This window comes from Streptomyces sp. NPDC102402, assembly GCF_044765765.1.
In the GTDB taxonomy this organism is placed as follows: Bacteria; Actinomycetota; Actinomycetes; order Streptomycetales; family Streptomycetaceae; genus Streptomyces.
The window spans coordinates 1-110,529 of record NZ_JBIWKR010000017.1 but is presented as its reverse complement, the minus strand read 5'-3'; the positions used below and the strand labels follow the sequence as shown (position 1 = coordinate 110,529).

114 protein-coding genes and 6 pseudogenes (1 of these 120 only partly in view) are annotated in these 110,529 nt (G+C 71.1%); 72 read left to right on the top strand and 48 right to left on the bottom strand.

All coding sequences use genetic code 11. The annotated features are described in order from the left end of the window. The 4 genes and pseudogenes from ACIRJR_RS32345 to ACIRJR_RS32330 all read left to right on the top strand — a co-directional run. Nucleotides 1–3,051, top strand: partial view of a BTAD domain-containing putative transcriptional regulator gene (locus tag ACIRJR_RS32345; protein WP_403787245.1) — the 3' portion only. The gene continues 258 nt to the left of window position 1, outside the view; 3,051 of the gene's 3,309 nt are visible here — the last part of the coding sequence; its start codon lies beyond the left edge, outside the window; the stop codon is at nt 3,049–3,051. Continuing rightward, a pseudogene (locus ACIRJR_RS32340) lies at nt 3,048–3,239 on the top strand (hypothetical protein); the annotation flags it as partial. The gene ACIRJR_RS32345 and the pseudogene ACIRJR_RS32340, both read left to right, overlap by 4 nt. A 206-nt stretch (nt 3,240–3,445) precedes the next feature. Continuing rightward, complete coding sequence (locus ACIRJR_RS32335; protein ID WP_403787243.1) at nt 3,446–3,694, top strand: hypothetical protein; 249 nt, start codon at nt 3,446–3,448, stop codon at nt 3,692–3,694. Then, entirely contained in the window at nt 3,691–3,933 is a 243-nt protein-coding gene (locus ACIRJR_RS32330; protein WP_403787241.1) for a hypothetical protein, read from the top strand. Before ACIRJR_RS32335 ends, ACIRJR_RS32330 begins: the two co-directional genes overlap by 4 nt. Nucleotides 3,934–3,997: 64 nt before the next feature. Here the strand turns inward: ACIRJR_RS32330 and ACIRJR_RS32325 are convergent, their stop codons facing one another. Then, nucleotides 3,998–4,510, bottom strand: a complete 513-nt coding sequence (locus ACIRJR_RS32325; protein WP_403787239.1) for a MarR family winged helix-turn-helix transcriptional regulator — start codon at nt 4,508–4,510, stop codon at nt 3,998–4,000. A 75-nt stretch (nt 4,511–4,585) separates the two neighbouring features. Here ACIRJR_RS32325 and ACIRJR_RS32320 point away from each other — a divergent pair, with 75 nt between their 5' ends. Next, nucleotides 4,586–5,257: a nitroreductase family protein gene (locus tag ACIRJR_RS32320; RefSeq protein ID WP_403787237.1), complete on the top strand. Its 672-nt coding sequence runs from the start codon at nt 4,586–4,588 to the stop codon at nt 5,255–5,257. After that, nucleotides 5,254–6,192 (top strand): EamA family transporter, encoded by a 939-nt coding sequence (locus ACIRJR_RS32315; RefSeq protein WP_403787236.1) that lies wholly within the window; start codon nt 5,254–5,256, stop codon nt 6,190–6,192. Before ACIRJR_RS32320 ends, ACIRJR_RS32315 begins: the two co-directional genes overlap by 4 nt. Here the strand turns inward: ACIRJR_RS32315 and ACIRJR_RS32310 are convergent. Further along, entirely contained in the window at nt 6,161–6,937 is a 777-nt protein-coding gene (locus ACIRJR_RS32310) for a hypothetical protein (RefSeq protein ID WP_403787234.1), read from the bottom strand. The two genes, ACIRJR_RS32315 and ACIRJR_RS32310, sit on opposite strands and share 32 nt — an antisense overlap. Nucleotides 6,938–7,160: 223 nt before the next feature. On the opposite strand from ACIRJR_RS32310, the pseudogene ACIRJR_RS32305 reads away from it, so the two are divergent. Then, nucleotides 7,161–8,185, top strand: a pseudogene (locus tag ACIRJR_RS32305) (phosphotransferase family protein). On the opposite strand, the gene ACIRJR_RS32300 reads toward ACIRJR_RS32305, so the two are convergent. Continuing rightward, nucleotides 8,157–8,663 carry a YbjN domain-containing protein gene (locus ACIRJR_RS32300; RefSeq protein ID WP_403787232.1) on the bottom strand — a complete coding sequence of 169 codons (507 nt, stop codon included), beginning with the start codon at nt 8,661–8,663 and terminating at the stop codon, nt 8,157–8,159. The pseudogene ACIRJR_RS32305 and the gene ACIRJR_RS32300 overlap by 29 nt on opposite strands. 48 nt (nt 8,664–8,711) lie before the next feature. Then, nucleotides 8,712–10,061, bottom strand: a complete 1,350-nt coding sequence (mshA, locus tag ACIRJR_RS32295; RefSeq protein WP_403787230.1) for a D-inositol-3-phosphate glycosyltransferase — start codon at nt 10,059–10,061, stop codon at nt 8,712–8,714. A 191-nt stretch (nt 10,062–10,252) separates the two neighbouring features. On the opposite strand from mshA, the gene ACIRJR_RS32290 reads away from it, so the two are divergent. The 3 genes from ACIRJR_RS32290 (at nt 10,253) to ACIRJR_RS32280 (ending at nt 14,197) form a co-directional block, all read left to right on the top strand. Continuing rightward, nucleotides 10,253–11,038: a class I SAM-dependent methyltransferase gene (locus tag ACIRJR_RS32290; protein WP_403787228.1), complete on the top strand. Its 786-nt coding sequence runs from the start codon at nt 10,253–10,255 to the stop codon at nt 11,036–11,038. Between the two features lie 211 nt (nt 11,039–11,249). After that, nucleotides 11,250–12,320: an NlpC/P60 family protein gene (locus ACIRJR_RS32285; RefSeq protein ID WP_403787226.1), complete on the top strand. Its 1,071-nt coding sequence runs from the start codon at nt 11,250–11,252 to the stop codon at nt 12,318–12,320. Between the two features lie 527 nt (nt 12,321–12,847). Continuing rightward, a complete protein-coding gene (locus tag ACIRJR_RS32280; protein WP_403787224.1) occupies nt 12,848–14,197 on the top strand; it encodes a PP2C family protein-serine/threonine phosphatase in 1,350 nt (449 codons plus the stop codon). Here the strand turns inward: ACIRJR_RS32280 and ACIRJR_RS32275 are convergent. From ACIRJR_RS32275 to ACIRJR_RS32265, 3 genes are all read right to left on the bottom strand, one after another. Further along, nucleotides 14,179–14,514: a DUF2516 family protein gene (locus ACIRJR_RS32275; RefSeq protein WP_356883563.1), complete on the bottom strand. Its 336-nt coding sequence runs from the start codon at nt 14,512–14,514 to the stop codon at nt 14,179–14,181. The genes ACIRJR_RS32280 and ACIRJR_RS32275 overlap by 19 nt on opposite strands. 117 nt (nt 14,515–14,631) lie before the next feature. After that, on the bottom strand, nt 14,632–15,276 hold the full coding sequence (locus ACIRJR_RS32270; RefSeq protein WP_403787222.1) for a hypothetical protein: 645 nt from the start codon (nt 15,274–15,276) through the stop codon (nt 14,632–14,634). Nucleotides 15,277–15,304: 28 nt separating this feature from the next. After that, nucleotides 15,305–15,814 carry a helix-turn-helix domain-containing protein gene (locus tag ACIRJR_RS32265; protein WP_403787220.1) on the bottom strand — a complete coding sequence of 170 codons (510 nt, stop codon included), beginning with the start codon at nt 15,812–15,814 and terminating at the stop codon, nt 15,305–15,307. Between the two features lie 191 nt (nt 15,815–16,005). On the opposite strand from ACIRJR_RS32265, the gene ACIRJR_RS32260 reads away from it, so the two are divergent. From ACIRJR_RS32260 to ACIRJR_RS32250, 3 genes and pseudogenes are all read left to right on the top strand, one after another. Beyond that, nucleotides 16,006–16,767 carry an SMI1/KNR4 family protein gene (locus tag ACIRJR_RS32260; protein ID WP_403787218.1) on the top strand — a complete coding sequence of 254 codons (762 nt, stop codon included), beginning with the start codon at nt 16,006–16,008 and terminating at the stop codon, nt 16,765–16,767. A 64-nt stretch (nt 16,768–16,831) separates the two neighbouring features. Next, a pseudogene (locus tag ACIRJR_RS32255) lies at nt 16,832–17,049 on the top strand (DUF5958 family protein); the annotation flags it as partial. A 73-nt stretch (nt 17,050–17,122) separates the two neighbouring features. After that, nucleotides 17,123–17,197, top strand: a pseudogene (locus tag ACIRJR_RS32250) (DUF5958 family protein); the annotation flags it as partial. 426 nt (nt 17,198–17,623) lie between these two features. Here the strand turns inward: ACIRJR_RS32250 and ACIRJR_RS32245 are convergent. Then, nucleotides 17,624–18,646, bottom strand: coding sequence for an NADP-dependent oxidoreductase (locus tag ACIRJR_RS32245; protein ID WP_403787216.1), 1,023 nt, complete (start codon nt 18,644–18,646; stop codon nt 17,624–17,626). Between the two features lie 70 nt (nt 18,647–18,716). On the opposite strand from ACIRJR_RS32245, the gene ACIRJR_RS32240 reads away from it, so the two are divergent. From ACIRJR_RS32240 to ACIRJR_RS32205, 8 genes are all read left to right on the top strand, one after another. After that, the gene (locus tag ACIRJR_RS32240) at nt 18,717–19,799 is read left to right on the top strand and encodes a GlxA family transcriptional regulator (protein WP_403787214.1); all 1,083 of its coding nucleotides are present in this window, start codon (nt 18,717–18,719) and stop codon (nt 19,797–19,799) included. A gap of 111 nt (nt 19,800–19,910) precedes the next feature. Next, a complete protein-coding gene (locus tag ACIRJR_RS32235) occupies nt 19,911–20,519 on the top strand; it encodes an SMI1/KNR4 family protein (protein WP_403787212.1) in 609 nt (202 codons plus the stop codon). A gap of 142 nt (nt 20,520–20,661) precedes the next feature. Beyond that, on the top strand, nt 20,662–21,255 hold the full coding sequence (locus ACIRJR_RS32230) for a DinB family protein (protein ID WP_403787210.1): 594 nt from the start codon (nt 20,662–20,664) through the stop codon (nt 21,253–21,255). Then, nucleotides 21,248–21,607: a hypothetical protein gene (locus tag ACIRJR_RS32225; protein WP_403787208.1), complete on the top strand. Its 360-nt coding sequence runs from the start codon at nt 21,248–21,250 to the stop codon at nt 21,605–21,607. The genes ACIRJR_RS32230 and ACIRJR_RS32225 overlap by 8 nt, the downstream gene beginning before the upstream one ends. A 73-nt stretch (nt 21,608–21,680) precedes the next feature. Beyond that, on the top strand, nt 21,681–22,016 hold the full coding sequence (locus ACIRJR_RS32220) for a hypothetical protein (RefSeq protein WP_403787206.1): 336 nt from the start codon (nt 21,681–21,683) through the stop codon (nt 22,014–22,016). Between the two features lie 40 nt (nt 22,017–22,056). Then, nucleotides 22,057–22,392 (top strand): deoxyxylulose-5-phosphate synthase, encoded by a 336-nt coding sequence (locus ACIRJR_RS32215; protein ID WP_403787204.1) that lies wholly within the window; start codon nt 22,057–22,059, stop codon nt 22,390–22,392. Nucleotides 22,393–22,442: 50 nt separating this feature from the next. Continuing rightward, nucleotides 22,443–22,595, top strand: a complete 153-nt coding sequence (locus ACIRJR_RS32210; protein ID WP_403787202.1) for a hypothetical protein — start codon at nt 22,443–22,445, stop codon at nt 22,593–22,595. Continuing rightward, on the top strand, nt 22,592–23,215 hold the full coding sequence (locus ACIRJR_RS32205) for an HAD family hydrolase (protein ID WP_403787200.1): 624 nt from the start codon (nt 22,592–22,594) through the stop codon (nt 23,213–23,215). Before ACIRJR_RS32210 ends, ACIRJR_RS32205 begins: the two co-directional genes overlap by 4 nt. Before the next feature lie 40 nt (nt 23,216–23,255). Here ACIRJR_RS32205 and ACIRJR_RS32200 read toward each other — a convergent pair whose 3' ends face one another. Beyond that, nucleotides 23,256–23,900 (bottom strand): TetR/AcrR family transcriptional regulator, encoded by a 645-nt coding sequence (locus ACIRJR_RS32200; RefSeq protein WP_403787198.1) that lies wholly within the window; start codon nt 23,898–23,900, stop codon nt 23,256–23,258. Continuing rightward, entirely contained in the window at nt 23,897–24,694 is a 798-nt protein-coding gene (locus ACIRJR_RS32195; protein ID WP_403787196.1) for a TetR/AcrR family transcriptional regulator, read from the bottom strand. The genes ACIRJR_RS32200 and ACIRJR_RS32195 overlap by 4 nt, the downstream gene beginning before the upstream one ends. A 73-nt stretch (nt 24,695–24,767) precedes the next feature. Here ACIRJR_RS32195 and ACIRJR_RS32190 point away from each other — a divergent pair, with 73 nt between their 5' ends. Then, nucleotides 24,768–25,730 (top strand): ATP-binding cassette domain-containing protein, encoded by a 963-nt coding sequence (locus tag ACIRJR_RS32190; protein ID WP_403787194.1) that lies wholly within the window; start codon nt 24,768–24,770, stop codon nt 25,728–25,730. Further along, a complete protein-coding gene (locus ACIRJR_RS32185) occupies nt 25,723–26,496 on the top strand; it encodes an ABC transporter permease (RefSeq protein ID WP_403787192.1) in 774 nt (257 codons plus the stop codon). Before ACIRJR_RS32190 ends, ACIRJR_RS32185 begins: the two co-directional genes overlap by 8 nt. Here ACIRJR_RS32185 and ACIRJR_RS32180 read toward each other — a convergent pair. The 3 genes from ACIRJR_RS32180 to ACIRJR_RS32170 form a co-directional block, all read right to left on the bottom strand. Then, complete coding sequence (locus ACIRJR_RS32180) at nt 26,477–27,574, bottom strand: phosphotransferase (protein ID WP_403787190.1); 1,098 nt, start codon at nt 27,572–27,574, stop codon at nt 26,477–26,479. The genes ACIRJR_RS32185 and ACIRJR_RS32180 overlap by 20 nt on opposite strands. 70 nt (nt 27,575–27,644) lie before the next feature. Further along, nucleotides 27,645–28,418 carry an HAD family hydrolase gene (locus tag ACIRJR_RS32175; protein WP_403787188.1) on the bottom strand — a complete coding sequence of 258 codons (774 nt, stop codon included), beginning with the start codon at nt 28,416–28,418 and terminating at the stop codon, nt 27,645–27,647. Between the two features lie 52 nt (nt 28,419–28,470). Next, the gene (locus ACIRJR_RS32170; protein ID WP_403787186.1) at nt 28,471–29,400 is read right to left on the bottom strand and encodes a GntR family transcriptional regulator; all 930 of its coding nucleotides are present in this window, start codon (nt 29,398–29,400) and stop codon (nt 28,471–28,473) included. 247 nt (nt 29,401–29,647) lie between these two features. Between ACIRJR_RS32170 and ACIRJR_RS32165 the strand changes: the two genes are divergently transcribed. Further along, nucleotides 29,648–29,812 (top strand): hypothetical protein, encoded by a 165-nt coding sequence (locus ACIRJR_RS32165; RefSeq protein WP_403787184.1) that lies wholly within the window; start codon nt 29,648–29,650, stop codon nt 29,810–29,812. A 55-nt stretch (nt 29,813–29,867) separates the two neighbouring features. Here ACIRJR_RS32165 and ACIRJR_RS32160 read toward each other — a convergent pair whose 3' ends face one another. From ACIRJR_RS32160 to ACIRJR_RS32150, 3 genes are all read right to left on the bottom strand, one after another. Continuing rightward, entirely contained in the window at nt 29,868–31,124 is a 1,257-nt protein-coding gene (locus ACIRJR_RS32160; RefSeq protein ID WP_403787182.1) for a GNAT family N-acetyltransferase, read from the bottom strand. Nucleotides 31,125–31,199: 75 nt separating this feature from the next. Continuing rightward, nucleotides 31,200–32,171: an asparaginase gene (locus tag ACIRJR_RS32155; protein WP_403787180.1), complete on the bottom strand. Its 972-nt coding sequence runs from the start codon at nt 32,169–32,171 to the stop codon at nt 31,200–31,202. 52 nt (nt 32,172–32,223) lie between these two features. Beyond that, nucleotides 32,224–32,901: an ABC transporter substrate-binding protein gene (locus ACIRJR_RS32150; RefSeq protein ID WP_403787178.1), complete on the bottom strand. Its 678-nt coding sequence runs from the start codon at nt 32,899–32,901 to the stop codon at nt 32,224–32,226. 115 nt (nt 32,902–33,016) lie between these two features. On the opposite strand from ACIRJR_RS32150, the gene dtd reads away from it, so the two are divergent. Continuing rightward, nucleotides 33,017–33,466 carry a D-aminoacyl-tRNA deacylase gene (gene dtd, locus ACIRJR_RS32145; protein WP_403787176.1) on the top strand — a complete coding sequence of 150 codons (450 nt, stop codon included), beginning with the start codon at nt 33,017–33,019 and terminating at the stop codon, nt 33,464–33,466. A gap of 40 nt (nt 33,467–33,506) precedes the next feature. Here the strand turns inward: dtd and ACIRJR_RS32140 are convergent, their stop codons facing one another. The 6 genes from ACIRJR_RS32140 to ACIRJR_RS32115 form a co-directional block, all read right to left on the bottom strand. Further along, nucleotides 33,507–34,472 carry a YgfZ/GcvT domain-containing protein gene (locus ACIRJR_RS32140; RefSeq protein ID WP_403787174.1) on the bottom strand — a complete coding sequence of 322 codons (966 nt, stop codon included), beginning with the start codon at nt 34,470–34,472 and terminating at the stop codon, nt 33,507–33,509. Nucleotides 34,473–34,502: 30 nt separating this feature from the next. After that, nucleotides 34,503–34,964: a Fur family transcriptional regulator gene (locus ACIRJR_RS32135; RefSeq protein WP_403787172.1), complete on the bottom strand. Its 462-nt coding sequence runs from the start codon at nt 34,962–34,964 to the stop codon at nt 34,503–34,505. A gap of 44 nt (nt 34,965–35,008) precedes the next feature. Then, entirely contained in the window at nt 35,009–35,581 is a 573-nt protein-coding gene (locus tag ACIRJR_RS32130) for an FABP family protein (RefSeq protein WP_403787170.1), read from the bottom strand. Between the two features lie 259 nt (nt 35,582–35,840). Beyond that, complete coding sequence (locus ACIRJR_RS32125) at nt 35,841–36,833, bottom strand: hypothetical protein (protein WP_403787168.1); 993 nt, start codon at nt 36,831–36,833, stop codon at nt 35,841–35,843. Beyond that, nucleotides 36,830–37,672 carry a hypothetical protein gene (locus tag ACIRJR_RS32120; protein WP_403787166.1) on the bottom strand — a complete coding sequence of 281 codons (843 nt, stop codon included), beginning with the start codon at nt 37,670–37,672 and terminating at the stop codon, nt 36,830–36,832. The genes ACIRJR_RS32125 and ACIRJR_RS32120 overlap by 4 nt, the downstream gene beginning before the upstream one ends. Beyond that, complete coding sequence (locus ACIRJR_RS32115; protein ID WP_403787164.1) at nt 37,669–38,631, bottom strand: hypothetical protein; 963 nt, start codon at nt 38,629–38,631, stop codon at nt 37,669–37,671. Before ACIRJR_RS32115 ends, ACIRJR_RS32120 begins: the two co-directional genes overlap by 4 nt. A 106-nt stretch (nt 38,632–38,737) precedes the next feature. On the opposite strand from ACIRJR_RS32115, the gene ACIRJR_RS32110 reads away from it, so the two are divergent. Then, entirely contained in the window at nt 38,738–39,100 is a 363-nt protein-coding gene (locus ACIRJR_RS32110) for a DsrE family protein (protein ID WP_403787162.1), read from the top strand. Nucleotides 39,101–39,118: 18 nt separating this feature from the next. Here ACIRJR_RS32110 and ACIRJR_RS32105 read toward each other — a convergent pair whose 3' ends face one another. The 8 genes from ACIRJR_RS32105 to ACIRJR_RS32070 all read right to left on the bottom strand — a co-directional run bounded on the left by ACIRJR_RS32105 (nt 39,119) and on the right by ACIRJR_RS32070 (nt 44,784). Continuing rightward, the gene (locus ACIRJR_RS32105; protein ID WP_403787160.1) at nt 39,119–39,484 is read right to left on the bottom strand and encodes a DUF3099 domain-containing protein; all 366 of its coding nucleotides are present in this window, start codon (nt 39,482–39,484) and stop codon (nt 39,119–39,121) included. A gap of 120 nt (nt 39,485–39,604) precedes the next feature. Beyond that, complete coding sequence (locus ACIRJR_RS32100) at nt 39,605–39,892, bottom strand: DUF1416 domain-containing protein (protein WP_014154938.1); 288 nt, start codon at nt 39,890–39,892, stop codon at nt 39,605–39,607. Between the two features lie 48 nt (nt 39,893–39,940). Further along, nucleotides 39,941–40,780 (bottom strand): sulfurtransferase, encoded by an 840-nt coding sequence (locus tag ACIRJR_RS32095; protein WP_403787158.1) that lies wholly within the window; start codon nt 40,778–40,780, stop codon nt 39,941–39,943. A gap of 151 nt (nt 40,781–40,931) precedes the next feature. Next, on the bottom strand, nt 40,932–41,012 hold the full coding sequence (locus ACIRJR_RS32090; RefSeq protein WP_350751515.1) for an Ms5788A family Cys-rich leader peptide: 81 nt from the start codon (nt 41,010–41,012) through the stop codon (nt 40,932–40,934). Between the two features lie 290 nt (nt 41,013–41,302). Then, a complete protein-coding gene (locus tag ACIRJR_RS32085; RefSeq protein ID WP_403787156.1) occupies nt 41,303–41,998 on the bottom strand; it encodes a DUF2993 domain-containing protein in 696 nt (231 codons plus the stop codon). Between the two features lie 200 nt (nt 41,999–42,198). Continuing rightward, complete coding sequence (locus ACIRJR_RS32080; protein WP_403787154.1) at nt 42,199–43,527, bottom strand: hypothetical protein; 1,329 nt, start codon at nt 43,525–43,527, stop codon at nt 42,199–42,201. A 10-nt stretch (nt 43,528–43,537) separates the two neighbouring features. Next, nucleotides 43,538–43,792, bottom strand: coding sequence for a MoaD/ThiS family protein (locus ACIRJR_RS32075; protein ID WP_099174183.1), 255 nt, complete (start codon nt 43,790–43,792; stop codon nt 43,538–43,540). Nucleotides 43,793–43,833: 41 nt separating this feature from the next. Beyond that, nucleotides 43,834–44,784, bottom strand: a complete 951-nt coding sequence (locus ACIRJR_RS32070) for an alpha/beta hydrolase family protein (RefSeq protein ID WP_403787152.1) — start codon at nt 44,782–44,784, stop codon at nt 43,834–43,836. Between the two features lie 299 nt (nt 44,785–45,083). Between ACIRJR_RS32070 and ACIRJR_RS32065 the strand changes: the two genes are divergently transcribed. From ACIRJR_RS32065 to ACIRJR_RS32040, 6 genes are all read left to right on the top strand, one after another. Beyond that, nucleotides 45,084–45,887, top strand: coding sequence for a response regulator transcription factor (locus ACIRJR_RS32065; protein WP_403787150.1), 804 nt, complete (start codon nt 45,084–45,086; stop codon nt 45,885–45,887). A gap of 251 nt (nt 45,888–46,138) precedes the next feature. After that, nucleotides 46,139–47,182 carry a LacI family DNA-binding transcriptional regulator gene (locus tag ACIRJR_RS32060; RefSeq protein WP_403787148.1) on the top strand — a complete coding sequence of 348 codons (1,044 nt, stop codon included), beginning with the start codon at nt 46,139–46,141 and terminating at the stop codon, nt 47,180–47,182. 94 nt (nt 47,183–47,276) lie between these two features. Further along, complete coding sequence (locus ACIRJR_RS32055; protein ID WP_403787146.1) at nt 47,277–48,461, top strand: S1C family serine protease; 1,185 nt, start codon at nt 47,277–47,279, stop codon at nt 48,459–48,461. Nucleotides 48,462–48,474: 13 nt separating this feature from the next. Further along, nucleotides 48,475–48,654: a hypothetical protein gene (locus ACIRJR_RS32050; RefSeq protein WP_403787144.1), complete on the top strand. Its 180-nt coding sequence runs from the start codon at nt 48,475–48,477 to the stop codon at nt 48,652–48,654. A gap of 48 nt (nt 48,655–48,702) precedes the next feature. Next, nucleotides 48,703–49,434 (top strand): response regulator transcription factor, encoded by a 732-nt coding sequence (locus ACIRJR_RS32045; protein WP_033297079.1) that lies wholly within the window; start codon nt 48,703–48,705, stop codon nt 49,432–49,434. Continuing rightward, entirely contained in the window at nt 49,431–50,840 is a 1,410-nt protein-coding gene (locus ACIRJR_RS32040; protein WP_403787142.1) for a sensor histidine kinase, read from the top strand. Before ACIRJR_RS32045 ends, ACIRJR_RS32040 begins: the two co-directional genes overlap by 4 nt. Before the next feature lie 359 nt (nt 50,841–51,199). Here ACIRJR_RS32040 and ACIRJR_RS32035 read toward each other — a convergent pair whose 3' ends face one another. Both ACIRJR_RS32035 and ACIRJR_RS32030 read right to left on the bottom strand, forming a co-directional pair. Next, the gene (locus tag ACIRJR_RS32035) at nt 51,200–51,394 is read right to left on the bottom strand and encodes a DUF397 domain-containing protein (RefSeq protein ID WP_203181652.1); all 195 of its coding nucleotides are present in this window, start codon (nt 51,392–51,394) and stop codon (nt 51,200–51,202) included. A gap of 13 nt (nt 51,395–51,407) precedes the next feature. Beyond that, a complete protein-coding gene (locus tag ACIRJR_RS32030) occupies nt 51,408–52,259 on the bottom strand; it encodes a helix-turn-helix domain-containing protein (RefSeq protein WP_403787140.1) in 852 nt (283 codons plus the stop codon). 203 nt (nt 52,260–52,462) lie between these two features. On the opposite strand from ACIRJR_RS32030, the gene ACIRJR_RS32025 reads away from it, so the two are divergent. Then, complete coding sequence (locus tag ACIRJR_RS32025) at nt 52,463–52,924, top strand: ATP-binding protein (RefSeq protein ID WP_403787138.1); 462 nt, start codon at nt 52,463–52,465, stop codon at nt 52,922–52,924. Nucleotides 52,925–53,023: 99 nt separating this feature from the next. After that, nucleotides 53,024–54,229, top strand: coding sequence for a cell wall protein (locus ACIRJR_RS32020; RefSeq protein ID WP_403787136.1), 1,206 nt, complete (start codon nt 53,024–53,026; stop codon nt 54,227–54,229). A 25-nt stretch (nt 54,230–54,254) separates the two neighbouring features. Here ACIRJR_RS32020 and ACIRJR_RS32015 read toward each other — a convergent pair whose 3' ends face one another. After that, nucleotides 54,255–55,148: a phosphatidylinositol-specific phospholipase C gene (locus tag ACIRJR_RS32015; protein WP_403787134.1), complete on the bottom strand. Its 894-nt coding sequence runs from the start codon at nt 55,146–55,148 to the stop codon at nt 54,255–54,257. A 181-nt stretch (nt 55,149–55,329) separates the two neighbouring features. Between ACIRJR_RS32015 and ACIRJR_RS32010 the strand changes: the two genes are divergently transcribed. Together ACIRJR_RS32010 and ACIRJR_RS32005 are read left to right on the top strand one after the other, a co-directional pair. Beyond that, nucleotides 55,330–55,614 (top strand): AbrB/MazE/SpoVT family DNA-binding domain-containing protein, encoded by a 285-nt coding sequence (locus ACIRJR_RS32010; RefSeq protein ID WP_403787132.1) that lies wholly within the window; start codon nt 55,330–55,332, stop codon nt 55,612–55,614. A 22-nt stretch (nt 55,615–55,636) separates the two neighbouring features. Beyond that, entirely contained in the window at nt 55,637–55,954 is a 318-nt protein-coding gene (locus ACIRJR_RS32005) for a hypothetical protein (RefSeq protein ID WP_403787130.1), read from the top strand. 94 nt (nt 55,955–56,048) lie between these two features. Here ACIRJR_RS32005 and ACIRJR_RS32000 read toward each other — a convergent pair whose 3' ends face one another. After that, the gene (locus ACIRJR_RS32000; protein ID WP_403787128.1) at nt 56,049–57,860 is read right to left on the bottom strand and encodes a bifunctional metallophosphatase/5'-nucleotidase; all 1,812 of its coding nucleotides are present in this window, start codon (nt 57,858–57,860) and stop codon (nt 56,049–56,051) included. Nucleotides 57,861–58,208: 348 nt separating this feature from the next. On the opposite strand from ACIRJR_RS32000, the gene ACIRJR_RS31995 reads away from it, so the two are divergent. From ACIRJR_RS31995 to pstB, 12 genes are all read left to right on the top strand, one after another. Continuing rightward, nucleotides 58,209–58,949 (top strand): hypothetical protein, encoded by a 741-nt coding sequence (locus ACIRJR_RS31995; RefSeq protein ID WP_403787126.1) that lies wholly within the window; start codon nt 58,209–58,211, stop codon nt 58,947–58,949. Nucleotides 58,950–59,222: 273 nt separating this feature from the next. Then, complete coding sequence (gene mshD, locus ACIRJR_RS31990) at nt 59,223–60,146, top strand: mycothiol synthase (protein WP_403787124.1); 924 nt, start codon at nt 59,223–59,225, stop codon at nt 60,144–60,146. Nucleotides 60,147–60,239: 93 nt separating this feature from the next. After that, on the top strand, nt 60,240–60,650 hold the full coding sequence (locus tag ACIRJR_RS31985) for a GntR family transcriptional regulator (protein ID WP_403787122.1): 411 nt from the start codon (nt 60,240–60,242) through the stop codon (nt 60,648–60,650). After that, entirely contained in the window at nt 60,647–61,543 is an 897-nt protein-coding gene (locus tag ACIRJR_RS31980) for an ABC transporter ATP-binding protein (protein ID WP_403787120.1), read from the top strand. Before ACIRJR_RS31985 ends, ACIRJR_RS31980 begins: the two co-directional genes overlap by 4 nt. Further along, entirely contained in the window at nt 61,540–62,526 is a 987-nt protein-coding gene (locus ACIRJR_RS31975) for a hypothetical protein (protein ID WP_403787118.1), read from the top strand. The genes ACIRJR_RS31980 and ACIRJR_RS31975 overlap by 4 nt, the downstream gene beginning before the upstream one ends. Nucleotides 62,527–62,806: 280 nt before the next feature. Continuing rightward, nucleotides 62,807–65,053 (top strand): RNA degradosome polyphosphate kinase, encoded by a 2,247-nt coding sequence (locus ACIRJR_RS31970; protein WP_403787116.1) that lies wholly within the window; start codon nt 62,807–62,809, stop codon nt 65,051–65,053. Beyond that, nucleotides 65,040–66,032 (top strand): CHAD domain-containing protein, encoded by a 993-nt coding sequence (locus tag ACIRJR_RS31965; protein WP_403787114.1) that lies wholly within the window; start codon nt 65,040–65,042, stop codon nt 66,030–66,032. Before ACIRJR_RS31970 ends, ACIRJR_RS31965 begins: the two co-directional genes overlap by 14 nt. After that, a complete protein-coding gene (locus ACIRJR_RS31960) occupies nt 66,029–66,430 on the top strand; it encodes an NUDIX hydrolase (RefSeq protein WP_403787112.1) in 402 nt (133 codons plus the stop codon). Before ACIRJR_RS31965 ends, ACIRJR_RS31960 begins: the two co-directional genes overlap by 4 nt. 413 nt (nt 66,431–66,843) lie before the next feature. Beyond that, the gene (pstS, locus tag ACIRJR_RS31955; RefSeq protein WP_403787110.1) at nt 66,844–67,977 is read left to right on the top strand and encodes a phosphate ABC transporter substrate-binding protein PstS; all 1,134 of its coding nucleotides are present in this window, start codon (nt 66,844–66,846) and stop codon (nt 67,975–67,977) included. A gap of 135 nt (nt 67,978–68,112) precedes the next feature. Continuing rightward, nucleotides 68,113–69,105, top strand: a complete 993-nt coding sequence (pstC, locus tag ACIRJR_RS31950) for a phosphate ABC transporter permease subunit PstC (RefSeq protein WP_403787108.1) — start codon at nt 68,113–68,115, stop codon at nt 69,103–69,105. Then, nucleotides 69,102–70,187, top strand: a complete 1,086-nt coding sequence (gene pstA, locus ACIRJR_RS31945) for a phosphate ABC transporter permease PstA (RefSeq protein ID WP_403787106.1) — start codon at nt 69,102–69,104, stop codon at nt 70,185–70,187. Before pstC ends, pstA begins: the two co-directional genes overlap by 4 nt. A gap of 27 nt (nt 70,188–70,214) precedes the next feature. Next, complete coding sequence (gene pstB, locus ACIRJR_RS31940; RefSeq protein ID WP_403787104.1) at nt 70,215–70,991, top strand: phosphate ABC transporter ATP-binding protein PstB; 777 nt, start codon at nt 70,215–70,217, stop codon at nt 70,989–70,991. A gap of 117 nt (nt 70,992–71,108) precedes the next feature. Here the strand turns inward: pstB and ACIRJR_RS31935 are convergent, their stop codons facing one another. Together ACIRJR_RS31935 and ACIRJR_RS31930 are read right to left on the bottom strand one after the other, a co-directional pair. Next, nucleotides 71,109–72,107, bottom strand: coding sequence for an anion permease (locus ACIRJR_RS31935; RefSeq protein ID WP_403787102.1), 999 nt, complete (start codon nt 72,105–72,107; stop codon nt 71,109–71,111). A 5-nt stretch (nt 72,108–72,112) separates the two neighbouring features. Further along, complete coding sequence (locus tag ACIRJR_RS31930) at nt 72,113–72,733, bottom strand: DUF47 domain-containing protein (RefSeq protein WP_015578119.1); 621 nt, start codon at nt 72,731–72,733, stop codon at nt 72,113–72,115. 221 nt (nt 72,734–72,954) lie between these two features. Here ACIRJR_RS31930 and ACIRJR_RS31925 point away from each other — a divergent pair, with 221 nt between their 5' ends. Continuing rightward, nucleotides 72,955–73,302, top strand: coding sequence for a metal-sensitive transcriptional regulator (locus ACIRJR_RS31925; RefSeq protein WP_403787100.1), 348 nt, complete (start codon nt 72,955–72,957; stop codon nt 73,300–73,302). A 107-nt stretch (nt 73,303–73,409) separates the two neighbouring features. Here the strand turns inward: ACIRJR_RS31925 and ACIRJR_RS31920 are convergent, their stop codons facing one another. Together ACIRJR_RS31920 and ACIRJR_RS31915 are read right to left on the bottom strand one after the other, a co-directional pair. Then, nucleotides 73,410–73,619, bottom strand: coding sequence for a hypothetical protein (locus tag ACIRJR_RS31920; RefSeq protein WP_403787098.1), 210 nt, complete (start codon nt 73,617–73,619; stop codon nt 73,410–73,412). A 100-nt stretch (nt 73,620–73,719) separates the two neighbouring features. Beyond that, entirely contained in the window at nt 73,720–74,607 is an 888-nt protein-coding gene (locus ACIRJR_RS31915) for a hypothetical protein (RefSeq protein ID WP_403787096.1), read from the bottom strand. A 152-nt stretch (nt 74,608–74,759) separates the two neighbouring features. Here ACIRJR_RS31915 and ACIRJR_RS31910 point away from each other — a divergent pair, with 152 nt between their 5' ends. Next, complete coding sequence (locus tag ACIRJR_RS31910; RefSeq protein ID WP_403787094.1) at nt 74,760–74,948, top strand: hypothetical protein; 189 nt, start codon at nt 74,760–74,762, stop codon at nt 74,946–74,948. On the opposite strand, the gene ACIRJR_RS31905 is transcribed toward ACIRJR_RS31910, so the two are convergent. The 6 genes from ACIRJR_RS31905 to ACIRJR_RS31880 form a co-directional block, all read right to left on the bottom strand. Then, complete coding sequence (locus ACIRJR_RS31905) at nt 74,945–78,001, bottom strand: tetratricopeptide repeat protein (RefSeq protein ID WP_403787092.1); 3,057 nt, start codon at nt 77,999–78,001, stop codon at nt 74,945–74,947. The two genes, ACIRJR_RS31910 and ACIRJR_RS31905, sit on opposite strands and share 4 nt — an antisense overlap. A 303-nt stretch (nt 78,002–78,304) precedes the next feature. Then, nucleotides 78,305–79,033: a phosphatase PAP2 family protein gene (locus tag ACIRJR_RS31900; RefSeq protein WP_403787090.1), complete on the bottom strand. Its 729-nt coding sequence runs from the start codon at nt 79,031–79,033 to the stop codon at nt 78,305–78,307. A 301-nt stretch (nt 79,034–79,334) separates the two neighbouring features. After that, entirely contained in the window at nt 79,335–80,324 is a 990-nt protein-coding gene (locus ACIRJR_RS31895) for an NlpC/P60 family protein (protein ID WP_403787325.1), read from the bottom strand. Between the two features lie 115 nt (nt 80,325–80,439). Further along, nucleotides 80,440–80,895: a hypothetical protein gene (locus ACIRJR_RS31890; protein ID WP_403787088.1), complete on the bottom strand. Its 456-nt coding sequence runs from the start codon at nt 80,893–80,895 to the stop codon at nt 80,440–80,442. Between the two features lie 101 nt (nt 80,896–80,996). Beyond that, nucleotides 80,997–82,790, bottom strand: a complete 1,794-nt coding sequence (locus tag ACIRJR_RS31885) for an alpha/beta hydrolase (RefSeq protein WP_403787086.1) — start codon at nt 82,788–82,790, stop codon at nt 80,997–80,999. Next, entirely contained in the window at nt 82,787–83,176 is a 390-nt protein-coding gene (locus ACIRJR_RS31880; RefSeq protein WP_403787084.1) for a hypothetical protein, read from the bottom strand. The genes ACIRJR_RS31885 and ACIRJR_RS31880 overlap by 4 nt, the downstream gene beginning before the upstream one ends. A 375-nt stretch (nt 83,177–83,551) precedes the next feature. Here ACIRJR_RS31880 and ACIRJR_RS31875 point away from each other — a divergent pair, with 375 nt between their 5' ends. Continuing rightward, nucleotides 83,552–84,181 carry a histidine phosphatase family protein gene (locus ACIRJR_RS31875; RefSeq protein WP_403787082.1) on the top strand — a complete coding sequence of 210 codons (630 nt, stop codon included), beginning with the start codon at nt 83,552–83,554 and terminating at the stop codon, nt 84,179–84,181. A gap of 102 nt (nt 84,182–84,283) precedes the next feature. Continuing rightward, nucleotides 84,284–85,554, top strand: a pseudogene (locus ACIRJR_RS31870) (hypothetical protein). Between the two features lie 15 nt (nt 85,555–85,569). On the opposite strand, the gene ACIRJR_RS31865 reads toward ACIRJR_RS31870, so the two are convergent. After that, nucleotides 85,570–86,013 (bottom strand): ATP-binding protein, encoded by a 444-nt coding sequence (locus ACIRJR_RS31865; protein WP_403787080.1) that lies wholly within the window; start codon nt 86,011–86,013, stop codon nt 85,570–85,572. A gap of 213 nt (nt 86,014–86,226) precedes the next feature. Between ACIRJR_RS31865 and ACIRJR_RS31860 the strand changes: the two genes are divergently transcribed. Genes ACIRJR_RS31860 through ACIRJR_RS31850 form a run of 3 tightly spaced genes read left to right on the top strand, consistent with a single transcriptional unit; the run spans nt 86,227 to nt 87,521 of the window. Continuing rightward, nucleotides 86,227–87,078 carry a Scr1 family TA system antitoxin-like transcriptional regulator gene (locus ACIRJR_RS31860; RefSeq protein WP_403787078.1) on the top strand — a complete coding sequence of 284 codons (852 nt, stop codon included), beginning with the start codon at nt 86,227–86,229 and terminating at the stop codon, nt 87,076–87,078. 10 nt (nt 87,079–87,088) lie between these two features. Then, complete coding sequence (locus ACIRJR_RS31855) at nt 87,089–87,277, top strand: DUF397 domain-containing protein (protein WP_403787076.1); 189 nt, start codon at nt 87,089–87,091, stop codon at nt 87,275–87,277. Continuing rightward, complete coding sequence (locus ACIRJR_RS31850; protein ID WP_403787074.1) at nt 87,270–87,521, top strand: DUF397 domain-containing protein; 252 nt, start codon at nt 87,270–87,272, stop codon at nt 87,519–87,521. Before ACIRJR_RS31855 ends, ACIRJR_RS31850 begins: the two co-directional genes overlap by 8 nt. A gap of 27 nt (nt 87,522–87,548) precedes the next feature. Here ACIRJR_RS31850 and ACIRJR_RS31845 read toward each other — a convergent pair whose 3' ends face one another. After that, nucleotides 87,549–89,822, bottom strand: a complete 2,274-nt coding sequence (locus ACIRJR_RS31845; RefSeq protein WP_403787072.1) for an ATP-binding cassette domain-containing protein — start codon at nt 89,820–89,822, stop codon at nt 87,549–87,551. Between the two features lie 119 nt (nt 89,823–89,941). Between ACIRJR_RS31845 and ACIRJR_RS31840 the strand changes: the two genes are divergently transcribed. The 12 genes and pseudogenes from ACIRJR_RS31840 (at nt 89,942) to ACIRJR_RS31785 (ending at nt 103,716) form a co-directional block, all read left to right on the top strand. Further along, nucleotides 89,942–92,506, top strand: coding sequence for a polysaccharide lyase family 8 super-sandwich domain-containing protein (locus ACIRJR_RS31840; RefSeq protein WP_403787070.1), 2,565 nt, complete (start codon nt 89,942–89,944; stop codon nt 92,504–92,506). Between the two features lie 107 nt (nt 92,507–92,613). Next, on the top strand, nt 92,614–93,276 hold the full coding sequence (locus ACIRJR_RS31835; protein WP_403787068.1) for a helix-turn-helix transcriptional regulator: 663 nt from the start codon (nt 92,614–92,616) through the stop codon (nt 93,274–93,276). Nucleotides 93,277–93,325: 49 nt separating this feature from the next. Then, nucleotides 93,326–93,775, top strand: a pseudogene (locus ACIRJR_RS31830) (DUF3291 domain-containing protein); the annotation flags it as partial. Nucleotides 93,776–93,979: 204 nt separating this feature from the next. Then, nucleotides 93,980–94,516: a hypothetical protein gene (locus ACIRJR_RS31825; RefSeq protein WP_403787066.1), complete on the top strand. Its 537-nt coding sequence runs from the start codon at nt 93,980–93,982 to the stop codon at nt 94,514–94,516. A 78-nt stretch (nt 94,517–94,594) separates the two neighbouring features. Then, a complete protein-coding gene (locus ACIRJR_RS31820) occupies nt 94,595–95,494 on the top strand; it encodes an aldo/keto reductase (RefSeq protein WP_403787064.1) in 900 nt (299 codons plus the stop codon). After that, the gene (locus ACIRJR_RS31815) at nt 95,491–96,108 is read left to right on the top strand and encodes a DUF402 domain-containing protein (RefSeq protein ID WP_403787062.1); all 618 of its coding nucleotides are present in this window, start codon (nt 95,491–95,493) and stop codon (nt 96,106–96,108) included. The genes ACIRJR_RS31820 and ACIRJR_RS31815 overlap by 4 nt, the downstream gene beginning before the upstream one ends. A 369-nt stretch (nt 96,109–96,477) precedes the next feature. Then, the gene (locus tag ACIRJR_RS31810) at nt 96,478–96,786 is read left to right on the top strand and encodes a hypothetical protein (protein ID WP_014047394.1); all 309 of its coding nucleotides are present in this window, start codon (nt 96,478–96,480) and stop codon (nt 96,784–96,786) included. 185 nt (nt 96,787–96,971) lie between these two features. Next, entirely contained in the window at nt 96,972–97,838 is an 867-nt protein-coding gene (locus ACIRJR_RS31805; protein ID WP_403787060.1) for a hypothetical protein, read from the top strand. Beyond that, on the top strand, nt 97,828–99,171 hold the full coding sequence (locus tag ACIRJR_RS31800; protein ID WP_403787058.1) for a hypothetical protein: 1,344 nt from the start codon (nt 97,828–97,830) through the stop codon (nt 99,169–99,171). The genes ACIRJR_RS31805 and ACIRJR_RS31800 overlap by 11 nt, the downstream gene beginning before the upstream one ends. Beyond that, nucleotides 99,168–100,718, top strand: coding sequence for an SCO6880 family protein (locus ACIRJR_RS31795; protein ID WP_403787056.1), 1,551 nt, complete (start codon nt 99,168–99,170; stop codon nt 100,716–100,718). The genes ACIRJR_RS31800 and ACIRJR_RS31795 overlap by 4 nt, the downstream gene beginning before the upstream one ends. 18 nt (nt 100,719–100,736) lie before the next feature. Continuing rightward, nucleotides 100,737–102,155 (top strand): ATP-binding protein, encoded by a 1,419-nt coding sequence (locus ACIRJR_RS31790; protein ID WP_403787054.1) that lies wholly within the window; start codon nt 100,737–100,739, stop codon nt 102,153–102,155. A 1-nt stretch (nt 102,156) separates the two neighbouring features. Continuing rightward, complete coding sequence (locus ACIRJR_RS31785) at nt 102,157–103,716, top strand: type VI secretion protein (protein WP_403787052.1); 1,560 nt, start codon at nt 102,157–102,159, stop codon at nt 103,714–103,716. Nucleotides 103,717–103,739: 23 nt separating this feature from the next. Here the strand turns inward: ACIRJR_RS31785 and ACIRJR_RS31780 are convergent, their stop codons facing one another. After that, nucleotides 103,740–104,288 (bottom strand): GNAT family N-acetyltransferase, encoded by a 549-nt coding sequence (locus ACIRJR_RS31780; RefSeq protein WP_403787050.1) that lies wholly within the window; start codon nt 104,286–104,288, stop codon nt 103,740–103,742. A gap of 53 nt (nt 104,289–104,341) precedes the next feature. Next, a complete protein-coding gene (locus ACIRJR_RS31775) occupies nt 104,342–105,442 on the bottom strand; it encodes an FAD-dependent monooxygenase (protein WP_403787048.1) in 1,101 nt (366 codons plus the stop codon). A gap of 158 nt (nt 105,443–105,600) precedes the next feature. Between ACIRJR_RS31775 and ACIRJR_RS31770 the strand changes: the two genes are divergently transcribed. The 5 genes from ACIRJR_RS31770 to ACIRJR_RS31750 all read left to right on the top strand — a co-directional run bounded on the left by ACIRJR_RS31770 (nt 105,601) and on the right by ACIRJR_RS31750 (nt 110,351). Continuing rightward, on the top strand, nt 105,601–106,563 hold the full coding sequence (locus tag ACIRJR_RS31770) for a TetR/AcrR family transcriptional regulator C-terminal domain-containing protein (RefSeq protein ID WP_403787046.1): 963 nt from the start codon (nt 105,601–105,603) through the stop codon (nt 106,561–106,563). A 98-nt stretch (nt 106,564–106,661) separates the two neighbouring features. Next, nucleotides 106,662–107,588, top strand: coding sequence for an ATP-binding cassette domain-containing protein (locus ACIRJR_RS31765; RefSeq protein ID WP_403787044.1), 927 nt, complete (start codon nt 106,662–106,664; stop codon nt 107,586–107,588). After that, on the top strand, nt 107,585–108,373 hold the full coding sequence (locus tag ACIRJR_RS31760; protein ID WP_403787042.1) for an ABC transporter permease: 789 nt from the start codon (nt 107,585–107,587) through the stop codon (nt 108,371–108,373). The genes ACIRJR_RS31765 and ACIRJR_RS31760 overlap by 4 nt, the downstream gene beginning before the upstream one ends. A 20-nt stretch (nt 108,374–108,393) precedes the next feature. Next, nucleotides 108,394–109,686 (top strand): sensor histidine kinase, encoded by a 1,293-nt coding sequence (locus ACIRJR_RS31755; RefSeq protein WP_403787040.1) that lies wholly within the window; start codon nt 108,394–108,396, stop codon nt 109,684–109,686. Next, a complete protein-coding gene (locus ACIRJR_RS31750) occupies nt 109,683–110,351 on the top strand; it encodes a response regulator (RefSeq protein WP_403787038.1) in 669 nt (222 codons plus the stop codon). The genes ACIRJR_RS31755 and ACIRJR_RS31750 overlap by 4 nt, the downstream gene beginning before the upstream one ends. The last annotated feature ends 178 nt before the right edge of the window (nt 110,352–110,529 follow it).

Genomic DNA, 110,529 nt, shown 5'->3' with positions numbered 1-110,529 from the left:
GCGCTGCGCCGGGTGCTCGATCCTGCCGGGACCCCACCCGCCGAGTCGGTGATCCGCAGCGGCAAGGGCTGGTACCGCTTCGCCGTGGAACACGTCCGGATCGACACGGAGGACCTGGACGGGCTGGGCAACGCCGCACTGGCCACCGCGGCGTCCGGGCACCCGGCCACCGCCGTCGCTGAACTGGACACGGTCCTCGCACTCTTCCGGGGTGAGCCGCTGGCGGGCCTGCCCGGGCCGTTCGCGCGGGACGAGCGGCAGCGTCTGCAGGAGCGCCGGCGGGCGCTTCGGCTGGAGCGGCTCAGGTGCCTGGTACTGCTGCGCAGGTTCGGGGAGGCCCTCGACGACCTGGGCGGGCTCCCCGAGTCCTCGGTGGCCGACCGCTACGACGAGGCGCTGAGGGCCTTGCGCATACGCGCCCTGTACGGCTGCGGCCGTCAGGCGGAGGCACTGGCGGCGTACGAGGACATGCGCGTACGCCTCCGTGACGAGCTCGGAGCCGATCCCGGTGAGGAGCTGCGCCGGGTGCACGAAGCCGTGCTGCACCAGGACGGCGCGTTCCTGTCTCCGCTCGTACCGGCCCCCGCCGCGCCGCGCACGCCCGCTGAACTGCCGCACGACGTGGCCGGCTTCGCCGGACGCACCGGGGAACTCGCCCGGCTCGACGCCCTGCTGCCGTACGAGCGGGATCGCGACGGCTCGGCGAACACCGTCGTCATCTCGGCCATCGGCGGGGCCGCGGGCATCGGGAAGACCGCGCTGGCCGTGCACTGGGCCCATCTCGTGCGCGACCGCTTCCCTGACGGCCAGCTCTACGTCAACCTCCACGGATTCGACCACGACCGTCTCCCCCTCGAACCCGGCGAGGCGCTGGAGCTGCTGCTGCGCGGCCTGGGCCTCGCGGCCTCCGAGATCCCCCCTGACCATGAGTCCCAGGGCCGTGTCTTCCGTACCCTGCTGGCCGAACGGCGCATGCTCGTGCTCCTGGACAACGCGGCGTCGGCCGGACAGGTGCGTCCGCTGCTGCCGGCCGGCCCGCACTGCTGTGTCGTCGTCACCAGCCGCAACAGGCTGGGGGACCTCGTGGTCCGCGACGGGGCCCAGGCCCTGTCCCTGGACCTCCTTCAGCCGGACGAGGCCCGCGCGCTCCTCGGCCGGGCCCTCGGGTCCGGTCGGGTCGACGACGACGGCGGCGCGGTCGACGATCTGGTACGGCTCTGCGGAAGCCTGCCCCTGGCCTTGCGCCTCGCCGCCGCCAGGCTGGCGGGCGACCCGGCCCTGCGGACCGCAGACCTGGTCACCGAGCTGACCGAGGGCGACAAGCTGGAGGCACTCGCACCGGACGGCGGCGTCGACTCGCCCTTGCGTACGGCCTTCTCGGTGTCGTACGGAGTCCTGCCGGCCGGTGCGCGCCGGCTGTTCCGGCTCCTCGGACTGTTCTCGGGGTCGGACTTCACCGCCGCGGCCGCGGCCGCCCTCTCCGACTGCCCGTTCACGCAGGCCCGCCGTCTGCTCGGTGTCCTGGCCTCGGCGCATTTGATCGAACCCGCGGCCGCGGGACGGTACCGGTTCCACGATCTTCTTCGCGAGTACGCGCACGACCGGGCCCTGGCCGAGGAGACGGAGACCGAGCGAGGTGCCGCGCTGGAGCGGCTCGTGCTCTGGTATCTGCTGGCCGTGCGCGAGACCGCGGGGACCGCCCTCTTCCCCGAACTCCCGGACGAACTGCGGCTGGCGGAGCCCCCGGGAATGCCGTCGACCGCCGAACCCGACCAGTGGCTGAAGGCGGAAGGTTCGAATCTGCTCGCCGTCATCGGCCATGCCGACCGTCACGGTCCCCGCCCCGCCACTTGGCACCTGACCTCCGCTCTCTTCACCCACTTCTGGACCCATCTGCCGAGGAAGACCTGGCAGGCCGTGGCGCAGACGGCGCTGGACGCGGCGGAGGCCGAGAAGGACCTGTTCGGCCAGTCCGCGATGCTTTCGAGCCTCGCGGCGGCTCGGTGGGACCGGGGCCACGTCCGGCAGGCGATGGTGCTCGCGACGCAGGCCCTGGAGATCAGCCGTCGTATCGGCTGGGCCGCGGGTGAGGCATCGGCCCTCGGACTCAGGGGCTTCGCCGAGTGGAGCATGGCCGAGCTGGGCAGGGCGTTCGACGACTTCACCGCCGGCCTGCGGTTCTTCCGCCGGACCGGGGTGCGCCAGTTCGAGGGATTCGGGCTGACCGGTCTCGGCATGACCTGCCGCGACCTGGGACGGCTGGACGAAGCCGCCGGTCACCTCGAACGCGCCGTCGCCCTCGGCACGGAGGTCAGAGCGTGGAACAGCAGATCGAGCGTGCAGATCCTGGGCGGCGTGTACTGGGAGCTGGGCCGTTTCTCCGACGGACTCGGTCTCCTCGGCCCCGCGATGGAAGCGGACGACAGAGCCGGATATCGCGACGGTCACGCGATGATGCTCGACGCCGTCGCCAGGATCCGGCTCGATCTCGGCGGTCACGAGGAGGCGCTGGAGCAGGCGGAACTGGCGCTGGCCATGGTCGAGGACACGAAGCGGTACTGGGTCCAGGCGGGCATCCTCAACACGGTCGCCGCCGCCCACCGGAGGCTGTCGCACCCGGAACGAGCCCTCAAGGCGGACGAGCGGGCTCTCGCCCTGGCCCGCACGGCGATGTTCAGACGCGCCGAGGCCGACACCCTCCTGAGCCTCTCACTCACCGAGCACCGGCTCGGCCGGGACGACGAGGCCCTGGACCACGCCGGGCAGGCGCTGCACCTGGCCCGCTCCCACTCCTTCCGCGCGACGGAGGGCCGGATCCTGACGGCCCTCTTCGAGACGGTCCGCACCACGGATGTGGGGCTCGCTCAGGACGCTCTGGCCATCCATCGCGAAACGGGCCACCGACCGGGCGAGGCGCGCACGCTCCTGGCCCTGTCCCGATCCCCTCACCTGACCGACAACACCGACGCCGAGCTGATGGGCCGCCAGGCAGCGTCCATTCTGGCGGATATCGGCGTGCCCGAGGAGGAGTACGGAACTCCCGACCGCTGACACGGCCGCGGACCTGGCCGGCGCGCGGCGCCGCGACCGGCCTGCCGGCGCAGAACCTGAAGCAAGTTCGGCGCTTCTACGCCGAGAAGCTCGGCCTGGAGCCCGTTGATGAGCGGCCGGGCGGGCTCCTGTACCGGTGCGGAAGTGCCGAGTTCGCTCTGTTCCAGTCGGCGGCCGGGGCCTCGGGCGGGGCAGACGGACGGGCGGCCCGCCTCCGCCGGGGTGCGGTCACGCAGTTCGGCGTACACCGCGCGAAAGCCGGGCGGGAAGTCGGCCGCCGATCCGGGGCGGCACCCACTAACGTGACCTTTACACCGGCCTGTTACCCAGGTACACACCCCCGGCGGTACATGCGGTCAGGGCGCGGAGAGCAAGGAGATCGGGGAGGACGATCATGGGCGAGTCTCTGAAGACCTTCGTCGGCGGCACCGAGGTAGAGGTGCCCAACAGCATTCCGGCGATCCGTGCCGCGCTGCCCGAGGAGAGACGCGAGGAGTTCGACCAGGCGATCAACGAGGCCGGGGTGCACGAGATCCAGGCCGTGATGCGCCACTGGATGCTCGAGTCCGTACCCGACCCCGAGGCCGAGCAGATCCTGGACCGGCTGGCACAGGACGAGGCGGAGAGGCGGAAGGTCGCTTGAGCTTCCGCATCTCCTTCGCCCCGCCCGCCGACGACACCCTGGCCAAGATGCGCGACGGCGACTCGTTCCGGGAAGAGATGGCGCGCACCCTGGGCCTCGACCCGTACGGGCACGCCTCGACCGCCGTGAAGCGCGAACGCGACCGGCGCGAGGCGACGGTGTCCGGCGCCATCGTCCTCTACTACGTCTCGGGGACCGTGCTGACGGTCACCGTCGTGAGGCTCGTACCGCTGCCGTGAGGCTCGCACCGCTGCCATGAGGCTCGTACTCCGGGCCGAGGTCCTCAGCCCCACCTGAGCGACCTCACCCCAGCCTGACCTGGCGGTCGGTGTCGCCGAGGGACTCCAGCAGGTCGCGCAGGTCGTCCGCGATGCGGTCGCGCTGCTCCTCGGTGAGGCCCGACAGCAGGCGGTTCTGGTTCTCCACGTGGTCCACCAGCGCCCGGTCGATCAGCTCCCTGCCCGCCTGCGTGAGCGACACGTGAACGCTGCGTCCGTCCTCCGGTCTGCGGGTGCGCAGGACGAGCGCCCGCTCCTCCAGCCGGTCCAGCCTCTGGGTGATGGCCCCGGACGTGACCATGGCGGACCGCATCAGCTCCGCGGGGGTCAGCCGGTGAGGGGCCGGACTGCGCCGCAGTGTGGCCAGCACGTCGAACGCGGCGGGGTCGAGATCGTGCGCGCCGAAGACGGCCCGCTGCTCCGCCTCGACGATCCGGGACAGGCGTTTGACGCGCCCGATCACCCCCATCGACGAAGAGTCCAGTCCGGGGCGCTGCTCCGCCCACTGCGCCAGTACGCGGTCCACGTGGTCGCTCATGGCACCAGCATATCTTTATCTTAGAGTTGAGATACCTACTTGCTTAGCGCTAAGCAAAACCGCTACGGTCCAGCCATGACGCAGGACACAGGCCACCTGACCGTGCCGCAGGCGATCCGTACGCGCCGCAGCATCCGCCACTACCTGCCCGACCCGGTCCCCGACCGGCACCTGGACGAACTGCTGGACCTGGCCATGGAAGCGCCCTCCAGCTGGAACGTGCAGGCGCGCTTCGTCGTGGTCGTCTCGGACGACGAGGGCCGGGCCGCCCTCACCCGGGCCACCGGGGGCCAGCCGCACCCGCGGGAGGCACCGCTCACCCTGGTGTTCGTGGCCGGCAGCCAGGCCTGGCGCGAGGACCTGAGCGACGTCTACGAGGAAGCCCTGCGCAACGGGGCCTGGAACGAACGGTTCGTCAGCGGCTTCTCCCAGGCCACCCTGGACTTCCAGCAGGACCTCGAACAGCGCGGCCTGCTGCGGGAGTACGCCGTCAAGGACGCGGTGATCGCCGCGACGTACGCGATGCTCGCGGCCACCTCCCTGGGGCTGGCCACCTCACCGATGAACGGCTGGGACGAGCAGCAGGTGAAGCGCGTCATCGGCATCGAGGACCGCGACGACCTGCACATCGCGATGCTGCTGCCGGTGGGCAGACCGGCGGAGACCCGCGCCCACCCGGGCCGCCGCCCCCGGGCCCGCCAGGCGTTCACCGGTCGTTACGGACACGGCGACGGCGGCACCCGGTGAAGGGCGACCGGGTGGCGGCAGACTCCGCGATCACCGCCCTGGCCCCGCTGGTCTGGGGCTCCACCTACCTCGTGACCACCGAGTTCCTGCCGCCGGACCGGCCCTTGCTGGCCGCCACCGTCCGCGCCCTCCCGGCGGGTCTGATCCTGCTCGCCATCGGCCGGACGCTGCCGCGAGGGCACTGGTGGTGGCGCGCCGCGGTGCTCGGCACCCTGAACATCGGCGCCTTCCTCTATCTGCTCTTCGTAGCCGCCTACCACCTACCGGGCGGAGTGGCCGCCCTGGTGATGGCCGTGCAGCCGACGGTCGTCCTCGCCCTGTCGGCGGTGCTGCTGAAGGAGCGGATCACGGCGACGCACGCCTCGGCCTGCGCGCTGGGCGTCGTGGGTGTGGGCCTGCTGGCCCTGACCCCCCGCGCGGGGCTGGACGCGGTGGGCGTGGGCGCCGGTCTCCTGGGCGCTGTGAGCATGGCTACCGGCATCGTGCTGACCAAGCGCTGGGGACGCCCGTCCGGGGTGGGCGTGCTGACGTTCACGGGCTGGCAGCTGAGCTTCGGCGGGGTCCTCCTGCTGCCCGTGACCCTGATCGGCGAAGGCCTGCCGGACGCGGTCGACGGCCGGAATCTCGCCGGTTTCGCCTACCTCGGACTCGTCGGCGCCCTGCTCGCGTACGCGGTGTGGTTCCGCGGCGTGGAGAGGCTGCCCGCACTGACCGTCTCGGTACTCGGCTTCGCCTCACCGCTCGCCGCGATGGCCCTCGGCTACCTCGTCCTGGACGAGACCCTGTCGCCGGTCCAGCTCGCCGGCGCGCTCACCGTGGTCGCCGCCGTGGTCCTCGCCCGCCCGCGGACGGCGAAGGGGCGGGAGCCGTCCTGCCCGCCCCCGCCCCCACGCCGAATCCGGATCAGCCGAGCTTCCCGACCTGTGCGTCGATGACAGCGGTCGGCAGCTCGAATTCGGCCTTCTCACCCGTCTTGCCGAGGTTGAAGGAGAAGAACGTGGCGATCGTGCCGCCCTGACGGATGCTCACGAGCTTGAACGGAACCGACTCCTCACCCTCGCCCATCCGCAGACCCCAGGCGAGGGCCTCCTCGCCGCCCGTCGCCTTCTCCTCGGTCAGGCTGGTGATCTCCTGCTTCTCACCCTTCATCGACAGGGTGAACCCGCCGGTGCACTTCGCCGCGGAGTCACGCAGCTCGGCCATGCTCTTCACGGCACCGTCACCGTCGTAGGAGGCAAGGGTGACCAGGGACGACGTGATGTCGAGCATGCCGGCGAGGGCGTCCGCGGGGTCGGCGGACTCGTCCTTCTTGGGCTCCTCGACGACCTTGCGTCCGGCGTTCCCGACCGGAGTCCCCCGCTTCACCCCGTAGAAGGCGAAGCCGAGGGGCTCGCACTCCTTCTTGTCCGCGGTGACCGCCCCGGGCTGCAGGATGTCCTCGGGACCGGTCTTGGAGATCTTGTGGCCGGCGACGTCGCCCTGTTCCAGCGACACCTTCTCCAGCTCGGCCGAGGACAGTCCCTTGACCGCCGCGGGCTTGGCGGAGGCGTCGTCCTTCGCCCCCGAGGCGCCGCCGTCGCCCTTGGCGTCGGAGTCCGAGCCGCCGCAGGCGCTGGCGAGCAGGGCCAGGGAGGCCGCAGCGGCGGCAAGGGCGGTACGGCGTACGGCGGTGGCGCGCATGGTTGGTTCATCTCTCCGTCTGAAGGAGCAACGCCTCGCTCCCGGCGGGCAATTCGAGTAGCTGTCGCGGGAGGGCTGTCGCAGTGCGACACACTCTACGATCGGACATCCGTCCGATGATCGGTCCTTATGGTCACGGGATGTGATCGTGATTCCGCTGTGATCATCCTGTAAAGCCCCTGTGGGGCGGCCGACTCCGCACCTGAGCCGTGGGGGCCCGCCCGTGTCCGCCGACGCGACCACCGCCGTACTCGACCGCATCGGTGCCCGGGGCCCGTACTCCCGCGAGCCGCTCACCGGGGGCACGTACAACACCGTGACCCGGGTGACGTTCGAGGACGGCAGGGACTGGGTGGTGAAGATCCCCCCGGCGCACTCCACGGGCCTGAGCTACGAACAGCGCCTGCTCGTCAACGAGGTCGTCTTCTACGGTGCCGCCGCCGAGGCCGGTGGTGCCGCGATCCCGCGCGTCGTGCACGCCGAACTCGAACCGGGAGCGCCGGCCGGAGCGTACGTCGTCATGACCGCGAGCCCCGGACAGCCCTGGAGCTCCGTCGCCGGTGACCTGACGTGGCGGGCGAGACACGTGCTCTGCGGACCGAGCTCGGGGGCCTCGTCGGCCGGCTGCACGAGGTCACGGGCCCCGCCGGGTTCGGGTACCCCGCCAAATCCCTGGGACCGCTCGCCCCGACCTGGCGTGAGGCGTTCACCGCGATGACGGATGCCGTGCTCGCCGACGCCGAGACGTACGGAGCCCGGCTGCCGCGCCCGGCCGGGTGGATACGCGAGGTGCTCGCGGGAGCCTCGGACGTGCTGGACGAGGTCACCCGGCCCGCACTGGTCCACTTCGACCTGTGGCAGGGGAATCTGCTGGTGGCCGGGGAGCCGGGCGCACGGCGCATCGGCGGGGTCGTCGACGGCGAGCGGATGTTCTGGGGGGATCCGGTCGCCGACCTCGTCTCCACGACGCTGTTCGGTGACCCGGAGACCGATCCGGACTTCCTCGCCGGATACGCGTCCGCGACGGGCGCGCCGCTCGTGTTCACCCCGTCGGTGCGGCGCCGGCTCGACCTCTGTCGCAGCTACCTCTACCTGATCATGCTGACGGAGACGGTGCCCCGGGGAGCAGGGGCCGAGTCACTCGCTCTGACCTGGCAGGCGGTGGCACCGCGGCTCGTCACGGCGCTGGAAGGGCTGGCCGCGGCACCCGGCGCCCGGCTCAGGAGGGACGCTTCGTCAGGTGCGTGAAGGCGTCCAGGTTTCGGGTGGACTCGCCCCGCTCCACCCGCCAGGCGTACTCCTTGCGGATCGCGGAGGCGAAACCCAGCTCCAGCAGCGGGTTGAACGCCCCGTCCGCCGCCTCCAGGACCGCCCCCAGCAGCCGGTCGAGCTCCCCGGGCGTGACGACCGAGAGCGGCAGCCGGCCGACGAGATAGATGTCGCCGAGCTGGTCGATGGCGTAACTGACGCCGAACAGGCGGAGATTGTGCTCCAGGAGCCAGCGGTGGACCGCCGCGTCGTTCTCGTCCGGGTGGCGGATGACGAAGGCGTTGAGGGAGAGGGAGTGCTGCCCGACGATCAGGGAGCAGGTCGTGGACAGCTTGCGTGTGCCGGGCAGCTTCACGACGTAGGTGCCGGGCCCGGGGCTCTCCCATTCGAGCTCCGCGTCGTCCAGCGTCGCCTCGATGACCTGCGCCGCTGCTGCCTCGTCGGATACGTCAGCCATGGTGCGAGCGTACGACAGGGCGCGCGTGCGCACCGCCTGCCCGTCGCCTCAGCCGTGGTGCGAGCGGGCGCGGCGCCGGTGGTCGTGCATCGCCGCCGTGTACACGTCGGCGGTGGCCGAGGCCGCCGTGTCCCAGCCGAACGACTGGGCGTGCGCGGCGGCGGCATCGCCCATCCTGTCCGTGAGCCCCGCGTCGTCGGCGAACCGGCCGAGCGCCTGTGCGTACGCGGCCGGTTCGTGGCCCGGGATCAGGAAGCCGCTGACACCGTCCCGCACCGCGACCGGGAGACCGCCCACCTCCGCCGCGACCACGGGCGTGCCGGCCGCCTGGGCCTCGATGGCGACGAGCCCGAAGGACTCGCTGTACGAGGGCATGACCAGCACGGACGCCGCCCGGAACCAGTCGGCGAGCTGGTCCTGCCCGACCGGCGGGTGGAACCGCACGACATCGGCGATGCCCAGGCGCGCGGCCAGCTTCTGGAGGCCCTCCGGCTTGGCGAGCCCGCTGCCGCTGGGGCCGCCGACCACGGGTACGACGATGCGCGAGCGCAGGGAGGGGTCCCGCTCCATGAGCACGGCGACGGCGCGCAGCAGCACGTCCGGAGCCTTGAGCGGCTGGATGCGGCCGGCGAACAGCGGGATCAGCGCGTCCTGCGGCAGGCCGAGGCGGGCCCGGGCGGCGGCGCGGCCGTCGCCGGGGCGGAAGCGTTCCAGATTGACCCCGGGGTGCACGACGGCGACCGACGCCGGGTCCGCCTCGTAGAAGCGGATGAGCTCGTCGGCCTCCCCGGCGGTGTTCGCGATGAGCCGGTCGGATGCGTGCACGATCTGGGTCTCGCCGATGACACGGGCGGCGGGCTCGGGGGTGTCGCCCTCGGCGAGCGCGGCGTTCTTGACCTTCGCCATGGTGTGCATGGCGTGGACGAGGGGGACGCCCCACCGCTGGGCGGCGAGCCAGCCGACCTGCCCGGACAGCCAGTAGTGGGAGTGGACCAGGTCGTAGTAGCCGGGCCGCTGGCCCGCCCACGCCTGCATCACGCCGTGGGTGAAGGCACAGAGCTGGGCGGGCAGCTCCTCCTTGGCCAGCCCCTCGTAGGGCCCTGCGTCGATGTGGCGGACCAGGACTCCGGGCGCCAGCTCGACCGTCGGGGGGAGCCCGCCGGTGGTGGCCCGGGTGAAGATCTCGACCTCGATGCCGATCGCGGCGAGGCGCCTGGCCAGTTCCACGATGTAGACGTTCATGCCGCCGGCGTCGCCGGTGCCGGGCTGGTGCAGCGGGGACGTGTGCACGGACAGCATCGCGACCCGGCGCGGCTTGCGGTGTCCGGCGAACCCGCCCGGGAAGCGGATGCGGGGTGCCGCACGGCTGCTGCCGAGCCGGGAGACGTACTGGCTCACGGGTCCGCTCCTCCTCGCTCAGGGCATGACACGTACGGGGCACAAGCCCCCTCGAAGGGCCAGAACAGCGGAGTCCGGCCTTTCATTTCCACTTTGCCAAATCATTGCGATCTGCCCGGCGCGCCGGAGAGCGCCCCGCGCGCGCCGCAGCTCCACGTGTGCCCCCCTGCGCTTCGCATACGCTCCTTCTCATGCACCAGCGCCCCATCGGCACCGCGACGCGCGGGACCACCAACCCCAACCGCCTGCGTCGCATGGACCGCTGGATCGCCGCCACTCACGGCCCCGCTCTGCGCCGCAGCGACTCCCCCGTCGCGGTCGACCTCGGCTACGGCGCCGCGCCCTGGACCGCCGTCGAGCTGCTGGAGCGGCTGCGCACCGCCGAGCCGCGCACCGCCGTGGTGGGCATCGAGATCGACCCGGCGCGGGTCGCGGCGGCGCAGCCGTACGAACGCGAGGGACTCACCTTCACGCACGGCGGCTTCGAGATCCCCCTGCCCGGCCGCCCCGTCCTCATCCGGGCCGCGAACGTGCTGCGCCAGTACGACGAGGGCGAGGTCGCAGCGGTCTGGCGGCGGCTGTGCGCCCGGCTCGCCCCGGACGGCCTCCTGGTCGAGGGCACCTGCGACGAGATCGGCCGACGGCACGTGTGGGTGGCGCTCGGCCCGGAAGGGCCACGCACGGTCACCTTCGCGACCCGGCTCGGCTCACTGGAACGCCCCTCCGACCTCGCCGAGCGTCTCCCCAAGGCCCTGATCCACCGCAACGTGCCGGGCGAACCGGTCCACGCCTTCCTGCGGGACCTCGACCGCGCCTGGGCCACGGCCTCCCCGTACGCCTCCCTCGGCGCGCGGCAGCGCTGGATCGCGGCGGTGCGGGCGGTCTCCGCCGACTGGCCCCTGACGGACGGCGAACGGCGCTGGCGGCAGGGCGAGATCACGGTGCGCTGGGCGGCACTCCGGCCTGCCGGGCGGTGAACGACGCGTACCGGAACGGCCGGTGAACACGGCCGGATCCGGGAACGCTCGCGGATCACCGTTCGTCCCCTGTGTGACGGGGCAGGTGACACCGGCCTCTGTTGCTTTACGGGACGACATGGCACGATCGCGTCGTCACACAGATGTTACTGACGGTAAGTCACATGTGAGCGTTAGGGCATTCCCTCCCTTTCGCCCGGAGGGGGAGCTTGTGAACCGACGCCACTGCGCCACTGCCGCGATCACCCTGGTCTGCGCACTGGCCCTGCTGACCGCGCCGGTCCAGGCCATGGCCGCCCCGATTCCCGAGCCCTCCCCGACCGCCGGCGCCGCGGCCTCCCCCGGGAAGAAGAGCCTCGAGGAAGTACGCGACGAGATCGACACCCTCTACCGCAAGGCAGGGGCGGCCACCGACGCGTACAACCTCGCCGAGGAGCAGTCCGAGAAGCAGTCCGGGGAGATCGTCCGTCTGACCAAGTCGATCGCCGACGGCCAGGCGAAGATCGCCGAACTGAAGGACAGGGCGGGCGCCCAGGCCCGCGAGCAGTACCGCAGCGGGGGGCTCCCTCCGGGCGCGCAGCTGATGCTGAGCGGCGATCCGGGCCTCTTCATGGACGGCGTCAACCAGGCCCGGCAGGGCCAGCAGGCCGCCAAGGGCATGCTCACGGAACTGGAGCAGGCCCAGGAGGACTTGGAGACGTACACGAAGGACGCGAGCCTCAACTGGGAGAAGATCGAGGCCAACCGGGTCAAGCAGGCCAAGGCCAAGAAGAGCATCGACGCTCAGATCGAGGCGGCGGAGAAGCTCGAATCACAGCTGGCGAAGGAGGAGCGGGCCAGGCTCCTCCAGCTGGAGAAGGACGCCGCCTCCACCGCGCAGGCCGCCTGGCTCTCCTCGGGCGCCCTCAAGGAGATCAACCGCGAGGCGAGCGCCGCGGGCAAGAAGGCGGTGGCGTTCGCCACCGCCCAGATAGGCAAGCCGTACGTCTGGGGGGCCGAGGGGCCCGGTTCGTACGACTGCTCGGGGCTGACGTCGCAGGCCTGGGCGGCGGCGAAGAGGCCGATCCCACGGACGTCCCAGGAGCAGTGGCGGCAGCTGCCCCGCATCCCCATCCAGGACATGCGCCCCGGCGACCTGATCATCTACCACAGCGACGCCACCCACGTCGGGATGTACGTCGGCGACGGCTCGATCGTGCACGCCCCCCGGCCCGGGCGGCATGTCACGCTCGCCGGCGCGGGCTCGATGCAGATCCTGGGCGTGGTCCGGCCGGACAAGTAGGCAACGGGAGTTGCGGCGGCCGACACGCGGCGAACAGCCCGGCGGGTGACGGGCCGGGGGCCGACACGCGGCGAACAGCCCGGCGGGTGACGTCGCGGGGGCCGACACGCGGCGAACAGCCCGGCGGGTGACGTCGCGGCGGCCGACGCGCGACGAACAGCCCGGCGGGTGACGTCGCGGCGGCCGACACGCGGCGAACAGCCCGGCGGGGGACGGGGCGAGGCGTGTCGCCGGGCACACGACGGGGCGCACGTGACCCACACCTCATCGCGCGCGCCCGGGGACGCGCCGGAAGATGTGTGCGGTGCGTGTCGAACGCGTGATGTTCGTCATGACCCCATGTCCGTTTCATGCGCACCGATCACGCCGGATCCGTGGTGGGACGCGGCTTATGGCCGCGCACACGACACAGGATGATCACCGGGCACCATTCCGTTCCCCTGCCGTGGACCGCTATCGTCCCCGTCGGCGGGTCGTCGATCGTCGTCCCGCCGCGCCCTCGGGGGGAGGGAAGGAAACCCGAACCGATGCCCGTACCCGTACCGCAGCAACGTGCCGTTCCCGCTGCGGAGACCACTCACGGCGCCGACCTCACACTCCTGGTGATCGAGGACGACCCTGCGGGCACCTTCGCCGTCCCCGAGCTGTCGTCCACCGCAGGGGCGCGGGTCCGCGTCCGCACCGCACGCAATCTCACCGAGGCGGGCCGGCTGCTCACCGACGACGTCGACTGCATCCTGCTCGACCTCGACCTCGAGGCGGCGTCCCTTCCCACCACCGCACGGGCCGAGGGCCGTGAGGACGGGACGGGCAGCCCGGACGAGCTCGCCGCGCTCAAGCACATCCTGCGCATCGCACCGCGCCACGCCGTGCTCGCCCTCACCGCCGAGGACGACGCCGAGCGCGCCGCCGAGGCCGTACGCGTCGGCGCCCAGGACTACCTCTTCCGCGACGAGCTCGACGGCCGCCTCCTCAGCCGCGCCATCCGGTACGCGGTGGAGCGCAAACGTGCGGACACCGCCCAGCACCAGCTCACCGAGTCCCGGCTGCGCGCCCAGGAGAACGCCCGGCTGGAGCGCGGACTGCTGCCCACCCCGCTCCTGGACGGCTCCGACCTCGCCTTCGCTGCCCACTACCGGCCGGGCCGCAGCCGTGCCCTGCTGGGAGGGGACTTCTACGACACGGTCCGCACGCCCGACGGCACGGTCCACGCGATGATCGGCGACGTCTGCGGGCACGGCCCGGACGAGGCCGCCCTCGGCGTCGAGCTGCGGATCGCCTGGCGGGCGCTCACGCTGGCCGGGCTCTGCGGCGACGCCCTGCTCTCGACGCTGCAGCAGGTCCTGGAGCACGAGCGGCAGAGCGAGGAGATCTTCGCGACGCTCTGCACCGTCGACATCGCACCCGACGGCCGCCGCGCGGGCCTGTGCATCGCGGGCCACCCCGCGCCGCTCATCGCCCGTCAGGGACGGGCCGCGCACCTTCTCCCGTACGAGGACGGCGGCCCGGCCCTCGGCCTGCTGCCGCACGCCCGGTGGCCGCGCCGGCAGGTCGACCTGGGCGGCTCCTGGAGCCTGATGATGTACACCGACGGCCTGATCGAGGGGCGCGTCGGGCAGCAGGGGACCCAGCGGCTGGGGCAGGACGGCATGGTCGCGATGGTCAACGGGCGCCTGGACCAAGGGCTCGGCGGCGAGGCGCTGCTGGAGGCCGCGGTCACCCAGGTGCAGGAGCTGAACGGCGGCGAGCTGACCGACGACGTCGCGGTCCTGCTGCTGGAGCGCGACGAGGCCCGGATACGACGGAGGGGCAGGAGCGCCTCGCGCTCCCGCCCCGGTGCCGTGTCGAGCGCGGGCGCTCAGCGCCCGCCGTTGTAGGGGCCGTACGGTCCGTCGCTGCTGGAGCCGCCGCGGCGGCCTCCGCCGCCGGACACGGCCTTGATCGCCGGGCGCACGTCCACCATGAAGACGATGGACGCGATCACGCCCGCGATCTGCAGGAACAGGATCGGGATGACCAGGTTCACGAAGACGGTGACGCCGAGAATGATCAGCCAGAAGGACTTCTTCTGCTTGTCCGCGGCCCGATAGGCGTCCTCGCGCGCCGTCACGGCGAAGACCAGCGCGACCACGGCCAGGACGAGCATGGCCAGGTACAGCAGCTGGAGGATGGAGCCGAATGCTTCGAGCAACACGGTGAGCACCGCCTAGTCAGTGGATGAGCGCCTCGCGGCCAAGGTACCGGGACAACGACCCGGGCACCCCCAAAGGTGCCCGGGCCACCGCCCCGGCAATCCCGGAACCGCCTCCGCCTACTTGGCGGAGGGCGGAGTCGTCTTCTTCGCGGCAGGCTTGCGCACGGGCGCCGTCTTCTTCGCCGTCACGGGCGTCGCCTTGGACTCGGGAGCCTTCGGCGCGGGCTTCTTCGCGGCGGGGGCGACCGGCTTGGCGGGGGCGACCGGCTTGACCGCGGCGTCGGACTTCTGCTTCGGCACGGACTTCGGCTCGGCCTCGACGACGGCGGCGATCTCGACGATCTCCTCGGCCGTCTCGCCTCGCCAGGTCCGCACGGTCAGCTCGCCGCGCTCGGCGACCTTCTCGTACGTCTCCCGGGCGCGGACCGCGTACTCGGCGGCCACGCCGACGCTCCGCAGCGCCAGGTCCTGGGCGGTCTCGCCCCACTTCTTCAGGTCGGTGTCCAGCGTCCCGAAGACCTCGGTCACCTTCGCCTGCACGGTGGCCTGGGCCTCCTTGGCCTGCGTGGTGACCCGCTCCTGCACGGCCTTCGGGTCGGTGTTGCGCACCGCCTCGATCCGCTCGGGGGCCTCGGCCCGCAGCTGGTCGATCAGCGCCGGGACCTTGCGCGCCTGCTCCACGGCGAGGTCGGCCGTGCCGGCGGCGAAGTAGAGGGGGGTGGGGTCGGTGAGGGTCTTGCGCAGGTCATCGGTGATGGCCATGACTGTGGTCCTCCCGGATCATCAGAAGTCAGTTCGCTGGTGGGTCTGCATCACTGCCGCCGGCCGTGCGGGGGCCGCGGGCATCCGGACCGGCACCGTTCGCGTCACCGGCACCGCTTTCCGCGTCGGCATCGATTCTGCTCTCCGCGTCCGCCCCGCCGTGGAAGCCTGCGCCGGTGTCGGGCGCGACATCGAAACCGTTCTCCCGGCGGAAGGAGTCGTAGATCTGCAGCAGAACGTTCTTCTGCCGCTCGTTGATCGACGGATCGGCCAATATGACCGCCCGCGTCTCCAGCTCCTCCCGCTCCCGCTCATCGAGGATCCCGGCCCGCACGTACAGCGTCTCGGCCGAGATCCGCAGGGCCTTGGCGACCTGCTGCAGCACCTCGGCGCTCGGCTTGCGCAGCCCGCGCTCGATCTGGCTGAGATACGGATTGGACACTCCGGCGGCGTCGGCGAGCTGCCGCAGGGAGAGCTGCGCGGTACGCCGCTGCTCACGCAGGTACTCGCCGAGATTGCCGACGTTGAGTGATGCCATGCCTCGATACTGCCGACCGTTGCTAACTTTTGCAAGCGCCTGCTTGCAAAAGTGTTCCACCTCATCCGGGGAGGCACCTGTGGCTCGCAGCGATGACTGTCCGTTCTCAGTAGATGTGGCGAGTCCCAATGGTTCTGGCAAACGATCTGGCGGGGTCCCGGCGAAGCTGGCCGGCCTGTACGGTCCACCGCATGGTTGACGAGTTCGATGTGGCTCAAGCTCTGCGCGGTGGGATACCCGACAGGGCGCGAGCCTGGGCCTTCGTTCGGGACTTTGCCGCAGCGTGGGCGGAGCCGCTCGCCGACGGCGCGGGTACGCGAGCGGAGGAGCTGGAGCGAGCCGAGGAGATGCTGGGGCTCACGCTGCCGACCGCGTTGCGCGAGGCGTACTCGCTTCTCGGTACGCGTCACGACCTCACCGGCAACCAGGACCCGCTGCTGCGCCCTTCTGAGCTGTTCGTGCACGACGAGTTCGGTGGAGTGCTCGTCTTCCGCAGCGAGAATCAGGGGTGCGCTTTCTGGGGAGTGCGGCTGCGGGACCTCGGTCAGGACGATCCGCCGGTGTTCGTCCAGTCGCAGGATGGTTGGGTCCGCTTCCTGGAGCGGGTCTCCCTGGCCTGTGTCGAGCTGGTACTCAGCGAGACGCTGCTTGGCAGCGAAGGACGGCTCTACAACGCCTGCGAACTTCCCGCCAGCCTGATTCGAGAGCTGCCGAGCCGGTTCGCGCCAGTGGAGTTTCCCGAGTACCCGATGTGGACGGGGAAGGAAGAGTCACCCGTGTGCTGGTTCTCCGCGCCGGGGAAGCTCTTGCGGCTCGACGGACTGAGTGACCACAGCTGGCTGCACGTTCGGGGAAGTACGTTCGCCGACCTGGAGTCGCTCTGCACCGCCCTCCCCGGCCACTGGGTACGTGGGTACTCAGAGCCGTTGGAAGCCGACGAACTTCCTTTCTAGGCATCCGAGGGTCTGCTTGGATGACCGGGAAAGTCTGTGAATCGAGTGCAACGGGGGCGTGCGGATGGCTGATCCGTACGTCATTCTCAACGAACTCGCCCAAGAGCTTCGGCCGATGCCACAGGGAATCGAGTGGTTCGAGGGCCTCTCGACTGAGGAGCAGTCCAACACCCTGCGCCTCCTGTCACATTCTGCATTCAGGCCCGCGCCGCCGCCGAGGACGGCCCGGAAAGTATCCGACGCACCGGGCTCCGCGCCACGCACACACCGGCAGTTCTGATCACACGAGGGCGGATCGACCAGCAACTCGGGAAGATCGCCAGTCTCACCGCACGACGAGCGCCTCAAGTCGTTCCGGCTACTGATCGCGGTGCTGGCCGTCGCCGACGAACGCCGACGAGAGCGCTTCTGCTCCGACGGTTGCGGCCACGCGCGGCATCGCCTGTCTGTCGACAGCGAGCAGTGGGACGTGCGATGCGAAGACGAGGCGATGCGCAAACTGCCGAGACTGAGCGCGATGTGGGGCCGGTGTCCACGGGAAAGCCGGGGCCGGTGTCCACGGGAAAGCCTGGACACCCGTTGTCAGTTCTCCATGGTGAGGCGAGTCCCGGTGGCTCAGGCGAAGCCCCGGCGAGGGTGGCCGCCCCGTCCGGTCCACCGCGCGGTCGACGAGTCCGATGCGGCTCGATCCCCGCGCGGTGGTACACCCGACAGGGCGCGGGCCCGGGCCTTCGCCCGGGCCTTCGCCGCAGCGTGGGCGGAACCGCTCGGTCACCCGCCCGAGGGGTTCAGCGCCGTTCGTTCCCCTCGGTCCGGTGGGATCCGCACGGGCGGCGCACCCGATGAGGGGACGGGCTCAACTCGACGGGGCGACGGTGAGGACCAGCTTTCCCGTGGTGCGGCCCGTCTCCCCCTGGGCATGGGCACGGGCGCCTTCGGCGAGGGGGAAGGTGCCGGAGACATGGGCGCGGAGCCTGCCCCGGCCGACGAGGTCGGCGATCGCCAGCATCCCTGACCGGTCGTGCTCGACGAGCAGCACGTCGGCGCGGACCTGCGCCTTCTCCGCCGCGGCCTGCGTGTCCTCGGCGCCCGGCAGCAGCGAGACGAGGATGCCGCCGGGGCGGAGCACGCCGACGGAACGGGTGGCGGTCTCCCCGCCGAGGGTGTCGAGGACGACGTCGTAGCGCTCGTCGGTGTCGGTGAAGTCCTCGGAGCGGTAGTCGACGCAGGCGTCCGCGCCGAGCTCGCGCAGGAAGTCGTGCTTGGGGGCGCTCGCCGTCCCCGTGACATGCGCGCCGCGATCCTTGGCGATCTGTACGGCGAGATGCCCGACCCCGCCGGCCGCGGCGTGGATCAGCACCCGCTGCCCGGCCCGGAGGTCCGCGGTCTCGACGAGCGCCTGCCAGGCGGTGAGCGCGGCCAGAGGCAGGGCGGCCGCCTGGATGTGGTCGATCCCGGCGGGCTTGGCGGCGAAGGCGCGGGTGGGGCCGGTCACGTACTCGGCATGGGAGCCCGCCCCGTACGGGTAGGGCAGCATGCCGAACACCTCGTCACCGGGCCGGAAGAGGGTGACGCCGTAGCCGGCCTCCACCACGGTGCCGGACACGTCCCAGCCGAGGGTCAGCGGCGGGGCCGGCAGGAAGAGGCTCATGGCGCGGTGCTTGAAGTCCGTCGGGTTGAGTCCGGCCGCGTGCACGGCGACGAGGATCTGCCCGGGCCCGGGGACGGGCCGCGGGAGCTCGGTCAGCCGCAGGACGTCGGGGCCGCCGAGGGCCGTCTGGTGCAGGGCGAGCATCGCGGGGGCGCCGCCCGGGGTGGTGGGGCCAGGGGTGGCCGGGCGGGAGGAGCTGCGGGCTTCAGGGGCGTCGTTCTTGGTCATGTTCCGATCCTCACCGGTAGGCCAGACCCGTGGCCATGGCAAGGAAGTCATCATCCGATACATTCGTGCCATGTCTGTCGACCGCGCCGCCCGCAGCACGCCCGGTACCCGCCCCGCGTCCGCCGAGCCCTCCCGGTCCCGTGAGCCGGCCGAGCGCGGGGCCGAGCTGGACCGGCTGATGCGCCCGGACCCGCTGCCCGGCGCACACAAGGTCGCCGTCCTCGCCCTCGACGGTGTCTACCCCTTCGAACTCGGCATCCCGCACCGGGTCCTCGGTTCCGCCGACGGCCGTTACGAGGTCCTGTCCGCGAGCGTGGACGGGCAGCCCGTACGGACCGACTCGGACCTGACCGTCTCCCCCGCGCACGGTCCCGAGGTGCTGGCGGAGGCGGACACCGTGATCATCCCTCCGTACTCCATCTCCCGGGCGTCGGCCGCCGCCCCGGACCCGGGCGCCCTCGCGGCACTGGCACGCGTCCGCCCGGGAACGCGCCTGGTGTCCATCTGCACCGGCGCCTTCCTGCTGGCCGCCGCCGGACTCCTGGACGGGCGCCGCGCCACCACGCACTGGGCGCTCACCGAACACTTCCGGGAGTTGTTCCCCCAGGTCGAGCTTGACGCCGGCGTGCTCTTCGTCGACCACGGTGACGTGCTGACCTCCGCGGGGGCGGCGAGCGGCGTCGACGCCTGCCTGCACCTCGTGCGCCAGGACCACGGCAGCGAGGTGGCCAACCAGGTCGCCCGTCGCTGCGTCGTGCCGCCGTACCGGGACGGCGGGCAGGCCCAGTACATCGAGCGGCCGCTGCCCCCGGCGGGCGACACCGGCACCGGGCCGACCCGCGACTGGGCGCTGCAGCACCTGGCGGGACCTCTGGCGCTGGACGAGCTGGCCGCGCACGCGGCGATGAGCCCCCGCACCTTCGCCCGGCGCTTCCGGGAGGAGACCGGCATGAGCCCCGGCCGCTGGCTGACCCAGCAACGGCTGCGGCGGGCACGGCACCTGCTGGAGTCCAGCGATCTGCCGGTCGAACGGGTCGCCCACGAGGTCGGCTTCGCCACCGCCACCTCGCTGCGCCGGCACCTGGCGGCGGAGGCGGGGGTCGCCCCGTCGGCGTACCGGCGCACCTTCCGCGCGGCGGAACAACCCGCCTGAACCCCCGGCAGAGCCCGACTGAACCGCGGTGGACCCCGACTGAACCGCACTCCCCGGTGCGGCCCGGGAGCGGCTGCGCGCCTGTCGGAGCGTCTTGAGAGACTTCCGGCCATGACCTCGACCGATGACGACGTGCGTACGCCGTGGGACCGCATCGACGCCTGGTGCGGGAGCCGCCTCCGCGGCACCCCCGTGCGGGCCGCCTCGGACATGAGCAGGCTCCGCGCGCTGGAGGCGGAGCTGGCGACGGTGCTCCCCTCCGGCGTGCACGACTGGTGGGCCCTGGAGCGGGTCGGTGCCGGTCACTGGATCCCGGGGGCGTTCGCACCGGTGGATCTGGAGGAAGCACTGGAGACGAGAGAGATCTGGCTGGAGGTCGCGGAAGAGGAAGGCCCTTCCTTCGACGCGAGTGGCGCACCGGAGCCTCGCTTCCTGCCTTCGCTCCTGCCGATCGCCCTGAACCCCGGCGGTGACGGACTCGTCGTCGACCTGAGGCCCGGTGGTTCCCGCGGCTCGGTCCTCCTGTGGGACCACGAGACGTGGGTGCTCGGGGTGGAGCTGTGGAGTTCGGTGGCCGCCATGCTCCGGGACATCGCCGCGGCTCTCGAGACGGGGACGCCCGCCCTCCTCCGGCATGCCGGCCTGGGCGGCACCGAGCAGGCGTGCGTCGCGGTCGTGGACGACGACGGCGACCTGGCCTGGGAGACAGCGGACCACTGACACGGGCGGACCGATCGCCCGGGGAGGAGGTCTCAGGGGTGCGGGGCCCGCACTGACACCGGTCCGACACCGGTCCGACGCCCGTCTCCCGGGCGGGAAAAGCCGCGTGACCAACGGCCGTACCACCGGCAGACTTGCCCCCATGACCTCCCCCAGCGCCAAGGCCGACCTCCACCACTACCTGCAGTCCGCCCGGGACGCCCTGTTGTGGAAGCTCGACGGGCTGTCCGAGTACGACGCACGGCGCCCGCTCACCCCGACCGGGACGAACCTCCTCGGCCTGGTCAAGCATGTCGCCAGTGTGGAGTTCGGCTACCTCGGCGACACCTTCGCCAGGCCGTCGGGCGAGCCCCTGCCCTGGGTCGAGGAGGGCGCGGAGCCCAACGCGGACATGTGGGCGACGGCGGAGGAGTCGCGTGAGCAGATCGTGGGGCTCTACCACCGGGCCTGGGCCCACGCGGACGCGACGATCGAAGCGCTGCCGCTGGACACCGTCGGCACGGTGCCGTGGTGGCCGAACGGCAGGGACCAGGTGACCCTGCATCACGCCGTCGTACGCGTGGTCGCCGACACCCAGCGGCACGCCGGGCACGCCGACATCCTCCGCGAACTCATCGACGGCGCCGTGGGGATGGAGCGGGGGAACAGCAGCGTCCCGCCCGGGGACACGGCGTGGTGGGAGGAGCACCGGAGCCGCCTGGAGAGCGTGGCCCGGGAGGCCAACCGGGATGTCTGACGTCGGCGGGGAGGACGGCAGCCGCCCCGGCCTCGACCTCAGGGCCCTGGAGGCCGGGAACAACGTCTACGCCACGCTGCGCGGGCCCCTGCGCACCGCGGCCGTGGCCGAGCGGTTCGCGCTGGCCGGATGGACGTGCCGCTCGTCCTCCTGGCACGGGTACGACGTCGGGACCGGCTGGTGCCAGGCCGAGCTCGATCCCTTCGAGCAGGGGGAGACGCTGCTGAACGGCATCGTCGTCCCTGCGGAACTCGGCACTCTCGCCTCGCTCCTCACGGAGTTCGGGCTGAGCTTCACCCTGGAGCTGTACGACGAGGAGGGCGTCCTGCTCCGGGAGCTCCGGTCCCGGTGAGGTCGGGGACGCACACCGGCGACGCGCCGTCGGCCCCTGCACAGGGCGACTCCGGTCCCGTAGCGTCAGCCGGGTGAACGACCTCCTGCCCCTTCTCGCGCTCGCGGGTGCGCTCGCCGCCGTCATGGGCTTCTTCCGCTGGCTGGCGTCACGTGTCCGGCGGCGCGGGACCGCCGGTGCCGCCATCAGCGCGGCCCTCGCGTCGTACGACGAGGCGTTCCGCGTGACCGCGCACGAGGCCCACCACGAGATCCGGGCGCAGGCCGAGCGCAAGGTTCCACTGCTCTCACCGGACCGCCCGTGGGAGACCCGCCGCGGCGCCCGGCCGTCGCGGGAGGGCCCGCGGCGACCGGGGGTGCGCCGCCGCTCCGGGCGTCTGTGGCGCGGACGCCGGGCCGGGTCCGCGTAAACCGGTCGAACAACCGGGGCGGATTTTCTAGGCTGCCCGTATGTCCCACGCCAAGACGTCCTACGTCTGCCTGCCGTGCCGCGCCTCGTACAAGCAGCCGTACGACAGGGAGCGGCAGAACCGCGTCTGCCCCCGTTGCGCAGGGGCGCTGATCCACGCGGGCTCCGCCTTCGCGCCGCCGCGACGGCGGGACACCGCCGCCTGGCGCGTGCTCTCGGTGCTGCTGCGCGCGGACATCCGCTTCCACAAGAGCTGCTGCGGAGGCCCCGGCTACCGCCCGCGCACGCTGCGCGAGGTCAAGGAGCGGATGGCGTACGCCGAGCGCACCGGCGAGCCGTTCGCCAGGGCGCTCCTCCGGTACGGCCTGCCTCGATGACGTCCCCTTCCGGACCATCGGCCACGGCACCGATGATCACGCCGGCAGGCGTGATCACCCCGAGCCCCGCCCCGCACGCGACGAGCCCGGCGGAGGAACGTGCCTTCCTGGAACAGGCCGTGGCCGGACCCCGCGTGGTGATCCGGATCCGGGTCTCACGGCTGTACGGGGCGGTCCCGGACATCGCGGAGGCCGGGAAGTGACTCACGACCGGCCCTACGACGCCGTGCTCTGCGACCTGGACAACGTCGTCCGCTTCTACGACGTGACGCACCTGACCGCACTGGAGCGGGCGGCCGGCCTGCCCGAGGGCACCACGGAGGACATCGCCTACGCACCCGAGGTCGACCTCCCGCTCCTCCTGGGCCGGATCACCATCGAGGCGTGGATCGAGGCCGTCGCCCTCGGCCTCGCCGGCCGGGTCGGCACGGCGAAGGGGCGGGAGCTGGGCCGGGCTCTCGCCCAGGCACCCTTCCGGGCGGACGCGGCGGTGGTGGCGATGCTGCGGCGCGTGAGGGCCCGGGTGCCTCTGGTGCTGATCACCAATGCCACACCGCGCCTGGACGAGGACCTCGCCGCGCTGGGACTCACCGACCTGGCCGACCACGTGGTCAGCAGCGCCGTCGAAGGCGTCGCCAAGCCGGACCCCGCCCTCTACCGGATCGCCGCCGCACGGGCCGGGGTGCCGATGGACCGGTGCCTCTTCGTGGACGACAGCCGGGAGAACGTCGACGCGGCGGTCGCCCTCGGCATGACGGGCGTGCACTTCCGCGAACCGGCCGATCTGCACAGGCCGTTCGGCCTCGGACCGCAAGTGGCGTGAACGAGGGGAGCCGAGGCCGAACGGCCCCGGCGCCTCGGCCCTATCGAGGGGTTTCCGCGGAATCCGCGGTGACCAGGCCGCTCTTCAGCTGGGCGAAAGCCAGGCCGGCCGCCGCCACCGCGTCCCCGTGCACCCGGTCGGCGCTCTCCCCCGCGTCGATCCGCCGCCAGTTCTCCTCTGCGAGGATCCGCAGTACGGCGACGATCTGACCGGCCGCGAGCCGCGCCGCCACCGGGGTGCCGGGGTCCAGGGCACGGGCGAGCGCCGCTTCGGAGCGGCCCTGGTAGGCGTACAGGCGGGCGACGAGCGACGGGGTGCCGTAGAGCAGGCGGTGGAAGGCCAGTACGTGCGGGTTGTCGCAGAGCCCGGTCACCGGGTCGCGGCGGTCCAGGCCGTCCAGGAAGTGGAGGCGCAGCGCTTCCAGCGGGGAGACGCCGTCCGGCCGGCCGGAGACGACACGGGCGGCCTCGTCCTCGTGGTCGGCGAACCGGTGCAGGACCAGGTCCTCCTTGGCCGGGAAGTAGCGGAACAGCGTCGGCTTCGAGATGTCGGCCGCCGCCGCCACCTCGGCCACCGACACCTTGTCGAAGCCCCGTTCCAGGAACATCGAGATCGCGGCCTCGGAGACCGCCTGGTAGGTGAGCTGCTTCTTGCGCTCACGCAGGCCGGTCCTCCCGTCGCTCATGACGGTGATCCCTTCTCGACGAGCGCCTCGACCCCGTCGAGGATCCGTTCGAGGCCGAACACGAACTCGTAGTCCGGCTCGTCCGGTTCGCTCATGATCCCCGTGTCCAGCAGTGCCGCCAGCTCCGGATGCCGTGCCGGGTCGACGAGCCTGCGCACCGTCCGCTCCCACCGCGCCATGAACTCCTCGGCGGAGACGCCCTTCTCCTCGACGGCGGTGGCGATGTCGCTCATCAGCGTCGCCTCGTTCCGTACGTAACCCGAGACGAGGAGGATGACCGAGATCTTGTCGCCCGGGGACAGACCGCTGCCCGACAGCGCCTGGAGCCCCTGTTCCCACCACAGCACCATGCGAGGGCTGGCGGGCGGGCCGCCGATAGGGATGCGCAGGGCCCACAGGTTCCGCTGGAACATCCGGCGCTGGGACCAGGCCCACCGGCTCAGCGCCTCCCTCCAGCCCGCCTGCTCCTCCGCCTCGGACAGGGGCGGCGGAGTGCCCATGGCCTCCTCCTGCATGAGGACGTACAGCTCCTCCTTGGCCGAGACGTAGCGGTAGAGGGACATCGTGGAGGCGCCCAGCTCCTTGGCGACCCGCCCCATCGAGACGGCCGAGAGCCCTTCCGCCGCGGCGACCGACACGGCCGCGGCGACGATGCGGTCCAGCGTCAGGCCGGGCTTCGGGCCCTTGACCGGACGGTCGCGCAGGCCCCACGCGGCCTCGATGCTGGCCGGCAGCCCCGTGCCGCCCGACGCACTGCTGTTCTCCGTCACCCTCAGCCGCCCTTCCCCGCTCATGGCTTGCCACCATCCTAGATTTGCGTAATGCTTACACAGTAACGCGTATGCCATACGCAGAAGGGGGACTGCCATGAGCACGGCCACCAACGACGTCATGATCGAGGCGCACGGCCTGACCAAGTCCTACGGAAAGGGCGGTGCACGGGTCCTGGACGGGGTCGGTCTCCGCGTCGCCCGCGCCGGGATCCACGCGCTGCTCGGACCCAACGGCGCGGGCAAGACCACGACGGTGCGGATCCTCGCCACCCTCACCACCGCCGACTCCGGCACCGCCCGCGTCGCCGGGTACGACGTCGTCGCCGACCGGCGCCTGGTGCGCCGCGCCATCAGCCTGACCGGCCAGTTCGCCGCCGTCGACGAGACGCTGACCGGCGAGGAGAACCTGCGGATGATGGCCCGGCTGTCCGGTCTGGGCCGAGCCGGCGCCCGGTCCCGCGCCGAGGAGCTCCTCGACCGCTTCGGCCTCACCGACGCCGCCCGCCGCCAGGCCCGTACGTACTCCGGGGGGATGCGGCGCCGCCTGGACCTCGCGGCGGGGCTGGTCGGCTCCCCCGAGCCCGGGGTCTTCTTCCTCGACGAGCCCACCACCGGACTCGACCCGCGCAGCCGCCGCGAGCTCTGGCAGGTGGTCCGCGACCTCGCCGGCCGGGGCGCCGCCGTGCTGCTGACCACCCAGTACCTGGAGGAGGCCGACCAGCTCGCCGACGGCATCAGCGTCCTCAACGGGGGGCGCGTCGTCGCCGAAGGCACCCCGGACGCCCTGAAGTCACGCCTGTCGGGGCACCGGCTGGACCTCGTCCTCAGCAGCCGCGAGGCCTATCTCCGGCTCGCCACCCGCGCTGTCCACCACTCCCCCGAGACCCTCACCCTGGGCATTCCCACGGACGGCACCGCCGCCCACGCCCGCGCCCTGCTCGACGAGATCGACCCGCACCGCACCGACGTCGACCGCTTCTCGTTGCACCGCGCGACCCTCGACGACGTGTTCCTCACCCTCACCGCCGAGAAGACGGAGGCACCGGCCCATGTCTGACACACCCGGAGCACTGACCCACGCCACGGTCATGACCGGCCGCTCCCTGCTCATCAGCCGCCGCAACATCGACGCCGTCATCACCTCGATGATGCTGCCGATCATGCTGATGCTGATCTTCGTCTACTTCTTCGGCGGCGCGATCGACACCGGCACCGCCTACGACTCGTACGTCATGTACGTCGTCCCCGGCGTCCTGTTCCTCTGCGCCGGCTTCGGATCGGCCACCACCGCGGTCGCGGTCAGCGAGGACATGAAGAGCGGCATCATCGACCGCTTCCGCTCCCTGGACATCGGCGCGCTGCCCGTCCTGGCCGGTCACGTCGCCGCCAGCACGGTCCGCAACCTGGTCTCCACCACGCTGGTGTTCGCCGTCGCCCTGCTCATCGGCTTCCGCCCCGCGGCCACCCCCGCCGGCTGGCTCGCCCTCGCCGCCGTGCTGCTCGCCTACGTCGTGGCCCTTTCCTGGATCTCGGCCGCGATCGGCCTGCTCGCCCGCACACCGGAGGCGGCCGGCGGATTCACCTTCTTCATGTCGTTCCTGCCCTACCCGAGCAGCGCGTTCGTCCCGGTCGACAGCATGCCCGGCTGGCTCCACGGCTTCGCCGACCACCAGCCCGTCACCCCGGCCATCGAATCCCTCCGCGGCCTCCTGCTGGACCAGCCCGTGGGCGACACCCCGTACGTCGCGCTCGCCTGGGCGGCAGGGATCCTGCTGCTGGCGGTCAGCCTGTCGGGGGTGCTCTTCAGGATGCGGACGCGGTGATCCCCGCAGCCTGACCGCGCAGCCAGCGGGCGTAAGCACCCATGATGTGCCGGTGAGAGGGGACCGAGTCGAGTCCCAGAGCCCCCCGGGCCCGCAGGAGCACCTCGCGGATCCGGTGGGCGGTCACCGGGAGCCGGTTCGGCACCGCCCCGGCACCGGGCTGCTCCAGCGCGATGGCTCCACGGATCACGTCGGTGTAGACGGACTGGGCGCGCTTGTACGCCAGGAGCGTCCCCAGGTCGTCGAGCCACCCCCTCGCGCACTCGGGCCGCACGCCCTCCACCGCGTCGGCCCAGAGGCGGGCCGTCCGCCTGGCCTCCTGGGGCGAGTACCGCATCAGGTGCAGGTGCGTGGCGAGGTCGTACAGGGGATCACCGATCATGGAGAGTTCCCAGTCGATGGTCCAGAGGTCGTCCGCCGCGTCCACGATGAAGTTCAGCCGGTGCAGGTCGCCGTGGATCAGCGAGAACGGCCGGTCCGCGAGACTCCGGGCCCGGCACCTCATACCGTCCAGGGCGCCCTCCCTCACTCCCAGTTCATGGAACAGCGCACCGAAACGGACGCTGTGCCGCAGGTAGACCTGGTCCTCCGTGAAGGTGACCAGGCTCTCCAGGAAGCCTCCTGAGTCCCCATCGGCCGGATGGTCCGCGCGTCCGCAGACCCGGTGCCCGACGATCGACCCGGCCTGGAGGACCACCAGTTCGGCGAAGAGCCGTTCCAGCTGAGCGGAATGCCGTTGCGAGAGCGCTCCGGCCGGGCGGCGGCCGAGCGTCCGGCCCTCGATGAACCCCTGGAGCAGGACGTGCTCGTCGAGCACCACGATCTCGGGGATGCGGCTGACCCGGCCGCGCAGCTCCAGCAGGAGCCGGTCCTCGGAGAGGAAGCACCTGCGGTCGAACCGGAAGAGCCCCGAGCGAGGCTCGTGGACCTTGCAGCGCACGGGCCCGTCCGGCATCGCGAAGACGTACGTCTCGCGGTAATGACCTCTGAACGGGCCCTCGATCGGTGTCCCGCCGTACGACGGGCCCGGACGAACCCCGCGGCACTCGCGCACGTCCATCGTGGTGTCGACTGTCACCGCCTGCTCCCTCGACCGTGAAGGGCCGTGTGCGGTCGCCGGCCGGCACCTCGCCCGGGCTGTCCTGCCTCTACCCGTGGACACCGGCCGGCAGCGGTCCCGCTTCCGGCTCCCTCGACTGCACGCGCTGCCGCGCGGTTTCCACAAGCCCCCGCAGCGAACGCACCGCCCACCGGGCCCCGACGTCCTCCAGGGCACGGCGCTTGCGCTCGTTCACCGCATAGCCAATGAACGGTACACCGACCGCCTTGGCGGCCAGACAGTCCGCGGGAGAATCCCCGATCATCACGGCCGCGGCCGCGGCCGTGCCCGTCGACTCCAGCGCGCGGACCAGGCAGTGAGGGTCGGGCTTGAGCAGCGCGGGGTCGGACGTACGCCCGTGGATGTGCTCGTCCGTCAGCACGGCGGGTCCATGGCGTGCGAGGAACCGGGCCACGGCGGCAGGGGAGTTGTTGGTCGTGACCGCCTGCAGCCAGCCACCGGCGCCGAGAGCCCCGATCAGGTCCAGTGCGTGCTCGGTCGGTGTCGCACCGGCCGCCGCCTCGACCTCCTCGGCCGTCAGGCAGCGCTCGGCGTGCACCGTCGCCGGACCGTCCCCGTAGTGCTTGGCGACCGCCTGCAGCAGGGCCAGCGGATCGTCCCCGCCCGCGGCCACCACCGCGGGATCGCAGCCGGACCGGCGCAGCTCACCGGCCAGCCGCGCCGCCACCTCCGCGGCCGGGCGCCGGGCGAACAGATGGCACAGGGGACCGTCGAAGTCGAAGAGGACGCATTCCGCGGCCGCGAGCATCGCGGCCGGGCCGGGCGGCGTTGCCCCGACAGGGGCGACGGCGCGAACACTCACGTCAGCGGCCCCTTCGAGAGGGCCGTCACAGGGGGTTTCGAGGCGGGCACGGTCAGAACGTCGCCTTCGTCGCGAGGTTGTCCCAGGTGGCATCGAAGAACTGCCCTGCGGCCCGCACCACTCCGGCCTGCTGGGGGGTGGAGTCGGCCGAGGCCCGGAACGGATACAGCGTGGCCCCCGTGCCGTACGCGTCGTACGTCGCGACGTCCTCCCCGTCGGCCAGGGTCGCGGTGCCCTCCTCCGGGATGTAGAAGCCCTGGAGCACCACACGGTTGTTCAGGATGTACAGCTTCATCTGGGGCGAGAAGGGCACCAGCCGGACCTGTACGTCGACCTCCTCGACGAGCTTGAGCCTGCGGAGCTCGTACAGGGCGGAACGCAGCATGGTCACATGGCTGAGCAGGATCCCGCCGAGCCGCTCCCGTACGCGCGGATCGTCGTCCCCCGCCACCTGCCGGGGGATCGCCAGGGCGGACGACGCGGTGTTCGGGAGAAGCAGACGCGCGGTGATGCTCCTGGGCGGGCTGATCTCCTTCGCGACGATGCGGTCCTTCTGGTCGACGACCCTGGCGGCGAGCGACTCCGTCGTCATGGAGAAGACGTCGAGCCTGACCACATTGGCCTCGAACGCCTCCGCCAGATAAGGCCTGAGCAGCACGGGTGGTACCCGCTCGGAGACCACCGCCCACACATCGCCCTCCGGGCGCGCGGTGGGCGCCGGGATCCGGTGCGTCTCCCCCGCCTCGGAAGCGACGAAGGACCCGCTCCCCTGCCTGGTGACGATCAGCTCCTCCTTGCGCAGGAGGGACAACGCCTGGTTGACGGTCGCCCGGGAGACGTTGAAGCGCGTGGCCAGCTCCTCCTGCGTCGGGAGACGCTCTCCGGGACGCCTGGCCTCGCTGTTGATCTCCTTGCGCAGCTCGTCTGCGACCCATCGGTACTGGTACGTGGCATCACGCGGGGCGGAACCATGACTTGTCACAGCGCAACCATACAACTACGGCGCGAGCAAGGTGAGATGACGCACTCACACTCTCCACAGAACCTACAACCACCAAACAACCATACAAGTTTGCGAGGTAGTCACCCGAGGGCATAAGAGCAACAAGTCAAACGGGGGACTTGTTAGGGCAGTTGTTCGCTTCTTGCGCAGCGTCGCGCGGGTTCGCCGGTCTCCCGACCCAGCGGCGCACCGCGCCGACCCCTCCATCTGGGAAGGAGTGACCGCCATGCCCCTGATCACCCTGGGCCTCGAGCAGATCATTCAGTGGAAGTACGGCGTCATGGGCAGCCTCGGCATCACCCTGCTGAGCCTCGGCCTCAAGGTCGGGAATTCCAACTGCGCCTGCGCCGGAGTCCTCATCCTGGTGCTGCTGTTCACCCCCACCGACTGACATCGGTCCGCCGGCCGTCCTGGCCGGCGAACCGGTGCCGGGCGGCGGGAGTCCCTCAGAACACGTCCGGGCACCACGCCCGCCGGGGCGCCCGGAGCAGCGCGTCGGCCGAGGCCGCCGCGCCCGCGCGGTGTTCGTCGAGCCGCCCCAGCGCGGCCAGCCGCACCGGGGACTCGTCGCCCAGGTAGAGCGTCCCCAGTTCCGCCACGTCCAGCGTCAGATCCGCGTCCCGTGTCGTGGGGGTGCAGGAGGCGCCGGACGGCGACGCGTCCAGCAGGAAACGGCCGCCCGCCAGTCCCGCTCCGTCGCGGACCTCCAGGACCAGGGCGCCCTCGGTGGCGTACGTACGTGCCTCCAGGGCGCGCCGCACGTCCAGGACGCGCAGCCACAGCCAGTCCGCCTGGGTCACGACGCGGGCGGCGCGGGGGTCCGGGAGGAGGAGGGGGAGCAGGTCGTCGGGGGCGCGGTAGCCCGTGCGGACCGTGGTGATCCAGTCGATGGAGCAGACGAACTGCCACAGGGCGCGTTCCGCCGCCGGGGTCACGGCGATCAGACTGCTCACCGTCGCCGTGTTGAGGGGCTGCTTCCGGTCGCCCCAGTGTGCGTCCGCCCGGTAGACGACCAGACCGTCCGTCTCCCCGTCGGCCGACCGGTACACCGCGTAGAACGGCTCCGTCCACGTCTCGTGCACCGGGACGTCCACACCGGTGTTCCGCTGCCACCAGCGCTCGTCCCGGGAGACCACGCCGTGCTGTCGTGCGGCGAGACGGCTGTGGAGTTCGGGACCCAGCTTGCGCACGTCCGCGCCGTCGACCAGCTCGATCCGGCCGCCGTCCGCCTCGGAGGGCACCCGGGCGCGCGGGTCCAGGCCCGCCCGGGGCACGTCGATCTCCCACTCCGCCGTCCAGGTGGCCGGGCCGAATCCGTACCTGCCGTAGATCGGGTACTCGGCGGCGATCAGCGAGGCGACCACGTCGCCTCGCTCCTTCGCCGCCGCCAGGTCCGTGGCCATCATCCGGCTGAGATGTCCGCGACGGCGGTGCGTGGGCGTCACCGTCACCGCCGTGATCGCGTCGGCCGGCACGCCCGCACCTCCGACGACGGTCAGTTCCTGCGCGAAGGACCGGAAGGTGGCGACGCAGCGCCCGGCGTCGAACACGCCCTGGACACGGGCGAGATCGGCATGGGCCAGGCGCAACGCGATCTCCTCCTCCGGGACCGGTGTCGACGCCGCGCGGAGGAATCCGGTGCCCACGGCGCGCATCCAGTCGGGGAACTCGGCTGCGGAGACGGTGCGTGGATCAGGGCTCATGCCGCCCACGCTAGGCGGGGAGCGTTCCGGATGTCGCACGGATTTCGGCAGCACCCCCGCGTCGGGCGCCGCCGATCAGAACGCCGCCCGGATCTCGCCCACCTGCTCCGCGCCACCCAGCAGCGGAGAACTCCCGATGCGCGACACCACGGGGGCGTCGACGCCCAGCAGCCCGAGGCAGCGGGCCAGCACCGGACCCAGCGCGCGGGTGGAACCGTCGTCGATCTTGAAGGCCAGGGCCCTGCCGTCCGGGAGCGCCACCGCCTGGACCGCCTCGGCACCCATCTTGGAGAGCGTGCCCGGCACCTCCCGCATCAGCCAGGTGTCCGGCCGCCGCGTGCCCGCGACGTATTCGGGGTGCGCCCTCATCGCGTCCGCGACCCGCCGCTCCGCCGTGCCCGGCTCCGCCAGCACGAATGTCCGGAACGCGCGGGCCAGGCCGACCAGCCCGATCGCCATCAGCGGGGCTCCGCAGCCGTCCGTGCCGATGGCGGCGACGGGCTCGCCCGCCGCCTCCGCGACGACCTCGCCGACCAGCCGCTGGAGGGGGTGGTCCGGGTCGAGATAGGTGGCCGTGTCCCAGCCGTTGCGTACGCAGACGGCGAGCATCGCGGCGTGCTTGCCCGAGCAGTTCATCGTGAGCGGTTCCCGCACGCCCCCCGCGGCGAGGTACGCCTCCGCCTCGACGGGGTCCAGCGGCAGATCGGGCGGGGTCCGCAGATCGCCCGGCTCCAGTCCGTGCTCGGCGAGCATCGTGCGCACCAGGTCGAGGTGGAAGCCCTCACCCGAGTGGCTCGCGGCGGCCAGCGCCAGCCGCTCCTCCGAGAGGTCCAGCCCGGCCCGGAGGATCGCGGCGGCCTGCATCGGCTTGTTGGACGAGCGCGGGAAGACCGGGGCCGCGGGGTCGCCGAGCGCGAGCTCCACGCTCCCGTCGGCGGCCAGGACGACCAGCGACCCCCTGTGGTGACCCTCGGTGAAACCGGACCGTACGACCTCGGCCAGGACCGGCAGCACGGGGGACGCGGAGGTGGATATGGAGGACGTCATACGGCGGGTGGCCTTCCGGGGACGGGCGTGACCCGCCCCCGGAAGGGTCGCTTCAGGCGAGCAGGTCCTCTACTTGTGCTTCCCCGTCACGGTACCTGCGGGCGATCTCCGCGCTGCAATCGTCCACGGTGCGCTGGAGCCGGTGACGGCGCCGGGAGACCCGCTGCTCGTAGCGGACGAGCCGTCCCATGGCGCTCAGGAGCTCTTCGTCCGTCCGGGCGTCCAGGTCGGAGAGCCCGACCTCCGCGAGCGTGTCCGCCGCCAGCCGCCGGTACTCGTCGCTGCGCGGCGTGGTGAGGGTGACGTGCCGCGCCGAGGACCGGTGGACGGACGGGGTGTCGGCGAGGATCTCCGAGAGCCGGTCCACCACGGGCGACTCGGGGTCCACCCGGCGGGCGAGCTCGGCCCGCAGGATGTCGATCCGGCCCTGGACCAGACGGCGTACGTAACTGAGGTCCGCCTCGTCGCGCTGGGCGTCACGGCGCAGGGTGCGCAGTTCCGGAAGTCGCAGCCCGCCGAATTCGGGCTGTGGTCGCACGGAGGCCAGGCCCTCCACCGCACCGCCCCCGGACTGCCCGGGCACGGACACCACTCCGGGCAGGTGCACGGGTGGCGGGGTGGCCGGCTGGCCGGGCGGAGCGACGGTCCGCTGCACCGGCGGCCGGAGGCCGGCGGCTGTACGTGTCACTGGTACGGCACCGGGTGATGGCCCGGTTCCCTGTGTCGTCATGATGTTCCGTCCCCTCGACCGGTGCGTCGGCACACCGACATCGTGCATGGTGCCACTACGGAGGGTGTTCACGCAGGTGCTCTGTACCCGTTCAGCCCAAGATAGGTTGGTCTGTATGCGTGCAGTGATACAGAGGGTGGACGGTGCGAGCGTCACCGTGGCAGGCGCCGCGGACGATCCGTCGGCGACCGGAACGGCCGGCGAGATCGTCGGCGAAGGGCTGTGTGTGCTGGTGGGGGTCACTCACGGCGACACGGCGGAGAAGGCGGCGCAGCTCGCCCGCAAGCTGTGGACCGTGCGGATCCTGGAGGGCGAGAAGTCCTGCTCGGACGTGAATGCACCGCTTTTGGTCATTTCTCAGTTCACCCTCTACGGGGACGCCAGGAAGGGCCGCAGGCCCACCTGGAACGCGGCGGCGCCGGGCGAGGTCGCCGAGCCGCTGGTCGACGAGGTCGTGGCGCAGCTGCGCGCGCTCGGCGCCCGGGTGGAGACGGGCCGGTTCGGGGCGGACATGCGGGTCTCGCTCACCAACCACGGCCCCTTCACCTTGCTGATCGACGTATAGCGGCGCGACCGGCCCGGCTGGACGGCCGCGCGTAGGCGCTCTACGGCTCGACGACCGTCTCCTGGGCCGCCGCGGTGTCACCCGCGATCAGTTCCGCGTCCACGGCGACGTTCCGCTTGACCAGAGCCAGGGCGATCGGGCCCAGCTCGTGGTGGCGGGCCGAGGTGGTGATGAAGCCGAGCTGGCGGCCCTCCTCGCCGTCGGCGGCGAGCCGGACCGGCGTCCCGTGGCCGGGCAGGTGGACCTCGCTGCCGTCGAGGTGCAGGAACACCAGGCGGCGCGGCGGCTTCCCCAGGTTGTGGACACGGGCGACCGTCTCCTGGCCCCGGTAGCAGCCCTTCTGCAGGTGCACCGCGGTGCCGATCCAGCCCAGCTCGTGCGGGATGGTGCGGTGGTCCGTCTCGAAGCCCAGGCGCGGGCGGTGCGACTCGACGCGCAGCGCCTCGTAGGCCAGGATGCCGGCGGCGGGGCCGTGTGCGGCCGCGTACGCCTCCAGGCCGGCCCGGGGCAGGAACAGGTCACGGCCGTGCGGCGTCTCGCGCACGGCGACGCCGTCCGGGACCTCCGCGATGGAACCGGCGGGCAGGTGCACCACGGCGAAGTCCTCGGTGCGGTCGGCGACCTCGACCCGGTAGAAGAACTTCATCGACTCCAGGTACGCGATCAGCTCGCCCTGGCTCTCCGGCTCGGCGTGCATCCACACCGTCGTGCCGTCGTCGACGAGGTAGAGGGCGTGCTCGATGTGCCCGTTGGCGGAGAGGATCAGCGCCTCCGTCGCCTGGTGCGGCGCGAGGTCGCTGACGTGCTGGGTGAGCAGCAGGTGCAGCCAGGCCAGCCGGTCGTCGCCGGTGACCGTGACGACCGCGCGGTGCGAGAGGTCGACGAGGCCGCTGCCGTCGGCGAGCGCGCGCTGCTCACGGAACAGGTCGCCGTAGTGCGCGGCGACACCTTCGTCGCGCCCCTCGGCGGGGACGGCGCCGGGCAGGGACAGCAAGGGGCTCTTCATGCGACCAGCGTACGACTCGTCCGGCGCGGACTACCGCCCGCCGTCGGGTCCTTCCGCCTCTTCCGCCTGTGCGGCCCTCGCCGTGCAGTCGGCGCAGCGCCCGAAGATCGCGAAGTGCTTCATGTCGGTCTCGAAGCCGAACGCGCCCCGCAGCTTCTCCGTGAAGTCGGCGACCACGTCGACGTCGGCCTCGATGACGTCCGTGCAGTCCCGGCAGACGAGGTGGATGTGGTGGTGCCGGTCCGCCAGGTGGTAGGTCGGGGCGCCGTGCCCGAGGTGGGCGTGGCTCACCAGCCCGAGCTCCTCCAGGAGCTCCAGGGTCCGGTAGACGGTGGAGATGTTCACACCCGACGCCGTCCGGCGCACCTCGCAGAGGATGTCGTCGGGTGTCGCGTGCTCCAGGGCGTCGACGGCCTCCAGGACGAGCTGGCGCTGAGGCGTCAGCCGGTAGCCACGCTGCCGAAGATCGGTCTTCCAGTCGGTGCTCACCACAGACCCAGTGTAGGGCGGGGCGAGCACCGGGCCGCCGGTACGACCTACTTGAAGAACGCGATGCCGTCGTCCGGCAGGTCCCCGAGGCCCCGCGCCATCTCGGCGACCTGCTCCGGGGTGACGACCTTCTTCAGGTGTGCCGACATGTACGGCCGCAGCTCCACGTCGGGGGTGGCCTTCTCGCCGACCCACATCAGGTCGCTGTTCACATAGCCGTAGAGCCGCTTGCCACCGCTGTACGGGCCGGAGGCGGCCGTACGGGCGACCGCGTCGGTGACGACGTCGATCTGGGGCTTCTGCTTCGCCAGCTCGCCGTACCAGACCTCGACGATGCCCTGGTCGCGGACCATGACGATCTCGACCTTGCGGTCCTTGTCGATGCGCCAGTAGCCGGACTCGGACTCCAGCGGCTTGACCTGGTTCCCCTCGGCGTCCAGCACCCAGGAGTGCGAGACGTACTCGAGGAAGTCACGGCCGTCGTGGCTGAAGGTCACTTCCTGGCCGAAGTTGCACTTCTCCGCGCCGGGGAAGTCGGAGACGCCCGCACCCGCCCAGTTGCCCAGGAGGAAGGCCAGCGGCACGAGGTCCGGGTGGAGGTCGGACGGAATCTCGATCATGAGCGGCTCAGACGATCTGTGAGGGTGTACGGGAGGTGTTCGGCGAGGGTCAGCGCTGGCCCTGGTACAGCTTCTTCACGGTCACGGCGGCGAAGGCGAGCACGCCGACGCAGACCAGGACCAGCAGGGCGGAGAAGAAAGCCTCAAGCACGGGAGCTCCTCGGAACGAACGACATGACGGCAGCAGGCGGCCGGGCCCCCAGCCTAATGGGTGGGGGCCCGGCACGGCGGCCCGGGGCTTCGCCCGGGCCCGGTCGGCTCAGCCCAGGAGCTGGTTCTGCAGGACGAACGTCTGGTGGAACGGAACGGCCGGCGTGCCGGCCTCGCCCTTGCGGGCGTGGACGACCAGGGCGACGGTGTCCCCGGCCAGCACGTACCCGTGGCGGACCTGCTCGGCGCCGTACGGCTCGGGCTCGGAGTAGACGTGCACCGAGGTGGATTCCGTCCAGTCCTCGGCCGTCCAGTCGTCGTCGAAGACGGGCTCGTCCGTCCCGGCGAGGGGGAGCGGCAGCGAGTCGTACTCGTAGATCTCGTCCTGGAACGCCGTGGAGTACGCCACCGAGTTGAACTGGAGCAGGTAGATCCGGGACGACGTGCCGTCCGGCATGGTCCAGCCGCGGGCGGTTATGTGCCGCAGGGCGGAGTCCTTCAGGTGCTGGGTGAGAGCGGCCCTGTCGTCCTTGCCGTACTCCTCGGCGTAACGGGCGACGTCCACCCAGCCGCCGTCGAGCTCCTTGTCCACGGTGGCTCCGGCGGGCGCGGGCAGCAGCAGGCGCCGCACATCCGCGTGGTGGACCTCGGCGGTGTTGGAGTCGCTGTACGGGCGGGGTGCGCCCGCGGGCAGGGCGGGCAGGCTCAGCCGCGGATAGTCCCAGCGGCCGTCGTCCCGTGTGGCGAGGCCCGGCACGTCGGTGCGCTCCATCGAGGTGATCCCCGCGGCCGTGCCGGCGCCCAGCCCTCCGAGGACGAGTAGGGCAGCCGTCCACCGCAGGACGGCCCGCAGGATCCTGCGCGGCGGACGGGGCGCGGCGGGCGCGGGGTCGTCCTGCGCGGGAGGCGCCGGCGGGCCCTGCGGGAGCGGCGGAAGCCCCTGCGGGACCGGCGGAGGCTCCTGCGGGAGCGGCGGAAGGGCGGCCGGGGCGGGAGTCGCGGTGTCTGCAGGGGCGGCAGGCACGGAGTCGGCCGGGGTGGGAGCCGCGGTGTCGGCTGCCGGAGCCGCGGTGTCGGCCGGAGTGGCCGTCTGCTCGGTCATATGTACTCCCCCGGGGACGCGATGTGGTCCAGCTGGTCCTTCAGCAGTTCGGCCACGGCGGCCTTGTCGACGGGCTTGGCGCCGGTCGCCCGGTAGGTGATGCCCAGCTCACCGTCGTACGCCGCGCACACCATGTCCTCGATGTCGCTGTCGCTGTCCCTGGGCTGCAGATAGCAGGTCGCGTTCCGGGTGTGGCCCTTGACCTTGGGGCCGTCACGGAAGAGCCCGAAGGCGTCGAACAACTGCGTCTGGAAGGTGTAGAAGTTCCTCACGGCCTCCTTGTCCTTCATCCGCACGATCTCGGCGTGCACCTCCAGGTCGTTCTCCTGGGAGACGTACGACCTGACCGCGAGGCCCTTCAGCCGGAGTTCGTCGATCCGCTTGTCGTACTCCCGGCGCTCCTTGCCCGCGAGTCCACGGTTGGACTCCTTCATCGCGGCGACGGACCGCTCGCCGTCCACCTCGTCGTCGTTGCCGTACTCACCGTCGTCCGGGCCGAGCCGGTAGCCCTTGGGCACGGGCAGCAGCAGCTTGCTCATCTCGGTGCCGGACCTGCCCCGGCTGACGTCGCCGGCGGGGTCCTTCGCGGGCTTGCGCCCGGACACCTTCCAGACGGTGGTCTCCACGGTGCGGTCGGCGCCGTCGACCGTGACCTTCGTGTACGCCGCCGCGCCGCCCACCGCTCCGAGCACCAGCACGAAGGGCAGCGCGGTGAGCAGGATCCGCCGGGCCCGGCCGGGTCCCGCGGCAGGGGCCCGGGTGCCGGGCGCTTCCGGGGCGTCGGCCGGTTCCGGAAGGGGGGCCGCCTCGGACTGGGCCGGCCGGTTCATGTCGTTCACAGGCGCTCCAGCTGCTGCTCGGCCAACGTCCGGATGTCCCTCTTGCTGATCGGCCGGCTGTCGTACAGATCGATCTCGACCATGACGTCGCCGCGGTTCATGAGGGCCCTGGCCCGGTAGAAGGGCTCGTAGCCGGGCTCCCGCTCCACCTCGTAGAGGTAGTAGCGGCCCTCGCCGCTGCCCTTGACCGGATCGCCCTCGTTGCCCGCCCCTGCCTCCGGACCGGCCATGTACGCGCGCTGGCCGTTGGCGAAGTCCCTGGCGGACGTGCTCGCCCCGGCGGAGAACTGGACGAGCTGGATCGCCACCTCGCGGTCCTCGCCCTTCACCCAGGAGGCGCCGGCGATGCGGCGGATGTCGGACTCCAGGAAGTACTCGAACATCGAGTCCTCCGACTCGAAGTCACGCGCGAGGTCGCCCACGGTCATCCAGCCGTCCTCCAGCCAGTCCGCGTTGTTCTCGCTCCACCCCGCGGGACGGTCGAGCAGCAGCTTGCGCAGATCGCCGTCCGTCTTGACCCGCCGGTCCTGCGAGGCGGGCAGCGGGGCGGGCGCCTTGTCCGCCGGGAGCGCCTTCGCCGGGTAGGCCAGGTCCATCTGCGACAGCGCGGGCAGGGGCGTCGGCGGGCGCTCGGCCTGGATGCCGTAGCCGACCGCCGTGCCGCCGGAGATGCCGAGCAGGGCCGCGGCGGCGATCAGCAGGGCCGTACGGCCCCGCGGGCGTGCGGGGGCGGCGGGCGGTGCGGGCGACTCGGCCGGCGCGGCAGACGGGTCGGCCGGTGCTGCGGGCAGCTCGGCCGGCGTGGCAGACGACTCGGCCGGTGCGGCAGGCAGATCGGCCGGTGCGGCAGGCAGCTCGGCCGGCGTGGCAGACGACTCGGCCGGTGCGGCAGGCAGATCGGCCGGCGCCGTGGACGGCGGCTGGGCCGGCCCGTCAGAAGTGGTGTCGTTCGGTTCCAAAAGGGTCCCCCCCAAGAGACCTGAGGCGCAGATTCCAATACCTGCGCACACAACTGACCCACAGGTCACAGGGGAGGTTGCATGGCCGAGGATTACAGTTCGGTACATGCCGAAGAAGCTCGTGATCAAGGTGACCGCCGGAGCCGACGGGGCCGAGCGCTGCTCGCAGGCCTTCACCGTGGCGGCCGTGGCCGTCGCCAGTGGGGTCGAGGTCTCGCTGTGGCTGACCGGCGAGTCCGCCTGGTTCGCCCTGCCGGGGCGCGCCGCCGAATTCGAACTGCCGCACTCCGCGCCGCTGCCGGATCTCATCGACTCGATCCTGGCGGGCGGCGGAATCACGCTCTGCACCCAGTGCGCGGCCCGGCGGGACATCACCGAGAAGGACGTCCTGGAGGGCGTGCGGATCGCCGGTGCCCAGGTGTTCGTGCAGGAGGCGATGGCGGACGACACCCAGGCGCTCGTCTACTGAGCAGAGCGCGGGTGCGGCCTACTGGCGCCGGTTCCTGCCGTCGAGTTCGTCCCACCAGGCGTCCGACGTCGGGTCACCCGTGCGCTCCCGCCCGGCCCGTCCCGGCCGGGCGTCCGGCCCCGCCTTCGGGGGCGTCGGGGGCGGGGTGTCCCCGACGCCGGAATTCCCAGGCCGGGAGTCCCGCGCGGGGTCGTCCCACCAGCGGTCCTCGGGACCCCGCCGGTTGGCCACGATCGCCGCTACCGGCGGTATGACCATGGCCACCACGCACATCGCCACCGCCGCGGGGACGGACCACAGACGCACGAAGGCCCAGGCGGAGACGAAGAGGAAGAGGCATCCGCCCATCATCAGGAAGTAGCCACGCCTGCGCCGGTCGTACATGCGTCCAGCGTAGGGCTCTCACCCACGGAACCGCACGCGGACGGCACGGAGGGCCGCACCCCTGCTCAGGTGGCGTCCAACCCCCTGGGGTGCGGCCCTCCGGCCGTTCGTGCGCGTGGACTACACCGCGATGGCGACCTCGGCGAGACCGCCGGTCTGCGCCACGACCGTGCGGTCGGCGGTGCCGCCCGGGACCAGGGCGCGGAGCGTCCAGGTCCCCTCGGCCGCGTAGAAGCGGAACTGTCCGGTCGCCGAGGTCGGGACCTCGGCGGTGAACTCACCGGTCGAGTCCAGCAGGCGGACGTAGCCGGTGACGGGCTCGCCGTCGCGGGTCACGCTGCCCTGGATGGTCGTCTCGCCCGGCTTGATCGTCGAAGCGTCGGGGCCGCCGGCCTGTGCTCCACACATGGTGTTCTGTCCTTCTGGTCGGGGTCCTGCTTGATCGGGTCTGCGGAATTACTTGTTGGCGCCGAGCTCGATCGGCACACCCACGAGGGAGCCGTACTCGGTCCACGAACCGTCGTAGTTCTTGACGTTCTCCTGGCCGAGCAGCTCGTGCAGCACGAACCAGGTCAGCGCGGAGCGCTCGCCGATGCGGCAGTACGCGATGGTGTCCTTCGACAGGTCGACCTGCTCGTCCTCGTAGAGGGCCTTGAGCTCGTCGTCCGACTTGAACGTGCCGTCGTCGTTGGCGTTCTTCGACCACGGGATGTTGCGGGCGCTCGGCACGTGGCCGGGGCGCTGCGACTGCTCCTGCGGGAGGTGCGCCGGGGCGAGCAGCTTGCCGCTGAACTCGTCGGGCGAACGCACGTCGACGAGGTTCTTGCTGCCGATGGCGGCCACGACGTCGTCGCGGTAGGCGCGGATCGACTCGTCCTGGGCCTTGGCCTTGTACTGGGCGGCCGGGCGCGCCGGGACGGCGTCGGTCAGGTCACGGGAGTCGAGCTCCCACTTCTTGCGGCCGCCGTCGAGCAGGCGGACGTCCTGGTGACCGTAGAGCTTGAAGTACCAGAAGGCGTAGGAGGCGAACCAGTTGTTGTTGCCGCCGTAGAGCACGACCGTCGTGTCGTTGCCGATGCCCTTCTCGGACAGGAGCTTCTCGAAGCCGGCCTGGTCGATGAAGTCACGGCGGACCGGGTCCTGGAGGTCCTGGGTCCAGTCGATCCGGATCGCGTTCCTGATGTGGTTCTTCTCGTACGCCGAGGTGTCCTCGTCGACCTCGACGATCGCGACCTGCGGGTCGTCGATGTGGGCCTCGACCCAGTCGGCGTCGACCAGAACGTCTGCGCGGCTCATGTGTTTCTCCTCCGGGGCAGTCTGCGGCGGGGTGGTGCGTCGTGCGGAGTGCGAGGTGTACGCGCAGGCGCTGCGAACGGAACGCGTACGGAAGGCACGGGTTCGGCCCTGACGTGGTCGAAGGGCCGGGGGAAACGGGAGAAGGTCCCGCTCAGAAAGGGCGACAGAGCATGGCGGCGACGCGGCACAGGTCTACTGCCCGCCGCTTCGTGAGGTCCGCCTGTCGCTTCATGTGTCCGATCGTAGGGAGGTACGGGCGGAGATGTCACCGTTGTGTCGGATGGTGAGACACGATCGTCCGCGATGCGAGACGCCTAAGCCGTCGGAGCAGTCGTCGGACGGGAGAACGGCGACGGGCGCACTCCGGTCATCTGCCGTACGGACGAGCCCGTCTCACTATCTGGAGCAGCCGTCCCGTGCGTCCACGCCGAGCCCCTACCCCGGACGGCCTGAGGCCAACCACGGCCACACCGGCCCGCCGTCCTGCCGTCACGCCGGCCACACCGTCCCGCCGTCCCGCTGTCAGCCCGCGAGTTCGACGTCGGAGCCGGTCATGGATATCTCCAGGCCGCCCGGCGCGACCTCGATCTTCTCCAGCTTCAGGCCGTCCGGGAGTCCGCCGATCCCGCGCTCGAAGTCGGTCTTCTTCCTGACCAGACCCTCGATGCCGGGGATGCCCTCACCCGGGACCTCGTCGGCGCGCACCTTCACCGTGTCGCCGTCGGCCAGGGTGACCGTGGACAGCACACTGCGCGTGACCGTCTGCCCCAGCACCGGGATCTTGACCGTGCCGGTGACCTTCACCTTGCCGTCGCCGCCGTAGGAGACGGTGACTCCCTCGTCGGCGGCCTCGGTGAGGGCGGCGTACGAGACGACGGCCGTCCCGGTGGCCCGGGAGGCCGTCGCGCTCGTGTAACCGGCACCCAGCGTCACCTGGCGCAGCTGGGCCCGGATCTCACTGATCCGTATCTCCCGCCCGGCGGCTTCGGCGCGGATGTCCTCGACCGTGACGTCGACCCGGTCGAGCTCGGACCCCGCCACCTGGGTCAGGAAGGGGAACCCCTTGATCGACACGTCGGTGGAACCGGTCTCGGCGCCGCCGAACGAGATCCGCCCCTCGGCCTCGGACTCCGCGAAGTACACGGCGGCGCGGTCGAGGGCGACGAAGACGCCCCCCAGCACCACGGCGATGATCAGCAGTATTCGCAGTGCGCGCATGCCTTCTGTTCCCCCACTCGGACCGGCCGTACCCCTGGTGCACGTGAGCCTACTGCCGCGGTGCGGCGCCCCCGGAGTGATCGACGACCGGAGGGCCCGGCCGGTTCCCGGTCGCGGGGACCGCGAGTGAGGGGACGTCAGACACGTCAGACCCGCCGGACAGGCCGGACAGGTCGGTCACGTCGGACACGTCGGTGACGTCAGGCGATCGCACGGCCGATCAGGTAGACGGCCGGGGCCGCGACGGTGAGCGGCAGCGCCACGCCTGCCGTCATGTGCACGAAGCGGGACGGGTAGTCGTAGCTCGCCACGCGCAGTCCGATCAGCGCGCAGCCGCCGGCCGCGAAGCCGAGGAGAGCGGCCTGCGCCCCGAAGTCGGTGAACGCGCCGGCGGCCAGGCCGGCACCCGCGGAGGCGAGCAGGGCCACCACGACCGAGACGGCGCCGGGCAGTGGCAGGGCCCTGACGAGCACGGCCACGGCGACCGCGATCCCGCCCACCGTCACGGCGTCCGGGACGGCGGCCAGATGGCCGGCGGCCATCACGGCGAGCGCGGCCGACACGACGGTGGCCGTCAGGCCGTACATCCGCTCGTCGGGCCCGGCACCGCTGCGCAGCTGGAGGACCAGGGTGAGCAGCACCCAGACGCCGAGCGTGCCGAGGATGGCCGCCGGGGCGTTGCTCCGGCCCGCCGCGAGCAGCACCACATCCGCCACGACACCGCCCGCGAAGGCGAGGGCGATGCCCTGCCGGGCCGGCCACATGCCGTTGAGCCGGAACCATCCCGCGGCCGTCACGGCCTGGAGCAGGACCAGGGGCACGAGCAGGGCGTAAGGCCCGACGGCGGCACCGAGGGCGAGCAGCAGACCGAGTCCCGCGGTGATCGCGGCAGGCTGCATCCCCGGCGCGATGACCGGCGAACGCCCCTCGGCGCGGGCCCGCTGGGCATCGGCGATCCGGCTGTTGCCCAGCGTGGTGGGCGCGCTGTAGCCGTCGGAGTCGTCCGCCGGAGCGGCGGGAGCGGGGGACGGAGGGGCCGTGGGCGCCTCCGGCGGCAGCGGGTAGGCGGCCGGCGCGCCCTGCGGTGCGGCGGGAGCCGCGGCCGGCGCGGCCTGGTGCTGCGGCTGGATCGTCGGCTGGTACTGCGTGTCCCAGGTCTGGCCCTGCCACGTCTGGGTCGCGCCCTGGTCACCGCCCTGCGGAGCACCCTGCTCCGGGTACACGGGGGACTCCGAGTACACAGGGGGCTCCGGGTACGCAGGGGGCTGGGGGTACGCGGGGGGCTCCGGGTACACAGGGGGCTGGGGGTGCGCGGGGGGCTGGGGATGCCCGTACGGCGGCTGCTGACCGTACGGCTGCTGAGCCTGCTGCTGCCCGTACGGCTCCTGCCCGCCGTACGGCGGCTCCTGGCCGTACACGGGCTGCTGCTGCGGGTCCTGCTGCCCGTACGCCGGGTCGTAGGGCTGCTGCCCCTCGTCCCGCCGCCCGTGTCCCGGGTCGTACGGATACTGCTGATCGCTGTTGCTCATGGTCTGCGGTTCACCCTCCTGCGAACGGCGGGAGCACCTCGACCGTGCCGCCCTCGGCAAGCCGTACGGTCTCATGACCACGGGTCCCCACAGGATTCCCGTCGATCAGGAACGAGCATCGGAGCAGTACGCGCGTCAGCTCACCGGGGTGCCGCTCGCGCACCCCGTCGAGCGCCTCGGCGAGTGTCTCCGCCGTGTACGGCTCCTCCGCGGTCCCCGCTGCGGCCTTGGCCGCGGCCCAGTAGCGGATCGTCCCCGCTGCCATGGCGGCACCCCTTTCGTCGTACGTCGACTGTCCATCATGGATCACGCGGACTCCGTCCAGTCCGCGATGCGGGTCAGCAGCCGCTCGTCCGCGGCGTTCTCCGCGTGGCCCATCCCGCGTTCCAGCCAGAGTTCCGCGCCGTCCCCCGCGGCTCGCGCCAGCATCCTCGGATGGTCGACCGGGAAGTACGGGTCCTGGTCGCCGTGGACGATGAGCAGCGGCGCGGTGATCCGCGGGACCGCCTCCACCGGCGAGAGCGGCACCGGGTTCCAGTCCTCCCGGTGGATCCGGGTGCGGAATCCGAGGCGGCCGACGAACCGGCCGGTGGGGCGGGTGACGATCCAGTGGAGCCGGCGCATCGGGGCCGTGCCCCGGTAGTACCAGCGGGCCGGTGCGCTCACGGCGACCACCGCGTCGGTGTGGGCGTCCCCACGCCCCGGCAAGTGCGCCTCTGTGCGCCCCTCGTGCGCCCCGTGCGCCTTGGTGCGCCGCTCCACCCGTTCGGTCCCAGGGGCGGGTTCTTCCTCGGTAAAGAATTCGCCGGGTTTCTGAGCCGTATACAGAGCGGCGTGCCGGAGCACCACGGAACCGCCCATCGAAAAGCCGACCGTAACGACACGGCGATGTCCGAGCGATCTCGCCCAGGCGACCGCCACGGCCAGATCCAGGACCTCGCGGTCGCCCACGGTGGACCTCCCGGTGGACCTCCCGTGCCCCCGGAAGGAGAACGTGACCACGGCCGCACGCTGGGCGAACACCGCTGCGGCACGCCGCAGCGCCGGCCGGTCGACGGCACCGGTGAAGCCGTGCGCGAGGACGACGGCCGTCCCGCCGGAGCCACCGCCCGCACCGGCCCCGGACCCCGCCGTACACGGGGTGTACACCGCCTCGATACGCACCCCGTCACCCGTCAGCAACGTGGTGCGCCGGGGGATCCGCGTGATCGAGGGAACAGAAGAACTCGTGAAACGACCCTCGGACACTGAACTCATGTGGGCTATTCTGCTGCGAAGAGGATCCGGGCAAAGCAGCCCCCGGGTCCTTTTGTGCTTTCCGAGCGTTGTTACGGCGACGTTTCCACAAGCTCAGCGGTCCCCGGGGCGCGGGACCGCACAGTAAAAACCGTATGACGGCCGTCGCGGGTGACGGCCGTACGGGAGTACGAAGCAGTGCCGCACTACTCCCCCGGGTCCGACCCGGGAGTGCCCCTCTCGCAGGGAACGAGGAGGACCGACGTAATGGGCGAGCTGAACGTGCACGATCGACCGACGACCCAGGCAGGTGGGCGGCGATGAGTTCACTGCTGCTTCTGACGAATGCCCTTCAGCCGTCGACGGAGGTGCTCCCCGCCCTCGGTCTTCTGCTCCACAGCGTGCGGGTCGCCCCCGCCGAGGGCCCCGCTCTCGTCGACACCCCTGGTGCCGACGTCATTCTCATCGACGGCCGCCGGGACCTTCCCCAGGTGCGCTCGCTCTGCCAGCTGCTGCGTTCCACCGGACCCGGCTGTCCGCTGATCCTCGTCGTGACGGAGGGCGGCCTGGCGGCCGTCACCGCCGACTGGGGCATCGACGACGTCCTGCTGGACACCGCGGGCCCCGCGGAGGTCGAGGCCCGGCTGCGGCTGGCCACCGGCCGCCAGCAGATCAGCGCCGACGACTCCCCCATGGAGATCCGCAACGGCGACCTGTCGGTCGACGAGGCGACGTACAGCGCCAAGCTCAAGGGCCGGGTCCTCGACCTGACCTTCAAGGAATTCGAGCTGCTCAAGTACCTCGCGCAGCACCCCGGCCGGGTCTTCACCCGCGCCCAGCTGCTGCAGGAGGTCTGGGGCTACGACTACTTCGGCGGCACCCGCACGGTCGACGTCCACGTACGACGGCTGCGCGCCAAGCTGGGTCCCGAGCACGAGTCGCTGATCGGCACCGTCCGCAACGTCGGCTACCGCTTCGTCACCCCCGAGAAGGTGGACCGGGCGGCAGAGGAGGCCAAGGCCAAGGCGGCGGCGAAGCCGGTGGAGGAGAGCCTCACCCGTTCGGAGCAGTCCGCGGAAGCCGAGATCACGGAGGAAGCCCCGGTCCGGCCTGCCAAGCGGTAGCGCCCGGCCTGCCAAGCGGTAGCGCCCGGCCTGCCAAGCGGTAGCGCCCGGCCTGCCGAGCGGCAGCGGGTGACAGCCGGACAGGGCCGGATCAGGGAGCGGGGTCCGGTGCGTGCAGCTGCAAGGCGGAGGTCGAGGCAACGCGGAGCGTTGCCGATCGACGACACCGCCGCAGACGGGCGTGCCGGGCCCCGCGAGCCCGGCCCTGTCCGGCTGTCACCCGCTTGGTCGATCCGCGTAGACTGCCGCGCGTGGCCAAGGTGACGCGGGACGATGTGGCGAGACTGGCGGGGACCTCGACAGCGGTCGTCAGCTATGTCATCAACAACGGGCCCAGGCCGGTCGCCCCGGCCACGCGCGAGCGGGTGCTCGCCGCGATCAAAGAGCTGGGCTACCGCCCCGACCGGGTGGCCCAGGCGATGGCGTCGCGGCGTACCGACCTCATAGGGATGATCGTCCCGGACGCCCGGCAGCCGTTCTTCGCGGAGATGGCGCACGCGGTCGAACAGGCCGCCGCCGAGCGCGGGAAGATGGTGCTGGTCGGCAATTCGGACTACCGCGACGAACGCGAGGTCCACTACCTGCGGGCCTTCCTCGGCATGCGGGTCTCCGGGCTGATCCTCGTCAGCCAGGGTCCCAGCGAGCGCGCGGCGGCGGAGATAGAGGCGTGGGACGCCCGCGTCGTCCTGCTGCACGAGCGCCCCGAGGCCATCGACGACGTCGCCGTCGTCACCGACGACGTCGGCGGCGCACAGCTCGCCACCCGCCACCTCCTGGAGCACGGCAACGCCTACGTGGCGTGCCTCGGCGGCATGGAGTCGACCCCCGTGGTCGGTGACCCGGTCGCCGACCACATCGAAGGCTGGCGCCGCGCGATGCAGGAGGCCGGGCGGCCGACGGAGGGGCGGCTCTTCCACGCCCCCTACAACCGGTACGACGCCTACCAGGTGGCGCTGAAGCTGCTGTCCGGCCCCGACAGACCCCCGGCGATCTTCTGCTCGACCGACGACCAGGCCATCGGGGTGCTGCGGGCCGCGCGCGAGCTGCGGATCGACGTACCGGGCGAGCTCGCGGTGGCCGGCTTCGACGACGTGAAGGAGGCGGGGCTGACCGACCCGCCGCTGACGACGGTCTTCTCGGACCGTCCCGCGATGGCACGGGCGGCCGTGGACCTGGTCCTCGACGACTCCCTGCGGGTCTCGGGCTCCCGGCGCGAGCGGCTCAAGCAGTTCCCGTCCGCGCTCGTGGTGCGCCGGTCGTGCGGCTGCGGGGAGCCGACGGTCACCGCTCGATAGCGGAGCGCTTCCTTATATCGGGCATACGAGGTTCTGCCGGGCTTCTCAGCGGGTACTCAGGCTGCTCTCATCTTCGCTGGCCACTCTCGAAGACATGACCGACAGCCACCGCCCGAGCGGCGAGTACCCGATGCCCCCCTCGCACGACAACGGTTCGTACGGCAGCGCGCCGTACGGCAGCGGCTCGTACGGCGGCGGCTCCAACGGCAGCAGCCCCTACGGCGGCAGCTCCAACGGCAGCAGCCCCTACGGCGGTGGCGAGGCGGCCTACCCGCCGCCTCCGGCATACGAGCCCGAGCAGCCGACCACCGTGGTTCCCGCCTACGCCTGGCCGGCTCCGGCACCCGAAACCGTCCCGGCCGCGGAGACGCCGAAGTCCGAGCGCCGGGTCAAGCGGCCCCTCGCCCTGCTGGCCGCCGTGGCGATCGCCGCCGCGGCGATCGGCGGCGGCACCGCGACCCTCATCGGCGAGCTCGCCGACGGCGGCTCCAGCAGCTCCGTCTCCGGGGGCGCCGTCAGCGGCACCACCGTCTCGCAGAGCAGCAAGGGCACCGTCTCCGGTGTGGCGACGGCCGTGTCACCCGCCATCGTGGAGATCAGCGCGAGCTCCTCGGCCGGAGACGCCACCGGCTCCGGGGTCGTCATCACGGGCGACGGCGAGATCGTCACCAACAACCACGTCATCTCCGGCGCCTCCACGATCAAGGTGGCCCTCAGCACCGGCAAGACGTACACCGCCGACGTCGTCGGCACGGACGCCGACAAGGACCTGGCCCTCATCAAGCTCCAGGGCGCGAGCGGGCTCAAGACCGCCTCGCTCGGCGACTCCTCATCGGTGAAGGTCGGCGACGAGGTCGTGGCGATCGGCTCGCCCGAGGGCCTGACCGGCACGGTCACCAGCGGCATCATCTCGGCGCTGGACCGCGACGTCACCGTCGCCAAGGAGGAGGACCAGCAGGCACAGCAGCAGCAGCAACAGGGAGGCCAGAACTGGCCGTTCGAGTTCGGCGGCCAGCAGTTCAACGGCGACACCGGCTCCTCCAAGACCACGTACAAGGCCCTGCAGACCGACGCCTCACTCAACCCGGGCAACTCCGGCGGCGCGCTCATCAACATGAACGGCGAGATCATCGGCATCAACTCCGCGATGTACTCACCGGCTTCGGCCGACGCCTCGGGCAGCTCGACCGCAGCGGGCAGCGTGGGCCTCGGCTTCGCCATCCCGGTCAACACCGTCAAGGCCGACCTGGACACCCTGCGCGCCGGCGACGGCTCCTGACGAGGAGGTCACCATGAACCCCGACACCACCGCGGACCCCGGCCCTTCCGGACTGTCCCTGCCCCTCGCCCTGGCCACCGAACTGGCCGCCTCGGCGCACACCGCGCCGCCGCCCCGCCCGGCCGAGATCCGCAGCGGCTCCGGCCGTGGGCGCCGTGCCGCGCGACGCCGTGCGGCGGCCGTGCGAGGCTGAGAACCAAGTACGCCGCACCCGGCACGAAGGAATGAGGACGAAGAAGCGATGAGCCCCGCCGAAGACGATCCGCAGCGTGTCCTGATCGTCGACGACGAGCCCGCCGTGCGCGAGGCGCTGCAGCGCAGCCTCGCGTTCGAGGGGTACGGGACCGAGGTGGCCGTGGACGGCTACGACGCCCTCGCCAAGGCCGAGTCGTACGCCCCCGACCTGATCGTCCTGGACATCCAGATGCCCCGCATGGACGGCCTCACGGCCGCCCGGCGTATCCGGTCCACCGGGTCGACCACGCCGATCCTGATGCTCACCGCCCGCGACACCGTCGGCGACCGGGTCACCGGCCTCGACGCCGGCGCGGACGATTACCTCGTCAAGCCCTTCGAGCTGGACGAGCTCTTCGCCCGCATCCGCGCGCTGCTGCGCCGCAGCTCGTACGCGGTCGCGGCGGGCGGTCCGCTCCCCGACGACGACGTGTTGTCCTTCGCCGACCTCCGTATGGACCTCAACACCCGCGAGGTCACCCGGGGCACCCGCCGCGTGGAGCTCACCCGCACCGAGTTCACCCTCCTGGAGATGTTCCTGGCGCACCCACGACAGGTACTGACCCGCGAGCAGATCCTCAAGGCCGTCTGGGGCTTCGACTTCGAACCCAGCTCCAACTCCCTGGATGTGTACGTGATGTACCTCCGCCGCAAGACCGAGGCGGGCGGCGAACCGCGCCTGGTCCACACGGTCCGGGGCGTCGGATACGCCCTGCGCTCCGGCGGCGGTGACGGGTGACCGGCCTGCCCCGCCGGCTCCGCGCCCTCCCGCTCCGCTCCCGGCTCGCGCTGCTGGTCGCGGCGGCCGTCGCGGTGGCGGTGGCGGCGGTCGCGGCATCCTGCTGGTTCGTGACGCGGGAACAGCTGGAGCATCAGCTGGACAGCTCCCTGCGTAACTCACCGACGGTGGACAAGTCGCTCGTCACGGAGCTGCTGGCCAGCTGCCAAGGTGCGGGCCGTGGCCCCCTGCGCCCGCCGGGCTCGTACACCCTGCAGATCATCGACGCGTCGGGCACGGTCTGCGAGAGCCCCGGCTCCACCCGTATCTCCCCGACGGACGAGGATCTCGGCGTGGCCTCGGGCAAGCAGCGGGACGCACTGCACTCGGGCACGGACGCCGAGGGCCAGAAGATGCGGATCTACACCTACGGCCTGGAGCTGCGCCCCTCCGGCGAGCTCTACGCCGTGTCGGTGGCACGCCCCGAGAAGGAGGTCACCGACCCGCTCTCCACCCTCGCCTGGGTGCTGGTCCTCGTCGCCGGCATCGGCGTCGTCGGCGCCGGTGCGGCCGGCCTGTGGATCGCCCGTACCGGTCTGCGCCCCGTCGACGACCTCGCGCACGCCGTCGCCCACGTGGCGGAGACCGAGGACCTGACCGTCCGGATCCCCGCCGAGGGAGAGGACGAGATCGCCCGCCTCTCCCGCTCCTTCAACTCCATGACCAGCTCCCTGGCCATCTCCCGCGACCGCCAGTCACAGCTCATCGCGGACGCCGGTCACGAGCTGCGCACCCCGCTCACCTCACTCCGCACGAACATCGAGCTGCTCGCCCGCAGCGACGACACGGGCCGGGCCATCCCGCCCGACGACCGCAAGGCCCTGATGTCCTCGGTCAAGGCCCAGATGACCGAGCTGGCCGCCCTCATCGGCGACCTCCAGGAGCTGTCCCGCCCCGACGCCACCCAGCCCGGCCCGCTCCAGGTGGTCGCGCTGCACGACATCACCCGCTCGGCGCTCCAGCGCGCCAGGCTGCGCGGCCCCGAGCTGGCCATCACCGCGGAGCTGGCCCCCTGGTACGTACGCGCGGAACCGGCCGCCCTGGAGCGGGCGGTGGTCAACGTCCTGGACAACGCCGTGAAGTTCAGCCCGGCCGGCGGGACCGTCGACGTCGCCCTGCACCGTGGCGAGCTGACCGTGCGGGATCACGGCCCCGGCATCCCGGCCGAGGACCTCCCGCACGTCTTCGACCGCTTCTGGCGCTCCCCCTCGGCCCGCCAGCTCCCCGGCTCCGGCCTCGGCCTGTCCATCGTGGCCCGCACGGTCCAGCAGGCGGGCGGCGAGATCGGCCTCAGCCCGGCGGAGGGCGGCGGCACGGTCGCCTCGATCCGGCTCCCGGGGGCACCGCAGCCGCCGCCGGGGGCCTGAGCGGGCGGATCAGAGGGGGTGAAGCTCCGAAGAGGACGCCTGCCCCCGCCCACCGCCGGACACTCCGGCATCGCGACCCGCCTCGGGCATCACCCCCTCGGGGCGACGACGAGGCTGGGGCAGTGGTCACGCATCGCGCCTGTCACGTTTCCCGGGCAGCCGCGCAGATCCGAAAGCATGATGGCCGGCAGAACCAGCGGATTCGGCTCACCCGTCGTGAGGTGGGTGGTGCGACGGAGTACGACGGTGACCCAGGGGTGCCCAGGGGCGTTCGGCCGAACGCCCGTGATGTCTGCCCAGGAGATGAAGCCGAAACGGGCGTAGGCCACACCCTCGCCCCAGCCTGCCTCCCTGCCGGCTCAGGCCAGGTCGTCGAACTCGCCTTCCTTGGCCCCGCCGAGGAAGGCCCTGAGCTTGGCGCGAGTCGTGCGTACGACGACATCTGGGTGGTCGCTCTCGCGCAGCAGTATCTCGCCCTCGTGCTCGGCCAGTTCGAGGCAGTCCGAACCCTCTGCGTTCGAGGACTTCGAGGACTTGCGCCACTGAATTTCCATGCTCCTCAGACCTTCATGCTTGTTGGGCGATCCTTCGAATGAAGTCCCGCGAACTCACCGGGTCGAGCGACCGCTCCTCAGTACGGTCCAGGGCGACTCTCCAGTTCACCAGGCTCGTTTCTGCATCGAGGAATGACGACCCGGTCGCAGTGTCCACCTGGACGGTGTCCAGTTGCGGAACGATCCCGTGCACGTAGTGTGCCGAACTGCTCGCGAAGGGGAAACCGCCGGCAGCGAAGGGGATCACCTTGACGGTTACGTTGCCGCGCTCCGACTCCTGTATGAGATGGCCGAGTTGGCTGCGCACGACCGCCGGACTTCCGTACGTCATGCGCAACGCCGCCTCGTGAATCAGGAACGTACAGATCGGCGGGTCAAGCCGGTCCAGAACATCGCGGCGTTGCAACCGGTGTGACAGCAAACGGCGTTGGCGCGCCGGACTCGGCGGCGGGACGCCTTCCGCGAAGACGCTGCGCGCGTACGCCTCGGTCTGGAGGAGACCCGGCATATACATGACCTGCACCGACCGGATGGCAGCGGCGTGATGCTCCAGCTCGGCAAGATCGAGAGCGTCGTCGGCCAGCTCACCACGGTAGTGCTCCCACCATCCGCTCCCCCGCTCCGCGGCCATGGCGACGAGAGCGTCGACGTACGCCCCGTCAGGGCACTTGTAGTGCTCGGCCCACGCGCGCACCCGCTGAGGGCTCACGCCGAATCGCCCCGACTCCGTGTTGCTGATGGTGGTGCGGTCCGCTCCCAGCCGCTCGGCGGCCTGGGCGAGCGTCAGGCCCGCATGCTCCCTGAGCCTGCGCAACTCGGAGCCGAATCGACGCTGCCGCACCGTGAGCAGCTTCCTTGGCGGCATCAGGATCACCTTCCGTCGAATCCCAGTCTGGCCGTACCCGAACCCCTGGGGGTTCGTTACTCAGAACATCGAGACGTATCACTAGTTATGAACCATGGGCACGTTGGTTAGAAATGCGGCACGCCAATCCCTCCGCCCGTGCGCCATCACCACACCTAACGAGCCGCGCGCCAGTTCGGATCGCATCACGTGGGGAGAACGACATGACCAGCGCCAACACCACCGCACCCTCCGCATCACCGCACCGTCAGGACGGCGAGGACTACCGGCTCTCCCTGCCCAACACCGCGCGCTCCGCCGGGATCGCCCGGCACTTCGTCACGTCGCTGCTCACCGGCAGCCCGCACAGCGGAATCGTCGACGATGCACGGCTCTGCGTCACCGAGGTCGTGGCCAACGCCCACCGTCACACCCGCACTTCACTGATCCGCGTCCATGTGGCGGTCAGCCCCGAGCAGGTGACCGTCTCGGTCGCCGACGACACCCCCTGGACCGCGCCCGCACCCGGCGCGATCCTCACCGGTCCCGCGCAGGAGTGCGGGCGGGGGCTGCTCCTCCTGGAAGAGCTCGCCCTGGCGTGGGGGTCGGACTTCTGCGGGTGCTGCACCCCCGCCCACAAGGCCGTGTGGTTCACCCTCGCCGCTGGGGCGAGAGCCGCCGCCTGACCCTCGGCTCGCGCGCCCGCACGGCGGTGCCGGCCTGACCGCCTGCCGTGATCGACCGGCAGGCCGGACAGCCGACCCGCCTCACCCCTACGGACCCTGATGCGCCGCACCACCGGCGCGGCTTCGCGCTGCGCTCCTCCGGCATGCCCTGATCCGGCATGGATCCCCGTCCCCCGCGCCTTCCAGGAGGTCGGCTCGACCTCCGCTCGCCGCGCCCAGCCGCGCGCGTGGCTGCGCGCCGTGGCATGGCTGGTCGGCGCGGGCCTCCACGCGCGCGCAGGCGTAACCACGCTCGCCGTGGCCCGGGATCTCGCGGCGCGGATGGACTACCGGCGGGGGCTCGTCCTGTACGACCTCGAAGGCACCGCCGTCCGGTGCGGGGTGTCGACCGCGACGGTGAAGCGCCATGTCCGGGTCCTGCGGGAGCTCGGCGCGCTGGCGTGGCACCGGCACGGCACGAAGAGGAACCTGCGGCTCCCGGGACGCGCGTACACCGCGACGGCGACCATCTACGCGGCGACGATCCCGGCCGTCCACGACGCCGCGATGGGGCACCGGATCGAGGGCACCGGCTACGGCGCCCGGCTGCTCGGCGTGACGGACGAAGGGCGGACGCGCGCGGTCGGCCCCGTCTTCGCCACCTCACACCCTGTGGACAAGAAGCATCCGGGCGCGGCCCCTCCGGCAGTGCGTGCACCCCATTCCCTCGGGTCCCACCACGACGTACCCACCGCTGACGTAGACGGTGGGATGAACTACACCTCGCGGCGGAACCACGGCACCAAGAGGGGCGGAAGCGGCGGCAGGGCGTCACACCGCAGCCCGTCGCAGGTGGCCCGCGACATCAGGATCGCCCGGCAGGTCCGGCCGCTGGTCGGCTGGACCCAGCGGGAGGGCCTCCGCCGACTTGCCTTCGCGCTACGCCCGTTGATCGACCAGGGTCTGGACGCCCACGACGTCGCGGCCGAACTCATCGGCCTGGCGGCCGACTGGTGCCCCGCACGCCCTGCCGCGTACATCACCGCCGCTCTCGCCCGGGACCGGCGTTCCGAAGCCGCCCGCCGGCCGGGCAAGGAGCTCACGGCCGACCCGGCCGCCAACCGGGAGTGGCAGCAGTGGCTGACCGCCCGCCCTGCCGACACCACGGAGCGTACGGACGACGACCGCCGCCACGCCCGGCTCTACGCGTGGGACCGGTGGTACGAGGTCGCCGCCCACTACGACGCCGACCCCGACGACGCCCTGGACCTCTACGGAACCCGGCTGTGCGCCTACGCCGTGAAGCGGGCCGCACGCGGCGCCTGACCCCGGGGCGGCCGGGACCGGCGCCTCAGCCCGTCGGGTTGTGCCGGATCAGCGACTCGACCAGGCCGGACCGGGTAGCCGGATAGTCCAGCGGGACGATGCCGAGCCCGGTCCAGCCCGCCGCCTCCGCCCCGTCGAGGAACGCGTGCACCTGCGGGTTGAGCCGGTCCGAGTTCCAGCGCGGCGGCAGCAGGGCGGCAGTGCTCACGTAGTTCATGAACAGCTTGCCGGGCTGCTGCGCAGCTTTCCGGAACTGCGCCTCGATCTTGGTGTACTTGGCGAACGGCTCCGCCATGTAGTCGTCCTGGATGTCGAAGAGCGCGGAGTCGGCGTACCGCACGCCCGGCAGGCCCCCGTTGTCGGCGAGGAGCACGACCTTGCCCCGTGCCCCGCCCAGGTCCGGGAGCGTGGGGTCGAGGCGGAGGAGCGAGCGCCAGCCCTTGCCGTCGAGGTAGAGGTCGAAGATCCGCCGGAACGCGGCGTCGCTCTCCTCGGAGTACTCCTGCTTGACCCGCATCAGCACCGTCTCCGAGGGCTGCCGTGCCAGGAAGTCCCGGCAGGCGCCCAGGACGTCGTCGAAGTTCAGGTTCTGGTACGACGCCCCGTGATGGATGGCGTACGCGTCACCGCTGATCCGGCAGCGTATGTCGAGGAAGCGGATGCCACTGTCGAGCTGCGCGGCGACGGTGGTGTTCTGGCACGCCGTCCAGAGTCCCCCGAAGCGCGCCCCCGAGTTGTGCGTGCCCGGGATCGTCAGGCGTTGCAAGGGTGTGGCGTCGGCGAGGGCGCCCATCCAGTCCTGGGTGCCTGCCACCCTCGGTCCGGCGGCACGGGCGGGCGTCGTACCGAGGGCGACTCCTGCGGCGGCGGCCAAGGCGCCGGTGAGGAAGGTGCGGCGTGTGGCGGTGTACGGACTCATGCGTATGCGTCTCCGTCAGCCGTGGGGGGCGGGACTGGATTATGACGGGTCCACATCAATGGTGGAAGCAGGCCTCGACCGCGGTCGCCCTCACTGCGAGTTTGTGAATTTCGTAAACTTTTAATCTTGGATATTGCGCGATAGACTGCCGGAGATGGCGACAGAGGTAGGAGGTCATCACATGACTACGGCCACAGCCACGCTGCGCGCGAACGGGCAGGTCACACTCCCCAAGGCCATTCGGGCCGCCCTCGGGGTGGACCAGGGCGACGAGCTCGAGTTCGAGATCACCAGCGCCGGCGAAGTCACGGTGCATGGACTCACCAAGATCCGCTCCGATCAGGCCTGGTTCTGGACCCCGGAGTGGCAGGAGGGCGAGCGCAGGTCGAGCGAGGACATCGCTGCCGGGCGCACCGCCGTCCACGAGGACGCGGACGGCATGTTCGCGCACCTCGACGAAGACTGACCCCTGACCCCGGGAGGCCCGATTGCCGACATTTGAGACGACTGCCCACTTCAAGCGCGACTTCAAGGCCCTCAAGCCTGAGGAACGCACGCGCTTCGAAGACGTCATCCGGAAGAAGTTCGTTTCGGATGTGGAGCGAGGGCAGTTCCGACCCGGGCTCCGGGTCAAGCCGGTTCAGGGCATCACCATGCCCCAGGGCGCCCGCCCTGTCATGGAGATGACCTGGGCGCCCGACGGACGTGCCACCTGGCAGTACGGAGACGAAGTCCGGCCAGGGGAGACGCACATCCTGTGGCGCCGGGTGGGGGGACACGAGATCTTCGTCCCCGGACCGGCCTGAGCAGGCCGACGGCCCGCCACTTCCAAGTGGCGGGCCGTCGGCGTTCCGTGTCCTGTCCAGGCGGAGGCGCGGCGCGCCCCCGCCCGTCCCGCGACTACTGCACGATCGTGATCCGGTCCGTGGCCGGCGGGGCCAGCGGGGCGGAGGCCGTGGAGTGGGCCGCCAGGTAGGCGTTGAACAGGTCCAGGTCGGATGCGCCGACCAGCTTGTTCGTGCCCTGGCCGAGGGCCGCGAAGCCGTCGCCGCCACCCGCGAGGAACTCGTTCATCGCGACGCGGTAGCTCTTCGACGGGTCGATCGCCTCCCCGTTCAGCAGGATCGAGGAGGTGACCACGCGGTCGGCACCCGCCTTGGTCATGTCCAGCGTGTAGGTGAGGCCCTTCGAGACCTGGAGGATCTTCGGGGAGGCCGCGTTGGAGCCGCTGACCTGCTGCTGGAGCGCGGCGACCAGCTGGGCGCCGGTCAGGTCGACGACGTTCATCATGTTGGTGAACGGCTGGACCGTGAACGCCTCGCCGTAGGTCACCACCCCGTCGCCCTCACTGCCGGACGCGGTGTACACCAGGTCGGAGCGGATACCGCCGGGGTTCATGAACGCGACGACCGCGCCCCCCTTGTCCGCGGGGGCAAGGCCCTCCAGCTGGGCGTCGGCGATCAGGTTGCCGAGGGGCTTCTCGGGGGCCGTGGAGCCGCGGCCGTTGATGTCGGCGGAGATGAAGCCCTGCGGCCGGCCGGCGATGGGCGCGGCGAGCGTGTTCCAGCGGGCGATCAGCGCCGTCATGTCGGTGGCCTTGGCCTGGTCACGGCTGACGACGTGGTTCGCCGACTCCACCGACGTACGGACGATGTCCTTGGTGCGGCGGTCGTAGGTGAGGGTCGTGTCCGTGTAGAGCTTGCCGAACGACGACGCCGAGGTGACCATGCGCGGCTTGCCCGACGGGTCCGGGACCGTGCAGACGTACGCCTGGTGGGTGTGGCCCGTGACCAGCGCGTCGACCTTCGGCGTGATGCCCTTGGCGATGTCGGTGATCGGCCCCGAGATGCCGTCACCGGCACCCGGGCTGTCGCAGTCGTAGTTGTACGAGGAGGAGGCCGGGGCTCCGCCCTCGTGGATCAGCGCGACGATGGACTTGACGCCTTGGCGGTCCAGTTCCTTGGCGTACTTGTTGACCGTCTCGATCTCGTCGTGGAACTTCAGGCCCTTGACGCCGTTGGCCGTGACGATGTTCGGCGTGCCCTCCAGGGTCACCCCGATGAAGCCGATCTTGACCCCGTTCTTCTTCCAGACCGTGTACGGCTTGAGGACCGGCTTGCCGGTCTTCTCCTTCGTCACGTTGGCCGCGAGGTAGGGGAAGTCCGCGCCCTTGAACTTCTTGCCCTTCTCGTAGCAGCCCTCGACCGGGTGGCAGCCGCCGTTCTGCAGACGGGCGAGCTCCGTGGCCCCCTCGTCGAACTCGTGGTTGCCCACGGCCGTCACGTCGAGGTCGAGGCCGTTGAGCGCCTCGATGGTGGGCTCGTCGTGGAAGAGCCCCGACAGCAGCGGGCTCGCGCCCACCATGTCGCCGCCGGCCGCGGTGACGGAGTACGGGTGCCCCTCGCGCGCGGTGCGCAGCGAGGTGGCGAGGTACTCGACGCCACCGGCCGGGACCGACTTCACCGTGCCGTCGGCCTGCGTCTCACTGACCGTCCCCGCGGAACCGGCCGGCGGCTCCAGGTTGCCGTGCAGATCGTTGAAGGAGAGCAGCTGCACGTCGACGGTGCGGGACGAGTGGCCGTGACCGTGGCCGTGTCCCCGGTCATGGGCGTCGGCCGGCATCGCTGCGACGAGCGCGCCTGCGGTGGCCAGCCCGGCCGCGGCGGCGAGCACCCGCCGGGACGCGCGGTTCTTCTGCGGAGTCGCTGACATCGGTCCCCTTGTGAGTGTCTGGATCCTGCGTGCGGCAGCCTAGAGTCAACGCGCGTAGCGCGACAGGGTTCCGTGGTTACGAGCTGGTTGCTTCCAGGTCCGAAGCACCGCACAGGCAGCAAAGCTCATGTACCGCACACATCGGGCAACTGACGCCATGTCACTGTCACGGTTAGACGACGGGAGCGCCACAGGATCATCAGCGCTACGCGCGGAGCACGCCCACTCAGCCGCCGAATCGCTCCCCGGGCACCCGGCTTTGTCATGTGATGTCTTCATCAAACGTGCCCTTTCGCCGGTCGTGGACGCCCGGATGGGATGTCAGGGCCACGCCTTACTCTCCGCCTCATGAGAAATTCAAAGCTTCTGGTCGCCCTGCTCGCCGCCGGTCTGCTCACCGCCGGCTGCGGCTCCGACGACGCGGACACCGGCACCACCCCCGGTTCCGCCTCCACGTCCGACGCGGCCACCGGCGGCGACTCCGGCTCCGGCGGCAAGGCGGCCGGAAAGGACCTGCCGGTCGCGATCGACGGTCCGCAGAAGGACGTACTGAAGTCGGGGGACAAGGGGCTGGAGATCACCCCCGAACCCGCGCGCGGAGCGTCGTTCGCCGAGCAGGTGAAGCACCGGCTGCGCGAGGACGTCGTCCGCTCCACCAAGGTGCCGGGCAAGACCGAGGCGGACTGCCCGGACGGCGTGACCCAGAAGGCCTCGGCGGTCAGCACGTGCACCGTGACCTACGAGGGGGCCGAGATCCCCTACGAGGTCACGATCAGCGACTCCTACCGCGAGGGCAGCTTCATCACCTCGTACACCGCCAAGCCCCAGAAGGGCCTGCTGGTCGCGAAGGCCGTGTACAACACCTTCGACGAGCAGTACGGCGCCGACTCCGGGCGGAGCGACGCGAGCAAGCTGTCCTGCGACGAGATCCCCGCCGCGAAGGCCTTCGACTGGGACTCCGACAGCGGCTACACCTGCCAGTACTGGAGCGAGTACGGCGGCGAGGACGGCGACGGCGGCTACAAGACCCTGCGGATCACCATCGGCCCCTCGGGCTACAACGCGCCCGGCTTCGAGGAAGTCGAGTAGCGCGCCCGGCCCGCCCGGCGGCCGTTCCCGCGCACGCGCGGACGGCACCCCGCCCGGTGAGGTGCCCCCGCTGACCGCACAGGCGCCCCACCCGGCGACGTGTCCCCCCGCCGACCACGCAAGGCCGCCCCGTCCGGCAAGGTGCCCCCGCTGACCGCACAGGGGTACCACCGTCCGCACAGCGGGGCGCCGTCGCGAACCGCGGGGCGCGCCCCGTCCGCCCGCTGGGGTGTTCCCGCGAGCGCCGGGCCCGGCCGCCGTACGCTCGTACCCATGACGACTGACGCACCCCTCCCCTCCCCCGGGCGCGAGATCGAGACCCTCGACGCGCTCACCCCCGAGCAGGCCGAAGCGGTCCTCGCCCTCCTCGGCGAGGCCGCCGGGACCGATGGCCGGCAGGCCGTCTCCGAGCAGGGGCGGCTGCAGCTGAGGGGCGGTCACCGCGAGGGCGTACGGCATTTCCTGCTCACCGTCGACGGCGTGCTGGCCGGCTACGCGCAGCTGGAGGACGCCGACCCCGTCGAGGCCCCCGCCGCCGAGCTGGTCGTGGCCCCCGCCCACCGGGGCCGCGGGCACGGCCGGGCCCTCGGCGCCGCGCTCCTCGCCGCGACGGGCAAGCGGCTGCGGGTCTGGGCCCACGGCGGCAAGTCGGCCGCCCGGCACCTCGCACAGGTCCTCGGCCTCTCGCTCTTCCGCGAACTGCGGCAGCTCCGGCGGGGCTTGGACTCACTCGACATCCCCGAGCCGTCCCTCCCGCCGGGCGTCACCGTCCGCACCTTCGTACCCGGCCAGGACGACACGGCCTGGCTCACCGTCAACAGCGCCGCGTTCGCCCACCACCCCGAGCAGGGCTCCCTCACCCAGCGGGACCTGGACGACCGCAAGGCGGAGTCCTGGTTCGACCCGAAGGGCTTCTTCCTGGCCGAGCGCGACGGCGAGATCATCGGCTTCCACTGGACCAAGGTGCACGCCGAGGAGGAGCTCGGCGAGGTCTACGTCGTCGGCATCCTGCCCGACGCCCAGGGCGGCGGCCTCGGCAAGGCCCTCACCGCGATCGGGCTGCGCCATCTCGCCTCCCTGGGACTCCCCACCGCGATGCTCTACGTCGACGCCGACAACCCCGCGGCCCTGTCGGTGTACGAGCGGATGGGCTTCGCCACCCACGAGATCGACCTGATGTACCGCACGGAGTCCTGAGCAGCACGCAACACCCCCAGGGGCGGCGTCACTTGACGCCGCCCCTCCCTTACGACACCCTTTCACTACTCAATTAGTGAAAGGGTGGTGCACATGGCAGAGTCCGCAGCGGTCGAATTCCGCATCGACCGGCGCAGCGGCGTCGCCACCTACCTCCAGATCGTGCAGCAGACCAAGCAGGCGCTCCGCCTGGGTGTGCTCGAGCCGGGCGACCGGCTGCCCACGGCCCGCGAGGTCGTCGAGGCCACGGCCATCAATCCCAACACCGTGCTCAAGGCCTACCGCGAACTGGAGCGCGAAGGCCTCGTCGAGGCCCGCCGCGGCCTCGGCACCTTCGTCCGCCGCACCCTCGGCAGCGCGGCGGTCACCACCGACCCGCCACTGCGCGCCGAGCTCGGCGAGTGGACCCGCAGGGCCCGCGCCGCCGGACTGGACAAGGAAGACGTGAGCGCGCTCTTCACCGATGTACTGGACAGCACGTTCAAGGGGGACCAGCACTCATGACAGGCGCCGCCATCGAGGCGAACGGCCTCGGTATGACCTACGGGCGAAAGCGCGGGTGGGCGCTGCGCGACTGCTCGTTCCGGCTGCCCGCCGGACGGATATGCGCCCTCGTCGGGCCCAACGGGGCCGGCAAGTCCACCCTGCTGTCCCTCGCGGCCGGACTGGCCCGGCCGGCCGAGGGCTCGGTGCGGGTGCTGGACACCACGCCCGCCGAGGCCCGTCCGCGCCTCGCGTACGTGTCACAGGACAAGCCCCTGTACCCGCAGCTCACGGTGGCCGACACCCTGTGGGCGGGGGCGCAGCTCAACCCCGCCGGCTGGGACCGCGTGGCCGCCGACCGGATCGCCTCCCCGCTCCCCCAGGACGCGAAGGTGCGCACCCTGTCAGGCGGCCAGCGCACCCGGCTCGCCCTGGCACTCGCCCTCGGCAAGCGGCCCGAACTCATGCTGCTGGACGAGCCGATGGCCGACCTCGACCCGCTCGCCCGGCACCAGCTGATGGGCATCCTGATGGCAGCGGCCGCAGAACACGGGACCACCATCGTGATGTCCTCGCACATCCTCACCGAGCTGGAGGGAGCCTGCGACTACCTCCTGCTCGTCGACGGCGGCCGGGTACGGCTCGCCGGCGAGAGCGACGACATCGTCGCCGCCCACGCCGTACTCACCGGCCAGGTCCGCGACCTCGCCCCGCACACGGTCGTCGAGTCCCGCACGACGGGCCGTCAGCTGACCGCACTGGTAAGGAAGGAGGGCCCTGTGGACCAGGCCGCCTGGGATGTCACGGACCCCTCCCTGGAGGAGCTGCTCCTGGCCCATCTGCGCTCTCCGGACGCACCGCCGCTGCTCACGCCGAGCGCCTCGTACGCCCGCGAGGAGGTGGCGGCGGTATGAGCACACTCACGCCCGTACGCCCCTCGCTGCGCGGGCCCGCCCGGGTCGTGGTGCGGCAGCACCGGTGGACGCTGTGGATCGTCGGCGGGATCGCCCTGGCCGCGGTCATCGGCATGATCGCGCTGGCGCTGCGGTCGTCGCACGTCGCCGAGGTCTTCGCGGCGACCGACTGCCGGGTGGACGGCGGCGCGGGCCGCGCATGCGATCAGACGACTCGCAACTACCTGGACAGCATGCTCACGTACCACAGGATGTTCGACTACGTGGCCACGGGCCTGATCGTCCTGCCCGTCGTCTTCAGCGCCTTCGTCGCCGGCCCGTTGATCGCCAGGGAGCTGGAGAGCGGCACCTTCAGAATGGCCTGGACGCAGTCGGTGTCGCCCACACGCTGGCTGGTCGCCAAGCTCGCCGTTCCCACAGCGCTGCTGCTGGCCGTCACAGCCGTGGTGACAGCCGTGCTCGCCCGGACCCGGTCCTACGGGGACACGCCCTATCCCGTCCAGTGGCACGACGCCCACACCTTCAGCGGTTCGGGGGTCCTCCCCCTCGCCCACGTCGTGTTCGGAACGGCCGTCGGAGCGCTCACGGCCCTGCTGATACGCCGCGTCATCCCCGCACTGACCGTCTCGGCGTTCGTCACCGGCGCGGCCGTCGCGTTCTTCACCTACTGGCGCGCCGAGCTCTGGCCCACGCGCACGCTCACCAGCAAGACGCTGGACGTCCAGACGAACATCTGGTGGGTGGAGACCGGCGACCTCACCAGCACCGGCGAACGGCTGACGGGGACGGCATGCATGCAGTCCGCCTCCATCGGTGACCGGCTCCAGTGCATGGCGAACCACGACATCACCGCCCACTACCTCGACTACCACCCCGCCTCCCATTTCTGGCCCGTCCAGCTCGTCGAGACCGGCATCCTGCTCGCCCTCGCGGCCCTGGCCGTCGCGCTCGCCTTCCGCGTGCTGCGCCGCCTCCACGGCTGACCCGGCGCCCCTGTCCGGGCCCCGGGGGGAGTCCGGGCAGGGGGTTCACCTACGGTGAGGACAGGTGACGACGGGACGGCACCGCAGCCACACCGCTTCCTGTACGTCATGTCACCGTTACCGGCCATTCAGACGGCCTTGCGACCCTCGCGGGATGCAGCCAGCTGTGCCCACCCCCCGCCACGGGAGCGGCCCCGGTCCGGGGACCACTCCCGCTTCTTCCGCGATCTTTCTGGGCTCCGACGCGCCTGAGGAGCCGAACGCGCGGAAGAATAGGTCCATGAGCCAGCAGCCCAGCTCCGAGGTCCCGGTCCAGCCCACCCAGCCGTCGGTCGGCTCCCTCGCCGCCCACCGGCCGCACGCCGTCGCGGGCGCGATGCCCGCGGGCCTGTCCACCGCCGCCGATCTGGACCCCGATCTGGACAACGACCCGGACGCGTACGAGCCCGAGACGGACGGCGACGAGCTGCCCCAGGGCCGGTTCCTCGACCGGGAGCGCAGTTGGCTCGCCTTCAACGAACGCGTACTGGAACTCGCCGAGGATCCGGCCACGCCCCTACTCGAACGGGCTAACTTCCTCGCCATCTTCGCCTCCAACCTGGACGAGTTCTTCATGGTCCGGGTCGCCGGTCTCAAGCGCCGCATCGCGACCGGTGTCGCCACCCGGTCCGCGTCCGGACTGCAGCCCCGCGAAGTGCTCGACCTGATCTGGACCCGCTCCCGCGAGCTCATGGCGCGGCACGCCGCCTGCTACCAGCAGGACATCGCGCCCGCCCTCTCCGACGAGGGCATCCAGCTGGTCCGCTGGCCCGAGCTGACCGAGAAGGAACAGGCCCGCCTGTTCACCTTCTTCCGGCAGCGGGTCTTCCCCGTGCTGACCCCGCTCGCCGTCGACCCCGCGCACCCGTTCCCGTACATCTCCGGGCTGTCGCTGAACCTCGCGGTCGTCGTGCGCAACCCCGTCAGCGGCCACCGCCACTTCGCCCGCGTCAAGGTGCCGCCGCTGCTCACCCGCTTCCTGGAGGCGTCCCCGCAGCGCTACGTCCCGATAGAGGACATCATCGCGGCCCACCTCGAAGAGCTCTTCCCGGGCATGGAGGTCCTCGCCCACCACATGTTCCGGGTCACCAGGAACGAGGACCTCGAGGTCGAGGAGGACGACGCCGAGAATCTCCTCCAGGCCCTGGAGAAGGAGCTCATGCGGCGCCGCTTCGGCCCGCCGGTCCGCCTGGAGGTCGAGGAGTCCATCGACCCGTACGTCCTGGACCTGCTCGTACGCGAGCTGAAGATCTCCGAGACCGAGCTCTACCCGCTGCCGGGTCCGCTCGACCTCACCGGGCTGTTCGGCATCGCGTCGCTGGACCGGCCCGAGCTGAAGTACAAGAAGTTCGTCGCCGGCACCCACCGCGACCTCGCCGAGGTCGAGTCTGCCTCCGCGCCCGACATATTCGCCGCCCTGCGCGAGCGCGACGTGCTGCTCCACCACCCGTACGACTCCTTCTCCACCTCCGTCCAGGCCTTCCTGGAGCAGGCGGCGGGCGACCCGGACGTCCTCGCGATCAAGCAGACCCTCTACCGGACCTCCGGGGACTCGCCGATAGTCGACGCCCTCATCGACGCCGCCGAGTCCGGCAAGCAGGTCCTCGTCCTCGTCGAGATCAAGGCGCGCTTCGACGAGCAGGCCAACATCAAGTGGGCCCGCAAGCTGGAGGAGTCCGGCTGCCACGTCGTCTACGGCCTCGTCGGCCTCAAGACGCACTGCAAGCTGTCGCTGGTGGTCCGGCAGGAGGGCGACACCCTGCGCCGCTACTCCCACGTCGGCACCGGCAACTACCACCCGAAGACGGCCCGGCTCTACGAGGACCTCGGCCTGCTGACCGCCGACCCGCAGGTCGGGGCCGACCTCTCCGACCTCTTCAACCGGCTCTCCGGCTACTCCCGCCGCGAGACCTACCGCAGGCTGCTGGTCGCTCCGAAGTCCCTGCGCGACGGTCTGATCGCGCGGATCGACAAGGAGACCGCCCACCACCGCGCGGGCCGTCCCGCCTACGTACGCATCAAGGTCAACTCGATGGTCGACGAAGCGGTCATCGACGCCTGCTACCGGGCCGGACAGGCCGGTGTGCCCGTCGACATCTGGGTACGCGGGATCTGCGCGATCCGCCCCGGCGTCAGCGGCCTCTCCGAGAACATCCGGGTCCGCTCGATACTGGGCCGCTTCCTCGAACACTCCCGGCTCTTCGCCTTCGGCAACGGCGGTGAGCCCGAAGTGTGGTTCGGCAGCGCCGACATGATGCACCGCAACCTCGACCGCCGGATCGAAGCACTGGTCCGCGTCACCGACCCCGCGCATCGCGCCGCCCTCAGCAGGCTCCTGGAAACAGGCATGTCCGACACCACCTCCTCCTGGCACCTGGGCCCCGACGGAAACTGGACCCGGCACTCCACGGACGCGGACGGGCAGCCGCTGCGGCACGTACAAGAGATGCTCATTGACGCCCGGAGGCGCCGGCGTGCGACGCCCTGACCACCAGACGACGGCCCTCACCACGGAAGCGGCACTCGCGCCCTACCTGCGCGACCAGGCAGCGGCCTTCCTGCGAGGACTGCGGATGCACCGCGAGCACAGTGCCCCCTCGGACACCGGCACACAGAGCGCCGACGAGGCCGCCCGCGCGCTCCGCCACGCGGCGCGCCGCATCAGCGGCACGCTGCACACCTTCCGGGGAGCGCTCGAACCGGCCTGGGCCGACCAGCTCCGTACGGAACTGGCCTGGCTCTCCGGCACCCTGGCCCGCGAGCACGCGTACGCGACCCGGCTCGGCCGGCTCCTGGAGGCACTGCACCAGCTCTCCGGTGCCTCGCTGCCGGCGGCCCGGCCCGCCCCCGGGAGCACCCAGGCCGAGAGCGACAAGGAGCGGGCGGCGCTCGGCGTCGGCGCCGCCAGGGCCGGAGCGCTCCTGGAGCGGCGGCTGACCCTCGCCCGGACCCGCGCCCACTCGGCGGCCCTCCAGGCGATGGGCTCCTCCCGCTTCCACGCCGTCGCCGACGCCGTGGCGCTGCTCGCCTCCGACGTGCCCCTGGCACCCGCGGCCGCCGAGCCCGCGGAAAGGATCCTGTACGCCCCGGCCGAGCTGGCCGAGCAGCGCCTGCTGGACGCGGTGTCCGCGCTCCCGCCCGACGAGGCGGCGGAGCCGTACAACGAGGCCCACGACGCCCTCTGGCACCAGACCCGCCTGCTGCTCCGGCTGCACCGGTACGCCCGCGAGATGCTGCACGGCTCCCCCGATCCGGTCCTGGCCGGCACGGTGCACGCACTCGACCTGCACCGGGACGCGGCGGAGGCCGCCGCCGCAGCGGCTGCCGCGGCCCGCACCCCGCGCATCGCTCCGGCGACGGCGTACGCCCTGGGGGTGCTCCACGCCGACCAGCGGCACGAGGTCGAGGCGGCGCGCGGTGTGTTCCGGGAGACCTGGCCGTACGCGGGGGCAGTGACCGCACCATGAGCGACCTCGTACTGGCGGCCGGCTGCGTGCTGTGGCGCAGGGCCCAGGAGGGCGGCGGCCCGGAGATCTGCCTGGTCCACCGGCCCCGTTACGACGACTGGTCCTTCCCCAAGGGCAAGCTCAAACGCGGCGAGACGGCGCTGGAGGCGGCTCTGCGCGAGGTCCTGGAGGAGACGGGCCACCACTGCGTGCCGGGCGCCGCGCTGCCGACCGCCCTGTACATGGCGAACGGGCGGCCCAAAGAGGTCAGCTACTGGGCCGCGGAGGCGACCGGCGGCTCCTTCCGGCCCAACGACGAGGTCGACCGGCTGGCCTGGCTCTCCCCGGAGGCGGCCCGGGCGCGCCTGAGCCGCCCGGGCGACCGGATCCAGCTGGACGCGTTCCTGCGTACGGGCTGACCTCGCGCCCACCCGCTCACCCGTCGTCCCCACCGCCGGGCACGGCCGCCGGTCGCGGGGCGCCACCCGCGGCTTACCCGCGGCGGCCCTCCCCGCCCCCGTGACGGCCCTCCCGGCCGCCTGGGCGGCCCCGCCCACCCGTGGGGACCCTCCGCGATCACCGTGGCGGCCCTCCCCGGCCCGTCCCGTGCCCCGAGGACAGCCGGGTCTCACCCACGCCGGCCGCCGAGCACGCGGAACCAGCCCGCCCGGCACGGTTCACCTGCCGTTCACTCTCCCCCGTAGGCCGCTTCACCTGTTCTGCCTAATTTCGGACGTACCAGGTGCACGGCACCACGCCACCGCACCATCGCCCATCGCACGCCGCCTCGTCCCCACCAGCCGCGGCGGCTCCTGGAAGGAACACCCCGAAAGTGAAGCTTCAGCGCAAGAACCGGCTTCGTGCCACCGCGCTCGGTGCCCTCGCCGTCTCCAGCGCCCTGGTCCTCACGGCGTGCGGTTCGGACGACAACACCGGCACCGACGCGGGCGGCGACAAGACGACCGCCGCGGCGTCGGACATCAAGTGCGACGACGCCGAGGGCCAGCTGCGCGCTTCCGGGTCCAGCGCCCAGAAGAACGCGATGGACCTCTGGGTCAAGAACTACATGGCCGCCTGTTCCGGCGTGGAGATCAACTACAGCTCCTCCTCCTCCGGTGAGGGCATCGTCGCCTTCAACCAGGGCACCGTCGGCTTCGCCGGCTCGGACTCCGCCCTGAAGCCCGAAGAGGTCGCCGAGTCGAAGAAGATCTGCAAGACCGGCCAGGGCATCAACCTCCCCATGGTCGGCGGCCCGATCGCGATCGGCTTCCACCTGGAGGGCGTCGACAAGCTCACGCTGGACGCCTCCACGCTCGCCAAGATCTTCGACACCAAGATCAAGAAGTGGAACGACCCGGCGATCGCCAAGCTCAACGACGGCGTGAAGCTGCCGGACAAGGCGATCCAGCCCTTCCACCGCTCCGAGGACTCCGGCACCACGCAGAACCTCGGCAAGTACCTGAACGCCGCGGCCCCGAGCGACTGGAAGTACGAGGCCGAGAAGAAGTGGCCGGCCCCCGGTGGCCAGGCCGCCTCCGGCTCCTCCGGCGTCGCCTCCCAGGTGAAGGCCGTCGACGGCTCCATCGGCTACTTCGAGCTCTCCTACGCCGCCTCGCAGGACATCACCACCGTCGACATCAACACCGGTGGCGCCACCCCGGTCGAGGCCACCTCGGAGAACGCCTCCAAGGCCATCGCCGCCGCCAAGGTCAAGGGCACCGGCAAGGACCTGGCGCTCGACCTCGACTACACCACCAAGGCCGAGGGCGCCTACCCGATCGTCCTGGTGACCTACGAGGTCGTCTGCGACACCGGCAACAAGGCCGACACCCTCGGCACCGTCAAGTCCTTCCTGACCTACACCTCCTCGGCGGACGGCCAGAAGGTCCTGACCGACGCCGGCTACGCCCCGATCCCCGAGGCGATCAACGCCAAGGTCCGCGAGACCGTCGCCGGCCTGAAGTAATCCACCACCGCACGACCCGTACGCACAGGCGGGCCGGTCCGGCGCACCCCTCCGGACCGGCCCCCACCGCCCCACCCCATCCGGTGCACCGCCGCCAGGGGAGCAAGCCGCTCCCCCACACAGACCGGAAAGACCATGGCTTCCACCACACCGCTCGAAACCCCACCGGCTCCGCCGGTCACGCGCGGCCGCCCCAAGTCCCCCGGGCGCGCCGGCGACAAGATCTTCCTGACCCTCTCCCGGGGATCCGGCATCCTGCTGCTCGTGCTCATGGCGTCCATCGCCGTGTTCCTCAGCTACCGCGCCGTCATCGCCATCTCGAAGGACGAGGGCAACTTCCTCACCACCTTCGACTGGAACCCGGCCGGTGACCCGCCGGTCTTCGGCATCGCGGTCCTCCTCTTCGGCACGGTCGTCAGCTCGATCATCGCGATGGTCATCGCGGTCCCGGTCGCTGTCGGCATCGCCCTCTTCATCTCGCACTACGCGCCGCGCAAGCTGGCCGCCCCCATCGCCTACGTGGTCGACCTGCTCGCGGCAGTGCCCAGCATCGTCTACGGCATCTGGGGCGCCCTCGTCCTCGTCCCGTACCTCGAGGGCCTGAACCTCTGGCTCGACCAGTTCTTCGGCTGGACGTACATCTTCGAGAAGACCGAGATAGGCGTCGCCCGCTCGCTCTTCACCGTCGGCGTCCTCCTCGCGATCATGATCCTTCCGATCGTGACCAGCGTCAGCCGTGAGGTCTTCCTCCAGGTCCCCAAGATGAACGAGGAAGCCGCGCTCGCCCTCGGAGCGACCCGCTGGGAGGTCATCCGCCTCTCGGTGCTGCCCTTCGGCCGCTCCGGAATCATCTCGGCGTCGATGCTGGGCCTCGGCCGGGCGCTCGGCGAGACGATGGCCGTCGCCACGGTCCTCTCGCCGAGCTTCCTCATCTCGCTGCACGTGCTCAATCCGGGCGGCGGAACCTTCGCCCAGAACATCGCGGCCAAGTTCGGCGAGGCCGACGAATTCGGGCGCGACGCCCTGATCGCCTCGGGCCTCGTCCTCTTCGTCCTCACCCTGCTGGTCAACGGCGCGGCCCGGCTCATCATCGCCCGCCGCAAGGAGTACTCGGGGGCCAACGCATGAGCCACGCCACCACCGACGTCCAGGACAAGCGTCCCCGGACCTCGCCGGAGCCCTCCGGGACCGGCCTCAGCAGCCGCAGCCTCCCGCGCTGGGCCCCGCTCGGCTTCGCCGCGGTGTCGATCGCCCTCGGCGTCGGGATCTCGCTGGCCGCCGGCTGGCAGAGCCGCGTCCAGTGGGGCCTGATCTCCGCCCTGCTCTTCCTGGCCCTCTCGTACGCCGCGACGACCGTGGTCGAGAACCAGCGCCAGGCCAAGGACCGCCTCGCCACCAGCGTCGTCTGGGTGTGCTTCCTCGTCGCCGTCGTCCCGCTCGCCTCGCTCCTGTGGACCACGGTCAGCCGCGGCTCCGAGCGCCTCGACGGCTACTTCCTCACCCACTCGATGGCCGGGGTCCTCGGCTCGGAGGACAGCGGCGGCGTCTACCACGCGCTGATCGGCACCCTGGAGCAGGTCGGGATCGCCACCGTGATCTCCGCCCCGCTCGGACTGCTGACCGCGGTCTACCTGGTCGAGTACGGCAAGGGCGCGCTCGCCAAGGCCGTCACCTTCTTCGTCGACGTGATGACCGGTATCCCGTCCATCGTCGCCGGCCTCTTCATCCTGTCGATCATGCTGATCGCCAACCTCGAACCCTCCGGCCTGATGGGTGCCCTGGCCCTGACGATCCTGATGATCCCGGTCGTGGTCCGCTCCACCGAGGAGATGCTCAAGCTCGTCCCCAACGAGCTCCGCGAGGCCTCCCTCGCGCTCGGCATCCCCAAGTGGCGCACCATCCTGAAGGTGGTCCTGCCCACCGCGATCGGCGGCATCACCACCGGCGTCATGCTCGCCATCGCCCGTATCGCGGGCGAGACGGCCCCGATCATCCTGCTGGTCTTCGGCAGTCAGCTGATCAACACGAACCCCTTCGAAGGCGCCCAGTCGTCACTGCCGTTCTACATCTACGAGCAGTACAAGATCGGCGAGGCCGCGTCCTACGACCGCGCCTGGGCCGCTGCCCTGGTCCTGATCGCCTTCGTCATGATCCTCAATCTGGTGGCCCGCGGCATCGCCCGCTGGAAGGCCCCGAAGTCCGGCCGCTGAGGCCACGCAGAAAGCAGTTGATTCCACATGGCCAAGCGCATCGACATCGGCGGCCTCACCGCCTACTACGGCTCCCACAAGGCCATCGAGGACATCTCGATGACCGTGGAACCCCGCTCCGTGACCGCCTTCATCGGCCCGTCCGGCTGCGGCAAGTCCACCTTCCTGCGCACCCTGAACCGCATGCACGAGGTCACCCCCGGTGGCCGCGTCGAGGGCAAGGTGCTGCTGGACGACGAGAACCTGTACGGACCCGGCGTCGACCCCGTCGCCGTGCGCCGTACGGTCGGCATGGTCTTCCAGCGCCCGAACCCCTTCCCGACGATGTCGATCTTCGACAACGTCGCGGCGGGCCTCCGGCTGAACGGCTCGTACCGCAAGAGCCAGCTGTCGGACATCGTCGAGAAGTCCCTCAAGGGCGCCAACCTCTGGAACGAGGTCAAGGACCGCCTGAACAAGCCGGGCTCCGGCCTCTCCGGCGGCCAGCAGCAGCGCCTCTGCATCGCCCGCGCCATCGCGGTCGAGCCGCAGGTGCTGCTGATGGACGAGCCGTGCTCGGCGCTCGACCCGATCTCGACCCTCGCCATCGAGGACCTGATCGGCGAGCTGAAGGAGCGCTTCACGATCGTCATCGTGACGCACAACATGCAGCAGGCGGCGCGCGTCTCGGACCGTACGGCGTTCTTCAACCTCTCGGCGGTGGGCAAGCCCGGCCGCCTGATAGAGATCGACGAGACGGAGCGGATCTTCTCCAACCCGTCGGTGCAGGCGACCGAGGACTACATCTCGGGCCGCTTCGGATAACCACAGACGGCCTTGGGGTGCTGCATGGCGGTGCCACCACAAGGCGGAAAAGGGTCCGCCCCCGCTCTCCTGTCATGGAGAGCGGGGGCGGACCCACGTCGCGGGGAGACCAGGCCGTCAGCCGAAGAGCAGCACGACGATGCCGTAGCTGAGCGCCGCCATCAGCGCCGCCGCCGGCATCGTGATGAACCAGCCCAGGATGATGTTCTTGGCGACGCCCCACCGCACGGCGTTCACCCGCTTCGTCGCGCCGACGCCCATGATCGCCGAGGTGATCACATGAGTCGTGGAGATCGGTGCGTGGAAGAGGAACGCCGAGCCGAACATGATCGACGCGCCGGTCGTCTCCGCCGCGAACCCCTGCGGCGGATCCAGCTCGATGATCTTGCGGCCGAGCGTACGCATGATGCGCCAGCCACCGGCGTACGTGCCGAGGGACAGCATCGCCGCACAGGCGATCTTCACCCAGACCGGGATCTCGTCGTTCGGACCCTCGACATCGGCGATGACCAGGGCCATGACCACGATGCCCATCGTCTTCTGCGCGTCCTGCAGACCGTGCCCGAGAGCCATGCCCGCCGCGGAGACCGTCTGCGCGATACGGAAGCCCCGCTTGGCCTTGTGAGGGTTGGACTTCCTGAATATCCACATGATCGCGACCATCACCAGATAGCCGGCGACCAGGCCGATGACCGGGGACAGGAACATCGGGATGACGATCTTCTCGAGCACCCCGTCCCAGTGCACCATCGTCCCGCCGGCCAGCGCCGCGCCGACCATGCCGCCGAACAGGGCGTGCGAGGACGAGGACGGCAGGCCGTAGTACCAGGTGACCAGGTTCCAGATGATCGCGCCGACCAGCGCCGCGAAGAGGATTCCCATCCCCTTCTGGCCCTCGGGCGTGGCGATCAGGCCTTCGCTGACGGTCTTGGCGACCCCCTGGCCCAGGAAGGCGCCCGCGAGGTTCATCACGGCGGCCATCGCCAGAGCCGCACGCGGGGTCAGCGCCCGGGTGGAGACCGAGGTGGCGATGGCGTTCGCCGAGTCGTGGAAGCCGTTCGTATACGTGAAGCCGAGCGCGACACCGATGGTCACGATCAGCGCAAAGGTGTCCACGAGGTTCAGGACTCCTTGACCGCGATGGTCTCCACCGTGTTGGCGACGTGCTCGAACGCGTCAGCCGCCTCTTCCAGCACGTCCACGATCTGCTTGAGCTTCAGCACGTCCATGGCGTCGTACTTGCCGTTGAACAGCTGCGCCAGCAGTTTGCGGTGGATCTGGTCGGCCTGGTTCTCCAGGCGGTTGACCTCGATCCAGTACTCGGTGAGGTTCTCCATGGTGCGCAGACTCGGCATGGCCTCGGCGGTCAGCTCCGCCGCCCGGGCCAGGACCTCGATCTGCTGCTCGACACCCTTCGGGAGCTCGTCGATCTGGTACAGGACGACCAGGTCGACGGCCTCCTCCATGAAGTCCATGATGTCGTCGAGCGACGACGCGAGGTTGTAGATGTCCTCGCGGTCGAACGGCGTGATGAAGGAGGAGTTCAGCTGGTGGAAGATCGCGTGGGTGGCATCGTCCCCCGCGTGCTCCGCTGCCCGCATACGCTCCGCGATCTCGACTCGGGAGGCAGAATCCGCCCCGAGCAGTTCCATCAGGAGCTTCGAGCCCGTGACGATGTTGTCCGCGGAGGCGGAAAACATGTCGTAGAAGCTCGTCTCCCTGGGGGTCAGACGAAAGCGCACGTGGGGTCCTCGGGGTGCTTTGGATTCGGTCAGGCTGATGCTAGGCGCATCATCCGGCCACGGCTAACCGGCGTTGTTCAGTGTCGCGCATCGGGCACAGTGATCAGCACGGCCCCCCGGTCACGTTTCGGCTGGATTCGTTACGATATACCCGGCAGGGGTATACAGACGGCACGGAACGGCATGCCGGCCGCAGGCCACGAGGACAAACGGAGGACCGCATGACCACCACCGAGGCCACCGACGCAGCAGGTGAGGACGCGGTCGTCACCGACCACGACCGCGGAATCCACGGCTACCACCACCAGAAGGACGAGCACCTCAAGCGCCTGCGCCGCATCGAGGGCCAGATCCGCGGCCTCCAGCGGATGGTGGACGAGGACGTCTACTGCATCGACATACTCACCCAGGTCTCGGCCTCCACCAAGGCCCTGCAGTCCTTCGCGCTCCAGCTCCTGGAGGAGCATCTGCGCCACTGTGTGGCGGATGCCGCACTCAAGGGCGGCGAGGAGATCGACGCGAAGGTCGAGGAGGCCACCAAGGCGATCGCCCGTCTGCTGCGTACATGACGGCGGCCGGGAGGGGGCTGGTCATCCCCGGTGGCGGGACTGCCCGCGGCCGGGAGGGGGCTGGTCATCCCCGGTGGCGGGACCGCCCGCGGCCGGGAGGGGGCTGGTCATCCCCGGTGGCGGGACTGCCGGGGGATCGTCGGCACCGCTTCCGCGCCGTCCGCCCCGACCTTGAGCACCTCGTCGATCCGGTCGGGACTGAGCCGGTCCTCGATGGCGTCGGCTGCCGCGATCATGAGCTCGCCGCACAGCTCGATCTCGGCGAGGGCCACACAGTCCTGAGCGTTCGGAGCGCTGAGCGTCACCACCTGCGTCACCTCTCTCTGCTGTCGCCGACTCCCTGGCGCACCGACTCCCTAGCGTAGGGAGCGCGGCACGCACCGCGCATGGCACGGAAGGACCATTTCGGCCCCCTCCCTACGGCGTTTCCGGGCCACTGCGACCCTGCTCGACCCGTCCCGTGTAGATCTCCGCGTCGGGCGGCAGCTCCACGGAGACCGGCACCCCGAAGTCGTAGAGCAGCATCGTCGACACCACCGCCACCGCGGGCCCCTCGGTCGCGAAGGTGAAGCGGTGGCGGACCTTCCGCAGCAGGCCGTCGTCGTCCAGATACGCGTCGAAGGGCACCGCGTCCGTGCTGAACCCTTTCGCCGCGGCGGTCAGCGCCCCGCGCGAGGACGACGAGGCCGCCCGCGCCGCCCGCCCGAGGTCCGCGGTCCCGCGGTAGTGCCGGACCGGCACCCCGGCCAGCTCCGTCCGCCCGACGTAGGTCACCTCGCCCGCGCCACGCAGGAGCTCCGCGGCGGCCGTCGGATCCGTCACACCGCCGGTGACGAGATTGCCGTCCTCCAGGGTCGTCGTGTCGATCCGCACCCACTTGTCGTCGGGCACCCCGGCGCCCCGGTTCTTCATGTACAGCGCCCCGGGGGCCAGCAGCTCCGTGATCGGCCGGTGCTCGTCGGCCCCGGCGGCGTCCTTCGGCAGGAGCACCTTGATCCGGCCCAGCTGCCTGCGGAAGTCGTACGCCCCCTGGCCCCTGATCGTCACCCGGGTCCCGCCCGCCGCGGTCTCCATCGACGTACGCGTCTCGGCGCTGCCCGCTCCCGCCAGCTCCTCGGCTGCCCTGCGGACCACGGCGGCGGGGGCGCCGGCCGGACCGTCCTGGGCCACGGCGCGCCGGCCTGCTCCGTCGCCTCCGCCGGCGTCCGCGCCCGAGCACGCGCTGCTCACCGTCATCACACCCGCGACGGCCAGGGCGCACACAGCCAGTGCCCCGCCTCCGGACCTCTGCTGCTGCACCGCCATCGCCTGCCAACCCCCAACGACGTACATCTGACCGAGTTCCCGCCCGTCCCGCCTAACGACGGCCGGGGCGCCCCGTCACGCCACCGGGCCCCTTCCGGAAGCCGATCGGCCCACTCGCCGGCCGCCCCACGCCTCCCCAGTACCGTGGACGCGTGCCTCAGGACCCCCCGGACTCCCCCGTCCACAGCGCCCCGCCGGCGCACAGCACCACCACCGTCGAGCGCGGCTCCTTCTGCGTCGCGCGCTGCAGCTGCGGCTGGTCGGGCGCCGCCCGGCGCTCCCGCGACCGGGCCCGCACGGACGCGGCGGACCACCTCACGCCCCCGGGCGATGCCCGCTAGAGCATCGCCCGCAACCGCCTCATGACCGACTCGATGCCAGGCCCCGCCTCCGGGAGGACCTCCCGGAGAAAGGCCAGGTCCTCGATCGTCTCCCCGACGAGGTCCGCCCCGGGGCCCAGCTCGGCCAGCGCCCGGCACCGGGCGGCCGCCACATCGTCGTCGGACAGGACACAGGCGAGGACGAGCAGGCCCTGGTGCGCGTCCACGATGTCGCCGCCGTCCTCCCCGGCACCGGTGAAGAGGCGCAGGGCACATGCGAAGCGCGCCTCCGCCCCCCGGCCGTCGCCGGTCGCCCGCAGCGCGAGGCCGTGCAGCATCTGGTTCCAGCCGTCCTCCGGATCGACCTCGACGGCCCGTACGCAGTCTGCGAGCGCCTCCTCGTGCCTGCCCATGCGCAGATACGTCCGGGCCCGCGCACACAGGATCCAGCCCGAGGACGGATCGATCCCGACGGCGCCGGTGAGATCGGCGACCGCGTCCTCGTACAGCCCCATCGCCTCGTACAACTCGCCACGGTGACCGGCCGCCCGGGCGTAACCGGGGCTGATGTCGAGGGCCCGCGTGTAGTCGGCGAGCGCGTCCTCCCGACGCCCCCTGCCCTCGTGCACCTGGCCCCGGCCGGCGTACGCCCAGGCGTACTGCGGGTTGATCCCGATGGCACGGGTGTAGTCGGCCAGCGCCTCCTCGTGCCGGCCCAGCCGTTCGAACAGCTCCGCCCGGCTCCCGAACGCCCAGGCGTACAGCGGCTCGATCCCGATGGCACGGGTGTAGTCGGCCAGCGCCTCCTCATGCCGGCCCAGCCGCTCCAAGAGCTCCGCCCGGCTCCCGAACGCCCAGGCGTACTGCGGGTCGATCCCGATGGCACGGGCGTAGTCGGCAAGCGCCTCGTCCTGACGGCCCATCGCGTCGTGCACCCGCGCCCGGCTCGCGTACGCCCACGCGTACTGGGGGTCGAGCTCGACGGCGCGGGCGAAATCGGCCAGGGCCTCCTCGTGCCGCCCCAGGCTCTCGAAGAGCTCCGCCCGGCTCCCCACCGCCCAGTCGTAGAGGGGGTTGATCCCGATGGCGCGGCCATAGTCGGCCAGCGCCTCCTCGTAGCGCCCCATCGCCTCGTACACCCGCGCCCGGCTCGCGTACGCCCACGCGTACAGCGGGTCGATCCCGATGGCACGGGCGAAATCGGCCAGGGCCTCCTCGTGCCGCCCCAGATTGCGGTGGGAGTCACCGCGGCTGCCCAGGGCGATGGCGTAACCCGGGTCGATCTCCACCGCACGCGTGCAGGAGGCGACCGCCTCCTCGTGCCGGCCCAGCACCCGGTAGGTCTCCCCGAGCCCCGCATGGGGACGGGCCTCGTCCGGCGTGAGGGCCACGGCGGCCACGCAGTCCGCCAGAGCGCTCTCCGCATCACCCGCGCCCCGGTACTCCACGGCACGCAGGGTGTACACCAACGCCCTTCCCGGAGCGTCGAGTTCGTGTGCAGTCAACAGCAGCGTCAGTACGGCCGTACTCGCCCCCTCCTGTTCGGACGCGGCCTCGATACGGCGGCCCCAGGACGTGAGGGCGTCCGCGTCGGTGTCGAGCCCGGCACCGCTGAGGATCTGGGCCCAGCGGCGCAGTGTGGCGACGTCGCGGCCGATGGCACGGGCACTCTGGCGCAACGCGTCGGGCAGGGCACCCCGCGGATTGGCGCACAGCCGGTGATACGTCTCGTTCAGCCGGTGCTCCCGCCAGGCGGCGTCCCTCCAGTGGTCCTCGGGTTCGGTACCGAGGTCCGCCTCGGCCGCCAGCCGCCACTGCCGGAAGAGGTCGGCCAGGCGGGTGTGCGCCTGCTGCCACCGGACGGGCGACCGGGTCCGCTGCAGGCGCAGCATGGCGGCGCGTACGACCTCGTGGTAGCGGCAGCGGCCCGCGAGGGGAGAGACGAAGGCCAGGCCGCGCAGCCACGCATAGCTTCCGGCGGCGGATTCCGGGACGACCGCGCGGTAGACGTCCTCGTCGATCCGCAGCGGAAGCGCGCAGGCCAGAGCGGCCTCGCGCCGCTCCGGGTCCGGCTCCCACTTCAGGAACCTCTCGACCGCGGTCTCCGAGGGATCGCCCGTGCCCGAGCCCCCGCCCGGGTCGCTCCGGGCCAGCATGTCGACCAGCAGCGGGAGCCTGCCCGACAGGCGCAGGACCAGCTCGACCCCGGCCTCGTCGGTGACACCCTGGGCGGCGAGCAGCGTGCGCGCCTCGTCCTCGGTGAACACCTCCAGGAGCACCTCCGTGATCTGGCCCAGCCGGTCGCCCCACACCCTGGCGTCCAGGCGCAGCTGCCCGGACAGCACGACCTGCACGTTGACCGGCAGGCCCCCGTGCTCCTCGCCGAACACGATGTCGTGCAGCCACACGTCGAGCACCGGCCCGGTCCGCTCGTACACGTCGAAGAACAGCACCACCCGCTCGCACCGCTCCGCCACGTCGGCCAGGTCCTCCAGGAAGACCGGGGCGAGGACCGCCACCGGATCCATCACCAGCCGTACATCGTCGTGGCTGCGCAGGCGCGCGGTCAGGGCGGCCCGCACCCGGTCCGCACCCAACGCGACCTGCTGCGGATCGACCGCGCCCGCGAGCGCCCCGATCCCGGGCACCATGCCCAGCCCGACCAGCCCCAACTGCGCCGCGACCGTGCTCGACGGCGACGCGGCCTGCAGGGGGTCGGCCACCTGGCCTCCCGACGGGTCGGACTGCTGCGGCGCGGCGACAGCGCTCTCCGCCTGGTGGCGGCGCTGCCGGTAGGTGGCCAGCTGCTTGTCGAACCGCTTCAGCGGGTTCCCCTGGCGGCCCAGCCGGGCACTGACGGCTTCCATCGCCTCGACCGCGTCCTGCACCTCGTCGCCGACGAACGCCGTGACGGCGGAGGGCTGTGCCAGGGCAGCGGTCTCCCACTGGCGGACCAGGGTCGACTTGCCCACGCCCGCGTTGCCGCGCACATGGAAAAGGAAAGGGAAGCCGACCTCCTCGGGGTCCCTGGCGAAGGTCTCCCGGAACACCGCCAGCTCACCGCGGCGTCCCACGAACCCCGTCCGTTCTCCACGGCGGTTCACCTCCTGCCGTGACGGCCGCCGGCCGGCCACACGCACCACCCCCCGATAAGTCCCCGGACATGATGCCCCGTCACGGTCACGACGCCGCCGGAACGATCGAAGTCAGCCATTCTCACGGACAGGCGTGAGGGGCGCCCCGGTCGGGACACCCCTCAGTTCGTCTCATGTCGTGGACGTCGTGGACGTCGTGGACGTCGTGGACGTCGTGGACGTCGTGGACGTCGTGGACGTCGTGGACGTCGTGGACGTCGTGGACGTCGTGGACCGCTCCGGCTATGCGGCGAGGTCCTTCTCGCCCGGTGCGCCCCGGCCGGACCCCGGGCTCGGCTCGGGGATCCCGCGCGCCTCGCCACGTCCGCCGGTCGCCGTGGACGCTCCGCCCGACCGGACGAGCCGTCCGACGACCCCGGCGCGGGCCACGGCCCCCACCACGGGGGTCAGGAGCATCATCGCCAGCGGGGCGAGCAGCAGGGCGACAGCCGTGCCGAGGGCGAAGCCGCCGATCACGTCGGTCGGATAGTGGACGCCCATGTAGACGCGGCAGAAGCCCTCGAGGAGCGCCAGCCCGATCGCGACCAGGCCGAACCTCCTGTTGGCGACGAAGAGGCCCACGGCGATCGCCATCGCCATCGTCGCGTGGTCGCTCACGAAGGAGAAGTCCGTCTTGCCCTGCACCAGGACTTCGAGTCCCTTGTGGTCGAAGAACGGGCGCGGCCTCTCCACGAAGCCCCGGATCGGGATGTTGACGAGCAGGGCGATCCCGGCGGCGAGCGGCGCCCACACGAGCCCGGCGACCGCCGTCACCGAGTCCTCGGTCGTCCCGCGTCGGCGCACGCTCCACCAGCACCACAGGACCGCCAGGACCATGGCGAACATGATCCCGAATTCACCGACGAACTCCATGACCCGGTCGAACCAGGTCGGAGCGGCCTTCGCCAGCCCATTGATGTCGTAGAGCAGGCTGACGTCGGGGTTCGACCCATCGAGTGCGAGTCCAGCCATCTGCTGCGGCCCCTTGCCTTGTCTGCTGCTGCGACGCACAACGGCGTGCGTCGCCTTGGTCTGACCCCCGTGGTCGGTGCGGATTCACTGCCGCGTCACGCCATGATGCCGTCACGCCCGACTGGTCCGGGCAGTCACGCATGGTCACGTGCGCATGCTGTCCCAGTCCAGGGAACGGCCTGTCAGCTCTCTACGTTCCGTTCTCCACCGAATGATCACCATGACGTTATCGAAGAGTGACTCATCGTCGCAGCTCAGGGCCCGGGCTTCACGGAGAGTTCCGGCCACGGCCGACTGCCCGTCAGCTTTCCGGGAGCGCGGTCGGGAGTGCCGCGGCCCCGTCCTTCGTGACCCTCGTCGCACCGAAGTAGTCAGGGGTGTCGATCTTGTCGAACCGGATCACCGCACCGGTGTACGGCGCGTTGATCATGTACCCGCCACCGACGTAGAGACCCACGTGCCGGATGGCCCGCGAGTTGTTCAGGTCGTCCGAGAAGAACACCAGGTCGCCGGGGAGGAGCTCGTCCCGTGAGGGGTGCGCCCCCGCGTTGTACTGGTCATTGGCGACACGGGGCAGTTCGATGTCGACAGTCCGGTACGCGGCCTGCGTCAGCCCGGAACAGTCGAACCGGCCCCCCTGGTCGGCCGTCCCGTTGCCGCCCCAGAGATACGGGGTGCCGAGCTTCTTCTGCGCGAAGTAGATCGCCCCGGCCGCCTGCTGCGAGGGCTGGACCCGGCCCACGGGCTTGGCGAAGCTCTTCTCCAGGGAGCGGATGATCTTGACGTAGTTCTGCGTCTCGCTGATCCTGGGCACCCCGCCCGACTGGATCACCCGGTAGGCGCCCGCGTTGTACGCGGCGAGCATGTTGTCGGTCGGGTCACCCGGCACCTTCCTGACGTACCCGGCGAGCTCGCAGTCGTAGGACGCGGCGGACGGAATCGCGTCGGCCGGATCCCATACGTCCCGGTCCCCGTCCTTGTCCCCGTCGATGCCGTGCGAGGCCCAGGTCCCCGGGATGAACTGCGCGATGCCCTGCGCGGCGGCGTGACTCTGAGCGCGGGGGTTCCAGCCGCTCTCCTGATACAACTGCGCCGCCAGGAGAGCGGGGTTGATGGCCGGGCAGAGGTTGCCCCACTTCTCCACGAGCGGCTGGTACCGCGCCGGTACCGCCCCCTTGGCCAGCCCGACGGCCCCGCTCGCCCCGGAGATCCCGGCGGCGGCGGAGTACGTACCGACGACGAGCAGGGCGATGAAGCACAGGCCCAGCCCGATCCCACCGCCGACGAACACCCAGTATTTCCGCACCCCCCAACCATCCCCCATCTGCACGGGGTTCACGACGCGATTCGCTGGTGTGTACGGGTGGATGGGGGCATGAGGGGGCGTCAGGGGCGGCTACGGGGGGTCAGGGGGCGCCGGCGGACCAGAAGGGCGAGCGGATGTTGGGGCGGGGGATGTTCTCCATGCCCTCGTAAGTGGGAGCTGTGGCCTGGGTGGTGGACTCGGCTACCTCGGACTCTTCAACGCAGGGGGTGTCGACTTCGAAGAACACCTGGCCTTCGCCTCCGACGATCAGACTGACGCCGAACCCGTCCTTCGTCTGGGCAAAGATCGCCGGGACGTCCGGATCGTTGTTGACGGATTTCATCCGGTACCCGCTGGTGCGCCAGTAGCGATCCACCACGCCCAGGAAACTACCTCTGCGTTCGGCGGAGACGATGGTCATCACCGCGCGTCGCCTGGTTACGTCGCAGCTTCCAGTGGTCGTCGGACCGTGAGTCCAATTAACTGCTGGCCGCACCTCCGCAAATACTTCGTTCAAGATTCCATCGGCTCGATTTGCCGCTTCCTGCATGTTCATTTTCGAGTTCTCCACCTGCCCGGGAGAGGCAGCACCACCCACACAACCCGACAAGACGCACGAGAAGATTGCTACAGAGGCCACACACCTGAGCGCACGAATCATCGATACTCCTCAGACTTGACCTTTTCGGCGCGTCCAGCAGAAATCAGAGCGATACTGTTCGCTGACGATGGATCCCGGACTGGATCGAAATATTGTGAATGCGCACCGATCGAAGCTCCGACCCCGCCAACGAGACCAGGCCCATCATCGACATTGAACCGTCGAGCACCGAATGCCGCACTCGCGGGATCCTTCCCAAACCAGAGATCATCGTCACCCTGGTCTGCGATATCTCCCACAACATAGGTGAGGGGGCCAGACATAGCTACCATCGCCCCAGCCGCCACCTGCTGCTTTGCGGGCATCTTTGTCACCACGTCGTTTTCTGCCGATCCGACGAATACATGCTCTCTACCCACACCAAGATCCTCCGCTCGGTCGACTCCCACGCCGGGACTGCCCACCAGAACAATGTCGTCGACACCGGGGATGCCGTCGCCTTGTTGCGTCGCTGCACCTACGGTCCGAGACCCGTAAGAGTGCCCAATAGCCGTCAGGTGGGGATCGCTGTGCTCGTTCGTCGCGGCCAACCCTGCCGTGAATTCATTTAAGCGTTCACCACCCGCCATTGCCCGTCCGTCTCCAGCTACCGCTAGACTACTGAACCCGTCGACAAGTTGCGGCGCGTCATATCCGAGCCAGGCAATCGCAGCACTGGACGGGTCGTAGTATCGCGCCCCAATCGCGGTGTCACGGGCGCGCTTCAGGTCTCCATCCGCAAACCCCTTATCCAGCGACGTATTCAGCCCCGGCACATACGCCGCAACATTCTTCGACGTATCCGGGTTCCCATAAGAGACGATCGCTCGCCCATTTCCCTCATCGCTGATACCCAGGAGGAACATCGGCGGCTCCCCCGGCTTGGCTGCCGCCCCCAACTGCCGGTCGATCTCCCGCAGCCCCGCCAGCTGGGTGACCGACTTGTCGTCGTCCCGCCCCTCCAGCTTGCCGATCAGCAGCGACAGGTTGTCGCGGTTCGCCGCGTCGCGGACCAGGGCCGGGATTCCGTCCAGGTTCCCGATCTGGTCCGGGTAGACCGCCAGGTACTCCTCGCGCTGCTCCTGGGTCAGCCCCGCCCACCAGTCGCGCCGTCTCGCAGGGGACGCGTCGCGCGGGATGGCGTCCTTGAGGTAGGCCCCCGCCGCGTCCCGGACCTCCGCAGCGTCACCCGCCGCGTCCTTCCACGTGGAGTCCGGGACCTTCAGGCCGTCCTCGGCCTTCAGCCGGCGCAGGATCCCCGCGTACCGCCAGTCGATCTCGGCCGCCGCCCGGACCGCCCCACTCACCCGGTCCGCGATGTCCTGGGCCTTGCCCGCGTTGGGGTTGGGTGCGACCAGACCGGAGGGCGGCGTCAGCCCCGGCGAGCCGCTCGACGCCGCCGTGCCGCCCCGCAGCGGGGCGCCGTCGACCAGGCCCTCGCCCCCTGCCGGGTAGGTCACCGACCCGTCCGCGTGCACGGTGAACTTCAGCGCGGCCGCGTCGTCCAGTGCGTCCTTCAGCGCTCGCTGCTGGGTCTTCATCTCGTGGGCCAGGGAGTTCAGCGTCGTACGGAGGAGCCCGCACTCGGTGTACACGTACTGGAAGTTGCGTCCCAGTTGCCGCAGCCGCCGCACCGCCGCCTGCGCCGCCTCGCCCTCCTGCGTGTCGCGGAGGCCCGTGAGGAGCTGCTGCTCGATGCGGTCACGCGCGGCGTCGGCACGGTTGCTGGACTTGCCCCACCCGTCGGCCGCGCCCTCCAGCTCGGCGCACTTCAGGTCCCGTAACTGCGCCCAGGTCAAGGCCGGCGTCACGACCCCTCACCCATCCGCGGGACGGGCACCGCGGCAATGGAGGAACCGACGGCCTCGTTCGTGGCGCCCTGCGTCCGCGCGACGGAACGCAGCTTGGCCGCCAGGCTGCCGCATTCCCCCTGCGCGGCCTGGATCCGCCGTTCCCAGGACTCCCGTACGGCGGCGAGCTCGGCCAGCGCGGTCAGCCGTCCCGCTCCCGCCATCAGCCCCGTGTGGGCAAGGGCCAACTCGGCCCGCACCGGCTGCAGATGGGTCACCAGCTCCTCCGCGCCCCCGGCGGCCCGCAGCCACGGGCCGTCGCTGTGCTTCAGCCTCGGCCCTCCTCCGCCCCCGACCGGCGGTCCTGCCGGGTCATCCGCGCCGCCCACCTCAGCCACACCACTCACCCCGTTCCTCGATCACGGAGCGGCACTGTGTCAAAGGCGGCGGAGCCGACACGCCGGGGCGCGGCGGCGTGGCGGCCCGGACCCCAGCGCCCGCAAGGAGCGGTCGGTACCCAAGATCACCCGAACGCGCGACGCCCCTCGCCGCACGGCGGGATGGTGGCCAAGGGCAGATCGGAGGTGGTTTCGGACAAAGGGATCCGCATTCCCCACGGATCCGCGTCCGCAACTGTCCGGAACCGCTCACTGAGCACGCTCGGTCTCAGGACCGGGCGGTCCGGTCCGGCCGCTGCGGAACCAGCGCGGGGGGCCACGACGTCCAGCGGGACGTCCGACCGAACCCGCTCGACCCCACCCACCTCCAGGAGAAGGGCCACCATGTCCTCGGCCACCACCCGCTTCCTCTACGTCGCCCGGCACGCCGAGGCATCCCCCGACGAGACCGAGCTGACGGAACGCGGCCGGCGCCAGGCGGCTCTCCTCGGCGAACGACTCCGGGGCGTACCGCTCTCCGCCGTGCACCACGGCCCCCTCCCGCGGGCCACGCAGACCGCCCGGCTGGTCCATGAGCGGCTCCGGCCGGACGTCCCCCTCCAGGTCTCGGAGGCGGCCGGTGACTACGTCCCGTACGTCCCGCGCCGGGAGGAACTCCCGAAGGAGTCGGCGGATCGTTTCCTCGCCTTCGTGGGCCAGTTCCCGGAGGACGAACGCAGTCGGGGAGCCGAGTTGGCGGACGCCGCGGGGGCACGGTTCACGGGTCCGGCGGAGGGCGACGAGCCCCGTCACGAACTGGTGATCACGCACGCCTTCCTGGCCGCATGGCTGGTACGGGACGCCCTCGACGCCCCCGCCTGGCGCTGGTTGGGGCTCAACCACGCCAACGCAGCCCTGACCGTGGTCCGTTACACGCCGGGCAGGCCCGCGACCCTGCTCATGGTCAACGACATGGGCCACCTGCCGGAGGAACTCCGCTGGACGGGCTTCCCTCCCGAGCTCCGCGCCGCCTGAGCCGGAGCGGGCCCGGCCGCGCCGAGCGGTTGTCCCCCGTGCGGATGGTTTACGGGGCGCGGCCCACGCGGCCCCGGGCGGTGCGGGCCGCCCTTCGTGATCATGCAAGGCGTGAACTCCCTACACCGCAACGCACCGCACGGCCAGAGGCTGTTGATGGCCGCCGGTCTCGCCGCGGCGGCTCTCGCCGCCTCCCTGCCCGCCGGGTCGACCGCCCGTGCAGCCGCCCCCGAGTCCGTACCGCCGTCCCGGCCGGTCACCGCCTCCGAGACCCGCACCACCACCTGGCTGGCCACCCATGCGGAGGACGCCGCCCGCTTCTTCCGGGACCTGCCCAAGGGAGGTGACCTGCACAATCACCTCTCCGGCGCGGTACGGACCGAGTACCTCGTCCAGCTCGCCGCCGACGACCGCCTCTGCATCGACGCCTCGATGACCGCCGTCGCCCCGCCGTGCGGGGCCGGCGCGCGGCCGGCCGCCGACGCACTCACGGACGCCGGTTTCCGGCAGGAGGTCATCCGGGCCTGGTCCATGCAGGACTTCCCGCAGGGCGAGTCGGGGCACGACCACTTCTTCGCCACGTTCGGGAAGTTCGGCGCCGCCACCTCGCACCGCGGGAAGATGCTGGCCGATGTGGCGGGCACCGCCGCGGCGCAGAACCAGACCTATCTGGAGACCATGGTGAGCCCCGCGTCGGCGGGCGCCAGGCAGCTCGCCGCAGACGTCGGCTGGGACGCGGATCTGGCGGCCCTGCACCGCAAGCTGCTCGCCGGTGGCCGCCTGGACCAGCTGGTGGCGGCCGCGAAGCAGGAGGCCGACACCGCCGACGCCGAGTTCCGCCGCGCCGCCCACTGCGCGACCACGGCCCCCGATCCGGCGTGCCGGATCACGGTGCGCTGGGCGACCTCGTGCACGAGGACGACTGGCAGCGCCTCGCCCGTGACATGGCGCGCCGGCAGATCGCCGTCGAGGTCCCGCTCACCAGCAACGCGCAGATCCTCCAGGTCGAGGGCGACGAGCACCCGTACCCGGTGTACCGGAAGTACGGGGTCCCCGTGGTGCTCTCCACCGACGATCCGGGGGTGTCGCGCGGTGACATCGGCCAGGAGTACCAGCGGGCAGCCCGCACCTACGGGCTCGGCTACCCGGAGCTGAAGGACCTGGCCCGGGCCTCCCTGGAGTACGCCTTCCTGCCGGGCCGCAGCTACTGGCGCCCCGACCCCGTGCGCCAGGGCTTCCGCCCGGTCCAGGAATGCCAGGCACCCCGGTCGGACCGCTGCGCCCGCTTCCTGGCGAACAGCCCGAAGGCCCGGCTGGAGTGGAACCAGGAGCAGTCCTTCCGCACCTTCGAGGCCCGGTACACCACTCGCTGACCCTGCCCGGCCCGATCAGGGGTGGCGCGGCTCGGTGCACTCGACCCAGAGCACCTTGCCGCCCTGCCCCGGCAGGGCGCCCCTGATGGGATACGCGCCCCAGCTCTCCGCGCACTCACGTACGAGCTGCAGCCCGCGCCCCCGCTCGGCCAGCGTCTCCGGCTCGCTCACGACACCGCCGCCGAACGGATCCGGAATCTCCGGACTGCTGTCCCACACCCCGACCCGCACCCGGTTCCGCCCGGCCCCTCGCAACCGCAGGGAGTACGGCCCGTCGGAGTGCCGGTACGCGTTGGTGACCAGTTCGCTCGCCAGGAGCTCGGCGGTCTCGATGAGATCCCTCATCCCGTGCACCCGCAGCACGGTCCGCAGCGTCGACCGGGCGATCCCGGGTCCACGGGGATCCTGCGGAAGTTGGAGGGTGTACGCCCAGGGCGGCGTTACGGTGGCCAGAACCATGGAAGTCTCCGTTCACGGAGGAGCGTTGTGGGTGTGCGTCTCGCATGGCCCGGTGACGAGACCGCTCCGTCGAGCGGGGTACTTCCGGGCAGACGGCCTGGGTCAGACACTAAGGCCCCGCAAGTATTACTTGCACTGTTTGATCGGATTCTTTAGCCGAACCACTCGTGTGGGTGACGCTCCGCAACGCGGGGCATCTCAGGGAGAGTTCATATGCCAGGCAGAGCAGCGCCCACTGCACGCCGCACGCGTCTGGGCGCGGAGTTGCGCAAGCTGCGCGAGCGCGCGGGGCTGACCACTACGCAGGCCGCAGACCTCCTTGGAACGAGCCCCGGGCAGCTGAGCAACATAGAGGTGGCCCGGTTCGGCGTCAGCGCCGACAGAGTGCGGGTCGCAGCCCGCACGTACTCCTGCATCGACCAGCCCCTGGTCGATGCCCTGGTCGACATGACGGGAGACCGAAAGCGCGGCTGGTGGGAGGAGTACCGGGAGATCCTGCCTCCGAAGCTTCTTGATCTCGCAGAGATCGAGCATCACGGCACGTCCTTGCGGGCGGCTCACAGCATTCACATCCCCGGCCTTCTCCAGACCGTCGATCACGCCCGTTCGATCTATCGGCAGGCAGTGCCCGGCATATCTCCGCCGGAGATCGAACACCGGGTCTCGTTCCGCGTGAAGCGTCAGACTGTCCTGTACCAGGATGACGCCGTGCCGTACCGCGCCCTTGTCCACGAGGCAGCACTCCGTATGCGCTTCGGTGGCCCGCTCATCGCCCGCGCCCAACTTCAGCACCTGCTCGAATTGAGCGAGTGCTCTCACGTGACCATCAAGGTGATCCCGTTCTCAGCGACGGACTACCCGGGGTCCGGCCAGTCCGTGTACTACGTGGCGGGCCGGGTCCCTGCCCTCGACACCGCTCAGCTCGATCAATCCCATGGACCTGTGTTCATCGACTCCGAGGCACAACTGGCTCAGTACAGGCTCCTACTCGAACGCCTCGACACCGTCGCACTGCCTGCGGACCAAACGCGAGACCTCATCCACGCCATCGCTCAGGAACTGTGAGGAACCGAAGATGACCACCCCCCACTGGCGGAAGTCCTCATACTGCGCACAGGGAGAAGCCTGCCTGCACGTCGCCGCCGACCAAGGATCCGTCGCCCTCACCGAGAGCAGCGACCCCACCGGCGCGATACTCCGGACCAGCCCCGCTGCCCTGGCCGCCCTCATCCGGACCGTCAAGGAGACCCAGGCCCATGGCTGACCTCCCCGCCGGCCTCGTCTGGACCAGGGCCGCTCCCGACGACGCGGAGGGCCCCGGGCCCTGGATCGAGATCGCGTTCGGGTCCGACGAGCTCGTGTACCTGCGCGAGACCGGCGCCCCCGCCACCGTGGTGACCACCACCGTGGAAAAGTGGGAGGCGTTCACCAAAGGGGTCCTGGCCGGCGAATTCGACCACTTCACCGAAGACCACCCCCTTCGGGACCCGGTTCCTGAACCGCCCTGAGACGTCCCCTGCGTCCCGCTCCCCTCCTCAGCCCCCGACATACTCCCGCAGGTGCCGCGCCGTGAGGGTGCTCCCGTCGGCCACCAGCTCCGCGGGGGTCCCCTCGAACACCACCCGGCCGCCGTCGTGACCGGCTCCGGGGCCGAGGTCGACGATCCAGTCCGCGTGGGCCATCACCGCCTGGTGGTGCTCGATGACGATCACGGTGTTGCCCGCGTCCACCAGCCGGTCGAGCAGTGCGAGCAGTTGGTCCACGTCGGCCATGTGCAGACCGGTGGTCGGCTCGTCGAGGACGTAGGTCGCCGCCTTCTCCGCCATGTGGATGGCGAGCTTGAGGCGCTGGCGCTCACCGCCCGACAAGGTGTTCAGCGGCTGGCCGAGCCGGAGGTAGCCGAGCCCGACGTCACGCAGCCGTCCGAGGATGGCGCGCGCCTGACCGGAGGTGAAGAAGTCGTAGGCCTGCGCCACCGACATCCCGAGGACCTCGCTGATGTTCCTGCCGTTCAGGGTGTAGGTCAGCACCTCCGGGGTGAACCGCTTCCCCTGGCACTCCTCGCACACCGACGCGACCCCCGCCATCATCGCGAGATCGGTGTAGACGAGGCCGATGCCGTTGCACTTGGGGCAGGCGCCTTCCGAATTGGCGCTGAAAAGGGCCGCCTTGACGCCGTTGGCCTTGGCGAAGGCCGTACGGATCGGGTTGAGGAGACCGGTGTACGTCGCCGGGTTCGAGCGGCGCGAGCCGCGGATCGGGGTCTGATCGGCGACCACCACGCCCTGCCCCGCGGGCAGGCTGCCGTGGATCAGCGAGCTCTTGCCGGACCCGGCGACACCGGTGACGACGGTCAGGACACCGAGCGGGATGTCGACACTCACGTCCTGGAGGTTGTGGAGATCGGCCCCCTCGATGGACAGCTGACCGGTCGGCTTCCGCACCTCGTCCCGCAGGTGCGCGCGGTGCTCGAGATGGCGCCCGGTGAGGGTGCCCGAGGCGCGCAGTCCTGCGACGTCCCCGCTGAAGCAGATGGTCCCCCCGTCGGTCCCCGCGCCCGGCCCGAGATCCACCACGTGGTCGGCGATGGCGATCACCTCGGGCTTGTGCTCGACGACGAGCACCGTGTTCCCCTTGTCGCGCAGACGCAGCAACAGGTCGTTCATCCGCCGGATGTCGTGGGGGTGGAGCCCGATGGTCGGCTCGTCGAAGACGTATGTGACGTCCGTGAGGCTGGATCCCAGATGCCGCACCATCTTCACGCGCTGCGCCTCACCGCCCGAGAGGGTGCCCGCCGGCCGGTCCAGGCTGAGGTAGCCGAGGCCGATCTCGACGAGTGAGTCCAGCAGGTCCCTCAGACCGGCCAGCAGGGGCGCCACACCCGGGTCGTCGATCCGGCGGACGAAGGCGGCGAGGTCACTGATCTGCATGGCGGAGCACTCCGCGATGTTCACACCGTCGATCTTCGACGACAGCGCGGCGGCCGTCAGCCGGGTCCCCCCGCAGTCGGAGCACTCACGGAAGACCACGGCACGGTCGACGAAGGCGCGGATGTGAGGCTGCATGGCCTCCCGGTCCTTGCTGAGGACGGTCCGCTGGACCTTCTGGACGAGGCCCTCGTAGGTGAGGTTGTTGCTGTCCACCTTCACCTTGGTCTGCGGCTTGTGGAGGAAGTCGGACCACTCCTGCTCAGTGAAGTCCTTGAGCTTCTTGTCCGGGTCGTAGAAGCCGGACTTGGCCATGACCTGCCAGTACCAGGAGTCCACCGCGAAGTTGGGCACCGTGATGGCCCCCTCGTTCATCGACTTCTCCCGGTCGACCAACTGGTCGATGTCGATGTCCGAGGTCTGGCCCACGCCCTCGCACCGCGGGCACATGCCCTCCGGCAGATTGAAGCTGAAGGCACCCGACGTCCCGATGTGCGGCGTGCCGAGCCGCGAGAACACGATCCGCAGCATCGTGTACGCGTCCGTGGCGGTGCCCACGGTGGAGCGGGAGTTGGCCCCCATCCGCTCCTGGTCGACCACGATCGCGGCGCTCAGATTGTGCAGCGCGTCCACGTCGGGACGGCCCAGGCTCGGCATGAACGACTGGACGAAGGCGGTGTACGTCTCGTTGATCAGACGCTGGGACTCGGCCGCGATGGTGCCGAAGACGAGCGAGGACTTCCCTGACCCGGACACACCGGTGAACACCGTCAGCCGGCGCTTCGGGATGTCCAGCGAGACATCGGCGAGGTTGTTCGCGCGGGCGCCCCGGACCTGGATGACATGGTGTCCGTCGGCAGGGGGAGTCGCAGGAGTCGTCATGCCGTCGACCGTAGTCGAGGTCACTGACAACGCCCCCGCCGTTGACACCGGTAAGACGTGGTTGCTTGGCTGGGGCTGAGGGAAACAAGCGCTTACAGGCCTGACTTCGGAGCGTGCCGGTGGAGCTCTCGCGTCGATCCGCACTGTCCGTGATCCCCGCCGCCACCCTCTGGGCGGTGTCCCGGTCCCTTCGGGCCGGGGCGGCGCCCCGGCGTGATCCGGCTGCCGCGCCGGGCGCCCCGGTGTCCGCGGACGAGGCGGCGGCGACCCTGCTCGGCAACGCCGCCGCGGTGTTCGCCGGCACCGCCGATTCGAACGCCCGCCCCGAAGTGGCCCCGAAGCTCGCCGCGCTGAGGGGGACGGCACGGGCCCGACTCACCGCGATGGACGGCGCCGGGCAGGACGAGCTCTTCGCGGGCCTCCCCCTCGGCACCAGCGACCCCAACCTGAGCACCACCTACCAGTACCTCTACGAGATAGCCCTCGCCGACCGCCTCCCCGGCGCGCCCGGCGCCGTGGAGGTCCGGCGCCGGGTCCTCGACGCCCTGGCCCGGCTCCACGACGGCTGGTTCGGCGACCAGTCGAAGGGCTACTACGGCAACTGGTTCCACTGGGAGATCGGGATCCCGGCCCACGTGACCAAGACCCTCGTCCTCCTGAGGGACGAGGCCGCGGCGTACCGTCCGGACCTCACCGCGGCCTACATCGCCTCCATGGACGCGTATCTCCGCAACGGCAAGGACGGCGACGTCGATCTCGACTCACGCTTCCACACCGGGGCCAACCTCGCCGACATCACGACCAACCGGATGCTCCAGGGCGCCCTGCTGGGCGATGACACCCGCATCACCAAGGCCCTGGCCGACCAGCTGACCGTCTACGCGACGGTCGACCCCTACCGGCCGCGTCACGGGGTGACCGACGGCTTCTACGCCGACGGTTCCTTCGTCCAGCACGGCTCCGTCGCGTACACGGGTTCGTACGGCAAGGGCCTGCTCACCCGCGTCGTCCAGACCATCAAGATCCTCGACGGCACCGGCTACGTGCCCGACGACAGCCTGGTCGGCGTCGTACGGGGCTGGGTCGTCGACGGCTTCGCCCCGCTGGTCTTCGAGGGCTGGATGATGGAGGCGGTCAAGGGCCGCGCCGTCTCACGGACGGGCACGGGGTACGCCGACGCCGCCGCCGTCGTGGAGGCCGTCGTCGACCTCTCCGCGCACACGGACGCCGCGGGCACCGAGGCCCTGGAGAGCTACGTCAGATACGTCCGGCGGACCTCGGGAGCGGCCATCGACCCGACGTCCTTCGTCTCCCCCGTGAGCATCGCCCGCCACGCCGACATCCTGAACTCCCCCGGGGCCGCCGAGGATCTCGTCAGCGCCGCCTCCCACACCGCGTACAACGCGATGGACCGGACCGTCCACCGCCGGCCCGGTTACGCCTTCGCCCTCGCCCGGAGTTCCTCGCGCGTCAGCATGTACGAGTACATGAGCGGCGAGAACCTGATGCCGTGGTTCCAGGGCACGGGCGCCCACTACCTGTACCTCTCCGGTGAGGACCAGCGGCAGGCGTTCGGCATCGACTACTTCACCGTTGTCGAGCCCCACCGCCTCGCGGGCGTCACCGCTCCCGTGGAGGCACGCCGCTCCGTCCCCGAGCTCTACGGCACCGCCTGGTACGACAATCCTGAGCGTGGCTTCACCTCGTCCTCCGAGTCGCAGAACGCCTACGTCTACTTCCCGCGCGCCACCCACCCGTTCTCCGGAGGCGTGAGCCTGGGCGCCTACGGGACGGCCGGTCTCGTCCAGTCCGACGACGCCGCGTACGCCGCCCAGCAGGAGGGCGCGCTGCCCGACGACTTCGTCGCCTACCGGGCCGCGGGCGCCACCAGGTCGTGGTTCATGTTCGACGACGAGATCCTGGTGCTCTCCGCGGGCGTGACCGGGCTCGCGGGCCGCGCGGTGACCACGACGGTCGACAGCCGCATCGCGGACCCCGCCGCACCCGTGGAACTCACCGGCGGGCTCCGCGACGGATCGCCCTGGCAGAGGTCCGGGACCGCCTCCCCGGCCTGGCTCCGGTACGCCGACGACAGCCGGAGGACCGCGGTCGGGTACGTCTTCCTGTCCGGCCCGCCACCGGTCGTCGCCCTCGGCACGGTCACCCGCAGCCGGCGCCTCGTGCGCCTCGCCAACGCGGACACCGCAGTGACCAAGCAGGTCTTCACGCTCTCCTACGAGCAGGCGGCCGGAGAGCGGCCCGCCGCCATGGCACACGCCCTCGTCCCCGGCGCCTCGGCGGAACAGCTGGGGTCCTACGCCCACGGACCGCTCTCCGTGCTGTCCAACACCGTCCGCCTGCAGGCAGCGGCCCACACGCGCCTGGGCATCACCGCCGCGAACGCCTTCACCCCGGGTACCCACCGGGTGGGACGGCTCTCGGTCGACGGCCCGGCCTCGGTCATGCTGAGCCGGAGCGAGGGCGGCACCTACCGCCTCGCGGTGTCCGACCCGACGACGGCACGGCGAACCGTCCAGGTCACCCTCCACGGGCGGCCCCTGCGGCAGGTCTCCGCCGATTCCGGGGTCCGCGTCCGCCACATCCCCGGTGGCACGCGGATCGACGTCCCGACCCACCAGGCCTACGGCCGGAGCTTCACGGCGACTCTGGCCGAGGGGGCCTGAGAGGCCGCGCCGGTCCTGGACGATCACCGTCCTGAGAGGCCGCGCCGGTCCTGGACGGTCACCGCCGGGCCGAAATCACCAACTGTCGCTGGTAATAGAATCGCTCCATGAGCAGCAGCGATGACTCCGCCCTCGACGCGCTGGGCGTGCTGGGTGATCCGGTGCGGCGGGGTCTGTACCGGCACGTCAGCGGGACACCGGGTGAGGTGGGGCGGGACGCGGCGGCCGAGGCGGCCGGGATCTCCCGTTCACTGGCCGCGTTCCACCTGGACAAACTGGTCGACGCCGGGCTGCTGGAGGTGTCCTTCCGGCGGCTGTCGGGGCGCAGCGGGCCGGGGGCGGGGCGCCCCTCGAAGATGTACCGGCGGGCCGAGGGGGAGCACTCGGTCTCCATGCCGCCCCGCTCCTACGACTCGGTGAGCCGGCTCCTCGCGGGGGTGGTGGAGCAGGCCGGGCTCGACGGAGCCCTCCAGACGGCGGCACGCGCGGACGGGGAGTCCGAGGGCGCCGCCCCGGACGGCGGGACCGACCCGGTCGAGGCGCTGCGGGCGCGCGGCTACGAACCGTTCCGCGACGACGGGAAACTGCGGCTGAACAACTGCCCGTTCCACGCGCTGGCCGACCAGTTCCCGGCCCTGGTCTGCGGGATGAACCTGGCCAGGATCCAGGGCCTGCTCGCCGGACTGCCGGATGCCCAGGGGTGGAGCGCGGCGATGGACCCGCTCCCGCAGGGCTGCTGCGTCGCCTTGGAGGCTCCCGGAGAACTGTAAAAATAAATCCCGTTGACTTTAGAGAGTTCACCCGGGCATGCTTGCCCTCGTGAACGACTATCACCTCGCCCAGGTCAACGTCGGGCGCATCCTCGCCCCGCTCGACAGTCCCCAGCTGGCCGACTTCGTCGCCCAGCTCCCGGAGATCAACGCCCTCGCCGATCAGGCACCCGGCTTCGTCTGGCGCATGGTCGACGCAGGCGGAGCCGACTCGACGGACCTCCGCCCCGAGGACGAGGACGACATGCTGCTGATCAACTGCTCGGTGTGGCAGTCGGTCGAGGCCCTGCAGGACTACACGTACCGCAGCGCCCACCTCAAGGTGCTGGCACGCCGGCGGGAATGGTTCGAACGCCTCGCCGAGTTTCATCACGCCATGTGGTGGGTCCCCGCGGGGCACCGCCCGAGCATGGCCGAGGCGATGGACCGCATCGCCCTGATCCGCGCGAACGGCGAAACCCCCGCAGCCTTCACCTTCCGGGCACCGCACCCCCCGCCGCCCGCCCGACCCGGAGCGCCGTCGCCTGAGCTCTCCGCGGGAACGGACCTCCCACACCAGGAGCACGGCCCTTCCGGCGAACCGAGGAACCTGGGCCATGAGACGCCGGCACCCTGACAGCCCCAGCGCGTGGCGTCGCGCTTCCTGACGTCACGCGGGTGAGTATGTGCGGACCCAGCCCTCTTCCCGCACCGAGGCGATGCGATGCCCGACCGCGCCGACCATGTCCGCCGAAGGGGCGCCGCGCCGGGGCCGGCCTCGCGGTACCGGCCTCCCGAACAGTCACTGTTCAGCGTCGTCTACGGCCTGGTGCTGGCCAGCGCCCTGGTGGCCGCGCTGGACCCGGCGGGCGAGGAAGCCGATCCCGGCCCGGACGCACTGTGGGTCCTGCTCACCGCACTGGCGGCGGGCGCCGCCCACGGGTACGCCCACGTCATCGCACAGCGTGCGTCCACCGACGGGTCGGCCACCGCGAGCAGGCTGCGGCTGGTGCTCGCCGAGTGGCCCCTGATCGTCGCCGTGCTGCCCACCGTGGGGATACTGCTCGCCGCGGCAGCCGGGTGGTGGGCAGAGGGCACGGCCGCGGACACAGCCCTGCTGCTCAACACCGTCGCCCTGTTCGGCTGCGGCACCTGGGCCGCCCGCACAGCCGGACACAGCTGGCCGTCCTCGTGCCGGGCAGGGGGCATGGACATGCTGATCGGCCTGGTCATCGTCGCCGCGGACGCCCTGATCAAGTAGCCGCCACCTCCGGGCGGGACACCGTCGGACACCCGGCGGATACGAGCCCAGGTTTTCCGCCGGTGGGACAATCCGACGATGCCCTCATCATCGGAAACGATCAACGCATCAGCTGCCGGCACGTGGAAACTCGGGGATCTGACGATCAACCGGGTCGGCTTCGGCGCGATGCGCCTGACCCAGGACGGCGCGGCGTTCAGGAAGGGCGACTCCGGCGACCGCAACCGGGCCCTGGGTGTCCTGCGCCGCGCCCTCGAACTCGGGGTGAACCACATCGACACCGCCGCCTTCTACTTCTCGCCGCTCCGGTCCGCCAATGAGCTCATCAACAGCGCGCTGGCCCCGTACGCCGACCACCTGGCCATCACCACGAAGGTGGGGCCCGGCCGCGACCCCTCCGGCGCGTGGACATGGGCCACTCCGGAGCAGCTGCGCGGGCAGGTCGAGGAGAACCTTCGCCAGCTCGGCCGCGACCACCTGGACGTGGTTAACCTGCGCATCGCGAGCAGCCATGGATCCAAGCCGGTCGCCGAACACTTCGGCGCCCTGGCCGACCTGCGCGAGGCGGGCCTGATCCGCCACCTGGGCATCTCCAACACCTCGCCGGAACAGCTCGCCGAGGCGCAGGGCATCGCACCCGTGGTCTGCGTGCAGAACATGTACGGCATCGGCTCCCCTGCCGAACACCACGCCCTGCTGCGTTCCTGCGGTGATCAGGGCATCGCCTTCGTCCCCTTCTTCGCCATCGCGGGCGCCGGGCGCGAAGGCGGCGCGAGCAGCGCCGAGAGCGAGGAGGTGCTCACCGTCGCGCGCGCACACGGCGTGACACCGGCTCAGGTGCGCCTGGCCTGGACCCTCCACCAGGGACCGCACGTCCTGGCCATCCCCGGCACCGGCAACCCCGACCACCTCGTCGACAACGTGGCCGCCGGCGCACTGCGGCTCAGCGATCAGGACCTGACCCTCCTCGCGTCATGACCGGGCAGATCCTGCGGTGGAACCTCTTCATCGGCGGTCACCTGAGCTCGTCCGTACCCGTACGCCTGGTCGAACGCACGGACGAGTACCAGGTGGTGTGGCTGGAGACCGGCACCCCGATGTGGCGTACGGACCTGCCCCGGGGGGCCCACCTCCGGGACATCGCGCCCGAGCACCGGCCGGCCCAGGGCTACCCGGCGAGGGCCGGCCGGTGGCCCATGGGCAGCGCACTCATCCACCAGCCGGCCGGGGCCGGCCACGCGGTGTTCTGGTTCTTCGGACGGAGGCGGAAGTTCGCCGGCTGGTACGTGAATCTGGAGCACCGGACCCATCACGGCGAGGACATCGACGTGGCCGACCACGAGCTGGACATCACCGTGGCGACGGACCGGAGCTGGCGATGGAAGGACGAGCGGTCGTTCGCCGACAAGACCGGACACCCCGCGTACTGGTCGGCGCAGAAGGCGGCGGAGATCCGCGCCGAGGGGGAACACGTGACCCGCCTCGTCGAGTCGGGGGCGTTCCCGTTCGACGGTTCCTGGTGCGACTTCAAGCCACCGTCCCACTGGAGGACCCCGGCCCGGGGCCCGAGGCCTCTGCGCACCGTGCTCTGAGAAGCGAGCCCGCGCGCCTTCCCCGTACGGCACCTGATGAAGCATCGGCCGGAAGCCACCGGCGCACACACGGCTCTCGAACAGCGCGTACGAATGCCCAGCGACCCGTGAACGCACCGGCCGCATCCGGAACCATGGCCACCGTCGTTGCTAGCCGTCACATCGCGTGATACACAGAGTAACCATGCATATGCGGGCAGATCCCTACGCGAGCCGCAGGTCAGGGCGGCTCCTCCGGTCAAACGTGCGAGATCCGGGTAAAGAGACCCGGGAAGGCGTCGTGCGATGCCGGTTTCATCAGCGAAGATAGAGACCGACCCGTGTCGCACGGCACGGGCTGCGAACTACCCAACAGGGGCGGTGACTTACATGATCCTGGCAGCTGAGAAGGGCGACATCACCACCATCATCGGCGGAATCGCCCCGAACTGGGGGCCGTTCGGGACCTTGGGCAACGAGGCGCGCATCATGATCGAAGTGGTGATGGCGGTCGCCATCCTGCTCTGCCTCGGTATCGCGATCTGGGGTGCGGCGAAACAGCGCATCGGCGCCACGGCGCTGCGCGACACCTTCAGCGCGGAACAGGGCAAGGGCCTCATCGTGGCAGGGCTGACCGGCGTCTTCATCATCGGATCGCTGGGCACGCTGTTCACCATCGTGTACGGGATGGCCGTCTGACCTGCCGTCAGCCCAAGCGCCTGCCCGCGGGCCTGCACCCGTCCACCCACACCATCCGTCCGTCGTGCCCACCGGCAGAGGTTGCGTCCCCTGATGTCCAGTCACCACACCGCGCCCACGCGGCACCCGGCACCGCTACCGTCGAACCACGCGGAACTGCAGACGGCTGAGGGGGCGTGCGCGGGATGAGTCAGGGCGACGAGCGCGGATACGGCGGCAATGAGCCGGCAGGGCACACGGACGACCCGTACAGCACCCTCGGCGGGACGCGCCAGACACGCACGCGCATGCACCGGAGCGGCGACGAAGACGGCTACGGACGCCGCCCCGCCCGGAACTCCCGCTCGCTGATCATGGTGGTGGGCGTCGTGGTGCTCCTGATCGCGGCGATCGCGTTCGCGAACCAGGGCGGAGGCGACTCCTCGAGCGGCGGCGGTGAGCCCAAGTCGGACGCGGCGGGGGCAGGCCCCACGGCGGCCACCGGCACGAAGCCGGTCCAGGGCAAGAACGGGACGATCGCGTCGGGCTTCGCGCACGACGAGCAGGGGGCGCAGAGCGCGGCGGCGAATTACGCGGTAGCGCTGGGGTCCGTGGACATGTTCAACAAAGACAGTCGTCACGACATCGTGAACACGATCTACACGTCCAAGGCCGCAGCTGAACTCACAGCTCCCCAGGACTCGGCGTACTCCGCCGACTTCCTCAGCAACATGGGACTGGACGCCAGCGGCAGGGCTCCGCAAGGCAGCACGTTCGTCTCCAGAACGATCCCGGTAGGCACCAAGACAGTTGCCTACAGCACTACCACTGCCACGGTGGATGTTTGGTATACGGGACTGATCGGCATGTCCGGGCCAGGGTCAACGGACCCTGTAAGCACCTCCTGGAAGACCTGGACTGCTGAGCTCGCGTGGGTCGATGGGGACTGGAAGATCACGAGCGACAAGCAGAAGGACGGCCCAGCTCCGGTGCCTGGTGATGTCGCTGCTTCCACTTCGGACGAGATCAGCAAGGCTGTCGAGGAGTACGGAGGCTTCACTTATGCCAGGTAGTCATCGGCTTGGTTTCCGCTCGCTCCTCGCTGTAGTAGCTGCCGTGCAAACAGCTGTGGTCCTCACTGCAACACGGGCCGTTGCTGCACCCTCTCCGACCCCCACGCCCAGCGGAAGCAACAGTCCCTGCGACCTGCTCATTGGCCCTGCAAAGGAATATTGCGTCGACGGTGACTCCGCCAGAGCCGACCGCTCCACACCCCCCACCACCGACGACGCCCTGGACCCCCTCTCCTCCCTGGCCCGCGGTTGCGCCGACGCCGCCTCGTACCTCGTGCGCGAGCTCAGCAAGGCCGTCGACAGCACCGCGACGGTCGACTTCACCAACTCGACCTTCCGCCTGCAGTACGGCGTGGTCTTCGCCGCCTCCACCATCCTCACCCTGGTCCTGTGGCTCTTCGCCGTGGCCAAGCGCGCCATCAGGGGCGTGCCGTTCACGACCGCGATCTCCGAGGCCGTCGGCTTCCTCTGGCTCACGGTGCTGGCGTCCGCCTTCACCCCGCTGATCCTGTACGTGGTGGTCTCGGCCACCGACGGTGTCACCGAGGTCATCTCAGCCGCCACGGGCGGACAGAACGACGTCTTCTTCGGGTCCTTCGCCGAGGCGCTCAAGAAGGGCGACGACATCGGCGGCGGCCCGGTCATGCTGATCGTCGTCTCCCTCGTGTCGATCCTCGCCGCCGGGATCCTGTGGCTGGAGCTCGTGATCAGGGCCGCTCTGCTCTACGTGGGCGCCCTGCTCGGTGTCGTCGTGTACGCCGGGCTCGTCGACAAGAACATGTGGGGCCACGTCCGCCGCTGGGCGGGCATCATGATCGCCGTGATCATGGTGAAGCCGGTCATCGTCATCGTGCTCGGGCTCGCCGGGGCACTCTCCGCGGACGACGGGCCCAACGCGTTCTCCGCGGTCGTCTCCGGGCTCTCCATCATCCTGCTGGCCATCTTCGCCTCGGCCATGATCTACCGCTTCGTCCCCGGCTTCGGCGACGAGATCCAGGGCGCCCGCACCAACCGCAAGCAGGCCACCGACGGCTCCCAGGCCGCCGCGATGATCAGCTCGCCGGCCGCACTCGTCTCCCAGGGCATCAAGACGCACAGCGGCCGCGGAGGCGGCGGTGAAGGCGGGGGCGGCGGTGCCCGGCCCGCCAACCCGGTCAGCGGCGGTGTCGCCGCACACAGCTCCCGCAACCCGGGCGGCGGTGGCGGCTCCGCCGCGCCCTCGCCCCGCAGCGGGTCCGGACCCACCTCCGGCACCCCCCACGGCAGCCGCTCCCCGCGCGGAGGCGGTTCAGGCAGCACAGGCAGCACGAGCACAGGAGGTGGAGGGCGTTGACGATCCAGTCCCACACGATCGCGCCCCGCCGTACGTATCTCATCGGCCGGGCCCGGCCGAACGCGATCGTCGGCAAGAACCGCGAGACGGGCGAGATCGCGCTGATCATCGCCGGGGCGTTCCTCGGCATGATGAGCGGCCTCCTCGTCCCGGCCCTCACCCTGCGGATCGTGTCCCTCGTGGGCTTCCCCATGCTCGCCCTGGCCGTCGTGTACGTCCCCTACAAGGGCCGCACGTTCTACAAGTGGTTCGAGATCAACCGGAGCTTCAAGCGGACCCTGCGCCGCGGCACCGCCTACCGCTCCGCCGCCATGGAGGCCGGAGTCAGCGCCGACGGGCGGGAGGTGGAGATCGGGCCACCGCCCGGTATCGGCCGGATCAGCTGGCTCGCAGCGCCGTTCGGCCCCGACGAGATCGCCGTGCTGCTGCACGCGGACCGGCGTACGGTCACCGCAGCCATCGAGATCGAGGGCCCCGGCGTCGGCCTGCGCGACAGCGAGGACCAGGAGGCCCTGGTCGACCGCTTCGGCACCCTCCTCAAGCACGTGGCCAACGGCGACGGCTTCGTGACGCGCCTCCAGATGCTCGCCCGCACCCTCCCCGCCGACCCCGACGCGCACGCCAAGGACGTCGCCCAGCGCGGTGACAGGTCCGCGCCCGGCTGGCTCCAGGATTCCTACGACCAGCTCCAGTCGATGGTCTCCACCTCCAGCGAGCAGCACCGTGCCTACCTCGTGGCGTGCATGCACTACAGCCGCGACCTGGCCGCCGAGGCCAACGCCATGGCCCGTGCCGTCCGCCCCCACGGCGGCCGCAAGATCGACCGCGACTCGGGGCTCGCGGTCGTCATGGCCCGCGAGCTGACGGACATCTGCGCCCGCCTCGCCGAGGCCGACATCCGGGTCCGCCAGCCGCTCGGCCAGAGCCGGCTGGCCTCGCTCGTGCACTCGATGTACGACCCCGACCACCCCATCGACCACATCCAGGCGATGACGAAGCGCAACGCCTGGCCGGCCGAGCTGGACGCGGTCGAGCCGACGTTCCTGCAGGCCAAGACCCGCGAGTCGACGACGCGCGCCCCCTGGTGCCACTCCACGGCCTGGGTGAAGGAATGGCCGATGACCCCGGTCGGCGTCAACTTCCTGGCCCCTCTCCTCGTCCACACGCCGGACGTGATCCGCACGGTCGCGGTCTGCATGGACCTCGAACCCACCGAGATCGCCATCGAGCGGATGCTGACGGAGAAGACCAACGACGACGCCGAGGCCAGCCGCCAGGCCAAGATGAACCGCACGGTCGACCCGCGCGACATCGCCGCCCACGGCCGGCTCGACCAGCGGGGTGAAGATCTCGCGAGCGGCGCGGCGGGGGTGAATCTGGTGGGGTACATCACCGTGTCGTCCCGGTCCCCGGAGGCCCTCGCCCGCGACAAGCGGACGATCCGCGCCTCGGCCGGCAAGTCCTATCTGAAGCTGGAGTGGTGCGACCGTGAGCACCACCGCGCCTTCGTGAACACCCTGCCGTTCGCCACCGGCATCCGACGCTAACGAAAGGGCAGTCACGCCATGCGAGATCCGCTGTCCGCGTTGTCGGATGCCTTCACCGCCTTCCTCTTCGGGAAGGTGGAGACGACCCGGCTGCCGGTGCGTACGTCGACGGGCCAGGCCCAGGCCGTCTACCTCCCCACCGCCGCGCCCGGCCTCGGCGACTCCGGCGTGATCATCGGGCGTGAGGTGTATTCGGGCAAGGGCTACATCTACGACCCGTTCCAGCTGTACGGGCAGCAGCTCCCCGCCCCGCACTGGCTGGTGCTCGGCGAGTCCGGCAACGGGAAGTCGGCGCTGGAGAAGACGTACGTGCTGCGCCAGCTCCGCTTCCGTGACCGTCAGGTCGTCGTCCTGGACGCCCAGGGCGAGGACGGCGTGGGCGAGTGGAACCTCATCGCCGAGGAACTGGGGATCACCCCCATCCGGCTGGACCCGACGGCCGCGCTGAACGACGGGATCCGGCTCAACCCGCTCGACCCGTCGATCACCACGACGGGGCAGCTCGCGCTGCTCCGCACGATCATCGAGGTCGCCATGGGCCATGGCCTCGACGAGCGGTCCGGCTTCGCCCTCAAGGTCGCGCACGCCTACGTGAACAACACCCTCGCCGACCGGCAGCCGGTCCTGATGGACATCGTCGAGCAACTGCGCCACCCGAAGCCCGAGTCCGCCGAAGCGATGAACGTGGACATAGACGACGTCCGCGCCTGGGGCCTGGACGTCGCCCTCGTCCTGGACCGGCTCGTCGACGGTGACCTGCGCGGCATGTTCGACGGCCCGACCACGATCGGCATCGACCTCGACGCGCCGCTGATCGTCTTCGACCTCTCCCACATCGACCGCAACTCCATCGCCATGCCGATCCTCATGGCGATCGTCGGCGTGTGGCTGGAACACACCTGGATCAGGCCCGACCGGAAGAAGCGCATCTTCCTCGTCGAGGAGGCCTGGCACATCATCAACTCGCCCTTCGTCGCCCAGCTCTTCCAGCGCCTGCTGAAGTTCGGCCGGCGTCTCGGGCTGTCCTTCGTGGCGGTGGTCCACCACCTCAGCGACGTCGTCGACGGGGCCGCCGCGAAGGAAGCGGCGGCCATCCTGAAGATGGCCTCCACCCGCACGATCTACGCCCAGAAGGCGGACGAGGCCAGAGCGACGGGCAAGGTCATCGGCCTGCCCAGGTGGGCGGTCGAGATCATCCCGACGCTGACCCCCGGCATCGCCGTCTGGGACGTCAACGGCAATGTGCAGGTCGTCAAACACCTGATCACCGAGGCGGAACGACCCCTGGTCTTCACCGACCGGGCGATGACCGAGGGCTCCGCCGTCGATCTGCTCCCCGAGGACGTGCGCGCCGCGGAGCTGGAGGCGGAGCAGCGAGCGGCACGGATCGAGCACCAGCAGCGGCTGAACGAGTCGTCCGAGTCAACGGTGGCATGACATGGCACGCCAGGCACCAACCGGTACGGGGCGCGGCGGCGAAGGACAGGGCGGCATCCCTGACGGCCTGTTGGTCGGTCTCCTGGCCCTCCTCTTCGCGCTGATGGTCCTGGCCTGGACGGCCACCGGCCTGGCGGGGCTGTTCGCCCACGGGGGCTGGCCCGACGGCGTCACGTTCATGCGGACGCCGCTGGCCCTGCGCGCCCTGGTGGCCGACCCGACGGACCTGGCGGGCGCGTGGCCCGACACCCCGCCCGGCGCGCTCTCCGGGTACGGGCTGTTCTGGGGCCTGCTCATCGGCGAGGTGATGGTGCTGCTGGTCCTGTCGGTGTTCGTGCTGGGTGTGGTGACGCGCCGGCGCCTCATGCGGCAGCAGCGGAAGGCGGCCCCGGCACCGTACTGGACCGGACCGGACCCCGTGCGCACCCGGCCGCGTATCCAGGAGCCCGGGCCCGTCGAGGCGGCCCCTGCTCCCGCCACGACAGCCTTCGAGGCCGCCCCGCCGACCAACCCCGCCGCCTACGCCCCGCCGACCACCCCCGCTCCGTACGCCCCGGAGCCCGCCCCCGCAGGTCCGCCCGCCGCGTACGCGCCGCCCGAGCCGTTCCCGCTGGTGCCCACGCCCCGCGCGCCGCACGTCCTCTACGGTGCCTCCGCCGAGCGACGCCCCACCGTCGTCCAGGCCATCCGGGACGCCGACGGCCCCGCCCTCGTCGTGACGTCGGACCCCACCGTCTGGGCCGAGACGAAGGACGCCCGCAGCAAACTCGGCCCCGTCCCCGTCTACGACCCTGGCCACCTCTGCGACACGCCGGCCCGTCTCCACTGGTCACCCACCACCGGCTGCGAGGACCCCGCCACCGCGGCCTCCCGGGCCGCCGCGCTCCTCACCCCGGTCCGCCCCCTGGCCAGGATCGACGCGGCCGTCGCCGACACAGCGCAGACCCTCCTCCAGTGCTGGCTGCACGCCGCCGCCGTGGACGGGCGCCCCTTCAGGCAGGTCCACCGCTGGGCCTCCGGGGCCGGCGGCCACGAACCGGTGCGCCTGCTCCGCACACACCCCAAGGCGGCCTCCGGGATCGCCGGCCTCCTGGAGTCCGCGCTCACCGCCTACCCCGAACGCCGGGAGATGGCGCAGGAACTGACCGTGCGGGCCTTCGCGGCCCTCTCCTCGGTCCACATCCGAGAAGCGTGCACACCCAACCGAGCCGATGCGCTCGTACTGGATTCTTTTGCACGCGAAGGGGGAACGCTATATCTGGTCGGTGAACCCATCGAGGATCCCCGCCACCACCCCGGTGCGATGCCCCTGCTCACCGCACTCGCCTCGCACGTGGTCGAGCACGGCCGCCGCATGGCCGCACGGTCAACCGACGGTCGGCTCGACCCACCAATGACGCTCGTCCTCGACGACGTCGCCGCCGTGGCTCCGCTTCCCCAGCTCCCGGAGCTGCTGTCGACCGGCCAGGACCAGGGGATGCCCGCCCTGGTCCTGCTCCGCTCCGAGGAACAGGCCCGCGCCCGCTGGCGTGAGCCCCTGCCCGCACCGGGGCGGCGCTGACCGTCCGCCCAACCCCCCGGCGCTCAGCGACGGATCTCGAACTCCAGCTCCTGAGCCGTCGGATCGCCCTGCATGGGAAGCGTCCCGCCGGTCGGGGCGAAGCCCATCCGACGGTAGGCTTTCGCGGCACGGGTGTTGGCCTCGTGGACGTAGAGCCGCACCCGCACCAGCGGCGGGCCCGCCAACGACCATGACCAGTCGATCGCCTCGCGGAACAGCGCGTCCACCACGCCCCGCCCCCGGTGCCCAGGCCGTACGAACACTCCCACCAGATGCGCCTGATCAACCTCGGCCGCCTCTCCGAAGCCTGGCTCGGACGCCGGCCGCTCCACGAGCACGGACACCGTCCCCGCCCACTGTCCGTCGCTCGCCTCGGCGATGAACTGACGGACATGCTCCCCCGAGGCGGCGCCCGCCGTCCGCTCCCGCCAGAACACGTCCGGCCTGACCCTCGCGTCCTCGTACGACTCCAGAAACGCGATCGGGGCCGCCGGGTCCCGCAGCGCGGCCAACCGGATCTCCCGGGCACGCTCCCACTCGCCGGCCCGCACCGCACGCACCACATAGTCCATCCGCCGATCGTGCCCTGTCGCCCCTGCCCCGGCAAACGACACACACCCGGCCGTCAGCCGTCCAGCGACAGGGCGTTCTTGGCATGCTCCACCGAGGCCTCCGCAGCGGGCCCGCCAGGGTTCTCGGTGACCAGCGACTGGTTCAGAGCGACGAAGGGACGCATCCGCTCCTCGTAGCGAGCGTAGGCGGCCATGTGGTCGCCGGGGGCCTGGGCCAGGCAGCCGGCAAGGACATGGGCGCCCACGAGCGCAAGGCTGGTGCCCTGACCCGAGAGCGGCGAAGGACAGTATCCGGCGTCGCCGAGCAGGGCCACGCGACCCTGGGAACAGCGGTCCATCCGGATCTGCGCCATGGCGTCGCAGTAGAAGTCAGAGGCGTTGCGAGCGGCCTCGGCCAGTCGCGGTCCCTCCCACCGCAGCGCCGCGAGCCGCTCCGTGATGGTGAGGCGGAGGGAGTCGGCGTCCCGGGGAAGCAGACCGGACACGAACCCGAACGCCACCCTGAGTTCCGTGTTGTCGCGGACGGACATGATGCCGAAGCCGACGTCACCGTCGCGCAGCCACACCTGCCAGTCCTCCAGGGCGAGGAAGTTGTCCGCGCTGAACACCGACAGGTAGCTGCCGAGATGGTGCGCATGGCGTTCCTCGGGCCCGAACACCAGGCGCCGTACCGTCGAGTGCAGACCGTCCGCCCCTATGACGAGGTCGAAGGTGCGGGACGGTGCACGGGCGAAGTCCACCCGTACACCGGCGGCGTCCTCGTCGAGTGCGGTGATCGTGTCCCCGAAGAGGTACTCCACGTCTCCCCGCGTGCACTCGAAGACCATCCGCACCAGATCCTCGCGCAGCAGCTCGATGTCGTCGCTGTCCAGTCGGCCGCTGCTGAGGGCCGTCTCCGTGGAGCGCTCGATCTCCTTCCCCTCGGGATCCAGGACCGACATCCCGCGCATGCGGGTACGCACCCGCCGCGCCTCGTCGAGCAGCCCCATCCGCTCGATCACGTCGAGCGCGACACCCCGGACGTCCACGGCCTGCCCGCCGGGCCGCACCCCCGGCCCCCGTTCGACGACCGTGACCGCGAAGCCGTGGCGGTGCAGCCAGTAGGCCAGGGCGGGTCCGGCGATACCGCCACCGGAGATGAGAACAGTGCGCATCAGAAGCTCCTCTCATACGATGTACTCAACTGAACGTACGGCGTACGCGCCTCGACCGCCATCAGGCTGTTTCCATCTCTGTACTAGGGCAGTTCACGCGCGGACAACGACCTTGCCGGTACCGGCTGCTCTAGTACAGAAGAAGAAGGGCAAGTGCTGTGACGAACACCACAGGCGGCACGGACAGGCCGCCGTACCTCCGCATCGCGGCCGAGATCCGCCGACGCGTCGAGCAGGGCGAACTGGCCCCGGGAGAACGCGTCCCCTCAACCCGCCACATCGCCAGGGAATGGGGCGTCGCACTCGCCACCGCCACGAAGGCCCTGACGCATCTCCGGCTGGAAGGGATCGTCGAGACGAAGCCGCGCGCGGGGACCGTCGTCGCCACGCCCACCGTCCCGGCCCGCGGACGGCGGTCCGTCACGCCCGTCACCACGCCCACCGAGCCCGACCTGTCACTGGAACGGATCGTGCGCGCCGCAGTCGACATCGCCGACGCCGAAGGGCTCGCCGCCCTCTCGATGCGCGGGATCGCCGCCCGGCTCGGCGTGGCCGCCATGTCGCCGTACCGGTACGTGACCGGCAAGGACGATCTCATCCTGCTCATGGCGGACAGCGCGTTCGGCGAACAGTTCTACCCCGCGACGGCTCCGGACGGCTGGCGCGCCCGCCTGGAGCTCGGTGCGCGCACACTGTGGACCCTGCACAGGCGGCACCCCTGGCTCGCCCAGCTCTCCTCGCTCACCCGCCCCCTGCTCCTCCCCAACCTGATGGTCCACGGCGAATGGTCGCTCAGCGCCCTCGACGGCCACGGCCTCGACACCACCACGCTGTTCGACATCCATGTGCTGCTCTACAGCCACGTACAGGGGCTGGCCGTCCACCTGGAACGGGAGGCACACGCCGCGGCGACCACCGGCCAGGACGAGGACCAGTGGATGGACAGCCGCGGCGACGCCCTCAAGGGCCTGGTCGACTCCGGCCGCTTCCCGACCTTCGCTAAAGTGGTCTCCTCCTTCGGCGACGGCTACGACCTCCGCCTCGACACCCTCTTCGAGCTCGGCCTCAAAGCCCTCCTCGACGGCTTGGCCCCCGTCATCGAGGGCAGGCCGCCCACGTAACCCGAGCGCTTCGCGTCGTACCCCGGTACTACGACGGGCCTCACGTCGGAGCCCGCGGTCGGACGACCGCCACGCGCCCGCTCCGTAGCGTCGACAGCATGATCAGGGCATACGAACTCACCAAGCGCTACGGGGACTCCACCGTCGTCCACGGCCTCGACTTCACCGTCCGGCCGGGCACCGTCACCGGGTTCCTCGGCCCGAACGGCGCGGGCAAGTCGACCACCATGCGCATGCTGCTCGGCCTGGACGCCCCCAGCAGCGGCCGGTCCACCATCGGCGGCCGCGACTACACCGCCCATCCCGCACCGCTCACCGAGGTCGGGGCCCTCCTGGAAGCCCGCTCCGTCCATCCGGGGCGCACCGCCTTCAACCACCTCATGGCGCTCGCCCACACGCACGGCATCCCCCGCAGCCGCGTCGAACACGTCCTGGACCTGGCCGGCCTCACCGGAGCCGCCCACAAGCGGATCAAGGGCTTCTCGCTCGGCATGGGGCAGCGGCTCGGCATCGCCGCCGCGCTCCTCGGCGACCCGGCGGCCCTCGTCCTGGACGAACCGGTCAACGGGCTGGACCCCGAGGGCGTCCTCTGGATCCGCAACCTCCTCACCTCCCTCGCGGCGGAGGGCCGGACCGTCCTCGTCTCCTCCCACCTCATGAGCGAGATGGCGCTCACCGCCGACCGCCTCGTCATCATCGGACGCGGCACACTCCTCGCCGACACCACCGTCACCGAACTGACCCGTGCCGCCGGCGGCGCGTCGGTCAAGGTCGTCACCCCGCAGGCGGAGACCCTGCGCACCCTGCTCACCGGCCCCGGTGTGCGGATCACCACCGGCGCCACCGGTGAACTGACCGTCCACGGCACCGACGCCGCCCACATCGGCCGCACCGCGGCCGCCCACGCCGTCCCGCTCCACGAACTCACCCCGCAGGCCGTCTCCCTGGAGCAGGCGTTCATGGACCTCACCCAGGAATCCGTCGAGTACCGGACCACCACACACCTGACCGGAGCCCACGCATGACCACCGCCACCGCCCCCTCTCCGTACCGCGTCACACCCCGTCGCGTCCTGCGCTCCGAGTGGCACAAGCTCTGGTCCCTGCGCTCCACCTGGATCACGCTCCTGTCGGCGTCGGCCGTCGTCCTCGGCGTGGGCCTCCTCATGGGCGCCACCTACACGTCGGACGGCGGCGACTCCGACGTCGACACCGTCGTCCTCGTCCTCTACGGCACCCTGATCGGCCAGTTGTGCGTCACCGTCCTCGGCATCCTCGTCACCGCCGGCGAGTACTCCACCGGGATGATCCGCGCCTCACTCACCGTCGTACCCCGCCGGCTTCCCGTCCTGTGGGCCAAGGCGGCCGTGTTCGCCGTCGTGGCCTTCGCCTGGATGCTCGCCACCGCGCTGATCACCTTCCTGGCCGCCCAGCTGCTCCTGCGGGACACCGACCAGGCCGCCGGACTCACCGACCACGGCGTCCTCGGGGCGATCACGGGCAACGCGGCAGGCATCACCCTGCTCAGCCTCATCGCCCTCGGCCTCGGCGCCGCCCTCCGCTCCGTGCCCGGCAGCATCGGGGCGTACATCGGCTGCGTCCTGATTCTCCCCGAGGTGCTCGGCATGCTTCCGTACGATGCCGTGGACAGCGCCCTGAAGTACTTCCCCACCCAGGCCGCCGGGGCGCTCGGCACGGCGACGCCCATCCCGAGCACCGCGGCGACCGGACCCGCCCTGCTCGCCCTGTGCCTCTGGGCAGCGGCCTCCCTGGGGGCAGCGGCAGTACTCCTGCGCCGCCGAGACGCGTAACAGAACGGTAGGACGCTGCTGTGACGGACCGACGGAGATCCCGCAAGGTGGACGACGAGGCCGGCCCGCAGCCCGGGCACCTGACCACAGGCACCGCTGCGCCGACCCTGTACGTCCAGGCCCTCATCCAGCGGATGCGCGCCCTCGACCGACGCCGGCCGGTGCTGTGGGACCTCACGGTCACCAGCTTCTGGGTCGTCGTCGCGGTGCTCGACTACGCCACCGGCGGCTGGCGGTCCGTCGCCCGCAACGTGGAGGCACCGGAACTCCTGGTCCTGCTGATGAGCCTGTGCTTCTCCGTGCCCCTGCTGTGGCGCCGCAGCCACCCCGTCACCGTGCTCGTCGTCATGGCGCCCGTCTCCCTGGTCAACATCTGGACGGGCGCCGTCGTCCAGGCCGCCTTCCTCCAGTTGATCCCCGCCTACACGATCGGCCTCCGGCTGCCCTTCAAGTCCCTGGCCTGGTCGGGGCTGCTGATGTGCCTCCCCGCTGCGGGGGGCGCGATATGGATACCGGGCACGACGGACCGCCAACTGGTCTCCTACCTCTGGGGATTCGCCTTCGTCGCGCTGCTGGCCCTCGTGGTACGCACCCGGCGGGAGTACACCGAGGCACTCGTCGAACGCGCCCACCGGCTGGAGCGCGAACGCGATCAGCAGGCCCAGCTCGCCGCAGCCGCCGAACGCACCCGCATCGCCCGGGAGATGCACGACATCATCGGGCACAACCTGTCCGTGATCACCGGACTGGCCGACGGCGGAGCGTACGCCGCGGCCAGGAACCCCGAACGGGCCGGCCAGGCACTCGAAGCCATCGGCACCACCAGCCGCCAGGCCCTGGCGGAACTACGACGCGTACTCGGAGTCCTGCGCGATCCCGTCCCCGCCGCCGAGCTGTCGCCCCAGCCGTCGCTCACCGACCTGGACGCGCTGCTGAAGGGCGTACGGGAGGCGGGACTTCCCGTACGGCTGACCGTCCAGGGCGAGCCCCCTTCCCACTCCGCCTCACCCGGGCGCCAGCTCGCCGTCTACCGCGTGGTGCAGGAATCCCTCACCAACACCCTCAAGCACGCGGGGCCGGACGCAACCGCCGAGGTCACGCTCACCTACACGCCCACCGGGCTCGAGGTACGGACCACGGACACGGGTGGCCGCCGGTCAGCTCCCGCGGACGAAGCGTCCGGCACCGGACGGGGCATCAACGGAATGCGGGAGCGCGCCTCCCTCTACGACGGCACACTCGAAGCGGGCCCGCTCCCCGCAGGCGGCTGGCAGACACGACTCGGCCTTCCCCTGGAGGACGCATCACCGTGACGACCGTACTCATCGCCGATGACCAGGCCATGCAGCGCTTCGGCTTCCGCATGCTGCTGGAGAGCCAGGACGACATGACGGTCGTCGGCGAAGCGGCCAACGGCACGGAAGCCGTGAGCCTGGTGGCCCACCACCGCCCGGACATCGTCCTGATGGACATCCGGATGCCGGGACTCGACGGCATCGAGGCAACACGTCGGATCATCGCGTCGGGCACCCGCACCCGCGTCCTCATCGTGACGACGTTCGACCTGGACGCATACGCCTACGACGGCCTGCGGGCCGGTGCGAGCGGCTTCCTCGTCAAGGACGCCCTGCCGGAGGAGCTGCTCTCCGGCATCCGGGCCGTCGCCAGCGGTGACGCGGTCGTCGCCCCGAGCCTCACCCGCAGGCTCCTCGACGCCTACGTACACCACCTGCCCGCCGTACCCGGTGCCCTGCCGGCCACGGGGGACCCGCGTATCGCCTCGCTGACGGAGCGGGAGAGGGAGATCCTCACGGTCATCGGACAGGGCTGGACGAACAACGAGATCGCCGGCCGCCTCCACCTCGCCGAGTCCACGGTGAAGACGCACGTCACCCGCATCCTCGCCAAGACCGGGTCCCGGGACCGCATCCAGGCCGTCATCCTGGCGTACGACACCCGGCTGGTGAACGCACGCTGACGTGGTGGTCCGGACCCGATCTCCGGACCTGTCTCCGGGCCCGTTCCCCGGGCTCGGGGAAGGGGTCGTAAACAAGGCCCGGAAACGCAGAAAAGCCCCGTGCCACAAGGGCACGGGGCTTTCCCGGAATAATTGTTCGGCGGCGTCCTACTCTCCCACAGGGTCCCCCCTGCAGTAC

Bases quoted from the DNA above. Each gene is read 5' to 3' on its own strand.
- ACIRJR_RS31875 (WP_403787082.1), top strand. From the start codon at position 83,552: ATGTCCTCGGCCACCACCCGCTTCCTCTACGTCGCCCGGCACGCCGAG.
- ACIRJR_RS31805 (WP_403787060.1), top strand. From the start codon at position 96,972: ATGAGTCAGGGCGACGAGCGCGGATACGGCGGCAATGAGCCGGCAGGG.
- ACIRJR_RS32080 (WP_403787154.1), bottom strand. From the start codon at position 43,527: ATGAGCAACAGCGATCAGCAGTATCCGTACGACCCGGGACACGGGCGG.
- ACIRJR_RS31925 (WP_403787100.1), top strand. From the start codon at position 72,955: ATGACCACCACCGAGGCCACCGACGCAGCAGGTGAGGACGCGGTCGTC.
- ACIRJR_RS31900 (WP_403787090.1), bottom strand. From the start codon at position 79,033: ATGGCTGGACTCGCACTCGATGGGTCGAACCCCGACGTCAGCCTGCTC.
- ACIRJR_RS32100 (WP_014154938.1), bottom strand. From the start codon at position 39,892: ATGTGTGGAGCACAGGCCGGCGGCCCCGACGCTTCGACGATCAAGCCG.
- ACIRJR_RS32125 (WP_403787168.1), bottom strand. From the start codon at position 36,833: ATGACCGAGCAGACGGCCACTCCGGCCGACACCGCGGCTCCGGCAGCC.
- ACIRJR_RS32320 (WP_403787237.1), top strand. From the start codon at position 4,586: ATGACGCAGGACACAGGCCACCTGACCGTGCCGCAGGCGATCCGTACG.
- ACIRJR_RS32335 (WP_403787243.1), top strand. From the start codon at position 3,446: ATGGGCGAGTCTCTGAAGACCTTCGTCGGCGGCACCGAGGTAGAGGTG.
- ACIRJR_RS32160 (WP_403787182.1), bottom strand. From the start codon at position 31,124: ATGAGCCCTGATCCACGCACCGTCTCCGCAGCCGAGTTCCCCGACTGG.
- ACIRJR_RS31815 (WP_403787062.1), top strand. From the start codon at position 95,491: ATGACCGGGCAGATCCTGCGGTGGAACCTCTTCATCGGCGGTCACCTG.
- ACIRJR_RS31970 (WP_403787116.1), top strand. From the start codon at position 62,807: ATGAGCCAGCAGCCCAGCTCCGAGGTCCCGGTCCAGCCCACCCAGCCG.
- ACIRJR_RS31980 (WP_403787120.1), top strand. From the start codon at position 60,647: ATGACAGGCGCCGCCATCGAGGCGAACGGCCTCGGTATGACCTACGGG.
- ACIRJR_RS32010 (WP_403787132.1), top strand. From the start codon at position 55,330: ATGACTACGGCCACAGCCACGCTGCGCGCGAACGGGCAGGTCACACTC.
- ACIRJR_RS32065 (WP_403787150.1), top strand. From the start codon at position 45,084: ATGAGTTCACTGCTGCTTCTGACGAATGCCCTTCAGCCGTCGACGGAG.
- ACIRJR_RS32085 (WP_403787156.1), bottom strand. From the start codon at position 41,998: ATGCGCGCACTGCGAATACTGCTGATCATCGCCGTGGTGCTGGGGGGC.
- ACIRJR_RS31975 (WP_403787118.1), top strand. From the start codon at position 61,540: ATGAGCACACTCACGCCCGTACGCCCCTCGCTGCGCGGGCCCGCCCGG.
- ACIRJR_RS31820 (WP_403787064.1), top strand. From the start codon at position 94,595: ATGCCCTCATCATCGGAAACGATCAACGCATCAGCTGCCGGCACGTGG.
- ACIRJR_RS31760 (WP_403787042.1), top strand. From the start codon at position 107,585: ATGACCACCGCCACCGCCCCCTCTCCGTACCGCGTCACACCCCGTCGC.
- ACIRJR_RS32130 (WP_403787170.1), bottom strand. From the start codon at position 35,581: ATGATCGAGATTCCGTCCGACCTCCACCCGGACCTCGTGCCGCTGGCC.
- ACIRJR_RS32185 (WP_403787192.1), top strand. From the start codon at position 25,723: ATGTCTGACACACCCGGAGCACTGACCCACGCCACGGTCATGACCGGC.
- ACIRJR_RS31800 (WP_403787058.1), top strand. From the start codon at position 97,828: ATGCCAGGTAGTCATCGGCTTGGTTTCCGCTCGCTCCTCGCTGTAGTA.
- ACIRJR_RS32140 (WP_403787174.1), bottom strand. From the start codon at position 34,472: ATGAAGAGCCCCTTGCTGTCCCTGCCCGGCGCCGTCCCCGCCGAGGGG.
- ACIRJR_RS32200 (WP_403787198.1), bottom strand. From the start codon at position 23,900: ATGAGCGACGGGAGGACCGGCCTGCGTGAGCGCAAGAAGCAGCTCACC.
- ACIRJR_RS32280 (WP_403787224.1), top strand. From the start codon at position 12,848: ATGCCCGTACCCGTACCGCAGCAACGTGCCGTTCCCGCTGCGGAGACC.
- ACIRJR_RS31845 (WP_403787072.1), bottom strand. From the start codon at position 89,822: ATGACGACTCCTGCGACTCCCCCTGCCGACGGACACCATGTCATCCAG.
- ACIRJR_RS31960 (WP_403787112.1), top strand. From the start codon at position 66,029: ATGAGCGACCTCGTACTGGCGGCCGGCTGCGTGCTGTGGCGCAGGGCC.
- ACIRJR_RS32035 (WP_203181652.1), bottom strand. From the start codon at position 51,394: ATGGAAATTCAGTGGCGCAAGTCCTCGAAGTCCTCGAACGCAGAGGGT.
- ACIRJR_RS31765 (WP_403787044.1), top strand. From the start codon at position 106,662: ATGATCAGGGCATACGAACTCACCAAGCGCTACGGGGACTCCACCGTC.
- ACIRJR_RS31995 (WP_403787126.1), top strand. From the start codon at position 58,209: ATGAGAAATTCAAAGCTTCTGGTCGCCCTGCTCGCCGCCGGTCTGCTC.
- ACIRJR_RS32020 (WP_403787136.1), top strand. From the start codon at position 53,024: ATGCGCCGCACCACCGGCGCGGCTTCGCGCTGCGCTCCTCCGGCATGC.
- ACIRJR_RS32270 (WP_403787222.1), bottom strand. From the start codon at position 15,276: ATGGCCATCACCGATGACCTGCGCAAGACCCTCACCGACCCCACCCCC.
- ACIRJR_RS32150 (WP_403787178.1), bottom strand. From the start codon at position 32,901: ATGACGACACAGGGAACCGGGCCATCACCCGGTGCCGTACCAGTGACA.
- ACIRJR_RS32095 (WP_403787158.1), bottom strand. From the start codon at position 40,780: ATGAGCCGCGCAGACGTTCTGGTCGACGCCGACTGGGTCGAGGCCCAC.
- ACIRJR_RS32075 (WP_099174183.1), bottom strand. From the start codon at position 43,792: ATGGCAGCGGGGACGATCCGCTACTGGGCCGCGGCCAAGGCCGCAGCG.
- ACIRJR_RS32260 (WP_403787218.1), top strand. From the start codon at position 16,006: ATGGTTGACGAGTTCGATGTGGCTCAAGCTCTGCGCGGTGGGATACCC.
- ACIRJR_RS31850 (WP_403787074.1), top strand. From the start codon at position 87,270: ATGGCTGACCTCCCCGCCGGCCTCGTCTGGACCAGGGCCGCTCCCGAC.
- pstA (WP_403787106.1), top strand. From the start codon at position 69,102: ATGAGCCACGCCACCACCGACGTCCAGGACAAGCGTCCCCGGACCTCG.
- ACIRJR_RS31835 (WP_403787068.1), top strand. From the start codon at position 92,614: ATGAGCAGCAGCGATGACTCCGCCCTCGACGCGCTGGGCGTGCTGGGT.
- ACIRJR_RS32235 (WP_403787212.1), top strand. From the start codon at position 19,911: ATGACCTCGACCGATGACGACGTGCGTACGCCGTGGGACCGCATCGAC.
- ACIRJR_RS32025 (WP_403787138.1), top strand. From the start codon at position 52,463: ATGACCAGCGCCAACACCACCGCACCCTCCGCATCACCGCACCGTCAG.
- ACIRJR_RS32225 (WP_403787208.1), top strand. From the start codon at position 21,248: ATGTCTGACGTCGGCGGGGAGGACGGCAGCCGCCCCGGCCTCGACCTC.
- ACIRJR_RS31790 (WP_403787054.1), top strand. From the start codon at position 100,737: ATGCGAGATCCGCTGTCCGCGTTGTCGGATGCCTTCACCGCCTTCCTC.
- ACIRJR_RS32325 (WP_403787239.1), bottom strand. From the start codon at position 4,510: ATGAGCGACCACGTGGACCGCGTACTGGCGCAGTGGGCGGAGCAGCGC.
- ACIRJR_RS32240 (WP_403787214.1), top strand. From the start codon at position 18,717: ATGTCTGTCGACCGCGCCGCCCGCAGCACGCCCGGTACCCGCCCCGCG.
- ACIRJR_RS32045 (WP_033297079.1), top strand. From the start codon at position 48,703: ATGAGCCCCGCCGAAGACGATCCGCAGCGTGTCCTGATCGTCGACGAC.
- ACIRJR_RS32015 (WP_403787134.1), bottom strand. From the start codon at position 55,148: ATGAGTCCGTACACCGCCACACGCCGCACCTTCCTCACCGGCGCCTTG.
- ACIRJR_RS32245 (WP_403787216.1), bottom strand. From the start codon at position 18,646: ATGACCAAGAACGACGCCCCTGAAGCCCGCAGCTCCTCCCGCCCGGCC.
- ACIRJR_RS31865 (WP_403787080.1), bottom strand. From the start codon at position 86,013: ATGGTTCTGGCCACCGTAACGCCGCCCTGGGCGTACACCCTCCAACTT.
- ACIRJR_RS31915 (WP_403787096.1), bottom strand. From the start codon at position 74,607: ATGGCGGTGCAGCAGCAGAGGTCCGGAGGCGGGGCACTGGCTGTGTGC.
- ACIRJR_RS32090 (WP_350751515.1), bottom strand. From the start codon at position 41,012: ATGAAGCGACAGGCGGACCTCACGAAGCGGCGGGCAGTAGACCTGTGC.
- dtd (WP_403787176.1), top strand. From the start codon at position 33,017: ATGCGTGCAGTGATACAGAGGGTGGACGGTGCGAGCGTCACCGTGGCA.
- ACIRJR_RS32300 (WP_403787232.1), bottom strand. From the start codon at position 8,663: ATGGCTGACGTATCCGACGAGGCAGCAGCGGCGCAGGTCATCGAGGCG.
- ACIRJR_RS32290 (WP_403787228.1), top strand. From the start codon at position 10,253: ATGCACCAGCGCCCCATCGGCACCGCGACGCGCGGGACCACCAACCCC.
- ACIRJR_RS31855 (WP_403787076.1), top strand. From the start codon at position 87,089: ATGACCACCCCCCACTGGCGGAAGTCCTCATACTGCGCACAGGGAGAA.
- pstC (WP_403787108.1), top strand. From the start codon at position 68,113: ATGGCTTCCACCACACCGCTCGAAACCCCACCGGCTCCGCCGGTCACG.
- ACIRJR_RS32110 (WP_403787162.1), top strand. From the start codon at position 38,738: ATGCCGAAGAAGCTCGTGATCAAGGTGACCGCCGGAGCCGACGGGGCC.
- mshD (WP_403787124.1), top strand. From the start codon at position 59,223: ATGACGACTGACGCACCCCTCCCCTCCCCCGGGCGCGAGATCGAGACC.
- ACIRJR_RS32070 (WP_403787152.1), bottom strand. From the start codon at position 44,784: ATGAGTTCAGTGTCCGAGGGTCGTTTCACGAGTTCTTCTGTTCCCTCG.
- ACIRJR_RS32000 (WP_403787128.1), bottom strand. From the start codon at position 57,860: ATGTCAGCGACTCCGCAGAAGAACCGCGCGTCCCGGCGGGTGCTCGCC.
- ACIRJR_RS32230 (WP_403787210.1), top strand. From the start codon at position 20,662: ATGACCTCCCCCAGCGCCAAGGCCGACCTCCACCACTACCTGCAGTCC.
- ACIRJR_RS32055 (WP_403787146.1), top strand. From the start codon at position 47,277: ATGACCGACAGCCACCGCCCGAGCGGCGAGTACCCGATGCCCCCCTCG.
- ACIRJR_RS31985 (WP_403787122.1), top strand. From the start codon at position 60,240: ATGGCAGAGTCCGCAGCGGTCGAATTCCGCATCGACCGGCGCAGCGGC.
- ACIRJR_RS32165 (WP_403787184.1), top strand. From the start codon at position 29,648: ATGCCCCTGATCACCCTGGGCCTCGAGCAGATCATTCAGTGGAAGTAC.
- ACIRJR_RS31780 (WP_403787050.1), bottom strand. From the start codon at position 104,288: ATGGACTATGTGGTGCGTGCGGTGCGGGCCGGCGAGTGGGAGCGTGCC.
- ACIRJR_RS32030 (WP_403787140.1), bottom strand. From the start codon at position 52,259: ATGCCGCCAAGGAAGCTGCTCACGGTGCGGCAGCGTCGATTCGGCTCC.
- ACIRJR_RS31860 (WP_403787078.1), top strand. From the start codon at position 86,227: ATGCCAGGCAGAGCAGCGCCCACTGCACGCCGCACGCGTCTGGGCGCG.
- ACIRJR_RS32310 (WP_403787234.1), bottom strand. From the start codon at position 6,937: ATGCGCGCCACCGCCGTACGCCGTACCGCCCTTGCCGCCGCTGCGGCC.
- ACIRJR_RS32050 (WP_403787144.1), top strand. From the start codon at position 48,475: ATGAACCCCGACACCACCGCGGACCCCGGCCCTTCCGGACTGTCCCTG.
- ACIRJR_RS32155 (WP_403787180.1), bottom strand. From the start codon at position 32,171: ATGACGTCCTCCATATCCACCTCCGCGTCCCCCGTGCTGCCGGTCCTG.
- ACIRJR_RS31775 (WP_403787048.1), bottom strand. From the start codon at position 105,442: ATGCGCACTGTTCTCATCTCCGGTGGCGGTATCGCCGGACCCGCCCTG.
- ACIRJR_RS31890 (WP_403787088.1), bottom strand. From the start codon at position 80,895: ATGAACATGCAGGAAGCGGCAAATCGAGCCGATGGAATCTTGAACGAA.
- ACIRJR_RS32105 (WP_403787160.1), bottom strand. From the start codon at position 39,484: ATGTACGACCGGCGCAGGCGTGGCTACTTCCTGATGATGGGCGGATGC.
- ACIRJR_RS31810 (WP_014047394.1), top strand. From the start codon at position 96,478: ATGATCCTGGCAGCTGAGAAGGGCGACATCACCACCATCATCGGCGGA.
- ACIRJR_RS32215 (WP_403787204.1), top strand. From the start codon at position 22,057: ATGTCCCACGCCAAGACGTCCTACGTCTGCCTGCCGTGCCGCGCCTCG.
- ACIRJR_RS31785 (WP_403787052.1), top strand. From the start codon at position 102,157: ATGGCACGCCAGGCACCAACCGGTACGGGGCGCGGCGGCGAAGGACAG.
- ACIRJR_RS31825 (WP_403787066.1), top strand. From the start codon at position 93,980: ATGCCCGACCGCGCCGACCATGTCCGCCGAAGGGGCGCCGCGCCGGGG.
- pstB (WP_403787104.1), top strand. From the start codon at position 70,215: ATGGCCAAGCGCATCGACATCGGCGGCCTCACCGCCTACTACGGCTCC.
- ACIRJR_RS32265 (WP_403787220.1), bottom strand. From the start codon at position 15,814: ATGGCATCACTCAACGTCGGCAATCTCGGCGAGTACCTGCGTGAGCAG.
- ACIRJR_RS32190 (WP_403787194.1), top strand. From the start codon at position 24,768: ATGAGCACGGCCACCAACGACGTCATGATCGAGGCGCACGGCCTGACC.
- ACIRJR_RS32195 (WP_403787196.1), bottom strand. From the start codon at position 24,694: ATGAGCGGGGAAGGGCGGCTGAGGGTGACGGAGAACAGCAGTGCGTCG.